At 31.1% G+C, this 115,343-nt stretch carries 102 protein-coding genes, 4 tRNA genes, 6 rRNA genes and 2 riboswitches (2 of these 114 cut by a window edge); of the genes, 85 read left to right on the plus strand and 27 right to left on the minus strand.

Features of this window, described 5'->3' with window-relative positions; translation table 11 throughout:
- The 3 genes from FNZ64_RS05770 to FNZ64_RS05780 form a co-directional block, all read left to right on the plus strand.
- On the plus strand, positions 1-636 hold the 3' portion of the coding sequence (locus FNZ64_RS05770; protein WP_142413908.1) for a helix-turn-helix transcriptional regulator. It extends 327 nt beyond the left edge of the window; the window shows 636 of its 963 coding nt (coding positions 328-963); its start codon lies off the left edge, out of view; it ends in the stop codon at positions 634-636.
- A gap of 688 nt (positions 637-1,324) precedes the next feature.
- Positions 1,325-3,136: a DUF4091 domain-containing protein gene (locus FNZ64_RS05775; RefSeq protein ID WP_142413909.1), complete on the plus strand. Its 1,812-nt coding sequence runs from the start codon at positions 1,325-1,327 to the stop codon at positions 3,134-3,136.
- A gap of 31 nt (positions 3,137-3,167) precedes the next feature.
- Complete coding sequence (locus FNZ64_RS05780; RefSeq protein WP_142413910.1) at positions 3,168-4,319, plus strand: ABC transporter ATP-binding protein; 1,152 nt, start codon at positions 3,168-3,170, stop codon at positions 4,317-4,319.
- A 114-nt stretch (positions 4,320-4,433) separates the two neighbouring features.
- On the opposite strand, the gene FNZ64_RS05785 is transcribed toward FNZ64_RS05780, so the two are convergent.
- Positions 4,434-5,786 (minus strand): MFS transporter, encoded by a 1,353-nt coding sequence (locus tag FNZ64_RS05785; protein ID WP_142413911.1) that lies wholly within the window; start codon positions 5,784-5,786, stop codon positions 4,434-4,436.
- 683 nt (positions 5,787-6,469) lie between these two features.
- On the opposite strand from FNZ64_RS05785, the gene FNZ64_RS05790 reads away from it, so the two are divergent.
- The 4 genes from FNZ64_RS05790 (at position 6,470) to FNZ64_RS05805 (ending at position 10,408) form a co-directional block, all read left to right on the plus strand.
- Positions 6,470-8,365 (plus strand): endonuclease MutS2, encoded by a 1,896-nt coding sequence (locus FNZ64_RS05790; protein WP_142413912.1) that lies wholly within the window; start codon positions 6,470-6,472, stop codon positions 8,363-8,365.
- 490 nt (positions 8,366-8,855) lie between these two features.
- Positions 8,856-9,257 carry a GNAT family N-acetyltransferase gene (locus FNZ64_RS05795; RefSeq protein ID WP_185903692.1) on the plus strand — a complete coding sequence of 134 codons (402 nt, stop codon included), beginning with the start codon at positions 8,856-8,858 and terminating at the stop codon, positions 9,255-9,257.
- A gap of 87 nt (positions 9,258-9,344) precedes the next feature.
- Complete coding sequence (locus tag FNZ64_RS05800) at positions 9,345-9,674, plus strand: hypothetical protein (protein ID WP_142413914.1); 330 nt, start codon at positions 9,345-9,347, stop codon at positions 9,672-9,674.
- Positions 9,675-9,943: 269 nt separating this feature from the next.
- On the plus strand, positions 9,944-10,408 hold the full coding sequence (locus tag FNZ64_RS05805; protein ID WP_142413915.1) for a VOC family protein: 465 nt from the start codon (positions 9,944-9,946) through the stop codon (positions 10,406-10,408).
- A 157-nt stretch (positions 10,409-10,565) separates the two neighbouring features.
- Here the strand turns inward: FNZ64_RS05805 and FNZ64_RS05810 are convergent, their stop codons facing one another.
- Both FNZ64_RS05810 and FNZ64_RS05815 read right to left on the minus strand, forming a co-directional pair.
- Entirely contained in the window at positions 10,566-11,015 is a 450-nt protein-coding gene (locus tag FNZ64_RS05810; RefSeq protein WP_142413916.1) for a GyrI-like domain-containing protein, read from the minus strand.
- Positions 11,016-11,088: 73 nt separating this feature from the next.
- Positions 11,089-12,060: a helix-turn-helix transcriptional regulator gene (locus FNZ64_RS05815; protein ID WP_142413917.1), complete on the minus strand. Its 972-nt coding sequence runs from the start codon at positions 12,058-12,060 to the stop codon at positions 11,089-11,091.
- Between the two features lie 267 nt (positions 12,061-12,327).
- On the opposite strand from FNZ64_RS05815, the gene FNZ64_RS05820 reads away from it, so the two are divergent.
- The 8 genes from FNZ64_RS05820 (at position 12,328) to FNZ64_RS05860 (ending at position 20,791) form a co-directional block, all read left to right on the plus strand.
- On the plus strand, positions 12,328-13,176 hold the full coding sequence (locus FNZ64_RS05820; RefSeq protein WP_243129221.1) for an AraC family transcriptional regulator: 849 nt from the start codon (positions 12,328-12,330) through the stop codon (positions 13,174-13,176).
- A gap of 46 nt (positions 13,177-13,222) precedes the next feature.
- Positions 13,223-13,981: a class I SAM-dependent methyltransferase gene (locus FNZ64_RS05825; RefSeq protein ID WP_142413919.1), complete on the plus strand. Its 759-nt coding sequence runs from the start codon at positions 13,223-13,225 to the stop codon at positions 13,979-13,981.
- Positions 13,982-14,062: 81 nt separating this feature from the next.
- The gene (locus FNZ64_RS05830; RefSeq protein ID WP_142413920.1) at positions 14,063-14,587 is read left to right on the plus strand and encodes a GNAT family N-acetyltransferase; all 525 of its coding nucleotides are present in this window, start codon (positions 14,063-14,065) and stop codon (positions 14,585-14,587) included.
- A 184-nt stretch (positions 14,588-14,771) separates the two neighbouring features.
- Positions 14,772-15,239, plus strand: a complete 468-nt coding sequence (locus tag FNZ64_RS05835; RefSeq protein ID WP_142413921.1) for a pyridoxamine 5'-phosphate oxidase family protein — start codon at positions 14,772-14,774, stop codon at positions 15,237-15,239.
- Between the two features lie 132 nt (positions 15,240-15,371).
- Entirely contained in the window at positions 15,372-15,761 is a 390-nt protein-coding gene (locus tag FNZ64_RS05840) for a hypothetical protein (RefSeq protein WP_243129209.1), read from the plus strand.
- 619 nt (positions 15,762-16,380) lie between these two features.
- Positions 16,381-16,821, plus strand: coding sequence for a MarR family winged helix-turn-helix transcriptional regulator (locus FNZ64_RS05850; protein ID WP_142413923.1), 441 nt, complete (start codon positions 16,381-16,383; stop codon positions 16,819-16,821).
- Between the two features lie 27 nt (positions 16,822-16,848).
- Positions 16,849-18,594 (plus strand): ABC transporter ATP-binding protein, encoded by a 1,746-nt coding sequence (locus tag FNZ64_RS05855; RefSeq protein ID WP_142413924.1) that lies wholly within the window; start codon positions 16,849-16,851, stop codon positions 18,592-18,594.
- Entirely contained in the window at positions 18,572-20,791 is a 2,220-nt protein-coding gene (locus tag FNZ64_RS05860) for an ABC transporter ATP-binding protein (RefSeq protein WP_142413925.1), read from the plus strand. The genes FNZ64_RS05855 and FNZ64_RS05860 overlap by 23 nt, the downstream gene beginning before the upstream one ends.
- 96 nt (positions 20,792-20,887) lie before the next feature.
- Here the strand turns inward: FNZ64_RS05860 and FNZ64_RS05865 are convergent, their stop codons facing one another.
- Complete coding sequence (locus tag FNZ64_RS05865) at positions 20,888-21,526, minus strand: Type 1 glutamine amidotransferase-like domain-containing protein (protein WP_142413926.1); 639 nt, start codon at positions 21,524-21,526, stop codon at positions 20,888-20,890.
- Positions 21,527-21,783: 257 nt separating this feature from the next.
- On the opposite strand from FNZ64_RS05865, the gene FNZ64_RS05870 reads away from it, so the two are divergent.
- Positions 21,784-23,553, plus strand: a complete 1,770-nt coding sequence (locus tag FNZ64_RS05870) for a M3 family oligoendopeptidase (RefSeq protein WP_142413927.1) — start codon at positions 21,784-21,786, stop codon at positions 23,551-23,553.
- A gap of 138 nt (positions 23,554-23,691) precedes the next feature.
- Here the strand turns inward: FNZ64_RS05870 and FNZ64_RS05875 are convergent, their stop codons facing one another.
- Complete coding sequence (locus tag FNZ64_RS05875; protein WP_142413928.1) at positions 23,692-24,888, minus strand: phospholipase C; 1,197 nt, start codon at positions 24,886-24,888, stop codon at positions 23,692-23,694.
- Between the two features lie 428 nt (positions 24,889-25,316).
- Between FNZ64_RS05875 and FNZ64_RS05880 the strand changes: the two genes are divergently transcribed.
- From FNZ64_RS05880 to FNZ64_RS05890, 3 genes are all read left to right on the plus strand, one after another.
- The gene (locus FNZ64_RS05880) at positions 25,317-25,982 is read left to right on the plus strand and encodes a hypothetical protein (protein ID WP_142413929.1); all 666 of its coding nucleotides are present in this window, start codon (positions 25,317-25,319) and stop codon (positions 25,980-25,982) included.
- A complete protein-coding gene (locus FNZ64_RS05885; RefSeq protein ID WP_142413930.1) occupies positions 25,982-26,428 on the plus strand; it encodes a DUF2871 domain-containing protein in 447 nt (148 codons plus the stop codon). Before FNZ64_RS05880 ends, FNZ64_RS05885 begins: the two co-directional genes overlap by 1 nt.
- A 245-nt stretch (positions 26,429-26,673) precedes the next feature.
- On the plus strand, positions 26,674-27,096 hold the full coding sequence (locus FNZ64_RS05890; RefSeq protein ID WP_142413931.1) for a MarR family winged helix-turn-helix transcriptional regulator: 423 nt from the start codon (positions 26,674-26,676) through the stop codon (positions 27,094-27,096).
- Between the two features lie 153 nt (positions 27,097-27,249).
- Here the strand turns inward: FNZ64_RS05890 and FNZ64_RS05895 are convergent, their stop codons facing one another.
- Positions 27,250-27,879, minus strand: coding sequence for an ECF transporter S component (locus FNZ64_RS05895; RefSeq protein WP_142413932.1), 630 nt, complete (start codon positions 27,877-27,879; stop codon positions 27,250-27,252).
- Between the two features lie 454 nt (positions 27,880-28,333).
- On the opposite strand from FNZ64_RS05895, the gene FNZ64_RS05900 reads away from it, so the two are divergent.
- Entirely contained in the window at positions 28,334-30,028 is a 1,695-nt protein-coding gene (locus FNZ64_RS05900; RefSeq protein ID WP_142413933.1) for an ATP-binding protein, read from the plus strand.
- A gap of 249 nt (positions 30,029-30,277) precedes the next feature.
- On the opposite strand, the gene FNZ64_RS05905 is transcribed toward FNZ64_RS05900, so the two are convergent.
- The 3 genes from FNZ64_RS05905 to FNZ64_RS05915 form a co-directional block, all read right to left on the minus strand.
- Complete coding sequence (locus FNZ64_RS05905) at positions 30,278-31,075, minus strand: MetQ/NlpA family ABC transporter substrate-binding protein (protein ID WP_142413934.1); 798 nt, start codon at positions 31,073-31,075, stop codon at positions 30,278-30,280.
- A gap of 90 nt (positions 31,076-31,165) precedes the next feature.
- A complete protein-coding gene (locus FNZ64_RS05910) occupies positions 31,166-31,810 on the minus strand; it encodes a methionine ABC transporter permease (protein WP_142413935.1) in 645 nt (214 codons plus the stop codon).
- Positions 31,811-32,770 (minus strand): methionine ABC transporter ATP-binding protein, encoded by a 960-nt coding sequence (locus FNZ64_RS05915; RefSeq protein WP_142413936.1) that lies wholly within the window; start codon positions 32,768-32,770, stop codon positions 31,811-31,813.
- A 67-nt stretch (positions 32,771-32,837) separates the two neighbouring features.
- A riboswitch (SAM riboswitch) is annotated at positions 32,838-32,948 on the minus strand.
- A gap of 72 nt (positions 32,949-33,020) precedes the next feature.
- A riboswitch (SAM riboswitch) is annotated at positions 33,021-33,132 on the minus strand.
- A gap of 214 nt (positions 33,133-33,346) precedes the next feature.
- Between FNZ64_RS05915 and FNZ64_RS05920 the strand changes: the two genes are divergently transcribed.
- From FNZ64_RS05920 to FNZ64_RS05975, 11 genes are all read left to right on the plus strand, one after another.
- A complete protein-coding gene (locus FNZ64_RS05920; protein WP_142413937.1) occupies positions 33,347-33,982 on the plus strand; it encodes a hypothetical protein in 636 nt (211 codons plus the stop codon).
- Between the two features lie 211 nt (positions 33,983-34,193).
- The gene (locus FNZ64_RS05925) at positions 34,194-35,258 is read left to right on the plus strand and encodes a hypothetical protein (protein WP_185903693.1); all 1,065 of its coding nucleotides are present in this window, start codon (positions 34,194-34,196) and stop codon (positions 35,256-35,258) included.
- A 645-nt stretch (positions 35,259-35,903) separates the two neighbouring features.
- A complete protein-coding gene (gene trpE, locus FNZ64_RS05935; protein WP_207705513.1) occupies positions 35,904-37,457 on the plus strand; it encodes an anthranilate synthase component I in 1,554 nt (517 codons plus the stop codon).
- The gene (locus FNZ64_RS05940; RefSeq protein ID WP_142413939.1) at positions 37,458-38,024 is read left to right on the plus strand and encodes an anthranilate synthase component II; all 567 of its coding nucleotides are present in this window, start codon (positions 37,458-37,460) and stop codon (positions 38,022-38,024) included.
- Complete coding sequence (trpD, locus tag FNZ64_RS05945) at positions 38,025-39,053, plus strand: anthranilate phosphoribosyltransferase (RefSeq protein WP_142413940.1); 1,029 nt, start codon at positions 38,025-38,027, stop codon at positions 39,051-39,053.
- Positions 39,054-39,246: 193 nt separating this feature from the next.
- Positions 39,247-40,206: an indole-3-glycerol phosphate synthase TrpC gene (gene trpC, locus FNZ64_RS05950; RefSeq protein ID WP_142413941.1), complete on the plus strand. Its 960-nt coding sequence runs from the start codon at positions 39,247-39,249 to the stop codon at positions 40,204-40,206.
- Positions 40,207-40,243: 37 nt separating this feature from the next.
- Positions 40,244-40,861, plus strand: coding sequence for a phosphoribosylanthranilate isomerase (locus tag FNZ64_RS05955; protein WP_142413942.1), 618 nt, complete (start codon positions 40,244-40,246; stop codon positions 40,859-40,861).
- Positions 40,851-42,017, plus strand: coding sequence for a tryptophan synthase subunit beta (trpB, locus tag FNZ64_RS05960; RefSeq protein WP_142413943.1), 1,167 nt, complete (start codon positions 40,851-40,853; stop codon positions 42,015-42,017). Before FNZ64_RS05955 ends, trpB begins: the two co-directional genes overlap by 11 nt.
- Before the next feature lie 134 nt (positions 42,018-42,151).
- Complete coding sequence (trpA, locus tag FNZ64_RS05965; protein ID WP_243129210.1) at positions 42,152-42,976, plus strand: tryptophan synthase subunit alpha; 825 nt, start codon at positions 42,152-42,154, stop codon at positions 42,974-42,976.
- A 218-nt stretch (positions 42,977-43,194) separates the two neighbouring features.
- Positions 43,195-43,707 (plus strand): NAD(P)-binding protein, encoded by a 513-nt coding sequence (locus FNZ64_RS05970; RefSeq protein ID WP_185903694.1) that lies wholly within the window; start codon positions 43,195-43,197, stop codon positions 43,705-43,707.
- Positions 43,708-43,938: 231 nt separating this feature from the next.
- Positions 43,939-44,880: a magnesium transporter CorA family protein gene (locus FNZ64_RS05975; protein WP_142413946.1), complete on the plus strand. Its 942-nt coding sequence runs from the start codon at positions 43,939-43,941 to the stop codon at positions 44,878-44,880.
- 285 nt (positions 44,881-45,165) lie between these two features.
- On the opposite strand, the gene FNZ64_RS05980 is transcribed toward FNZ64_RS05975, so the two are convergent.
- On the minus strand, positions 45,166-46,233 hold the full coding sequence (locus FNZ64_RS05980; RefSeq protein ID WP_142413947.1) for an HD-GYP domain-containing protein: 1,068 nt from the start codon (positions 46,231-46,233) through the stop codon (positions 45,166-45,168).
- A gap of 645 nt (positions 46,234-46,878) precedes the next feature.
- Here FNZ64_RS05980 and FNZ64_RS14635 point away from each other — a divergent pair.
- From FNZ64_RS14635 to FNZ64_RS06020, 9 genes are all read left to right on the plus strand, one after another.
- Positions 46,879-47,037, plus strand: a complete 159-nt coding sequence (locus FNZ64_RS14635; RefSeq protein ID WP_185903695.1) for a hypothetical protein — start codon at positions 46,879-46,881, stop codon at positions 47,035-47,037.
- A gap of 33 nt (positions 47,038-47,070) precedes the next feature.
- Positions 47,071-48,585: ribosomal RNA gene (locus tag FNZ64_RS05985) — 16S ribosomal RNA — on the plus strand.
- Positions 48,586-48,827: 242 nt separating this feature from the next.
- Positions 48,828-51,734 (plus strand): 23S ribosomal RNA (locus tag FNZ64_RS05990).
- Between the two features lie 40 nt (positions 51,735-51,774).
- A 5S ribosomal RNA gene (rrf, locus tag FNZ64_RS05995) occupies positions 51,775-51,891 on the plus strand.
- Together the 16S, 23S and 5S rRNA genes with 1 tRNA gene alongside form the textbook arrangement of a ribosomal RNA operon.
- Positions 51,892-51,896: 5 nt before the next feature.
- Positions 51,897-51,972: transfer RNA gene (locus FNZ64_RS06000), tRNA-Lys, on the plus strand.
- A gap of 128 nt (positions 51,973-52,100) precedes the next feature.
- On the plus strand, positions 52,101-52,469 hold the full coding sequence (locus FNZ64_RS06005) for a GntR family transcriptional regulator (RefSeq protein WP_207705517.1): 369 nt from the start codon (positions 52,101-52,103) through the stop codon (positions 52,467-52,469).
- Between the two features lie 12 nt (positions 52,470-52,481).
- Positions 52,482-53,183 carry an ABC transporter ATP-binding protein gene (locus FNZ64_RS06010; protein WP_142413949.1) on the plus strand — a complete coding sequence of 234 codons (702 nt, stop codon included), beginning with the start codon at positions 52,482-52,484 and terminating at the stop codon, positions 53,181-53,183.
- A gap of 28 nt (positions 53,184-53,211) precedes the next feature.
- A complete protein-coding gene (locus FNZ64_RS06015) occupies positions 53,212-53,412 on the plus strand; it encodes a hypothetical protein (protein WP_142413950.1) in 201 nt (66 codons plus the stop codon).
- Positions 53,413-53,414: 2 nt separating this feature from the next.
- Positions 53,415-54,182, plus strand: coding sequence for a hypothetical protein (locus FNZ64_RS06020; RefSeq protein ID WP_142413951.1), 768 nt, complete (start codon positions 53,415-53,417; stop codon positions 54,180-54,182).
- Positions 54,183-54,330: 148 nt separating this feature from the next.
- On the opposite strand, the gene FNZ64_RS06025 is transcribed toward FNZ64_RS06020, so the two are convergent.
- Entirely contained in the window at positions 54,331-55,068 is a 738-nt protein-coding gene (locus FNZ64_RS06025) for an NAD-dependent protein deacylase (protein ID WP_142413952.1), read from the minus strand.
- A 622-nt stretch (positions 55,069-55,690) separates the two neighbouring features.
- Here FNZ64_RS06025 and FNZ64_RS06030 point away from each other — a divergent pair.
- The 6 genes from FNZ64_RS06030 to FNZ64_RS06055 all read left to right on the plus strand — a co-directional run bounded on the left by FNZ64_RS06030 (position 55,691) and on the right by FNZ64_RS06055 (position 60,793).
- Positions 55,691-57,205: ribosomal RNA gene (locus tag FNZ64_RS06030) — 16S ribosomal RNA — on the plus strand.
- Positions 57,206-57,447: 242 nt separating this feature from the next.
- A 23S ribosomal RNA gene (locus FNZ64_RS06035) occupies positions 57,448-60,354 on the plus strand.
- 80 nt (positions 60,355-60,434) lie between these two features.
- Positions 60,435-60,551 (plus strand): 5S ribosomal RNA (gene rrf, locus FNZ64_RS06040).
- A gap of 7 nt (positions 60,552-60,558) precedes the next feature.
- Positions 60,559-60,633, plus strand: a tRNA-Asn gene (locus tag FNZ64_RS06045).
- A 4-nt stretch (positions 60,634-60,637) separates the two neighbouring features.
- Positions 60,638-60,713, plus strand: a tRNA-Phe gene (locus FNZ64_RS06050).
- A gap of 5 nt (positions 60,714-60,718) precedes the next feature.
- Positions 60,719-60,793: transfer RNA gene (locus FNZ64_RS06055), tRNA-Cys, on the plus strand.
- Between the two features lie 179 nt (positions 60,794-60,972).
- On the opposite strand, the gene FNZ64_RS06060 is transcribed toward FNZ64_RS06055, so the two are convergent.
- On the minus strand, positions 60,973-61,899 hold the full coding sequence (locus tag FNZ64_RS06060) for a S66 peptidase family protein (protein ID WP_142413953.1): 927 nt from the start codon (positions 61,897-61,899) through the stop codon (positions 60,973-60,975).
- 375 nt (positions 61,900-62,274) lie between these two features.
- Here FNZ64_RS06060 and FNZ64_RS06065 point away from each other — a divergent pair, with 375 nt between their 5' ends.
- Positions 62,275-62,763, plus strand: a complete 489-nt coding sequence (locus tag FNZ64_RS06065) for a hypothetical protein (protein WP_142413954.1) — start codon at positions 62,275-62,277, stop codon at positions 62,761-62,763.
- 83 nt (positions 62,764-62,846) lie between these two features.
- Here the strand turns inward: FNZ64_RS06065 and FNZ64_RS06070 are convergent, their stop codons facing one another.
- A complete protein-coding gene (locus FNZ64_RS06070) occupies positions 62,847-64,001 on the minus strand; it encodes a zinc-binding metallopeptidase family protein (RefSeq protein WP_142413955.1) in 1,155 nt (384 codons plus the stop codon).
- 267 nt (positions 64,002-64,268) lie between these two features.
- On the opposite strand from FNZ64_RS06070, the gene FNZ64_RS06075 reads away from it, so the two are divergent.
- The 10 genes from FNZ64_RS06075 to FNZ64_RS06120 all read left to right on the plus strand — a co-directional run bounded on the left by FNZ64_RS06075 (position 64,269) and on the right by FNZ64_RS06120 (position 71,277).
- Positions 64,269-64,481 carry a sigma factor G inhibitor Gin gene (locus FNZ64_RS06075; protein WP_142413956.1) on the plus strand — a complete coding sequence of 71 codons (213 nt, stop codon included), beginning with the start codon at positions 64,269-64,271 and terminating at the stop codon, positions 64,479-64,481.
- Positions 64,460-65,896 carry an aminotransferase class I/II-fold pyridoxal phosphate-dependent enzyme gene (locus tag FNZ64_RS06080; protein ID WP_142413957.1) on the plus strand — a complete coding sequence of 479 codons (1,437 nt, stop codon included), beginning with the start codon at positions 64,460-64,462 and terminating at the stop codon, positions 65,894-65,896. The genes FNZ64_RS06075 and FNZ64_RS06080 overlap by 22 nt, the downstream gene beginning before the upstream one ends.
- Before the next feature lie 257 nt (positions 65,897-66,153).
- Positions 66,154-66,789 carry a dTMP kinase gene (gene tmk, locus FNZ64_RS06085; RefSeq protein ID WP_142413958.1) on the plus strand — a complete coding sequence of 212 codons (636 nt, stop codon included), beginning with the start codon at positions 66,154-66,156 and terminating at the stop codon, positions 66,787-66,789.
- A gap of 104 nt (positions 66,790-66,893) precedes the next feature.
- Positions 66,894-67,223: a cyclic-di-AMP receptor gene (locus tag FNZ64_RS06090; protein WP_142413959.1), complete on the plus strand. Its 330-nt coding sequence runs from the start codon at positions 66,894-66,896 to the stop codon at positions 67,221-67,223.
- A gap of 16 nt (positions 67,224-67,239) precedes the next feature.
- The gene (locus FNZ64_RS06095) at positions 67,240-67,569 is read left to right on the plus strand and encodes a cyclic-di-AMP receptor (protein ID WP_142413960.1); all 330 of its coding nucleotides are present in this window, start codon (positions 67,240-67,242) and stop codon (positions 67,567-67,569) included.
- A 97-nt stretch (positions 67,570-67,666) separates the two neighbouring features.
- On the plus strand, positions 67,667-68,614 hold the full coding sequence (locus tag FNZ64_RS06100) for a DNA polymerase III subunit delta' (protein ID WP_142413961.1): 948 nt from the start codon (positions 67,667-67,669) through the stop codon (positions 68,612-68,614).
- Position 68,615: 1 nt separating this feature from the next.
- Positions 68,616-69,560, plus strand: a complete 945-nt coding sequence (locus tag FNZ64_RS06105) for a PSP1 domain-containing protein (protein WP_142413962.1) — start codon at positions 68,616-68,618, stop codon at positions 69,558-69,560.
- 11 nt (positions 69,561-69,571) lie between these two features.
- Positions 69,572-69,784 carry a heavy-metal-associated domain-containing protein gene (locus FNZ64_RS06110; protein ID WP_142413963.1) on the plus strand — a complete coding sequence of 71 codons (213 nt, stop codon included), beginning with the start codon at positions 69,572-69,574 and terminating at the stop codon, positions 69,782-69,784.
- 152 nt (positions 69,785-69,936) lie between these two features.
- Complete coding sequence (locus tag FNZ64_RS06115) at positions 69,937-70,188, plus strand: YkuS family protein (protein ID WP_142413964.1); 252 nt, start codon at positions 69,937-69,939, stop codon at positions 70,186-70,188.
- A 267-nt stretch (positions 70,189-70,455) separates the two neighbouring features.
- Positions 70,456-71,277 carry a LysM peptidoglycan-binding domain-containing protein gene (locus FNZ64_RS06120; protein ID WP_142413965.1) on the plus strand — a complete coding sequence of 274 codons (822 nt, stop codon included), beginning with the start codon at positions 70,456-70,458 and terminating at the stop codon, positions 71,275-71,277.
- 258 nt (positions 71,278-71,535) lie between these two features.
- Here the strand turns inward: FNZ64_RS06120 and FNZ64_RS06125 are convergent, their stop codons facing one another.
- From FNZ64_RS06125 to FNZ64_RS06145, 5 genes are all read right to left on the minus strand, one after another.
- On the minus strand, positions 71,536-71,799 hold the full coding sequence (locus FNZ64_RS06125) for a cysteine-rich small domain-containing protein (RefSeq protein ID WP_142413966.1): 264 nt from the start codon (positions 71,797-71,799) through the stop codon (positions 71,536-71,538).
- A gap of 39 nt (positions 71,800-71,838) precedes the next feature.
- Positions 71,839-73,824 (minus strand): fructose-1,6-bisphosphatase, encoded by a 1,986-nt coding sequence (locus FNZ64_RS06130; RefSeq protein WP_142413967.1) that lies wholly within the window; start codon positions 73,822-73,824, stop codon positions 71,839-71,841.
- A gap of 863 nt (positions 73,825-74,687) precedes the next feature.
- The gene (locus FNZ64_RS06135) at positions 74,688-76,097 is read right to left on the minus strand and encodes a nucleoside recognition domain-containing protein (RefSeq protein ID WP_142413968.1); all 1,410 of its coding nucleotides are present in this window, start codon (positions 76,095-76,097) and stop codon (positions 74,688-74,690) included.
- A 108-nt stretch (positions 76,098-76,205) separates the two neighbouring features.
- Positions 76,206-76,967: a FeoB small GTPase domain-containing protein gene (locus tag FNZ64_RS06140; RefSeq protein WP_142413969.1), complete on the minus strand. Its 762-nt coding sequence runs from the start codon at positions 76,965-76,967 to the stop codon at positions 76,206-76,208.
- Positions 76,958-77,200, minus strand: a complete 243-nt coding sequence (locus FNZ64_RS06145; protein ID WP_142413970.1) for a FeoA family protein — start codon at positions 77,198-77,200, stop codon at positions 76,958-76,960. The genes FNZ64_RS06140 and FNZ64_RS06145 overlap by 10 nt, the downstream gene beginning before the upstream one ends.
- Before the next feature lie 295 nt (positions 77,201-77,495).
- Here FNZ64_RS06145 and FNZ64_RS06150 point away from each other — a divergent pair, with 295 nt between their 5' ends.
- From FNZ64_RS06150 to FNZ64_RS06185, 8 genes are all read left to right on the plus strand, one after another.
- Positions 77,496-77,903, plus strand: coding sequence for a hypothetical protein (locus tag FNZ64_RS06150; RefSeq protein ID WP_142413971.1), 408 nt, complete (start codon positions 77,496-77,498; stop codon positions 77,901-77,903).
- 438 nt (positions 77,904-78,341) lie between these two features.
- Positions 78,342-78,947: a TetR/AcrR family transcriptional regulator gene (locus tag FNZ64_RS06155; protein ID WP_142414132.1), complete on the plus strand. Its 606-nt coding sequence runs from the start codon at positions 78,342-78,344 to the stop codon at positions 78,945-78,947.
- 18 nt (positions 78,948-78,965) lie between these two features.
- Complete coding sequence (locus tag FNZ64_RS06160; protein ID WP_142413972.1) at positions 78,966-81,059, plus strand: efflux RND transporter permease subunit; 2,094 nt, start codon at positions 78,966-78,968, stop codon at positions 81,057-81,059.
- Between the two features lie 23 nt (positions 81,060-81,082).
- A complete protein-coding gene (locus FNZ64_RS06165; RefSeq protein ID WP_142413973.1) occupies positions 81,083-83,194 on the plus strand; it encodes a hypothetical protein in 2,112 nt (703 codons plus the stop codon).
- Between the two features lie 317 nt (positions 83,195-83,511).
- Entirely contained in the window at positions 83,512-84,252 is a 741-nt protein-coding gene (locus FNZ64_RS06170; protein WP_142413974.1) for a tRNA1(Val) (adenine(37)-N6)-methyltransferase, read from the plus strand.
- A gap of 77 nt (positions 84,253-84,329) precedes the next feature.
- Entirely contained in the window at positions 84,330-85,178 is an 849-nt protein-coding gene (gene rsmI / locus FNZ64_RS06175) for a 16S rRNA (cytidine(1402)-2'-O)-methyltransferase (protein ID WP_185903696.1), read from the plus strand.
- A gap of 269 nt (positions 85,179-85,447) precedes the next feature.
- Positions 85,448-86,836 (plus strand): C40 family peptidase, encoded by a 1,389-nt coding sequence (locus tag FNZ64_RS06180; protein WP_207705514.1) that lies wholly within the window; start codon positions 85,448-85,450, stop codon positions 86,834-86,836.
- Positions 86,837-87,015: 179 nt separating this feature from the next.
- Positions 87,016-88,197 carry a C40 family peptidase gene (locus FNZ64_RS06185; protein WP_142413975.1) on the plus strand — a complete coding sequence of 394 codons (1,182 nt, stop codon included), beginning with the start codon at positions 87,016-87,018 and terminating at the stop codon, positions 88,195-88,197.
- A 79-nt stretch (positions 88,198-88,276) separates the two neighbouring features.
- Here the strand turns inward: FNZ64_RS06185 and FNZ64_RS06190 are convergent, their stop codons facing one another.
- The gene (locus tag FNZ64_RS06190) at positions 88,277-88,522 is read right to left on the minus strand and encodes an AbrB/MazE/SpoVT family DNA-binding domain-containing protein (protein WP_142413976.1); all 246 of its coding nucleotides are present in this window, start codon (positions 88,520-88,522) and stop codon (positions 88,277-88,279) included.
- Between the two features lie 775 nt (positions 88,523-89,297).
- Here FNZ64_RS06190 and fsa point away from each other — a divergent pair.
- From fsa to FNZ64_RS06220, 6 genes are all read left to right on the plus strand, one after another.
- The gene (fsa, locus tag FNZ64_RS06195; RefSeq protein ID WP_142413977.1) at positions 89,298-89,942 is read left to right on the plus strand and encodes a fructose-6-phosphate aldolase; all 645 of its coding nucleotides are present in this window, start codon (positions 89,298-89,300) and stop codon (positions 89,940-89,942) included.
- Between the two features lie 1,061 nt (positions 89,943-91,003).
- Entirely contained in the window at positions 91,004-91,549 is a 546-nt protein-coding gene (locus FNZ64_RS06200) for a DUF1836 domain-containing protein (protein WP_142414135.1), read from the plus strand.
- Positions 91,550-91,641: 92 nt separating this feature from the next.
- Positions 91,642-91,797, plus strand: coding sequence for a YvrJ family protein (locus FNZ64_RS06205; protein ID WP_142413978.1), 156 nt, complete (start codon positions 91,642-91,644; stop codon positions 91,795-91,797).
- A gap of 410 nt (positions 91,798-92,207) precedes the next feature.
- Positions 92,208-93,152 (plus strand): carbamate kinase, encoded by a 945-nt coding sequence (gene arcC, locus FNZ64_RS06210; protein ID WP_142413979.1) that lies wholly within the window; start codon positions 92,208-92,210, stop codon positions 93,150-93,152.
- 23 nt (positions 93,153-93,175) lie between these two features.
- A complete protein-coding gene (arcA, locus tag FNZ64_RS06215) occupies positions 93,176-94,384 on the plus strand; it encodes an arginine deiminase (RefSeq protein WP_142413980.1) in 1,209 nt (402 codons plus the stop codon).
- A 226-nt stretch (positions 94,385-94,610) separates the two neighbouring features.
- Positions 94,611-95,609 (plus strand): ornithine carbamoyltransferase, encoded by a 999-nt coding sequence (locus tag FNZ64_RS06220; RefSeq protein WP_142413981.1) that lies wholly within the window; start codon positions 94,611-94,613, stop codon positions 95,607-95,609.
- A gap of 303 nt (positions 95,610-95,912) precedes the next feature.
- Here FNZ64_RS06220 and FNZ64_RS06225 read toward each other — a convergent pair whose 3' ends face one another.
- From FNZ64_RS06225 to FNZ64_RS06240, 4 genes are all read right to left on the minus strand, one after another.
- The gene (locus FNZ64_RS06225) at positions 95,913-97,115 is read right to left on the minus strand and encodes a cation:proton antiporter (RefSeq protein ID WP_142413982.1); all 1,203 of its coding nucleotides are present in this window, start codon (positions 97,113-97,115) and stop codon (positions 95,913-95,915) included.
- A gap of 55 nt (positions 97,116-97,170) precedes the next feature.
- A complete protein-coding gene (locus FNZ64_RS06230; protein WP_142413983.1) occupies positions 97,171-97,512 on the minus strand; it encodes a P-II family nitrogen regulator in 342 nt (113 codons plus the stop codon).
- Between the two features lie 15 nt (positions 97,513-97,527).
- Positions 97,528-97,986 (minus strand): hypothetical protein, encoded by a 459-nt coding sequence (locus tag FNZ64_RS06235; protein WP_142413984.1) that lies wholly within the window; start codon positions 97,984-97,986, stop codon positions 97,528-97,530.
- A 184-nt stretch (positions 97,987-98,170) separates the two neighbouring features.
- Positions 98,171-99,271 carry a M24 family metallopeptidase gene (locus FNZ64_RS06240; RefSeq protein WP_142413985.1) on the minus strand — a complete coding sequence of 367 codons (1,101 nt, stop codon included), beginning with the start codon at positions 99,269-99,271 and terminating at the stop codon, positions 98,171-98,173.
- Between the two features lie 379 nt (positions 99,272-99,650).
- On the opposite strand from FNZ64_RS06240, the gene FNZ64_RS06245 reads away from it, so the two are divergent.
- From FNZ64_RS06245 to nadE, 9 genes are all read left to right on the plus strand, one after another.
- Positions 99,651-100,247, plus strand: coding sequence for a hypothetical protein (locus FNZ64_RS06245; protein WP_142413986.1), 597 nt, complete (start codon positions 99,651-99,653; stop codon positions 100,245-100,247).
- A gap of 167 nt (positions 100,248-100,414) precedes the next feature.
- The gene (locus FNZ64_RS06250) at positions 100,415-100,639 is read left to right on the plus strand and encodes a DUF1659 domain-containing protein (RefSeq protein ID WP_142413987.1); all 225 of its coding nucleotides are present in this window, start codon (positions 100,415-100,417) and stop codon (positions 100,637-100,639) included.
- Between the two features lie 99 nt (positions 100,640-100,738).
- Positions 100,739-100,957, plus strand: coding sequence for a DUF2922 domain-containing protein (locus tag FNZ64_RS06255; RefSeq protein ID WP_142413988.1), 219 nt, complete (start codon positions 100,739-100,741; stop codon positions 100,955-100,957).
- 555 nt (positions 100,958-101,512) lie between these two features.
- The gene (locus tag FNZ64_RS06260; RefSeq protein ID WP_142413989.1) at positions 101,513-102,817 is read left to right on the plus strand and encodes an ABC transporter substrate-binding protein; all 1,305 of its coding nucleotides are present in this window, start codon (positions 101,513-101,515) and stop codon (positions 102,815-102,817) included.
- Positions 102,818-103,172: 355 nt separating this feature from the next.
- Positions 103,173-104,051 carry a carbohydrate ABC transporter permease gene (locus tag FNZ64_RS06265; protein WP_142413990.1) on the plus strand — a complete coding sequence of 293 codons (879 nt, stop codon included), beginning with the start codon at positions 103,173-103,175 and terminating at the stop codon, positions 104,049-104,051.
- A gap of 226 nt (positions 104,052-104,277) precedes the next feature.
- Positions 104,278-105,027 carry a carbohydrate ABC transporter permease gene (locus FNZ64_RS06270; RefSeq protein WP_243129211.1) on the plus strand — a complete coding sequence of 250 codons (750 nt, stop codon included), beginning with the start codon at positions 104,278-104,280 and terminating at the stop codon, positions 105,025-105,027.
- Between the two features lie 45 nt (positions 105,028-105,072).
- On the plus strand, positions 105,073-106,230 hold the full coding sequence (locus FNZ64_RS06275; RefSeq protein ID WP_142413992.1) for a GNAT family N-acetyltransferase: 1,158 nt from the start codon (positions 105,073-105,075) through the stop codon (positions 106,228-106,230).
- Positions 106,231-106,387: 157 nt separating this feature from the next.
- Entirely contained in the window at positions 106,388-106,960 is a 573-nt protein-coding gene (locus FNZ64_RS06280; protein WP_142413993.1) for a putative ABC transporter permease, read from the plus strand.
- 110 nt (positions 106,961-107,070) lie between these two features.
- Entirely contained in the window at positions 107,071-107,961 is an 891-nt protein-coding gene (gene nadE / locus FNZ64_RS06285) for an NAD(+) synthase (RefSeq protein ID WP_142413994.1), read from the plus strand.
- Between the two features lie 213 nt (positions 107,962-108,174).
- Here the strand turns inward: nadE and FNZ64_RS06290 are convergent, their stop codons facing one another.
- Together FNZ64_RS06290 and ispF are read right to left on the minus strand one after the other, a co-directional pair.
- On the minus strand, positions 108,175-109,134 hold the full coding sequence (locus tag FNZ64_RS06290; RefSeq protein ID WP_142413995.1) for a hypothetical protein: 960 nt from the start codon (positions 109,132-109,134) through the stop codon (positions 108,175-108,177).
- Between the two features lie 351 nt (positions 109,135-109,485).
- Entirely contained in the window at positions 109,486-109,953 is a 468-nt protein-coding gene (gene ispF, locus FNZ64_RS06295) for a 2-C-methyl-D-erythritol 2,4-cyclodiphosphate synthase (RefSeq protein ID WP_142413996.1), read from the minus strand.
- A 210-nt stretch (positions 109,954-110,163) separates the two neighbouring features.
- Here ispF and FNZ64_RS06300 point away from each other — a divergent pair, with 210 nt between their 5' ends.
- The 5 genes from FNZ64_RS06300 to FNZ64_RS06320 are packed head-to-tail and all read left to right on the plus strand — an operon-like array spanning position 110,164 to position 114,023.
- Positions 110,164-110,532: a GntR family transcriptional regulator gene (locus FNZ64_RS06300; RefSeq protein WP_142413997.1), complete on the plus strand. Its 369-nt coding sequence runs from the start codon at positions 110,164-110,166 to the stop codon at positions 110,530-110,532.
- A gap of 20 nt (positions 110,533-110,552) precedes the next feature.
- The gene (locus FNZ64_RS06305) at positions 110,553-111,434 is read left to right on the plus strand and encodes an ABC transporter ATP-binding protein (protein ID WP_142413998.1); all 882 of its coding nucleotides are present in this window, start codon (positions 110,553-110,555) and stop codon (positions 111,432-111,434) included.
- On the plus strand, positions 111,424-112,083 hold the full coding sequence (locus FNZ64_RS06310) for an ABC-2 transporter permease (RefSeq protein ID WP_185903697.1): 660 nt from the start codon (positions 111,424-111,426) through the stop codon (positions 112,081-112,083). Before FNZ64_RS06305 ends, FNZ64_RS06310 begins: the two co-directional genes overlap by 11 nt.
- Positions 112,084-112,122: 39 nt before the next feature.
- On the plus strand, positions 112,123-112,848 hold the full coding sequence (locus tag FNZ64_RS06315; RefSeq protein ID WP_142414000.1) for an ABC transporter ATP-binding protein: 726 nt from the start codon (positions 112,123-112,125) through the stop codon (positions 112,846-112,848).
- Positions 112,845-114,023 carry an ABC transporter permease gene (locus FNZ64_RS06320; protein ID WP_185903707.1) on the plus strand — a complete coding sequence of 393 codons (1,179 nt, stop codon included), beginning with the start codon at positions 112,845-112,847 and terminating at the stop codon, positions 114,021-114,023. Before FNZ64_RS06315 ends, FNZ64_RS06320 begins: the two co-directional genes overlap by 4 nt.
- A gap of 152 nt (positions 114,024-114,175) precedes the next feature.
- Here the strand turns inward: FNZ64_RS06320 and FNZ64_RS14640 are convergent, their stop codons facing one another.
- On the minus strand, positions 114,176-114,352 hold the full coding sequence (locus FNZ64_RS14640; RefSeq protein WP_185903698.1) for a hypothetical protein: 177 nt from the start codon (positions 114,350-114,352) through the stop codon (positions 114,176-114,178).
- Positions 114,353-114,901: 549 nt separating this feature from the next.
- Positions 114,902-115,343 carry the 3' portion of an anti-sigma-I factor RsgI family protein gene (locus FNZ64_RS06325; protein WP_185903699.1) on the minus strand. 128 nt of this gene lie beyond the right edge of the window, so 442 of the gene's 570 nt are visible here — the last part of the coding sequence; the start codon falls outside the window, past its right edge; it ends in the stop codon at positions 114,902-114,904.

The following is a 115,343-nucleotide window of genomic DNA, read 5'->3' on the forward strand; positions in this document are numbered from 1 at the left end:
CTAAATAAAAACTCTAATATGAGTAACAATATGAATTATTACATAAAAGAATATAAGTCCTCCGCAGAAAATACAGAACAAGCAATAGCATTAAAAATTCATGAGGCCGTTATAAAAAAACGGAAAATCAAAATTCAATATTTTTCCTTAAACTTTGGTATGGTAGAAGAAGTTGTGGCTCCCTATGCTTTATTTAATTATAAATCTTCTATTTATTTTGCAGGGCTTTGCAATGAAAGTGAAGAGATAGAGTATTTTAAACTTACTAGAATTAAAGGAGATATTGAACTTCTTCATGAAGAGTATGAAATACCAAAAGATTTTTCTTTACCTAAATATCTACATGATAATATAGACATCTTCAATGATAAAGAAGTCAATATTAAATTAAAGGTATTTAAACCAACATCTTATATAATTAATGAAAAGATTTGGTCAGAGAATCAAAGAATTACATGGAATGAGGATGAGAGTATAACTTTTGAAGCTTCAATTAAAGGATATGAAGAACTTAAAGCTTGGATACTCTCTATGGGAACTAGTGTTGAGGTGTTAGAACCATCAGAATTAAAAGAAGATATTATGATGGAAATTAATAGGATGAGAGAAATTTATAAAAAACCTCTAGATGATTAATAAATAAGATTACAATACTACAAGCGATTAATAAAGATTATTATAATAATAGCATAAATAAAAAATAAAGATTTTTATACAAATATAAATAATTAATGAAATTTATTATAAAAATAAAAAAATAACATAAAAACTATTTAAATTTTTCTAAAATAGGTTATAATATAATAGCAGGTATGATTAAGCCTTTTAACCTTTACCTGTTAATCTAATTTAATATCAAGTCGTTACCCTATATTTAGCTGTCTTCTTACCCTGGAAGGCAGCATTTTTTTATTTGCGGATATTTCCATAAACAACATATACGAATTTTAAATAGAAACATAGTTACCTATTTAATATATCTATTAGACATAAGATTTTGTAATTTATAAAATAAAGTTATGACTAAATAACGTAATACTGACACTTTTTCAAGGTGATAGTAAAGATTGTTAAGTTTTTGAATAATAAATTCTGAATATATAAAAGTTTAATTCTTCTATAACCTTTGTTAGTACAGAAGATACCTTCTAAGGCATGATAAAGAATTTATTATCTCAATTATTCTATAACACCTATTAGTATAGAAGCTGAAATAGCATTAAAAGAAGGTATGTTGGTAACATTACTCTATAACCCGTGTTAGTATAGAAGTGTAGTTTTTAATCATATAAAGGGGATTCGCATTTAAGGAGGACTTAAGATTATGAACTTTAATAGTATAGATGAAATAAAATTTGGTGTAGTGGATTCTACATTTAAACATATAAAATACGGAAAGGTTCCATATGAAGTTTGGGATAAAAAATCCATAAATTTAACCGTGGCAAAGGGTGAGAAGTTTGCTTTTCAAATATTAATTAGTAGTATGAGAGAGCTTTTCTGTTCCTTAGATAATAATCTTAATATGAGCTGGAAGGGTATAAATCAATATAGAGTTAGGCTTGAAATGAGCATAGCAGGAGAGAATACAGCACAAGAGAGTATAGGAGATACCTTTAAGGATTTAATAGATAATTTTAATATGGCTTTTTTAGGCTATGTAAAAGATGATACTGGAGCTTTAACTAGTGATCCTATTTTAACAGAACCAGGGGTTTTAGTTGAAGCGGGGGTTCCTCAAGCTATATGGGTAGAAGGGGTGATTCCTTACGATTTTAAAGGAGATATGGTAAACTTAGAAGTTCATATTTTTACTGGAGAAGCTTATGAAGATGAAATTAAGGTTCATACTATAAAAGTGCCTATAAAAGTAGTTAATTTTAATTTGCCTTCCTTAAAAGAGTCACAGTTTTTTTTAGATTTATGGCAACACCCAAGCAACTGGGCTAGAACATATAAGGTTCCATTATGGTCAGAGGACCATTTTGTGATTATAGAAAATATGATAAAAGAACTAGCTACCATTGGGGAAAAGGTAATTAGTTGTATAGTTTCAGATTTTCCTTGGGCAGGACAAACTTGTTATGAGTACCCTAAAAATGCTTCTAATTTATATGAATATAATATGGTTAAGGTATTTAAAGATAGCCAGGGAAATATAAAGTGTGATTTTTCACATTTAGATAGATACATAGAAATATGCATGAAACATGGCATAAATAAAGAACTTGATTTTTTTGGACTTCTAGGAAATTGGGAAGGAAGAAGCTTTGGAAATCCTATGCTAGAGGATGGATATAGAGAGCCTATTAGAATTTTTTATAGGGATGAAGAGAGCAGAAGTTTAAAATTTATAAAGACAAAGAAAGACTTTAAGACTTATTTAAATCTTTTATTTACTCATATGGTTGAAAAAGGATGGTGGGACAAGGTAAGAATTATTACAGATGAACCTAATAATCCTGAAGTAGTTTCAGAATGTGAAGACTTTATAAATGAGGCTATAAAAGGGCATGAGGTCTTATATAAAAGTGCTTGTCATGATAAAGAATTTGTAAATAAGTTTAGAGGAAAATTAAAGGATATGTCTTTAAATCTAAAGTTGACTGTTGAAAGTTTTTCAGATTTACAGGAAACTAAGGAGATTATAAATAGCAAAGATGGAACTTTAACCTGGTTTGTATGTTGCGTACCTGAAAGACCTAATAATTTTATATCCTCACCCTTAATAGAAAGCAGAATAATTCCATGGCTTACTTATTATTTTAATTTAGATGGATTTTTAAGATGGGACTATGCAATATGGCCTGAAGATCCTTGGAATGAGCCAAGTTATAAATATCCAAGATGGAAGGCAGGAGATATGTTCTTTGTTTATCCTGGTGCTAATTTAAAGCCTGTTCGTTCAATGAGATGGGAAAATATGAGGTTTGGTATACAGGACTTTGAAATATTTAGACATTTAGAAAATAAGGGGTATAATAAAAAGGAGTTAGTAGAAAAATATCTAATTAATTTACTAGGTAAAAAAGAGGAAATGGAGATTTCCTATGATGCCCCTGTAAAAATGAATTATAGTTTTAACTATGAAGATTATATGAAAGTAAGGGAAGGTTTACTGGAAAAACTAATATAATATCTTCATATAGAATCGGAGGATTTTAAATATGGCAGGTTTAAAATTAATAAACATAAGCAAAGAATATGATAATGGCTTTAAGGCTGTAGATAATTTTAATATAGAAATAGAAGATAAGGAGTTTATAGTCCTAGTAGGACCTTCAGGGTGTGGAAAATCCACTACTTTAAGAATGATAGCAGGGCTTGAAGATATATCTTCTGGAGAATTATATATAGGTGATAAGCTTGTAAATCATGTAGAGCCTAAGGATAGAGATATAGCAATGGTGTTTCAAAATTATGCCCTATATCCTCATATGACTGTCTTTGAAAACATGGCATTTGGACTTAAATTAAAGAAAAAAGATAATGCATATATAAAAGAAAAAGTTGAGGAAACAGCTAAAATACTAGGAATTGAAGAATTATTAAAGAGAAAGCCAAAGGAATTATCAGGAGGACAAAGACAGAGAGTGGCCTTAGGAAGAGCCATGGTTAGAGAACCTAAGGTGTTTTTAATGGATGAACCTCTATCAAACTTAGATGCAAAACTTAGAGTTCAAATGAGAACGGAATTAAGCAAACTTCATCAAAAACTTAAAACTACATTTATATATGTAACCCATGATCAAACAGAAGCCATGACCATGGGATCAAGAATAGTAGTTATGGAAGAAGGAAAAATTCAACAAATTGCAGATTCAGAAACCATATATAATAAACCTGCAAATAAATTTGTGGCTTCCTTTATTGGATCCCCTCAAATGAACTTCTTAAAAGTAAATATAATAGAAGAAGAGCTTAAAGCATCTAAAGAAGGTAATCCTTCAAAAGAAGAAAAAACAAAAGTATTTGCAGAATTTAATTCCTTTAAAATAGAGATAAATGAGGAAAACTCAAAAGTGTTAAAAGAAAAGTCCTATATAGGCAAAGAAATGATTTTAGGCATAAGACCAGAAGATCTTTATCTATGTGACTCTAATAATTTAAACACAGAAGATGCCTTAGAAGCTACAGTAGAAGTTAAGGAAATGCTAGGCTTTGAAGCTTACTTATACTTAAACTTATTTGGAGAAAGCATAGTAGCTAGAGTATCTCCAGAGGTTAAATCTAAGCCTAATGATAAGGTAAAACTAGGACTTAACAAGGAAAAGATTCATTTATTTGATACGGAAACAGAGGAGAGAATAAGTAGATAACCTTAGTAAGAATATATAGAAAAACTCCTATGATGGATACAAGGGTAAAAATCATAGGAGTTTTTTGAGTTTAGTATACTTTATTTTTTTGTTTATATTAAAAGAAGGTGTTAATTAAGCTTCAACATTTGATTCTTTATTAGCTTCATTTTCATCACTGTTTTCAAAGGATCTATTGTATTTGTCAGTGAATACAAAAAGTATGATTAAAGATGCTATAACATACATTACGGAAGTAATATAGTAAGCATAGCTATATCCACCGTCTAATTTAAATAAGAATGACTTACCAAATATTCCTGCAACTATGGAGCATAATCCAGTAGTTATAAATATCATGGAGTTATAGGCTGGTCTATAATCCTTTTCTACAAATTCCATTGGCAAGGAGTTACTTACAGGCCAAGCTGCATTCATAAATCCAGATCTTAAGAAGAATGAAACTGTAACTACAGGAGTCATTAAAGGTCCAAAAGCTTTACCATTACAGATAAATAACATAAATGGAACAGAAGCTAGGGATAAGTAACCTAAAGCTTTAACTTGTCCAAATTTTTTAACAAGCCAAGGTGAGAACATTATAAATATAACTATAGCCGCATATTGTAATGTGGATATTGTTGAAACTGTAGATCTGTTTATGCCTAGTTTTCCTAAGAAGATAGAAATATAAGGCATAATTAAGGAAGAACCTAATCTTATAAATATTATATATACAAGGAATAAAATAACATATTTATTAGAGAAAACTTTCATATCAAACTTCTTCTTACTCTTAGTGTTATCCTTTTCTACAGTTCTATAATCTGAAGGAGTCTCCTTTATAAAGAATACAGGTAAAAAAGCAAGAACACCTAATGCAATACACATAAATAACAGATCTTTATGTGCTAATAAGTATGCAGATTTTTGAAGTGAACTTAATGCGTCCACATTTTCAGTAAGCTTTTTAGCAGCGCTGAAGGTTTCACCTATTCTATTTGAAAATCTCCAAACTATAACATCTCCACCTAGCTTTGTGGTTACAACCATTCCAAGTACATTTAGATATAAAGCTCTTGAAAAGAATTTTTGCCTATTCTCTCCAGTGGTGTAAGAGGTTAAATATGGTGATAAAATAGCTTCAAATAAAGAAATAGCAAGTAAAACCCCTAAAATAGCAAAAGTAACTAAAGTCTCATTATTAGACACAGTTGTTAGAAAAAATGACAGAATTGTGGCTATAGCTGAAAAGGATATAAGAACTTTATAACCTAGCTTAGGAATTAATAAAATAATAATGGCAGCAATAAAAGTACTCGCTCCTAAGTATAATGAAAATCCCGCAGCTACAGAAGCCGAAATCTCTTGAGCATAAGTAGCCATAGCATCATAAGCTATACCACTAATTGCACCAGAGAAAAAGAACGTGACAATGAATAACCAACTATTTTTCTTGTACCTTTCTAGAGTTGCCTCATTTGACATAGAATCACCCCATATTAATATTTGAATATTCAGTAAATATTCCCCTAAACCTCACATTATAATTTAAAAAATATAAAAATTATACCAATAAATAAATATAAGGGTAATATATACTAATATTATTATAATTATATATTAATTTTATTTTATGTTCAAACAAAAAATACTAAAAAATACATTATATTTAATATAATGACTAAAGTATATGAATATAAAAATGAAACGTATGAAAATGCAACATATAAAAATATGTGTGTAGGGCTAATGCTATATTTTAAGTAAAATAAATATTGTATAATTAAAATATGTAGATTAAGATATTATAAAATCTTAGTCTTATAATATCATTGACAATTACAGTAAGTTTAATATATAGTATAGGTGATAGATTTCAAGAAAAGTGAGGTATTTTTGTGAGTGTTTAGTATCTAAAATAGTTAATTTAATATTAATTCCAAAATATAGGGGGTATATACCTTTTATTTGTTGTGGAATTAATTCGTACTATTAAAGATACAAGTCCACGAATTTACTTTAAAGAGGTAATATATTTACCTTTCTTAGTTGTTGAATTTTAAGCTGTGGAAGTATCCATGGCTTTTTTTGTTATACAAAAATAGAAATCTATCAGGATTTCGTTGACTTGTAATGTAATTAAAATAAGGTAAGGGAGTATAATTAATATGAACAAAACAACATTAGAAAAATTACATTACTATGAGCTAAAAGAAATAATAAAAGCATATTGCATTAGCGGATTAGGAAAAATGTTAATTGATAAATTAGAACCAAGTAGCAATATGAAAGTTGTAAATCAAAGATTAAATGAAACATCAGAAGGAAGAGCATTAATAGATGCCTCTTATAATATTCCTCTAAAAGGTATTTTTAATATTTTACCGCTTATTGATAAGGTTGAAAAAGGAGCATTTTTAGAAGCTGAGGATTTAACTATGATATCAAATTTTTTAAGAGGATGCAGAAAGGTTAAATCATTTATAAAGGATAAAGAGGGATATGCCCCTATATTAAGTGCTTATGGTGAAAATATTTCTGATTTAAGCTACATTGAGGATGAAATAAACATTTCAATTAGAGGAAGTATGATAGATTCCAATGCTACGAAAGAACTGAAAAAAATAAGAAGGCATATTGATATATGTGAAAGTAAGATAAAAGAAAAACTAGATAGATTCCTTAAAAATCATGAAAATAAAGAATATATTCAAGAATTTTTTATTAGCCAGCGCAATGGAAAATACACCATTCCTATTAAGGCAGCATATAAAAATAGAGTTAAAGGCACCATTGTTGAAACTTCTTTAAAAGGAACCACTGTCTTTATAGAACCAAATGTTATTTCTAAATATACAAGTGAATTAAGCATACTAAAAGTAGAAGAAAGTATTGAAGAGTATAAAATATTAGGCATTTTAACTAATATGATTTCAGAAAGAATATTAGATATAAAGATGAATATTGATGTTATATCTGAATATGATATGATTTTGGCAAAAGCTAAATATAGCAAAGAAATAGATGGAATTAAACCTAAAGTAAATGACTATGGATATATTAAAGTAATTAAAGGCAAATATCCTTTAATTAAGAATAGTGTACCCTTAGATTTTGAAATTGGTGAAAGTTATAGAGGGCTAATAATAACAGGACCAAATGCAGGAGGGAAAACAGTAGTATTAAAGACAATTGGTTTATTAACATTGGCAACACAATCTGGATTTCACATTGGAGCTGCAGATGGAACGGAGATTTCAATATTTAATAATATATTTGTTGATATAGGTGATAATCAAAGTGTTGAAAATGCTTTAAGTACATTTTCATCACATATAAAAAATCTAGCTGAAATAATAAGAAAAAGTACAAAATCAACACTATTATTGTTTGATGAAATTGGTAGTGGGACAGAACCAAATGAAGGATCGGCTTTAGCTATTGCCATACTAGAGGAATTATATCATAAAGGGTGTATAACCGTAGCAACTACACACTATGGAGAAATAAAGAACTTTTCACAAGAACACCCCCATTTTGAAAGTGCAGCCATGGAATTTGAAAAGGAAACTCTTGAACCATTATATAGACTTAGTATAGGAAAAGTGGGACATAGCAATGCACTATATATTTCAAAAAAGATGGGACTAAGTGATTCAATTATTAGTAAAGCAAAAAAATATATAGATACTAAAAACTATAATTATAATTTAATAACAGATAGCAAGATTACTAAAAATAAGCAAGTGCAAGTAACAGAAAATTTATATGAGTATTCTGTGGGAGATAAAGTTATTCTTTTAGAAAATAATGATTCAGCCATTGTATATAAGGAAAGAGATAGATTAAATAATGTAACAATACTATATAACAATGAATTTATAGAAGTTAATTATAAGAGAATTAAACTAGCTTTAAAGGCAAGTGAACTTTATCCAGCTGGCTATGATTTAACTCAATTATTTGTAAGTTATAAAGAAAGAAAATTGGAAAGAGATATTGAAAGAGGATCTAAAAAAGCGCTAAAAAAATTAAGAAAAGAGAGTTCAAGATCACCTAAATAATAGTTTGTACAAATAATAAATAAAGAGAATCCTACGATGATGTGGATTCTCTTTATTTTTAAGTTTTTAGCATAGAGTACAGTTAACTAAGAAAATCCAATTGACTTAAAAATTGATAGAGGATAATAAGTTAAATATGATATAATTATATAAATATTACAAATATATAGAAAAGTTTAATTAGGTTTTCTTTCTTATGAGCTAGAGAATATAGTAGCAAAGAAACTTTACGCATTTTTTGCTTTTGGGGAAACTTATGCACTTAATGCAAGGTTAAATAAAAAAGTGTGGATTTGAATTTTCTCAAATATCTGAAAGTGCAACATTAACATATATGGGGTTCATAAAGGCACGATTAGAAGGACATAGATAATACTTCATATTTTTCTTACATTGTGATATATGAGGGGAGAAACAATTTATTAAATAGAAATTTAGCATGGTGCCTTAATTTCTATTTGTTTATGTTTGAAAAAGGAGGAGAGGTATAGTGGAAAACAAAATTGTTTATAGTTCGGAAGAAGATACTGAATTTATTCATTCGAGACTACGTGAATACAACAGAAAATACATGAGTGACTTTGATGATTATAATTTTCATATTGAAAAAGACGGTAAAATAATTGCAGGAATTGTTGCTGCTAGTACTTTTGATACATTAGAGGTGGAATTCCTTTTTGTAGATGAAAACCATCGTGGAAAAAACCTTGGGACTGAACTGCTGAAACATGCTGAAAACACTGCAAAAATGCACGGATTAAAAAGAATCCTGTTAAATACATATAGTTTTCAGGCTCCTAAATTTTATAAAAAACATGGTTATTCTGAACTTTTTAAAATTGATCCTTGCTTTGGGGAATTCAGTCAGTCATATTTCATTAAAAACTTGTAAACCAATTGATATTATGAGCATCATCAAATTTCAAAAGGTAGAAGTGATATATAAACAAGTAAATAGGAATTTGTAGGAGGAATTGATATGGACAAATTTCAAATCGGACTTCTAACAATTAGTTTAGCGACCTTATTAATTTTTATTATTTATACACTAGTAAATGAAGAGAAGTCATCTAAGTGGTTTAAGTGGTACAACCAAATGGATAGTGAAGAACAGAAAAAATATAATCCTATAATTGCTGTCCATAAATTGAAAAGAGTACTTTTTTTAATAGTATTGGTTGGAGTTTCTGGATTTTTTATATCATTCTATATTTCCTCAATTTCTATAGTTACATTTGCTTTAATTTTTATCATACTCCTTGTTTCTATACGATATTTGGGATCAAGAGGGTGTAAGATTAAGAAGTGAATTAGATAGGGGAATCTATATATAAAATACTACCTGGGGTTATGGAAAATACATTTTTGTAAGGTTATTATTATACGGTATATTGTGGGAATATTAAGAATTGGAAATGGTTGGGGGAATTTTAGGATAAAAAAATATCTAAAACAGATTTAAAATGTTTTATGGGCTTTATAATACTATGTAGGTAGCTAGTGGTAATTTCTTTAGCAAGCTAAATAGTGATTTAGATCACTGATTATTTATATAACAGGAAAAAAAGGGGGAAAAACATGAAATACGTTTGTACATTGATTGCAGTTAAAGATATTGAGAAATCAAAAAAATTCTATTATGACATATTAGGGCAAGAAGTCATTATGGACTTAGGTGCCAATGTGACATTAACAGGTGGATTTGCTTTGCAAACTTCAGATAGTTGGGAAAATTTTATACACAAAAGCCATGAGGAAATAGCTTATGGTAACAACGATGCAGAGCTGTATTTTGAAGAAGACGACATGGATAGCTTTGTACAAAAGTTAGGAAAGTTTGACATTAAATATGTTCATCCATTAAAGAAACATTCTTGGGGGCAACGTGTTGTGCGATTCTATGATTTAGATAAGCATATTATAGAGGTTGGAGAAAATATAGCTGTTGTTGCAAAACGATTTATTGATAACGGAATGACAGTAGAACAAACTGCTATTCGAATGGACGTTCCAATAGAATATATCAAATCCTTATTAAAGTAAGAAGTCCTTATTCTTTAGGGGAAATTCTTATCCAGATATGTAGCCGCTCTTTTCTCTCATTTTGAAGAAAAGCAGAGAGTCCAAATCTTCGATTTGGTAGGAATTGCTTTCACAGAGTGCGATGGGAGTATTAGAGCGGATAAGCATATCTAAGTTATTATTTAATTGGAATATATATGTCAAATTCTCCATTGCTCATGAATCTATCATCGTATAATTCTAGTTGAGGTCTATAATCTACTTCATGTCCTGAGGCTGGAAGCCAATTTGCAAATATATTGTTGTAAAAATCACATAAATCTTTTAAATCACCTTGATAGGTGTACACAAGATACTTACCACCTGGAACATTTTTAGTTATCATATCTTCTGGTACATCCTTAAAACTATCTACTTCTGCACAAGCAGTATAGTGAAATCTATCTTCTGAATCTGGTGCATCATCACATATGCCATAGCAAAACATAGATTTACTTTTTTGATTTATATCTTTGTAACGTTGGTTAAATACGTGCCAAAGATTTGTGATTTCTCCCTTTTTGTTATTCCCAAAGTAAGTTAGGCCTACAGCTTTGAAGCCTTCAATAGTTAATATTTTTCCTTCCATAATTATTATCTCCCTTCAACTGTTTTGTATATTAATTATATCAAGCAATCCTTGACAACATTATGTCAGGAATTTAATTAACATTATATAAAGTTGAAATTTTATTGATTTTTTGTAGTATAAACTCTCTAAGTTGTAAGGGCTCTAAAACCTCTATTCTGTCACTAAGAGGGAAAATTACATTGCAGGCAGTTTCAAAACTTATCATATCTATATCATAAATCCAGTAATTTTCTGCTTTCATAGAAGAATGTATGTAGAAACCATCAAGAAGTTTTTTCTTTTCTTCATAGAATTTAATTTTTACAATATAAGTATTATGTTCTATTTTAAATGAGGACTGTGCAGCAAATTGTTGTTTGCTTTTTTCCCAAAAATCTTCTAAAGAAAAATTCTGAGGCATATTAAAACTTTCATTTAGCACTTCAATAGTTTCAATTCTACTACATTTAAAAACTCTAATTTCATTTTTTAGTTCACAAAAACCTACCACATACCACTGAGAATTTTTTACTACTACCCCATAAGGTCTTATAATTCTTTCTGATATTTCTGCATCATATTTTTTATAGTGCATTTTTATCTTTTGCAAGTTTAGTACTGATTTTTTTATTATATCTATGTATTTATTATGAGTCTTTTTGCCCCACCAAGGTTCTGAATCAATAAAAAATCTTTCTTTAGCTTTAATAATTTCTTCTTTATGTTCCTTTGAAAGACTATTTTCAAGCTTAATAACAGCATTTTGTAGTTGCTTTGATGTTTCTGTATTTTTTTCTGGTTTAATACCCATACTTGAGAGTAAAAGATTAACAACATCTCCACGCTCTAAAATATTTGAATTGATTTTATAATTCTCCATAAAAGAGTATCCCCCATTGGGACCTGAAATTGACATAATAGGAATACCAGCTTCACATAATATATCAATATCTCTGTATATAGTTCTTTCAGAGGTTTCAAGTATCTTAGCTAAATTTCCTGCTTTCATTGTTCCTCTTGAATCTATTAACATAATAATTCCTAAGAGTCTGTGAAGTCTCATAAGGCGTACACTCCTATTCTTATTTTTTAAAGGTTAAAAATAGTATATATGAAAATATGATTTTATTAAAGACTTGGCATTGGATATTTTACATATAACTATTTTATATCTGAATTTTTGTGTTTTGACAATATAGGAAAAGAATCACTACCATTTCTATGATAATATATATTTAACCTGCGGGAAGAGATTAATCTTAGGGAGGGGGTAGGGACTATAGATTATATAAATTTAATACAAAATACTATAGATTATATAGATGAAAATATTACTAAAAAGATTACTGTTAAGGAACTTGCTGATATTTCAGGATTTTCAACTTATCATTATTATAGGATATTTCATAGCTTTGTTGGTATGCCTGTTATGGAATATGTAACTAGAAGAAAACTTCAATATAGTATTTTTCATTTAAGCAATGGAGAAAAAGTGCTGGATATAGCTTTAGAATATGGTTTTGAAACGCACTCGGGGTTTACAAAAGCTTTTAAAAAGTATTTTGGCTATTCACCTAACTATTATAGGATACATGCACCAGAGGGGTTTCCACAGAGGATAAATTTAGTAAATTTAAAACAGAATAGGGTTGGAGGTATTGTAATGGAACCTAAAATAATTAATAAAGATGCCTTTAAGATAGTTGGTTATAAGTTTGATACTACATTAAGGGGCAATGCTCATTCTAGAGATATCCCTGCCTTTTGGGATGAATGTGATACTGAAGGAAAAGAAGCGAAACTATATGCAACTCAAAAGCCACCTAAGCATGGAGAATATGGAATCTGTATTAATACAAATATTGAAACAGATGAATTTTCTTATGTATTAGGTGTAGAGGTAGATAATTTTCATAATGCGCTGGAAGAAATGTACAAGCTAGAAGTACCAGCGGCAAATTATGCAGTTTTCACAACTCCAGAAGTATATGATGAAGATTTTGTTAGTAGTATAAAAGGTACTTGGAAATATATTTTGGAAGAGTGGTTTCCTAATTCAGGATATGAAATTGATGGAAGCAAACTGGATTTTGAATTATATGATGAGCATTGCCATCCTTGGGAATATGAAAAACTAAGCATGAATATTTATATACCAATAATTAAGAAAGAAAAATAGCAGATTATCAGAGGGTTATAGGATAAATCAAGAAAGGGGATAAAAGATGTTGAGTTATTATGGTAGGTTGTCTTCAGAAGTATATGATATGGATAAGCCTATAGGGCATTCTTTTGGAGATGTAGAATTTTATATGAGTAGATTAGAATCTTGTGGAGGACGTATTCTTGAGCCTGCAACAGGAACTGGACGCATATTAATTCCTCTTTTAGAAAAGGGGTTAAATGTTGATGGATTCGATGTTTCGAAAGATATGTTAAATATATGCGAGAATAATTGTAAAACAAGAGGTTTAAATCCTAAGCTTTTTGAGGCAAAGATGGAGTCTTTTTCACAAGACACCACATATGATGCCATTATAGTACCAACGGGAACCTTCCTTTTGCTCCATAAGAGGGAAGATTCCATAAAAGCATTACAAAATTTTTATAAGAATTTATCTAATGGTGGTAGATTAATTCTTGATATATTTTTGCAAACTGATATTTCAATAGGTACAGTTTCCACAAGAACCTTTGAATATTCTAATGGAGATATAATTACATTAGAAAATAAAGTTGTAGAAGTTGACTATATAAATCAGTATACTATTTCCCACCATAGATATGAAAAGTGGCGCCAAGGGGTACTTCTTCAAACTGAAATGGAGTGTTTCCCATTAAGGTGGTATGGGGTAGAAGAATTTAAATTAATACTTGAAAGCATAGGCTTTAAGAATATTGTGATTTCTTCAGGGTATAAATTTGGGGAATATCCATCAAATTCTGAGGAGGTAATTACCTTTGAAGCTGTGGCTATTAAGTAAATACTAATTGAACCACACTTAGAGTCTGCAAGTGAAGAACATTATTGTTTAAACAGAGAGAAAATAATTGAGGTGTTTATTTTGAACTATAGATTACTTAAAAAGTCAGAACTTAAATTATTAGATGAAATTGATAGAAGAGAAATAGTAGATGAAGTTTATTATTTTAAAGATAATAAACTTGAGATAGTGAATGAGTTTTATAATATTGAAGGCTGGAATTTAAAAGACTTAAATGACTATATTAATAGATTAAAAGATATACATGATAGAAATGGAACTATATATGGTGCATTTTGTGATAATAAGATAATAGGTTTAGCAGCCTTGGAAAGTAAGTTTATAGGAGAAAATAATGATCAACTTAAACTTGATATGCTGTATATAAGCCATAACTATCGTAAAAAAGGTGTAGGCAAAAAATTAATCAATTTACTTTCTGAAAGAGCAAAGGAACTGGGAGCCAAAAGTTTATATATCTCTGCTACACCATTTAAAAATACAGTGGATTTTTATTTTGTTATGGGTGCAAGATTAACAAAGAAAATAAATAAAGATTTATATGAATTAGAACCTTATGATATACACATGGAATTAGAATTATGATGTCATATGTATTAAATAGAAAATGAAGTACCTTATATAGAAATGGATTTTAAGATATTAAGAGAGAAGTTCTAAGGAGCATGAGAATTATTTAACATGCTTTTAGTACTATTTATGGAATATTACTCTATAACATCCTATATCTTATGGGGAAATATATTTAATTATAACATTAGGGGGACTTATGTTTAAAGAATTAAGAAATTCAAAAAGACAATTACAAGATCATGATTTAGAAAGAATACTAAATGAGGGTGAATATGGAGTTTTAGCTACCATAGGAGAAAATCAATACCCATATTCTACACCTCTAAGCTATGTGTATATAAATAATTCTCTATATTTTCATGGTGCTTCAGAGGGGCATAAACTTAAGAATATTAAATTAAATGAAAAAGTTTCTTTTTCTGTAGTGCAAGGAACAGAGATATTACAAGAGAGGTTTACTACAAAGTATGAAAGTGTAATTATATTTGGAAAGGCGTCAACTGTAGTAGATGAAGAAGAAAAAAGAACCGCTCTTATGGCATTTATAGATAAATATTCTCCTGATTTTAAAAAAGAAGGAGTAGAATATATAAATAGAGCAGCTTCAAAGACTAATATTGTAAAAATAACTATTGATCATGCAACAGCTAAAGGAAATCGATAATGGTGAGAAATCTGTTAAGTAAATATGGAAGAGAGATAATTTGTCGTATTTTATATTAAAATTTATCCATTAAAATAGTCCCACCCTCCTTTCGAATGAATATCATAATACTGAAAGGAGCTGATTTTTAAAATGGAATTAGAAAGAAAACATCATTGCGAGGATATGCATTCAATGAACTCAATGAACTCAATGCATGAAAAATGTAAGAGGAATATGCACTATCACGCTGTTTTTACAATGAAAGATGGAAGAAAATTTGATGGGATTATTTTAAAGGTAGAAAATGACTATGTTTATGCACTTATGGGTGAAGAGGTAATGGAGCACGAAGATAAGAGTAATCAAGATGGATATGATAAATGTAATGAATACCGACAATTTAATCAGTTTGGTGGAGGAAGAAGGTTTAGACGTTTTGTACCTAGAAGATTTCCAATTGGTTCTTTAATTGCATTATCCCTACTATCTTATCCACCATATCCTTACTACTATCCATATTATTATCCTTACATCTGGTAGATTAGTAGAAGGATATGTGTATCCTTCCTAGATTATTAGTTGGGAATACTTAGTTAATAAACAAAGTTTTGGTTTTACAGGGTTTTTTACTCAAACTAAAGCTTATTAACGACTTCTAAGGAGTTTTACCCCTTAGAAGTCGTTATCCTTTAAGGGAAATCCCTATCTTAAACTCTCTCTTTGAGATTCAATGTCTTAAGGGGGGAGTATTTTATTATGTGAAATTCCATGATTTATTCTAATTAATGAAGCATTGAATTCTACTCAAAATACTTATTTTTAATTATATTAGGAAGAGTTTAATTTTAGATAAGAATAAATTTACTGTTTTAACAGGACAGAACATGGGTAAAATTACATATTGACAAGTAGATTAATAGTGATAAAATATATTTCATACACGAAATATCCATTAACGAAATATATGTGCGTGAAATATTTTTCTAGGTATATATGAATTAAGTAGAAATTATTATTCAGGTGAATAGATGCTCTTTTTACTGCTTTGAAGAAAAGCAGAGAATCAAAATCTTCAATTTGGTAGGAATTGCTTTCATAGAGTGCGAGAGGAGTATTAGAGAACTTAGTTATCGAATAAAGAAGAGAGGGGAGATAAATAGTGGAATCTAGCAGTACAGGGGCTGAAGTAGCAAGGTTATTTTTTGAAGTAAGTAAAAATTTAAAGCAGTGTGCACATAAGAGTTTTGAGGATGTTGGTATAACTATTCCACAAAGCATGGTTATTAGAACATTAATTAATTTTGGAGAAATGAAAATTACCGAGTTAAGCAGTAAGGTTAATTTATCCAATAGCACAGTTTCTGCCATAGTTGATAGGCTAGAAAAACAGGGATTGGTTATGAGAAGAAGAAGTGAAGAGGATAGGAGAATTGTTTTTGTAAATGTAACTGCAAAGGTTGAGGAACTTTATAAAGGAATTCACAGAGAAATAGGAGAAAATTTTGAGGAATTACTTAGTGCAGGAACTACGGAGGATATGGAAAAAATAATTGAAGGTTTAAATACCTTAAAAAGAGTTTTAGATGATAAAAGTGAATAAGTAAAAGATAAAAGAGAGGGAGTTTTTATGCTAAAACTATATAGATTTTTAAAACCATATACAGTTATGGTCATAGGCGTAGTATTTTTTGTAGCATTGCAAACCTTAGGAGACCTTTATTTGCCAACTTTAATGTCGGATATAATTAACAATGGAGTTATGCAAGGTGATACAAATAAAATACTTCACATTGGTGGATTAATGCTTTTAGTTGCTGGTGCTGGGGCTCTTTGTTCCATTATTGCTAGTTTTATGTCAGCAAAGTCAGCCATAGGTTTAGGAACTATTCTAAGAAGTAAGGTTTTTAGAAGGGTTGAGAGTTATTCATTAAATGAGTTTAATAAAATAGGTACTGCAACTCTTATTACAAGAACTACAAATGATATTAACCAAATTCAAATGGTTACAGTTTTGATAATGCGTATGATGATTAGTGCTCCAATTATGGCTGTTGGCGGTATTTTCATGGCTCTTAAGAAGGATAAACCTCTTACTCTAGTATTGGCAGTTGCAATACCTGTGCTTGCTGCTGTGGTTGCATTTATTGCATCTAAAATGATACCTCTTTTTAAATTGGTACAGGTAAAGATTGATAAGATTAATCTTGTCCTACGTGAAAAGCTTATTGGTATAAGGGTAATCCGTGCTTTTAATACAGTGGAACGTGAAAAGAAGCGTTTTGATGAGGCTAATGTTGATCTTACAAATAACTACATTAAGGTAAATAGAATTATGGCTTTTATGATGCCTTCTATTATGCTGATTATGAATTTTACTTCCCTAGCAGTTCTTTGGTTTGGTAGCATACGTATAAGTGAATCTAGTATGGATTTAGGTGCCCTTGCTGCGTTTACTCAATATGCTATGCAAATAATGATGTCCATGTTAATGCTTTCTATGATGTTTATTATGGTTCCGCGTGCTCAAGCAGCTGCAGTAAGAATTAATGAGGTTTTAGATACTGTACCTGAAATAACTGATGCAGAGGAGACAAAGGATTCCTTTACTGGTAAGGGATATATAGAGTTTGAAAATGTAACATTTGGTTACCAAGAGGCAGAAGAACCAGCTCTTAAAAATATAAGTTTTTCAGCAAAACCTGGTGAAGTAACTGCTATTATAGGAAGTACGGGTTCTGGTAAGTCTACCTTAGTAAACTTAATTCCAAGATTTTATGATATAGATAGTGGAAGTATTCTTGTAGATGGGGTAGATGTTAGAGAGATATCACAGGAAGACCTTCACAGCAAAATTGGGCTTGTACCACAAAAGGCTATTTTATTCTCAGGAACCATAGCTGATAATATTAAATTTGGTAATAAGAGTGCAACTGAAGAGGAAATAAAGCATGCTGCTGAAATTGCACAGGCAACAGAGTTTATATCCAATATGGAGGGAGGCTTTGACTACCAAATTGCTCAAGGAGGTACCAATGTTTCCGGTGGGCAAAAACAGCGTCTTTCTATAGCTCGTGCCATAGTTAGAAAGCCTGAGATATATATTTTTGATGATAGTTTTTCAGCCCTTGACTTTAAAACTGATGCAAAATTAAGAGCTGAATTGAAAAAGGAAACTAAAGAATCTACTGTAATTATTGTTGCTCAAAGAGTAGGAACTGTTATAGATGCTGATAGAATTATAGTTCTAAATGAAGGACGTATGGTTGGAATGGGAACTCATAAGGAATTATTAGATACCTGTGATGTATACCGTGAAATTGTGTCTTCACAGCTTTCAGAGGAGGAATACCATGAGTCAAGAGAGAGTAAATAGAAATAATAGAGCAACGGGCAACGGAAAAGGTGGTCATATGGGAGGCATGGGGGGACCTGTAGAAAAAGCAAAGGACTTTAAAGGTACATTAAAAAGACTGATTGCTTATTTAAAACCTCATAGAATTAATTTAATTATTGTATTGATATTTGCTATTGCAAGTACTTCCTTTACCATAGCTGCACCTAAAATATCTAGTAAAGCCATGAATAAATTGCAGGATACTTATATGACTCGTAAAATGATTTCACAATTATCAAAGGGGCAAAATGAAGCAGTAGATAAAATAAAGAAAAGCATGGCAGATATGAATAATATAAATAAGGCTAATATAAATAAGCCTAATACTCCTAAAGGTTCACAAACACAAATGGACCCTGAAAGTATGAAGGCAGTTCAGAATTTTTTAGCGCTTCCTAAGTTAGATTCATTAAAGAATCCAGAGGAGAAGGCTGATGTATGTAAAAAGATTTTAGATTACAGTAAAAAGATGCAAAACACCCCGGGAGAGGGAACAAAAAATCCAAAGGACAATGTAAAGTTAACTGATGAACAGATAAATTCAGTTATTAAAGCCATAAGAGAAACCAATGGAGAATATGATTTCCACTACATTGGAGTAATTGTTTTGATACTAATGGGCATGTATGTAATAAGTTCAATTTTTAGCTTAATTATGGGCCTTGTAATGTCTGGAGTTTCTCAAAAAACCGTAAGAGATTTAAGAAGAGAAGTAGATGATAAACTTTCTAGACTTCCACTAAAGTATTTTGATCTACATCCTCATGGAGATATATTAAGTCGTGTTACTAATGACGTGGATACTATATCAACCACATTGCAACAAAGTTTAACACAGGTACTTACAGCTATTATCACTATTATTGGTTATATCATTATGATGCTTACAATAAGCCCTGTACTTACACTAATTGTAATAGCAACACTACCATTATATGTTGCAACTACTGCAACTATTGCAAAAAAATCTCAAAAACACTTTATAGCTCAACAAAAGGAGCTAGGTGCTTTAAGTGGACATGTAGAAGAAATGTATACAGGACATAAAGTAGTTAAAGTCTTTGGTCATGAGAAGGATTCAATAGAGGAATTTGAAGCTATAAATAAAAGACTTCAAAACGCAGGTTGGAGAGCCCAATTTGTATCTGGTATCATGTTCCCAATGATGAACTTTATAAGCAATATAGGATATGTAGGTATCAGCATAGTTGGTGGCATTTGGATTACAAAGAGCTTATTAGGACTAGGAGATATACTAGCATTTATCCAATATTCAAGATCCTTTACTATGCCAATTGTTCAAACTGCCAACATAGCAAATGTTATTCAATCAACAGTTGCCTGTGCTGAACGTGTATTTGAAATAATCGATGAAGAGGAAGAGATTGCTGATATCAGTGATGCAATAGTACTAGAAAACCCAAGAGGAGAAGTTAAATTTGAACATGTAAATTTCCAGTACAAAGAAGATGTACCTCTTATTAAGGATATGAATTTAGAAGTAAATAAGGGAGATACCATTGCTATTGTTGGGCCAACAGGGGCAGGTAAAACAACCTTAGTTAACCTATTAATGCGTTTTTATGAGATAAATTCAGGTAAAATAAGCATAGATGATGTTGATATTAGAGACATTAAGCGTAGTGAATTGCGCAAAATCTTTGGTATGGTGCTTCAAGATACATGGCTTTATAATGGAACCATTAAAGATAACATAGCCTATGGAAAAGAAACAGCAACCTTTGAAGAAATAGTAAGTGCAGCAAAAGCAGCTCATGCAGATCACTTTATAAGGACATTACCTGAAGGCTATGATACAGTTCTTAACGAAGAAGGAACCAATATATCACAAGGACAAAAACAACTTCTAACCATTGCACGTGCCATACTTGCAGACCCAAGAATTTTAATTCTTGACGAAGCTACAAGTAGTGTTGACACAAGAACAGAAGTATTAATTCAAAAAGCAATGGCTAACCTTGCGAAAGGTAGAACAAGTTTTGTCATAGCTCACAGACTTTCTACCATACGTGATGCAAAACTTATTTTAGTTATGAACAACGGAAGCATAATAGAAACAGGAAATCATAAAGAATTAATCAAAAAAGGTGGTTTCTACGCAGACCTTTACAACAGCCAATTTTCAGGGGGAAGCATAGAAGGAGAGGCTATTTAAAAAAAATAAAGCATATTTTTAGCTGTAGGAAAGTAGTTTTTCCTACAGCTTTTATAAAGATTTTATAGTAAAATTGTATATAAATTTTATTATTGTTTATTCAATTTTAACTACGTTGCCTATTAATCTCACATTATCATTATCAACAACTATTCCATCACCATCTTTGCAAACATAAACTACTGTGTTATTAAGTCTTGCATAACTCCTAACTGAATTTAACGATTCTTCTGTTCCATCCCAGTGAGGCATAAACTCAAAATCAACAAGATTTAAAGCGCTATTATTTTGTATTCCTATAATATTTTCATCACCATCTTTACCATGGCCTGCTATTTCAATTGTTTTTGTCATAAGGATACTTCCTGCACTGACACCTATGAGAACTCCACCCTTACTCACATAAGATTGTAAATTTTCTATAAGACCTCTTTTCCTTAACAGATGAAGAAAGTAAAAGGTATTACCACCAGAAAGATGTATAGCATCAAATTTAAAAATATCAAAAATCTTTAATTCATCATATTCTAAATCCAAATCAAAATATTGTATATTTTCAATTCCTAATGATTTATAATATTCTACTTTGGGATTAAAATACTTTCTTGATAAATCTGAGCAGGATGGTATATATGCAATTGAAGGGTTTTTCTTATTAAATAAATTCAAAAGTTCATTATCAACTTTCCTATTTTCTTCTATCAATTGGTCACTATATAATATTAATTTTGCCATTGTTATATCCCCCATTTATCCATGTTACTAGATTTGTATAAAATTACAATATGTTAATTTTATTATACACTATATAATTTCAGAACTACAGATATTTTACATAGTTTAAATATGATATAATAAAAATAAGAAATGTAGAAAATAAATCCATTAATCATGTTTAAAATAATATTATTAGGAGTGGTCAAAATATGTAATTAAGAATTAAATAAGGATTTAAAATTTTTTAATGGTGTTATATAAGGAGATGTTGATTAATGGATTTAAAGTGGAATTTAGATAATATTTATACTTCTTTTGAGTCTGAAAATTTTAAAAATGATATGAATAAACTTAAAAAATATATAGATGCTATAAATGAATTTGACGTTGCTAATTGGGAAAAAGATGAAAATTATTTTTCTAAAATTGAAGAGTTTTTAGAACTTAATAACGAATACAAAAAAATATATTCAAAGGTATCTTCATATGCATATTTAATTATGAGTGTTGATTCACAGAATGTACAAGCGATTAATATTTTAGATGATATTGAAGATAGAGATTCAGAACTTACGGAAGTTTTCGTAAGATTTAGCAGATGGCTTGGGGAACTTAAAGATTTAGATAAAATAATAGGGGGTTCTACATACCTTTCACAGCACCAATTTTATCTTAAAGATCTTTTGTTAAAGTCAGAATATTTGTTAAGTGAAAAAGAAGAATTAATTATTTCTAAAATGCAAAGTACAGGGGCAAGGTCATGGGAGAGACTTTACATGGAATTAATATCTACAACTACAGAGGATATTAATGTTAATGGTATAGTTGAAAGTTTAACGCTTTCAGAACTTAGAAATATGGCATATTTAGAAGACGGGTCTTTAAGAAAAACAGCTTATTATAAAGAAGCTGTTTTATGTAAAGGTATATCGCAAGTTTGTGCTAAGTGTATAAATGGAATTAACAAGGAAGCACTTGCTATTTATCAAATGAGAGGATATAAATCACCCTTAGAGAAAGTTCTTATTAATTCAAGAATGGATTTTAAAACTTTGAATGCTATGATGTCAGCTATAGAAGAAAGTTTACCAATATTTCGTAAATATTACTTAAAAAAAGCCGAGATATTAGGATATAAGTCTAAGCTTCCTTTTTATGATATTTACGCACCTGTTGGGCATAGTAACATGAAAATATCTTATAAAGATGCTAAGAATTTAATAGTATCCAGTTTTAAAACTTTTAGTGAAAAACTTGCTTGTTTTTCAAAAATGGCTTTTGAGGATAAGTGGATTGATGCAGAACCTAGAAAAGGTAAAGGTAATTTCGGGTTGTCAGTAGATATTTTCCCACTAAAAGAAAGTAGGATAATTACTAACTTTGGTGGAAACTATATTGATATAAGTATATTAGCCCATGAGATTGGCCATGCATATCATAGTTCTAATCTTTTTAATGAAACAATGTTAAATACAGAATACCCAACACCAATTGCAGAAACAGCTTCAATTTTTTGTGAAACCATAGTAAACAATGAACTTCTAAAGACACTATCAAATAATGAGGCTTTGTTAATTTTAGAGAGAAGTATTTCTGATGCTGCATATTATATAGTGGATTTTTATGGAAGATATTTATTTGAAAATGAATTATTTAAAAGAATGGAATTCGGTTCATTGTCTATTGAAGAATTAAATGAATTAATGGTTCAATGCATGAGAAAGTCTTATGGGGATAGCGTTGAAATTGAAACTATCCACCCTTATATGTGGATGAACAAGGTAGGGTATTTTATGACTGGTAATGAGTTTCTAAACTTTCCATATTCATTTGGAGTATTATTCTCAAAAGGATTGTATGCAGAATATATAAAAAAGGGAGAAACTTTTGCAAAGCAGTATGATAAGTTTTTAAGTGAGACAAGCAGAAATAATATTGTGGATGTTGCAAAAATACTAGATATAGATGTTCAATCAATAGATTTTTGGAGAAATTCATTAAAGCTTATTGAAAAAGATATTGAAAAATTTATTGATATAGTCTAAAATCCATGGACAATTTAGAAAAAGAAATGTTTGTTTTGAGTTGTAAAGAATAAGTGCATTACTTGTTCTACTGTATTAATCAATTTAAGGGAAACCAATATAGAGGTTTCCCTTAAAAATTTTATAGTATAAGAATGTTTATTGAACATTAATTTCATATGTTTTGTTACCACTTAACCAAGTATTTATAGAAGCCTTTATAGCCCTTTGACCTTTAATATATACTTCTACATCTTTAACTTTCCAATCATCACCTACATACTTTTTCTTACGGATCCAAACCTTTGAAACATCTTCCCATTTAAAATCTTTGTCTTTTATTTCAAATTCATATGCAGTTTTATAATTTCTAACAAAATCATTTCCAGGTAAGTCACATAAGAACTCAACTTCTTTACCATTTTTAAGCTTCATTCCAAAGTATACATAATCATCTGTTCCTGCATTTTTTTCATCTGCAGTACTTATAAATACATGAAATTTTCCTATTGGAGCTTCTTTATATGATTCATCTATATTATCAACTTCTTCTAAAAATCTATATAAAATAGTTGCAACTGACCTTTGTGAGTTTTCAAGACTTTCCTTAGCAGCAGTATTCCATTCATCCCAAGTATTAGACAAGTTGGTTTTCTTAGATAAAGCATAAGCCTTTTTAGCATATTTAACTGATTGATTTGTTAAAAATTCGTCTAAAGATTTATCTTTTAAAGCATCACATTCTTCTTTAACTACACCTTGGCCTAAAGTTTCTAGCTTATGTTGAACCTTTATTTTTTCTGCAAACTCTTCAAATTTGGTATGAGCAGTTCCAGCACCACCAGTTAGATTGCTAGCGTGGTGGGGTTCGCTTAAGTCGGCAAAATAATGGGTAGCTTTTCCTAAAAGAAAAGTTGCTTCACTATAATTACCATCTCTCCATTTTCCTACTGCTTGGCTAACATAATTACGTGTTTGAGATTCTGCTGTTTCACGAATTTGATAAAATGGGTAAGGAGAATTGGCAGTAAAATTATTGCTAGTATAAGGATTAAAAAAGTGGTCTTGATATAGAGAATAATCTCTATCACTGCCCAAGTCACCAAAGTCTGGGGCAACAGCACCTTTTCTAAATTCTCTTAAATTTTCTTCTAAGATTTTAATATTATGTTGAATGTTATGCAAGTCCTTATTATCATTTTTTACTATTTTTAAGGCTTGTACAGATATTGTTTTATGTGTATCCATAACATCTGGTGATTTTTTACTATCCCAGGCATAGACCTCTGGATTCCCACATAAAGTAATGCTTCCTAATAGTATTGCAAATATTGTTAGCTTTAGTTTCTTATTCATATGTAAACCTCCTGAGTTAGAACGATAATCATATATTTACAATGATTTCTTCATTTAGTATATGTTTATTATAACACAAATTCTAAAAATTCTAAATATTTTTTTAATAGAATTTTTAATTTATTTAACTATCACATAATATTTGATTTTAATACTATAAATTTTCTGTATAAGTTTGTTGACAAAGATATTTTTTTAGAATAAAATAGTTTGCATAGAAACAAAAAAGTGTGCATGCAAACTGTTTATATAAAGTCCTTTAAAGTTGAAACCTTAAATATAAAACTAGGTGAATACATATATTATGGTAGGTATTTTTAAAAATCAAACTGAACCATGTTCACTTATCTCCATCTAAAACTTTAAATGCCTGGCATACGTAGAAATCAAACTGGTGGATCTTTACTAAATATTTAGGAGGCTTAATTATGCGAGCAATTATGGAAACCCTATTTGATGCTGTATATTTAACCACAGTAGTTACTCTTGGAATTATTATGATAAAAAATTCTAAAGGTAATCGAGAATATACATTGTTTGGTATAATGGCGGTTATACTTGGTGCAGGTGATTCCTTTCATCTTGTTCCTCGTGCAATTGCATTATGCACAACAGGACTTGAAAATTATACTGTTCCACTGGGAATAGGTAAATTTATCACATCTATTACCATGACAGTTTTTTATATCTTGCTTTACTACGTCTGGAGGAAACGTTATAACATTAGTGGAAAACAAGGTGTTACCATAACTGTCTATCTACTTTCTGCTATGCGAATTATTTTGTGTTTATTTCCGCAGAATGCTTGGACAAGTACTAATCCACCTTTGTCATGGGGAATTTATAGAAACATTCCCTTTGCTCTTATGGGACTGATTATTATTGTTCTGTTTTATAAAAATGCAAAAGAACACAGGGACAAGTCTTTCTCTTTTATGTGGTTGACCATTGTATTAAGCTTTGCTTTTTACATTCCTGTAGTGTTGTGGGCAGATGTAAACCTGCTTATCGGTATGCTTATGATTCCAAAAACTTGTGCATATGTCTGGACTGTGTGGATTGGATATAGTGATATGAAAAGGAGTATTGAATAATGAAAAAGTATATAGATATATCATTTATTTACGCAATTGCCGCTCTTTGTAGTGGAGTGTTTTATCGTGAATTCACAAAAATTCTTGGATTTACAGGAAAAACTACATTGGCATTAACTCATCTTCATTTATTTGTTTTAGGCACTATAATGTTTTTGATAATTACAATTCTTAGTTGTATAACCGATTTATCACAGCAAAAACAATTTAGCCGTTTTATGCTATTTTACAATATAGGCTTACCTTTTATGGTGATAATGTTTTATATAAGAGGTATAACTCAAGTGCTTGGCACAGAACTTTCAAAAGGTGCTTCCGCAGCAATTTCAGGTGTTTCAGGTATTTCACATATTATCATGACAGTTGCTATTGTTATGCTGTTCTTAGCGCTTAAAAAGAGTAAAGTTGTAGTTAATAATGAAATTAATCATAATCTACCTAAATAGCTTTTTTATAATAAATATTTTACATTGAAACAAAATAGTATGCACGCAAAGTATTTATATAGAAATTAGGAAATAATATTATGAATATCAAAGAAAATAAGAGATAAAAGTTAGGAAAAGCACACTATTATTAATAGAGGGATCACTTTGGAGTTTTGTAGGTTTTATGTATTTACTTTTTAATAAAGTCCTTTAAAGTTGAAACCTTAAAGATAAAATATAGAAAATAGCTTGGAGGACAATTAATGAAACATGATTCTTTTGAAATAGCAATGTTAATAAAAGAGATATATTCAAGCACCATGAATATAGTTAGTGATAGCCTAAAAGGTAGTGGACTTACACATCAACAAATTATGGTAATTAAATTAATTGCTCATAATGGGAAGGTTAATATATCTCAATTATGCAGTGAAATGTCCTTAAGTAAGGGAACAGTATCGGGAATAATTTCAAGACTAGAAGAAGCTGGATATGTAATAAAGATAAAAAATGAAGAAGATAAAAGAAATACTTATGTTGCATTTTCAGATAAGGGGAAAGAATTCGCAAACTCCTTCAGAAGTAAAATAAATGAAAGTTTTGATAAGATATTTGAAAACTTTACAGAGGAAGAAGTAATAGAATTAAAAAATAACCTCCTTAAACTAAGGAAGAAAATAAAATAAACTGAGCCATGGTTGGAATGCCTTAGAATTAATTTGGATATTAGTATTATAATAAAGCAGCAGAAACTATAATAAGTTTCTGCTGCTTTAAATCAATATATCTATTTAAGGCTCAAATTAAGGTTCAAATTAAAATTAGAAAATAAAATAACCTTAAGATTTGCTACTCTCTAGCCTCTCTTTATTCACTTCTCCCACTGGTAGTAAAAGATTTGATTTCTTCAAAATTGGTAATATAGCATTATAAATAAAAGCTACTAATATTACAGATACAACTGCATTAACAAAGGTAGTAACTGCACTTAATTTTGCTAAGATTGATGCAGCTTTTTGAGGTTGTCCTAAAATGTATTGTTTATAAAAGTATCCTACAACAGGGTCAAAAACAACATTAAAAGCAAGCCCACAGATTGAAGCTATAAGGCTCCAGTTAAATATATATTTCTTGTCATTACTTTCATTTATTTTAGCATAATTATGAGCAACTAATCCTGTTATTAAACCAATACATAACTTTAATACAAAGGTTTTTGGTGCTACTAAAATATACACAGGATCTAGTAAATCTGCAATTGTCATTCCTATAGCCCCAGCTAAACCACCATACCATCCCCCTAGAAGTAAGGCAGCTAATACACAAAAGGCATTGCCCACATGTAATGAAGTTGCACCGCCACCTGGTACTGGAATTTTAATTTGAAGAAATGTAAAAGATACAAAACATAGGGCTGCAAACAAGGCAGTCTGAGATAATTTTAAAAGTTTTAAATTTTTATTTTTCATATGATATCCCCCAGTGTAATTAATATTTTTACAATAAAACACTAAAACTATTATATTGGTAAAATGGAAATTTTGCAATTGTATGGGTACACTTATGCATGGTCATAACTATAAGATGGAAGTTTAAGATATAATGAAGTCTACCTATTTAGGTATGCTCTATACAGTAAGTTTATAAAGTCATTGGTATAATTATAGATATACAATTACAAGTGTAGGATGGCAACTTCATATATATGTGGCAAGGAAACAACCCTTGATTGTCTGGGTGGAGGAATTGCCACTTGGCTTTGGCCAAGTGGATTTTATGCTAATAGGTTTAAATACTAAAAACTAAGTCAATGATATTAAAAAAGTGTCATTTGCTTGTGTTATAATTATATTAAATAGTTGTATAGTAGAAAACCTAATGAGTTGTTTAAAATAGATAAAATCAAATTAGGAGTGAGAATAGATGAAGAGAATACCCTATGGAATTTCTAATTTCCAAGTTTTAAGGGAAAAGAATTACCTTTATGTAGATAAAACTTCCTATATAGAATTATTGGATAGGTATGCACCTTATAATTTTTTTATAAGACCTAGAAGATTTGGGAAGAGTCTTTTTATATCTATGCTTGAAAATTATTATGATATAAATAAAAAAGACAAGTTTGAAGAATTATTTGGGGATTTATATATAGGTAAAAATCCTACAGGAGAGAGAAATAGTTTTCTTGTTTGGAAAATAAGTTTTGCAGGAGTAGATGCAGGACATGGAGAGGAAGAGCTAAGAAATAGTTTTAACTCAAAAGTTCTTTTATCTGCTATAAAATTTGTAAATCAATACTCAAATTTATTTGGGGAGAGCACTATTCCAAAGGAAATAAACAGTGCTGAAATGATAGTTCAATATATATCCCTTTTAGCTAGTAAGATAAATAAACCTGTTTTTATTCTAATAGATGAATATGATAATTTTGCTAATGAGTTAATTACAGGTGGAAAACAAAGTACGTATAGTGGCATACTTCATGGAGAAGGCTTTGTTAAGGTATTTTATAAGGCTATAAAAGATGCCACCATGGACAACTTTAATAGGATATTTATGACAGGGGTAAGTCCTATAATGTTAGATGATTTAACAAGTGGATTCAATATAACAAGAAACTATACTCTAGATAGAAATCTTAATGCTATGATGGGATTTACAAGAAGTGAACTTTCATGGATTATGGATCAGGTTAATATAGTAGATACAGAACTTAGAACTAAGATATGCACTGATATGACTAAATATTATAATGGATATAAATTTAATGAAGAGAGTAAAACAGTTTTTAATCCCGATATGTCCATGTATTTTTTAGATAATTATTTAGCGTATAATGAATACCCTAAAGAAATGATAGATAATAATGTAAAAACTGATTATGGAAAAGTTAATCAATTAGCCTATAACTTTAATAATAGGGAAGCCCTAGAGGAAATAATGACCACAGGAGAAACTTCTACCATGCTGGTGGATAGATTCAATATCCATACCATGTATAGTGTAAAAGAGAACTTTAAATCCTTATTATTTTACCTTGGAATGCTTACTATAAAAGAGCAAGGACCACTTGGGACAGTGCTTAAAGTGCCTAACTATGTTATAAAAACTATTTATTGGGAGCAACATTTCCAAAGGTTAAATCAGGAATATAATATTCAACTACAGAACATAAGAATAGCTATTAATGAAATGAGATTATATGGGAATATACAACCCTTAATAGAACTTTTAGGCAGTATATTAGAGGATTTATCTAATAGAGATTTAATAAAAATGGATGAAAAAAACATAAAAATGATGCTTCTTACCCTTTTAGGTGTTGACAGCACTTATTTTATCCAAAGTGAAGCTGAAAACAGCAGTGGTTATGTAGATATAATGTTAAAAAGAAAAATTCAATTTAAGGACATAACTAAATTCCAGTGGATTATAGAACTAAAATATATAAAGGAAAGTGAAAGAGATACCTTAGAAAAAGTAAAAGAAGAAGGATTAAAACAGCTTAAATCATATGCTGAAAGTAAAATGGCTGAAGAAGAACTTGGCACAGAGGATTTAAAGAAAGCATTAATTATTGTGGTAGGTAAGAAAGATATTTATACTGAAAATCTATAAAAAATTTTCCATAATGAAAGAAATACCTTATTTGATTCCCTAATAAAAAATCTAGATAACAATAATGAATTTAAAGATTTTATTGAGAAAATATATGTAAAAGATAAAGAAACTTTCATTGTGTATGTGTAATAGCTAAATAAGGCTGTGTTAGAAAAGGTATCTAACACAGCCTAAAATATAAATATTAATTTTTTAAAGGTTTATATTATTTTAGTTTTAATATCTTGTCATTTCTATTTGTTAATCCTAAAAAGCAGGCACAATGCTTCCTTTATATTTTTCTTCTATAAACTTTTTAACTTCTGGTGAAGTTAAAGCTTTTGAAAGTGCTTTAATTTTAGGGCTTTCTTTATCCTCTTTTCTAACTGCTAGAATGTTTGCAAAAGGTGAATCACTTCCTTCTATGAAAAGTGAATCCTTAGTAGGGTTTAGCTGTGCTTCTAGGGCGTAGTTTGTGTTTATAACGGAAATATCTACTTCATCTAAAGTACGTGGAAGTTGTGGTGCTTCTAGTTCTTCTATTAAATAGTTATTTTTATTTTCTACTATATCCTTAACTGTAGGATTTTCTAAATCTTTTAGCTTTATAAGTCCTGCTTTTTCTATTAGTTTTAAGCTTCTTCCTCCGTTGGTTGGATCGTTTGGTATGGTGATTTTTGCACCAGATTTTAGTTCTTTTAAATCTTTTATTTTTTTAGAGTAAATTCCTAAAGGCTCTAGATGAACTTTTACAGTATAATCTAAATCATACCCTTTTTCTTTAACTGTGTTATTTAAATAAGGAATATGTTGGAAAAAGTTTGCATCTATGCTTTTATCATTTAAAGAGTTATTAGGTATTACATAGTCTGTGAATTCTATGATTTCAAGCTTGTATCCTTCCTTTTCTAATAGAGGTTTTGCTGCTTCTAAAATTTCCTTGTGTGGCACAGGGCTTGCACCAACTTTTATTGTTTTATCATCTCCACCTTTTTCGGAACTACTACAGGATACAAAGGTAAATACTAAGATTACTGATATTATTAATGTAATTATTTTTTTCATTTGTTTTCTCTCCTCGTATAATAAATTTATAGCAGTTAATTAGCTGCCTATAGGCTTTTTTATTTAAAATTTAAAATAAAAGTTCAGTATTTAATTTTTACATTGAACCTTCTTTGCTAATAGATCGCCTAAAAGCTGAATAGCTTGTACTAAAATTATAAGTATGATTACTGTAATTATCATTACATCTACTTTAAATCTATGATATCCATATCTTATGGCAAGGTCTCCAAGTCCTTTGGCTCCAATAGCACCAGCCATGGCAGAATAACCTATTAGGTTTATAATGGTTAAGGTTATCCCTCTTATTATGGAAGGTAATGCTTCTTTAAAAAGCACCTTAAAAACTATTTGACTTGTGTTGCATCCAAAGGCTTCAGCAGTTTCTATAAGTCCTTTAGGAACTTCCTTTATAGAAGAGTGAATTACTCTTGTTGCAAAGGGGAAGGCTCCTATGGTTAAAGGGATAATTGCAGCTGTAGTTCCTGTGCTTTTTCCAACTATAAACTTAGTTAAAGGAATAATTGTAATCATAAGTATTATAAATGGAAAAGAACGCATTATATTTACTATAAAATCAAGGCCATTATAGATATACCTATTTTCTTTAAGACCATTTTTTTCTGTTAGAAATAGAACTATAGCTATTATGGAACCTAGTATTATTGAAAATAAACTAGATAGGGATACCATATATAGAGTTTCGCCTAAAGCTGTTATATAGTCATTTATCATTTATATCACCTCGTATAAAATGGATTTTGAGTCTAAATAATTAATAATTTTTTCTTCATCTTCTTTTTTTATGTTAATAACAAGGTTCCCTAAGACCTTATGTCTAAACTGTTCTAGCTTTCCAAAGGCAATTGAAAAATCTAAGTCCAATTCTCTTGCCATGCTAGTTATTATGTGATCTTTATTTGCTCCTTCTCCGAAGTAGATCTTTATATTTACTCCGCAATCTGGGAGCATATCTAAGTCTTCATTTAAAAAGCTTGTAATATATTCATTAGGATGTAAAAATAACTTGTCTACGTCACCATAAGACACAATTTTTCCTTTATCTATTAAGGCAACTTTTGTACAAAGCTCTTTTACAACTTCCATTTCATGGGTGACTAGTACAATTGTTATATTTAGTTTTTCATTTATTTCTTTTAAAAGTTTTAAAATTGATTTTGTGGTTTTAGGATCTAAGGCTGAAGTTGCTTCATCACAAAGTAGAATTTTAGGATCCATGCTTAAGGCTCTTGCGATGGCAACTCTTTGCTTTTCACCACCACTTAGGGAACTTACTGGGCTATATAACTTGTGTTCTAGGTGAACAATACTAATTAATTTCTTAACTTTTTCATCTATAAGATTTTTTTCGCATTTCCAAACTTCCATAGGAAAAGCTATATTATCATATACATTTCTAGAGTTTAAAAGGTTAAAACCTTGAAATATCATGCCCATGTTTTTTCTAAGGTTTCTAAGATCCACACTAGAGAGGGACTTTACCTCATCTCCCATAACCTTAAGAGTTCCACTTTCATAAGTCTCAAGACCATTTAGGCATCTTAGTAATGTGGATTTTCCAGCTCCACTATGTCCTACGATTCCTAGAATATCTCCCTCTTTAATTTCTAGACATATATCTTTAAGAACAGTTTTATCTTCAAAGCTCTTAGATAAATTTTTAATCTCAATCATTTTCCTTCCTCCTCAAATAAAAAAAGTCTGAGAGAACAATCCCAGACTTTAAAATAAACTGAAGTTGTTCTCATCTTTCAGCAATAATGCTGTTGGAATTAGCACCTGGTATAACAAATGAAGTTATACTGGTTGCCGGGCTTCATAGGGCCAGTCCCTCCGCCTCTCTTGATAAGAATATAAAAACAATATTTAATTATAAAAATAAAAATAGCCCAAGGATTTCCTTAGGCTAGAATAAGCTTTAAAATCCTCATCTGTCAGCAATAATGCTGCTGGAATTAGCACCTCTGTATAACACATAAAGTTATACTGGTTGCTGGGTTTCATAGGGCCAGTCCCTCCGCCTCTCTTGATAAGTGAGTTATTAAGTTATTTGTTGTTAGAATTATATTATAGGAAATTTACTTTGTCAAGAAAAAAATTCTTTAAGTTATGTGATATTAAACTTTTAACCATATTATTGAAACTAAACATAAATAATGATAATATAAAACAAATTTTAATTATATAGAATTTATGCCATATAATATTCTTTTTAGATGATTTTTAAGAAGATTATAAAAGGAGGGGGTTATGATCAAATTAAATAAAAAATACAAAATAATTATAAGCATTCTTCTATTAATAATTATCTTTTTTATAATTAATACATGTTTACTTTATAGGTATAAAAAATATATTAATCAACAATTAAATTACTTTTTAATTTCAAGTGCATTAAATATGGGTACTGTAGAAAAAGAATTGCAAAATGTGCTGTCTAATAAAAAAATAAATGAAAGCCAATATCATTCTATATATCACTCATACGAAACATTTTATGAAAATCTTAAAAAAGTAGAAAGTCTTATGTCTCAATGCATACCAAAAATATATTACAATAGTGTATATTTATCAGAAGCAACTATTACAAAACTGGATATAGAGGCTTATTTATATAGACTAAAATTTAAATTAAATTTTTCAAGTTATGGTATAAGCCCAACAACCTCTGACCCTAAAGAAACAAAATTAAATAAGGAAGATTTAGATAAGCTATCCATTGTGTATAAAACAACACAATCATTTAAAAAAATAATTTTAGAAAGTTATGATGATTCTAATATGGATAACATAAATAATATAAATAATAATAATTGGATATCTGTTGTTGAAAAAATATATAAATATTGTTTAGAAATGGATATAATTTTTTTAATCAATAACTAAAACAAGTGCCTGGCTAGGCACTTGTTTTAGTTAAACTTCTTTATAAAATAAAAATAACTACCCATTTCTATGTAACTTAAGTTTATAGACATATCAGTAACTATAAATTTTTATAAGTTTAATCATATAAATTTTCTATAGGGTAATCATAATAAAGCACCAGTTACGAAATGAAAGGAGTAACAAAATAAGTTCTATTAACCTGTCAATAGTGAATTTAACAGTAATATTTTCTTGTGATACACTTTATATAAGGTTGGCTACTGCTTGTCACAACTTAGGAAGAACTTATATAAATGCATGGTGGGGTGATTATATGTTTAAGGAATTGAACAAGAAAATTATGGGGCTTAAGAAAAGCATAAGGCAAAGGGATAAGTTAAATAAAAGAGTTGAAAAAATTAATATTGAGATAGAAAAGGAAAAACAAAGATTTTATATGTTAGAAGAGCTATTAGATGAAGAAAAATATGATGTGGATAAATTAGAAGAACTAAGTGTTTCAAATTTGATTTTATCTATAATGGGGTCTAAAAAGAGCAGAATGGCAAAGGAAAAAAATGATTATCTAGTAGCTAGGTTAAAATATGATGAATGTAAACTTATAATTCATAGTCTAATGGAACAAAAAAGTCAGTTTGAAGAGAAACTTAAGGAGTATTCTGATGTTGATAAATCTTATAGAGAATTGTTAGATAAAAAGGAACAGCTTATAAAAGAAAATTCAGGAGTAGATAGAGATATACAAGAGGAAAATTTAAGATTAATAGAGCTTAGCGAGGTTATTGCTGATAGGGAAGATGAGATTGAAGATTTTGAAGAGGCTATAGAGGCCGGAAATGAAGTTCTACAATATGTAGAAAAACTTATGAATATATTAAATAATTCAAATAACATAGGTTTTTTTAGTAATATTATAAAAAGTGGAGAGTTAAAAGAGAAGGATATAGAGAAGGTTAAAGCTCTTGCTTATCACACTAGGGAACATATGAGTAAGTTTAAAAGAAGAATATTAGATATAAATGAACTTAGAGGTTTTAAAAATGACCCAATAAATATAGGTTCTCTATCTAAAATGGAGGATTTATTTTTAGAAGACTTTTTCATTAAATCCTATTTAAATAAGGATGTGGATAGACCTATGTTTAATGGAAGAAATCTATCAACTAATATTCAAACATATGTAAGTAGAATGTTACAAGAAGAAAATAATGTAAGAGAAGAATTAAAGTTACTAAATGATACTTATTTTAAGATAGTAGAAAATGCAAAATAAATAAAGACACAGTAAAAATTTATGTGAATAAAATATATTAAAAGCTTAAGTGAAGAAGAAAGTAAAAATAAAATGTAAATAAAAAAACAGGTAAAATTTATTCAAAATGTATTTACAAAGTAAAGAGTTTAAATTATAATAAAATTCATAAGATTAAATTAAATATCTTGAGATTAAAATCTAAGAGCAGAAGGAGTAGCCTTGGAAGTTTAGTTCCAGCGAGCTTGGGGTAGTGTGAGCCGAGTACTGTAGTCTATGGTGAATGGGTCTGTGAGATGGAGTGCGAACCTTTATGTAGTAGCATATCACGGGGGTCTACCGTTAAAATGACAGGGTATCGAGCAAGAAAATTAATCCTTTATAGTTAGGATTTCTGTAATTGAGCAAGATAATTAATGCTTTACAATTAAGCTCCGTACCTGTATAAGAGAAATTATGTTTAGGTGGCATAGCGAATATATGACATTTCGTCCTAAGGGGTGAGATGTCTTTTATTTTTTGCAAAATTTGAATGTGCAAAGCTTATATATTGGCTATAAACCTAATTACAGTTTAAACATGGGTGGCACCACGAGTCACTTCGTCCCATAAGAGAGGATGAAGTGGCTCTTTTTGTTTTAGCCAATATATAGTGGAGGGGATTATATGGAGAATATTACAAATATAACTGAAGAGCAAATTAATTCTTTAAAAAATAAGGGATATAGTTTTCCTATAAGTATGAAATTTAGGGGGGAAGATTTGGAGCCTATAAATCTTTTTAATAGCTTAAAAGGAAAATATAAGTTTATTTTGGAGAGTAGAGGATTTGGAGGAAAGAAAACTAGATATTCTTATATGGGTGTCAATCCTTATAGGGCTTTAATTTTAAGAGAACACAGGGTTAGAGTTGTAGAGGATTTAAGTGAAGAACCTAAAGAAGAACAGTATAAGGGAAATATATTTGAGGCTCTAAAGGAGTATATAGGGATTCCCTATAGGGACTTAAATTTTAGTATTCCTTTTACCGGTCACAACATAGGGAAACATAGCTTTACTCCTTATAGTGATTTAAATTGCAGTATTCCTTTTACAGGTGGGGCTGTAGGGTATATGGCGTATGACTTTATAGAAAAAATTGAGAATATAAAAAACAAAAATCCTAAGGAAATAGATATTCCTGAAAGTTTTCTAATGTTTTATAAGGTTATTTTGGTATATGACCATAGGGAAAAATCTTTAAGCTTAATTTACAATGTGAATCCAGATGAGAAAAAGGAGCTTAGAGATATAGAGATTTATCTTAATGAGCTATATGAAAATTTAACTAGGAATTATAAAGAAGAAGCTAAAAATAATTATGCTATGGATGTATCAATTTGTAATGCACAACCTATAAGTTCAATAGCTAATTTTAAAAGTAATTATGATAAGGAGGAATACTACAATTTAGTTGAAAAAGCAAAGGAATATGTAAAAGCGGGTGATGTATTTCAAGTAGTTTTATCTCAAAGGTTCTCTACTGAAACAAAGTCAAAGCCTTTTGAAATTTACAGAAGACTTAGGATTAAAAATCCTTCTCCTTATATGTTTTATATAGATTTTAATGATTTTAAGTTAATTGGTGCTTCTCCTGAAAGTCTTGTAAGCACTTTAAAAGATAAGATAATTACTAATCCTATAGCTGGAACTAGAAAAAGGGGAAAGGATGAAATAGAAGACAAAGCTCTTGAAGAATCCTTATTAAAAGATCCAAAGGAAAAGTCAGAACATGTGATGTTAGTGGATCTCGGTAGAAATGACGTGGGTAAAATTAGTGAGTTTGGCTCTGTTAAAATAGATAGGTTTATGGAAGTGGAGAGATATTCTCATGTTATGCATATGGTCTCTGAAGTTTCAGGAAAGCTTAAGGAGGGGGTTAATTTTATAGATGCTCTAAAGGCTTGTTTTCCAGCAGGAACGGTTTCAGGAGCACCAAAGGTTAGGGCCATGGAGATTATAGCAGAGCTTGAAAATGTAAAAAGAGAATTTTATGCAGGGTCTGTAGGCTATATTGGATTCAATGGAAATATGGACATGGCAATTGCAATTAGAACTATGCTCTACAAGGAAGGTAAGGTTTATATACAAGCTGGTGGGGGAATAGTAAAGGATTCAAATCCAGAACTTGAATATATGGAAACTTTAAATAAAGCTAAAGCTGTTATGGAGGTGATTTAAGTGATTTTAATTATAGATAATTATGATTCTTTTACCTACAATATATACCAATATTTAGGAGAACTATATACCAATATAAAAGTTATTAGAAATGATGAACTTAGTTTAGAAGAAATAAGAAATTTAAATCCTTCTGCCATAGTGTTTTCACCAGGACCAGGGACCCCTAGTGATACAGGAATATGCAGAGAGGTTTTAGATAAATTTAAAGGTGTAGTGCCAATTTTGGGTATATGTATTGGACATCAATTAATAGGAGAATATTTTGGGGGACAAGTTATAAGAGCGGATAAAATATACCATGGTGAAACTTGTACAATAAAGCATAGTTCAAAGGATTTATTTAAAAACTTGGAAGATAATATTGAAGTGATGAGATATCATTCTTTAATTTTAAAAAGGGATAGCATACCTAAAAGTTTAGAAATTACAGCAGAAACCTTGGATGGAGTTGTAATGGGTTTAAAACACAAGGATTATAAAATATATGGAGTTCAGTTTCATCCAGAATCTATATTAACTTCTAGTGGAAAAGCTATACTAAAAAACTTTATAGAGGTGATTTAAATGTTTAAAAATATACTTGAGGGAGTTTTAAATAGAGAAAATTTAAGTACGGCAGGGGCAAGGGGGATTATGCAGGAGATTATGGCAGGTGAACTCTCGCCACCTCAAATAAGTTCCTTTTTAACTTCTCTTAGAATGAAGGGGGAGACCATAGAAGAGATAACAGGATTTACAGAAGCTATAAAGAGTTTTGCAAAAGAGTTTCCAATAGATAATAAATACACCATAGATACCTGTGGCACGGGAGGTGATGGGGGAAAAACCTTTAATATTTCAACAGCTGTTGCAATTATAGTTTCAGCCTCAGGAGCCATGGTGGTGAAGCACGGTAATAGAGCGGTTTCTAGCAAAAGTGGTAGTGCTGATGTATTGAAATCCCTAGGTTTTAATATAGAAATGGAAGAAGAGAGGTCAAAAGAATGTCTATACAAAAATGGGATGACTTTTCTCTTTGCACCTAAATACCATAGTGCCATGAAAAATGTAGCGCCTATTAGACAGGAATTAGGAGTTAGAACTGTATTTAATCTTTTAGGTCCACTTATAAATCCAGCCAATATAAAAGGACAAGTTCTTGGAGTTTATGATGGTAAGCTAACAGATACTCTAGGAGAAGTGCTTTTAAAATTAAATCGTGAAAGGGCTCTAGTGGTCCACGGGGAAGATGGTCTAGATGAAATTACAATTACTACAACTACTAAGGTTACAGAGGTTAAGGATGGAACTTTGAGAACTTATCTTATTAAGCCAGAGGATTATGGAATAAAAAGGGCTCCTATAGAAGAGGTAGCAGGGGGGGATTCAGAGGAAAATAGCAAAATTATCTTGGACATTTTAAAAGGGGAAAAAGGGGCAAAACGGGATATAGTCCTTTTAAATACAGGTGCAGCTCTATATGTTGGTAAGATTACAGAAAGCATTGAAGAGGGCATAAAATATGCAGAAGAACTTATTGATTCGGGAAAAGCCTATAAAAAATTGCAAGATTTAATCTCTTATCATAGAGAGACAATAATAATGAACTTCTAGGACTTGTTCATAGGTGATTACGTAACCATTATATCAATGAAATTGCTAACAGAGCTAAATTTATAGATGAATATAGGATAAGAAGTTTAGAAGTAAATTAAAACTTATGCTATGTTAGGGCAAGTGTTCATATGAGAGTCACTGCATCACTGATAGGATGTGAGGAGAAATCTTAAGAGTAGGGGGTATGTATATGATTTTGGACAAAATAGTAGAGAGTAAAAAAAGAGAAGTTCAGGAGAAGAAACTTATATTAAGTGAAAAAGAAATAAGAACTTTAATAGAAAAAGAAGATGATAAATTTAAATTTCATAAGGAATTATCTTATAAAGAACATTCTCCACAGGTTTTACACAAAGAGGAGCTTCACATACAAAGGAATTGTGGACAACTATTAGATAAAAAGAATTCACATTATGAAAGAAGAATTGAAAAAAGTTTTGCAGGTTGTGGAGAAGTATTAGGTAAAAAGAATTTATCCATAGAGAGAAATTTTAAAAAATCTTTAAAGGAGAGGGAGTTTAGTATCATTGCAGAAATTAAAAAAGCATCCCCTTCTAAGGGCATAATAGCAGAGGATTTTAATCCGGTAGAAATTGCAAAACTTTATGAAACTCTTCCCATAGCTGCTATTTCTGTTCTAACTGAGAAAAAATTCTTTATGGGGCATGAGGACTATATAAATAAGGTTAAAGAAGTTACCACTAAGCCTATATTAAGGAAGGATTTTATAGTAGATACCTATGAACTTTATGAAAGTAAATATATAGGGGCTAATGCGGTGTTGTTAATTTGTGCAGTTTTAGGAAAGGAACTTCCGAAATTTTATAACCTTGCTAAAACCTTAGGACTAGATACTCTAGTTGAGGTTCACAATGAAGAAGAATTAAATATTGCACAGGAATGTGGTGCAGAGATTATAGGCATTAATAATAGAAATTTAAAGGATTTCACTGTGGATTTAGGAACTACAGAAAGGCTAATGAAGGCTATGGAGAAGGGCAAAATTGTAATATCTGAAAGTGGTATTAAAACTAAGGAGCATATAAAATATTTAAAATCTTTAGGGGTTAAGGGAGCTTTAATTGGGGAAAGTTTTATGAGGGAAATTGGTCATAAGGAAAAAATAATGGATATGTTTAGAGAGATTTAGGTCTTTAATTTAAAGAAATTTAAAAGGGTGAATCATATTGAGTAAAGTTAAGTTTTGCGGCATTAAAAGAATAGAAGATATAGAGTATGTAAATATTTTAAAGCCTGATTATGTGGGATTTGTTTTTGCAGAAGGTAAGAGAGAAATAAGTCTAAACAAGGGAAGGGAACTTATAAAGTCTCTAAATAAGGATATTAAAAAAGTTGGTGTTTTTGTGGATGAATCCCCCTTAAGGGTTATGGAGATTGCAAATAAATTAGAACTTCATGTACTTCAATTTCATGGCATGGAGGACCTAAATTATTTAAAAGAATTCCATGATTTTGAGATCTGGAAGGGCATTAGGGTAAAAGGAGGGCAGGATTTTAAACTTATAGATATGTATAAAAATTATGGGGTTTTATTAGATGCCTTTGTAGAAGGAGAGAGTGGGGGAACAGGAAAAAGATTTTCTTGGGAGACTTCTAAAATCCTACCTTCTGATATTAAGCTTATTTTAGCTGGAGGATTAAACAGTGAAAATGTATTAGAGGGAATAGAGAAGTTTAAACCATATGTTGTAGATGTATCTAGTTCTATAGAAACTAATGGATTTAAGGATTTTAATAAGATGAAAAAATTTATAGAAAGAGTGAGGGAGAATAATGAAAAGTAGATTTGGCAAATTTGGTGGTCAATATGTAGGAGAAACTTTAATGAATGCCTTATTGGAATTAGAAGAGGAATTTTATAAGGCAATGGAAGAGGAGGAATTTTTAAAAGAATATAACTATTATTTAAAAGAATATGTAGGCCGTGAAAATCCTCTATATTATGCTAAGAATTTAACTGAGAGCTTAGGAGGAGCTAAGATATATCTAAAAAGAGAGGATTTAAATCATACAGGGGCACACAAAATAAACAATGCTATAGGACAAGTTCTCTTAGCTAAGAAAATGGGAAAAAACAAAATAGTTGCAGAAACTGGTGCAGGGCAACATGGGGTTGCAACAGCCACTGTAGCTGCAATGTTTGGTATGGAATGTGAAGTCTTTATGGGAGAAGAAGATATTAAAAGGCAAAGCTTAAATGTATTTAAAATGGAGCTTTTAGGAGCTAAGGTTCATAGTGTAAGATCTGGTTCTAAAACTTTAAAAGATGCTGTAAACGAGGCCCTAAGATATTGGGTATCAAATGTTAAAGATACTTTTTATGTTATAGGTTCAGTGGTTGGACCACATCCATATCCAACTATGGTTCGTGATTTTCAAAAGGTTATTGGGGAAGAAGTTAAGAAGCAAATTAGAGAAAAAGAGGGGAGATTACCTGACTACATAGTAGCCTGTGTAGGTGGGGGAAGTAATGCCATGGGAATTTTCTATCCTTTTATAGAAGATGAGGAGGTTAATTTAATAGGAGTAGAAGCAGGGGGCATGGGTATAGAAACAGGAAAACATGCAGCTAGTATAAAGGGAGGAACTCTAGGAGTACTTCATGGGATGATGACTTATGTGCTGCAAAACGAGGAAGGGCAAATACAGGAGGCTTATTCCATATCAGCAGGTTTAGACTATCCTGGTATAGGACCTGAACATTCTTATTTAAATGATATAAAAAGAGCAAAGTATGAAGTCATAAATGATGATGAAGCCATGGAAGCCTTAAAGCTTTTAAGTAAACTTGAAGGAATAATACCAGCCATTGAAAGTGCACATGCAGTAGCTTATGTAACTAAATTAGCACCAAAACTAGATAATGAAAAAAATATAGTGGTTAATTTATCAGGTAGAGGGGACAAGGATATGTTAACTATTAATGATTATTTTAAATAAAATCTAAGATAAAACCAAGAACCAGAAATTAAAAACCATAAATAAAATCTAAATCAAAACCAAGAACCAAGAACCAAAAACCAAAAACCAAAAACCAAATAAAATTTTTATAAACAATAAAAGCGAGGATGATTATGAAAATAAGCAATAAATTAGCTAACAAAATAGATTTTAAATTTCAAGAGTTAGAAAAAAGAGGAGAGAAAGCCTTAGTCACTTTTATAACTGCAGGAGATCCAGATTTAGAAACAAGCTTTGAAATTATACTTTCCATGGAGAGGGCAGGAGTAGACATTGTAGAAATAGGTATTCCTTATTCAGATCCCTTAGCAGATGGAGAAGTAATTCAAGCAGCATCTGAAAGGGCATTAAAATCAGGTACTAATATACCTAAAGTGATGAACATGGTAAAGAGATTAAGAAAAGAAAGTAATATACCTATAGTATTTTTAATGTATTACAATTGTCTCTTTAAATATGGTATGAGAAAGTTTTTTATAGAGTGCAAGAAAGTAGGGGTAGACGGTATTGTAATTCCTGATATTCCAATAGAAGAGAGAGAAGAGGTTATAAGAGAAGCTATAAATGAAGGAGTGTACTTAATCCCCCTAGTGGCACCAACCTCAAAGGAAAGAATTAAGACTATAACTAAAAATGGAAATGGCTTTGTATACTGTGTTTCTGTAAATGGGGTTACAGGTGTTCGAGAAGATATAAACACAGATATAGAAAGCTATATGAACCTTGTGAAATCCTATACAGAGGTTCCAGCTCTTTTAGGATTCGGCATTTCAAATGTTGATATGGTAAGAAAAATAAAGCCTTATTGTGATGGGGTAATAATAGGAAGTGCCATAGTAAAAAAGCTTGCATTAATAGAGGGGAATAAAAATAGAAAGGAAACCATAATAGAAGAAATAGTTAAATTTATAAAAGAGATAAAGGAAGAACTTATGTAATACTTGCAATATAAGAGCAAATGTACTTTTACCTCTGTAATATTTGCAATATTTTAAGTTATAAGAGTAACACAAGATCTCATATATCATTGTAAAGAGTAATAGAGAAGTTGAAATAAAACTAGAGTGCAGGTATTAGTTGCCAAGATAATTAAAATAATATTTAATGCAGTGCCTATATATAATATAGTATTAGCAATTTTATAGGGGGACAAAATTTGTATTTTGACTATGTTATTATAGGGGCTGACCTGTATGGGCTTACCCTTGCAGAGAGAATAACTACAGAAACAGATAATTCAGTATTAATCTTAGAGGAATCTAACACTATAGGGGGAGACATAAAAGATTATGGTAACCTAGGTTTAAATAATATAAATAAGGAAATAATAAAAGAAAATCGAATATTTTTAACCAACGAAGAACATGTATGGAGATATCTTGGGAACTTTACAAAGTGGAGAAACCTAACCATATGTAATAATATTTTTAAATATGTAGGGGTTCCTTCCCTAGGTTATACACATATGTTTAAAAACATGTTAGGAACTAAGAGTAAATTCATATTAAATGTGGATAACTTTAAGTTTTTAGATCATATTAAATACAAAGAATTAATATTCTGTGATGAACCAGAGCATTATTCATATTATAAATTCGGGAAAGTATACTATAGTCTTGATAAGTCTGTGGATAACGCTTTGAAGTATTTTTATAGAAATATAATATAGTGATATCAATGGGTAAAAGTATTGCTTTTAGAAATCAATATATAAACAAAAACCATGAATCATTTATATGAGCAAGGAAGAGATTATATAATCAAGGAAACAATAAGGGTTATATAAATTTTAAAATATTAAATATATAAGGGAGGAATCTGTTGAAAACTTATATATAGCAAAATGAAATATGCTAAAAAGAGAAATAAATTTATAAGTTTTTGGCAACTTGAGATACATATGATAAAAATATATAAGAACACAGAAACTGAAAATAAGGTAGTAGAAATAGAAGACTTAGAACAAGGAGCTTGGGTAAATATAGTATCACCAACAGCTGAAGAGCTTTCCTTAGTTTCTAATAAAGCTAATATTCCAATGGATATGTTGAAAGCAGCCTTAGATGAAGAAGAAACATCTAGGATTGAATCAGAGGATGGAAACATGCTTGTTATATTAGATATGCCTTTTGAAAGCACAGAAGAGGGTGACATATTATATGAAACATACCCCGTTGGAATTATAAACAATGGGAATATTATAGTAACCGTATGTTTAAAAGAAAGTAGGATATTAGAAGATTTCATTAAGGGAAGAGTAAAGTCCTTTTATACCTTTAAGCGTTCAAGATTTATATTGCAAATATTGTATAGAATTGCAACCTATTATTTAATTTATTTAAGACAAATAGATAAGAAAAGTGTGGTTATAGAGAATAGACTGCATAAATCTATGAAAAACAGAGAGCTTATACAATTACTCTATTTAGAAAAATCTCTAGTGTACTTTTCTACCTCCTTAAGATCTAATGAAATTACCCTAGAAAAGATGCTTAAGGTGGACGCTTTTGTTAAATATGAAGCAGATGAGGATATTCTAGAAGATGTAATTATTGAGAACAAACAAGCAATAGAGATGGCAAACATATATAGCAACATACTAAGTGGAACTATGGATGCTTTTGCATCTATTATTTCCAATAATTTAAACATAGTGATGAAGTTCTTAGCTTCAATTACCATAGTAATGGCCATACCTAATATTTTTTCAGGTTTTTTTGGCATGAATTTAAATGGAATACCACTTTCTAATAGTCCCTATGGCTTTATTGTAATACTGTGCTTAGTTCTATCAGCTTGTGGAGTAGTCACATTTATATTAAGTAAAAAAGATATGTTTTAATATATTAAAAAGAGGTTATTTTAAGGGATATGTGGTTCTTTCCATACTTTGTTGAAATTATATATTGTAGAATATATTTTGATGCAATCTATCTACTTTTTAGTAAGTATAAAATTGAACGTTTCAACTAACATGGGAAAGAGCCAGATAAGTTTACTATTTTATTATAAATAGAGTTTTGGATTTTACCAGAAGTGTACCACTGACTAGCACCAAGGAATTCCATCATATTAAGGGCTGTCAATCCAACCCTTAATATGATGATAGTAAAGAAGCTGCAAACCCTCAGTCATCAAAGACTTGTACTACAGTAAGAGTAGTTTCTTTTAATAGATCCATGTCAAAAGGATTAGACTGAACAGTGGAATCAGGACTTATTATCCTTACTATAGGTCTATCTGGGAAGAATTTATTTTGTTCAATTACAATTCCTTCCAATCCATTAGATAATTTTAACCTGCAACCAAGAGGATATACAAAAAAAGTTTTTCTAAAATGCTCTACTAAGGTTGGATCAAAGGCTGTTCCAGAACAAGACAAAATAAGTTCATAAGCATCTGTAGGACTGAATCTTTCTCTATAAGATCTATTAGCACTTACAGCAGTAAAGACATCACAGATGCTAATTATACGTGCAAATTTACATATATTATATCCCTTAATTCCAAAAGGATATCCTTTACCATCAAATCTTTCATGATGTTCTGCTACACCACTTATAATATCAGGGTGTATTTTTTTCATGCTCTGTAATATCTGTTTTCCATACATAGGATGTTTTTTAATAATTTCAAATTCATTATTACTAAGCTTACTCTTTTTATTAATTATAGAAGTTGGAATTTTAGTTTTTCCTATATCATGTAAGAGAGCTGCAACTGCTAAGTTTCTTAGATTAGCTTTATTAATATTCATACTGTAGCCTAAAAAAGTAGCCATTATGCAAGTATCAACACAATGGACATAGGTATATTCGTCATAAGATTTAATTTGAAAAAGGTTGGTGGTTATGGAACCTTGATGGATTATATGGTCAACTATAGAATATACATCTTCAATATACTTATAAGAATTGTCATAATCACCATCTACTAAGTTATCAAAAAGTATAGGCATATTCTTAATAACAGAAGTTTTTAAGGTGTTCATATATTCATCTTTAAATTTCCATTTCAAATTAAATTCATAATCATCCTCTACTTTAATAGCATAAATACCGTTATTTTTTAATTTTTCTATATGAGCCTTGTTTAAAACAGTCCCAGCACTTAGTAAAACCTTGCCTTCATAATCTAATATATCTTTCCATAGCACCTCAGTACCATTTAAATCATTAACTGAAACTAGTTTCATAGCGCACCCCAGCCCTAATTTAATATCATTTTTAAGTCGTATAGTTATATTATAAGTTATAAAAGGATTTTTATATTATATTAAGCTATAAAAATATTTCCTTGTACTGTATTGTTTAAGCAAATAATACTAATTTATTTTTAGTTTTCATATAAATATAATATTTTATGGTATTATTATACCAAAATAATACCTAATAGTAAAAGTTAAAAGTTAAAATAAAAGTAATTTAAAGATAATAGAGGATATATGGACGAGAATGCTTATGAACATAAAACTTTAAAATAGATGATATAGTAGATATAAGTAGATGGTGAGTAGGTACAGAAGAAATAAACATATCCAAGTGTATCTATATGTGAAAAACTTAATAAATTTGAAAAAAGTAAAGCAATAAAGGTATAATTAAGAATAAGGGCATATTTAAGCGAAAAACCATGTAATTTACTATGATATTATTTTTCATGTCGCTAAGACACAAAACATTATCAACATGACGATTTGAGATTTTAAAAAATCTTAAAAACCTTTAAAAAAATCTTGACAAATATTCAAGAATTTGATAAAGTAATAAATGTCGTTATGAGGCGACAAAAAATGAACTTTGAAAATTAAACAGAGTAAGATAAAAGAACTCGCATTCTTTTGAGAAAAAGAAAAGAAATAAAGAAACAAGTTCAAGTCAGTAAAATGCTTGAGCAAGTGGATAAACTTAAATTAAGAAAACTTAATTGTATAGCTAAAACCTTTATAGTTTATGTAAATAAGCTAAGAGGAAACTCCTCAGCTAGTGCTGATGAGTAAGATGCTACACGAAACAAGTTTCTAGTATCATCTTAAATTGAGAGTTTGATCCTGGCTCAGGACGAACGCTGGCGGCGTGCTTAACACATGCAAGTCGAGCGATGAAGTTCCCTTCGGGGAACGGATTAGCGGCGGACGGGTGAGTAACACGTGGGTAACCTGCCTCAAAGAGGGGGATAGCCTTCCGAAAGGAAGATTAATACCGCATAATATCTTTTTATTGCATGATAGAAAGATTAAAGGAGCAATCCGCTTTGAGATGGACCCGCGGCGCATTAGCTAGTTGGTGAGGTAACGGCTCACCAAGGCGACGATGCGTAGCCGACCTGAGAGGGTGATCGGCCACATTGGGACTGAGACACGGCCCAGACTCCTACGGGAGGCAGCAGTGGGGAATATTGCGCAATGGAGGAAACTCTGACGCAGCAACGCCGCGTGAGTGATGAAGGTCTTCGGATTGTAAAGCTCTGTCTTTAGGGACGATAATGACGGTACCTAAGGAGGAAGCCACGGCTAACTACGTGCCAGCAGCCGCGGTAATACGTAGGTGGCAAGCGTTGTCCGGATTTACTGGGCGTAAAGCATGCGTAGGCGGATACTTAAGTGGGATGTGAAATCCCGGGGCTTAACCCCGGTGCTGCATTCCAAACTGGGTATCTAGAGTGCAGGAGAGGAAAGCGGAATTCCTAGTGTAGCGGTGAAATGCGTAGAGATTAGGAAGAACACCAGTGGCGAAGGCGGCTTTCTGGACTGTAACTGACGCTGAGGCATGAAAGCGTGGGTAGCAAACAGGATTAGATACCCTGGTAGTCCACGCCGTAAACGATGGGTACTAGGTGTCGGGGTTTCGTTACCTCGGTGCCGCAGTTAACACATTAAGTACCCCGCCTGGGGAGTACGATCGCAAGATTAAAACTCAAAGGAATTGACGGGGGCCCGCACAAGTAGCGGAGCATGTGGTTTAATTCGAAGCAACGCGAAGAACCTTACCTGGGCTTGACATCCCAAGAATCCCGTGGAAACATGGGAGTGCCCTTCGGGGAACTTGGAGACAGGTGGTGCATGGTTGTCGTCAGCTCGTGTCGTGAGATGTTGGGTTAAGTCCCGCAACGAGCGCAACCCTTATTGTTAGTTGCTACCATTAAGTTGAGCACTCTAGCAAGACTGCCTGGGTAACCAGGAGGAAGGTGGGGATGACGTCAAATCATCATGCCCCTTATGTCCAGGGCTACACACGTGCTACAATGGTCGGTACAGAGAGATGCAAGATCGTGAGGTGGAGCAAATCTCACAAAGCCGATCTCAGTTCGGATTGTAGGCTGCAACTCGCCTACATGAAGCTGGAGTTACTAGTAATCGCGAATCAGAATGTCGCGGTGAATGCGTTCCCGGGCCTTGTACACACCGCCCGTCACACCATGAGAGTTGGTAACACCCGAAGTCCGTGAGGTAACCTTTTGGAGCCAGCGGCCGAAGGTGGGATCGATGATTGGGGTGAAGTCGTAACAAGGTAGCCGTAGGAGAACCTGCGGCTGGATCACCTCCTTTCTAAGGAGAATTCGAAAAGATTACGATCTTTTCGTAGCGAGCACTTACTCTGTTTAATTTTGAAGGACCAAAATTCCTTCAAATAAGTAGAATCTCCAAAGGGAGAAAAGACTAACGTCTAAAAGATTAAAATAATCTAAGGATGTTAAGTTAACTACTTTGTTCTTTGAAAATTGCACAATGAATAATAATTATAATAACTATATTTTACTGAAAAATGTAAACTTTAGTTACTCATGATAGGTCAAGTTAGAAAGGGCGCATGGCGAATGCCTTGGCACCAGGAGCCGATGAAGGACGTGATAAGCTGCGATAAGCTGTGGGTAGCCGCACATAGGCTGTGATCCACAGATTTCCGAATGAGGAAACTCATACACTAAACAGTGTATATTCTGAACTGAATACATAGGTTCAGAAAGGTAAACCCGGGGAACTGAAACATCTAAGTACCCGGAGGAAGAGAAAGAAAAATCGATTTCCTAAGTAGCGGCGAGCGAACGGGAAAGAGCCCAAACCAGAAACTTGTTTCTGGGGTTGCGGACAGATCATAACGTGGAGGCTATTGTAGTCAAAGTAAGCTGGAAAGCTTCACCGCAGAAGGTAATAGTCCTGTAGACAAAACAAGAAGACCACAGATCTGATCCAGAGTACCACGAGACACGTGAAACCTTGTGGGAAGCAGGGAGGACCACCTCCCAAGGCTAAATACTACCTGGTGACCGATAGTGAAGAAGTACCGTGAGGGAAAGGTGAAAAGAACCCCGGGAGGGGAGTGAAATAGAACCTGAAACCGTGTGCCTACAATCGGTCGGAGCACTTTATATGTGTGACGGCGTACTTTTTGTAGAACGGGCCAACGAGTTACGATATGTAGCAAGGTTAAGCACTTAAGGTGTGGAGCCGAAGGGAAACCAAGTCTGAATAGGGCGCTTTAGTTGCATGTCGTAGACCCGAAACCGGGTGACCTATCCATGGCCAGGATGAAGCGGAAGTAAAATTCCGTGGAGGTCCGAACCACGTTGGTGTTGAAAAACCATGGGATGAGCTGTGGATAGCGGAGAAATTCCAATCGAACTCGGAGATAGCTGGTTCTCCTCGAAATAGCTTTAGGGCTAGCGTCAGGTAATTGAGTAATGGAGGTAGAGCACTGAATGAGCTAGGGGGCTTCACCGCTTACCGAACTCTATCAAACTCCGAATGCCATATACTTTTATCCTGGCAGTCAGACTGCGAATGATAAGATCCGTAGTCAAAAGGGAAAGAGCCCAGACCATCAGCTAAGGTCCCAAAGTGTAAGTTAAGTGGTAAAGGATGTGGGATTTCTAAGACAACTAGGATGTTGGCTTAGAAGCAGCCACTCATTTAAAGAGTGCGTAATAGCTCACTAGTCAAGAGATCCCGCGCCGAAAATGTTCGGGGCTAAAACTTACCACCGAAGCTATGGATGTACGTAGTACATGGTAGAGGAGCTTTCTGCACAGGTTGAAGCTGTACCGTAAGGAGCGGTGGACAGTGCAGAAGTGAGAATGTTGGCATGAGTAGCGAGAAATAGGTGAGAATCCTATTGGCCGAATACCTAAGGTTTCCTGAGGAAGGCTCGTCCTCTCAGGGTTAGTCGGGACCTAAGCCCAGGCTGAAGAGCGTAGGCGATGGACAATCGGTTGATATTCCGATACCGCCAAACTTCGTTTGACAAATGGGGTGACGCAGAAGGATAAGATGTGCATACTATTGGATTGTATGTCTAAGCATTTAGGCAGACTAGATAGGCAAATCCGTCTAGTTAATGCTGAGGTGTGATGGGGAGCGAATTTATTCGCGAAGTATCTGATTCCACGCTGCCAAGAAAAGCCTCTATGGAGAAGTTTGGTGCCCGTACCGCAAACCGACACAGGTAGGTGAGGAGAGAATCCTAAGGCCGACGGAAGAATTGTTGTTAAGGAACTCGGCAAATTGACCCCGTAACTTCGGGAGAAGGGGTGCCTAGCGAAAGCTAGGCCGCAGTGAATAGGCCCAGGCAACTGTTTAACAAAAACACAGGTCTCTGCTAAAGCGTAAGCTGATGTATAGGGGCTGACGCCTGCCCGGTGCTGGAAGGTTAAGGGGATCTGTTAGCGCAAGCGAAGCAGTGAACTTAAGCCCCAGTAAACGGCGGCCGTAACTATAACGGTCCTAAGGTAGCGAAATTCCTTGTCGGGTAAGTTCCGACCCGCACGAATGGCGTAATGATCTGGGCACTGTCTCAACAACAAATCCGGTGAAATTGTAGTGCAAGTGAAGATGCTTGCTACCCGCAGTTGGACGGAAAGACCCCGTAGAGCTTTACTGCAACTTAACATTGAACTTCGGTATTGTCTGTACAGGATAGGTGGGAGACTTGGAGATACCCTCGTCAGGGGGTAAGGAGTCGTCCTTGGGATACCACCCTGACAGTACTGGAGTTCTAACGAAGGGCCATGAAACTGGTCGTCGGACATTGTTAGGTGGGCAGTTTGACTGGGGCGGTCGCCTCCGAAAGTGTAACGGAGGCGCCCAAAGGTTCCCTCAGCGCGGTCGGAAATCGCGCGAAGAGTGCAAAGGCAGAAGGGAGCCTGACTGCAACACATACAGGTGGAGCAGGGACGAAAGTCGGGCTTAGTGATCCGGTGGTACCTCGTGGGAGGGCCATCGCTTAACGGATAAAAGCTACCTCGGGGATAACAGGCTGATCTCCCCCAAGAGTCCACATCGACGGGGAGGTTTGGCACCTCGATGTCGGCTCGTCGCATCCTGGAGCTGAAGTCGGTTCCAAGGGTTGGGCTGTTCGCCCATTAAAGCGGCACGCGAGCTGGGTTCAGAACGTCGTGAGACAGTTCGGTCCCTATCCGCTGCGGGCGCAGGAAATTTGAGAGGAGCTGTCCTTAGTACGAGAGGACCGGGATGGACTGACCTCTGGTGCACCAGTTGTCACGCCAGTGGCACAGCTGGGTAGCTATGTCGGGACAGGATAAACACTGAAAGCATCTAAGTGTGAAGCCTACCTCAAGATAAGATTTCCCATGACTTTAAGTCAGTAAGACTCCTTGAAGAACACAAGGTTGATAGGTGAGAGGTGGAAGCATGGTAACATGTGTAGCTGACTCATACTAATAAGTCGAGGACTTGACCAAATAATATTCATTGTGCAATTTTGAGAGAACATCTCAATAATCTGGTGGCAATGGCGTAAAGGTAACACTCCTTCCCATACCGAACAGGCAAGTTAAGCTTTATAGCGCTGATGGTACTGCAGGGGAAGCCCTGTGGGAGAGTAAGACGTCGCCAGGTAATATGATCTACTAGCTCAGTCGGTAGAGCACATGACTTTTAATCATGGTGTCCGGGGTTCGATTCCCCGGTAGATCACCAAAAAGCATCTTATATAGGTAAGGTGCTTTTTATTTTTTTGTTATTTAATTATAAAAAGAATGTTGACAATTATATACTACCAGTGTACTATATAAATATAACACTAATATAATAAGAAATAGGTGGTGATTAAAATGAAGTTTAATGATAATTTGCCTATTTATATTCAAATAATGAACTATCTAAAGTCTAAGATTGTTACAGGTGAATTAAAGCCCAATGATAAATTACCTTCAGTTAGAGAATTATCATCTACTATAAAAGTTAATCCTAATACTATTCAAAGAACTTATAGTGAACTTGAGAGAGAAGGAGTTACCTATACCCAGAGAGGAATGGGAACCTTTGTAACAGAAGATAAAGACTTGATATACAACCTTAAGAAGAATATGGCAGAGGAAATAGTTAATGACTTTATTAAAAACATGAAGAATTTAGGTTTTTCAATGGAAGAGGTTACAAGAATAATATCAGAAAGTACAAAGAATTTAAGCTAAGGGGGAGTAATTGTGAGCAATATTTTAGATGCTACAAATCTAAATAAGACTTATGGGAAAAAACAAGCTTTAAAGGATTTTAATCTAATTTTACCGCAGGGGAGAGTTTTAGGATTATTAGGACCTAATGGAAGTGGTAAGACTACTTTTATAAAAATCTTAACAGGAATATTAGCACCTTCAAAAGGTAGCATACTAATAGATGGACATAATCCAGGTGTACACACTAAAGCTTTAGTGTCTTATTTGCCAGATAAAGATTATTTATATAAATGGATGAAAATAAAAGATGCAATAAATTTATTTGATGACTTTTATGAAGATTTTGATAAGGTAAAAGCCAATGAATTGTTAGAGTTTATGAAGTTAGAAAAAGATATGAGTGTTAAAGGCTTATCTAAGGGTATGAAGGAAAAACTTAACCTTGCCTTGGTCTTATCTAGAAAATCAAAAATTTATGTCTTAGATGAACCTATAGCAGGAGTAGACCCAGTAACTAGGGAAAAAATTCTGGATGCTATTATAAACAATTATTCAGAAGACAGCTCAATGATAATTACAACTCATTTAGTTAGAGACATAGAAAGAGTTTTCGATCATGTTGCTTTTATATCTGAAGGAAAGATAATTTTAGAAGGAAATGCTGAGGAATTAAGAGAGAAAAATTCAAAGTCTATAGATGAGATTTATAGAGATATTTTCAATGAAGATTAAGGGATGATGATTTATGGGGATTCTTTATATGATAGAAATGTTTTTTAGAAAATACTTAATTACTCCTATACAAAAATTTATTTTTAAAAATATAATAGGTTTTAATGTAGTTTATATAATTACAGAAATTGTGTTAGTTGCATTTTGCATATTTTTACTTTTCTTTTTTATAGGAGGAAGAAACGTTTTTATAGATAGAATAAAGTTAAAATATAGGGAGGATAAATAAATATGTTTAAAATATTAAAATATAATTTAAAAGAGAGTTTGAAATATATGACAATGATATTATCAGTAGCTATAATATTATTTGCGCTAGTCTTCTTTCTACTCGTGTCTAATAAAATATTAGAAGAAACTTCCATGGGATTTTATGCATTGATTACTTTTGGTGTTTTTCTTACAACTTTTATATACGTAATAAATGCATATAAAAATGAGTTATATGAGGAGAGGGCTTATCTAACCTTTACACTTCCATTAAAGGGGTGGGAAGTGTTAGGAGCTAAAACAATTTTAAGTATTATCCTATTTTTTATATCTGGTTTAGTATGTCTTATAGCTTTATTAGTTATTATAAGCAATCTAGGAAATGTAGAAATATCGAAATTACTTAGTATAGGTATTAAAGATATTACTCTAGGTGAAAAGCGCAGTGTAATATTTGGAATAGTTTTAGCATTAATACAGTGGTTACAGTTTATATTAACTATTTTCTTTAGTATAACTTTAAGTAAAGTAGCTATTAAAAATAAGCAAGTAGGGTTTATATCTTTTGTCATTTTTATGGTAGCAAATTTTTTAATAGGCTTTATAGGAAACAAAGTTATAGAACTAGTTCCATATAATTTAGATTTTAATAATCTTGCTATTGTAAAAAATCAATCAAATTTTCAATGGTATTTTGGAAATATAGGATTTTTCATATATAGCATAATAGTTATAATATTAATTTTTGCTTTTACATCTTATTTCTTAGAAAAAAAAGTGGACTTATAGCAATAAAAGATTATTAAGAAAGCAGCGTTATACAGGGGATTCTTAGTTATGCAATTAAGAATTATTTATCTTATGACTATCTGTTCTAATACTTCCACCTTCTTCAAGGCAGGAGTATTAGAGCAGCTATGTCCATGGATAATAATTTCTATATATTTTCTATCACTTCTTTAAAAACTTTATTAATATCATCTTTTATAATTATATCAGCCTTACTATCGGCAGAGGTTGTAGATTTATTTATAAGGATTAAGGTTTTTCCTCTAAAGAAATCAATAAGACCTGTAGCTGGGTAAACAACAAGGGAAGTTCCTCCAATTATCAAGGTATCTGCTTCTGAAATAGCTTTAATAGACCCTCTAATAATAGAGTCATCTAAGCCTTCTTCATAAAGTACTACATCTGGTTTAACTATGCCGCCACAATCTATGCAAGTTGGAATGGTTTTGCTTTTCAAGACAAAGTTAACATCATAAAACTTACCACATTCCTCACAGTAGTTTCTTAATACTGATCCATGAAGCTCAAAAACATTTTTACTTCCAGCCTTTTGATGTAATCCATCAATATTTTGAGTTACAATAGCTTTTAACTTTCCCATTTCTTCAAGTTTAGCCAAAGCTATATGAGTATTGTTTGGTTTAGCATTAGGATATATAAGTTTTGATTTATAAAAATTAAAAAATTCTTTTGGATATTTTATATAAAAACTATGAGAAACTAATTCCTCAGGAGTGAAAGTTATATTAAGTTTTTCATTAAATAATCCATTAGAACTTCTGAAATCTGGTATTCCAGAAGAGGTGCTTACGCCGGCCCCACCAAAGAAGACTATATTGTTACTGTTTTTAATTATTTCTAATAAGCTTTCAATTTTATTATTCATAAAAACCTCTCCTAAATATATTTTATAGTTATATTATGCACAATTTATAGTATAAATAAAATAGATAAAATTTAAATACATGGATAATGTTAATAAAATGTTATAATGACTGTGAGGATCAATTCAGCGTTTGGTATATTAGGGGGAGATGAGATGAATATTGAAATAGTGAAAGCTAAGGAAGAGCAAAGATAAATATTAGCACGTCTAATAGAGGTATATATTGCATATACTAAACCTGGTGTATCAATAATAATAATATAGAGAAAAAACCTATATTTAAAAGAAAAGCAAAGATATTTCCACCATATGAGATATAAAGTAGTTTTAGTGTAGAGGAATTATGATATCATATATTTCGTACTTTGGTTTGCGTAAAAGCAACCAAAATCAAAATGATTTCAACAGATTTAAAAAAATAAAAAAAACTGTTGACAAGATGAAATCACTTTGATAAAATTATTATTGTCGCTGAAACATAGTGACAAAATAAAAACAAATTGGTCTTTGAAAATTAAACAGAGTAAGATAAAAGAACTCGCATTCTTTTGAGAAAAAGAAAAGAAATAAAGAAACAAGTTCAAGTCAGTAAAATGCTTGAGCATGTGGATAAACTCGATTTTAAATTGAGAGTTTGATCCTGGCTCAGGACGAACGCTGGCGGCGTGCTTAACACATGCAAGTCGAGCGATGAAGTTCCCTTCGGGGAACGGATTAGCGGCGGACGGGGGAGTAACACGTGGGTAACCTGCCTCAAAGTGGGGGATAGCCTTCCGAAAGGAAGATTAATACCGCATAATATCTTTTTATTGCATGATAAAAAGATTAAAGGAGCAATCCGCTTTGAGATGGACCCGCGGCGCATTAGCTAGTTGGTGAGGTAACGGCTCACCAAGGCGACGATGCGTAGCCGACCTGAGAGGGTGATCGGCCACATTGGGACTGAGACACGGCCCAGACTCCTACGGGAGGCAGCAGTGGGGAATATTGCGCAATGGAGGAAACTCTGACGCAGCAACGCCGCGTGAGTGATGAAGGTCTTCGGATTGTAAAGCTCTGTCTTTAGGGACGATAATGACGGTACCTAAGGAGGAAGCCACGGCTAACTACGTGCCAGCAGCCGCGGTAATACGTAGGTGGCAAGCGTTGTCCGGATTTACTGGGCGTAAAGCATGCGTAGGCGGATACTTAAGTGGGATGTGAAATCCCGGGGCTTAACCCCGGTGCTGCATTCCAAACTGGGTATCTAGAGTGCAGGAGAGGAAAGCGGAATTCCTAGTGTAGCGGTGAAATGCGTAGAGATTAGGAAGAACACCAGTGGCGAAGGCGGCTTTCTGGACTGTAACTGACGCTGAGGCATGAAAGCGTGGGTAGCAAACAGGATTAGATACCCTGGTAGTCCACGCCGTAAACGATGGGTACTAGGTGTCGGGGTTTCGTTACCTCGGTGCCGCAGTTAACACATTAAGTACCCCGCCTGGGGAGTACGATCGCAAGATTAAAACTCAAAGGAATTGACGGGGGCCCGCACAAGTAGCGGAGCATGTGGTTTAATTCGAAGCAACGCGAAGAACCTTACCTGGGCTTGACATCCCAAGAATCCCGTGGAAACATGGGAGTGCCCTTCGGGGAACTTGGAGACAGGTGGTGCATGGTTGTCGTCAGCTCGTGTCGTGAGATGTTGGGTTAAGTCCCGCAACGAGCGCAACCCTTATTGTTAGTTGCTACCATTAAGTTGAGCACTCTAGCAAGACTGCCTGGGTAACCAGGAGGAAGGTGGGGATGACGTCAAATCATCATGCCCCTTATGTCCAGGGCTACACACGTGCTACAATGGTCGGTACAGAGAGATGCAAGATCGTGAGGTGGAGCAAATCTCACAAAGCCGATCTCAGTTCGGATTGTAGGCTGCAACTCGCCTACATGAAGCTGGAGTTACTAGTAATCGCGAATCAGAATGTCGCGGTGAATGCGTTCCCGGGCCTTGTACACACCGCCCGTCACACCATGAGAGTTGGTAACACCCGAAGTCCGTGAGGTAACCTTTTGGAGCCAGCGGCCGAAGGTGGGATCGATGATTGGGGTGAAGTCGTAACAAGGTAGCCGTAGGAGAACCTGCGGCTGGATCACCTCCTTTCTAAGGAGAATTCGAAAAGATTACGATCTTTTCGTAGCGAGCACTTACTCTGTTTAATTTTGAAGGACCAAAATTCCTTCAAATAAGTAGAATCTCCAAAGGGAGAAAAGACTAACGTCTAAAAGATTAAAATAATCTAAGGATGTTAAGTTAACTACTTTGTTCTTTGAAAATTGCACAATGAATAATAATTATAATAACTATATTTTACTGAAAAATGTAAACTTTAGTTACTCATGATAGGTCAAGTTAGAAAGGGCGCATGGCGAATGCCTTGGCACCAGGAGCCGATGAAGGACGTGATAAGCTGCGATAAGCTGTGGGTAGCCGCACATAGGCTGTGATCCACAGATTTCCGAATGAGGAAACTCATACACTAAACAGTGTATATTCTGAACTGAATACATAGGTTCAGAAGGGTAAACCCGGGGAACTGAAACATCTAAGTACCCGGAGGAAGAGAAAGAAAAATCGATTTCCTAAGTAGCGGCGAGCGAACGGGAAAGAGTCCAAACCAGAAACTTGTTTCCGGGGTTGCGGACAGATCATAACGTGGAGGCTATTGTAGTCAAAGTAAGCTGGAAAGCTTCACCGCAGAAGGTAATAGTCCTGTAGACAAAACAAGAAGACCACAGATCTGATCCAGAGTACCACGAGACACGTGAAACCTTGTGGGAAGCAGGGAGGACCACCTCCCAAGGCTAAATACTACCTGGTGACCGATAGTGAAGAAGTACCGTGAGGGAAAGGTGAAAAGAACCCCGGGAGGGGAGTGAAATAGAACCTGAAACCGTGTGCCTACAATCGGTCGGAGCACTTTATATGTGTGACGGCGTACTTTTTGTAGAACGGGCCAACGAGTTACGATATGTAGCAAGGTTAAGCACTTAAGGTGTGGAGCCGAAGGGAAACCAAGTCTGAATAGGGCGCTTTAGTTGCATGTCGTAGACCCGAAACCGGGTGACCTATCCATGGCCAGGATGAAGCGGAAGTAAAATTCCGTGGAGGTCCGAACCACGTTGGTGTTGAAAAACCATGGGATGAGCTGTGGATAGCGGAGAAATTCCAATCGAACTCGGAGATAGCTGGTTCTCCTCGAAATAGCTTTAGGGCTAGCGTCAGGTAATTGAGTAATGGAGGTAGAGCACTGAATGAGCTAGGGGGCTTCACCGCTTACCGAACTCTATCAAACTCCGAATGCCATATACTTTTATCCTGGCAGTCAGACTGCGAATGATAAGATCCGTAGTCAAAAGGGAAAGAGCCCAGACCATCAGCTAAGGTCCCAAAGTGTAAGTTAAGTGGTAAAGGATGTGGGATTTCTAAGACAACTAGGATGTTGGCTTAGAAGCAGCCACTCATTTAAAGAGTGCGTAATAGCTCACTAGTCAAGAGATCCCGCGCCGAAAATGTTCGGGGCTAAAACTTACCACCGAAGCTATGGATGTACGTAGTACATGGTAGAGGAGCTTTCTGCACAGGTTGAAGCTGTACCGTAAGGAGCGGTGGACAGTGCAGAAGTGAGAATGTTGGCATGAGTAGCGAGAAATAGGTGAGAATCCTATTGGCCGAATACCTAAGGTTTCCTGAGGAAGGCTCGTCCTCTCAGGGTTAGTCGGGACCTAAGCCCAGGCTGAAGAGCGTAGGCGATGGACAATCGGTTGATATTCCGATACCGCCAAACTTCGTTTGACAAATGGGGTGACGCAGAAGGATAAGATGTGCATACTATTGGATTGTATGTCTAAGCATTTAGGCAGACTAGATAGGCAAATCCGTCTAGTTAATGCTGAGGTGTGATGGGGAGCGAATTTATTCGCGAAGTATCTGATTCCACGCTGCCAAGAAAAGCCTCTATGGAGAAGTTTGGTGCCCGTACCGCAAACCGACACAGGTAGGTGAGGAGAGAATCCTAAGGCCGACGGAAGAATTGTTGTTAAGGAACTCGGCAAATTGACCCCGTAACTTCGGGAGAAGGGGTGCCTAGCGAAAGCTAGGCCGCAGTGAATAGGCCCAGGCAACTGTTTAACAAAAACACAGGTCTCTGCTAAAGCGTAAGCTGATGTATAGGGGCTGACGCCTGCCCGGTGCTGGAAGGTTAAGGGGATCTGTTAGCGCAAGCGAAGCAGTGAACTTAAGCCCCAGTAAACGGCGGCCGTAACTATAACGGTCCTAAGGTAGCGAAATTCCTTGTCGGGTAAGTTCCGACCCGCACGAATGGCGTAATGATCTGGGCACTGTCTCAACAACAAATCCGGTGAAATTGTAGTGCAAGTGAAGATGCTTGCTACCCGCAGTTGGACGGAAAGACCCCGTAGAGCTTTACTGCAACTTAACATTGAACTTCGGTATTGTCTGTACAGGATAGGTGGGAGACTTGGAGATACCCTCGTCAGGGGGTAAGGAGTCGTCCTTGGGATACCACCCTGACAGTACTGGAGTTCTAACGAAGGGCCATGAAACTGGTCGTCGGACATTGTTAGGTGGGCAGTTTGACTGGGGCGGTCGCCTCCGAAAGTGTAACGGAGGCGCCCAAAGGTTCCCTCAGCGCGGTCGGAAATCGCGCGAAGAGTGCAAAGGCAGAAGGGAGCCTGACTGCAACACATACAGGTGGAGCAGGGACGAAAGTCGGGCTTAGTGATCCGGTGGTACCTCGTGGGAGGGCCATCGCTTAACGGATAAAAGCTACCTCGGGGATAACAGGCTGATCTCCCCCAAGAGTCCACATCGACGGGGAGGTTTGGCACCTCGATGTCGGCTCGTCGCATCCTGGAGCTGAAGTCGGTTCCAAGGGTTGGGCTGTTCGCCCATTAAAGCGGCACGCGAGCTGGGTTCAGAACGTCGTGAGACAGTTCGGTCCCTATCCGCTGCGGGCGCAGGAAATTTGAGAGGAGCTGTCCTTAGTACGAGAGGACCGGGATGGACTGACCTCTGGTGCACCAGTTGTCACGCCAGTGGCACAGCTGGGTAGCTATGTCGGGACAGGATAAACACTGAAAGCATCTAAGTGTGAAGCCTACCTCAAGATAAGATTTCCCATGACTTTAAGTCAGTAAGACTCCTTGAAGAACACAAGGTTGATAGGTGAGAGGTGGAAGCATGGTAACATGTGTAGCTGACTCATACTAATAAGTCGAGGACTTGACCAAATAATATTCATTGTGCAATTTTGAGAGAACATTCTCTCAATGTATACCGTCTAACAACAAATAAATATCAACAAAATGTATCTGGTGACAATGGCGTAAAGGAAACACTCCTTCCCATACCGAACAGGCAAGTTAAGCTTTACAGCGCTGATGGTACTGCAGGGGAAGCCCTGTGGGAGAGTAAGACGTCGCCGGGTAAAATATTCCGCAGTAGCTCAATGGTGGAGCACTCGGCTGTTAACCGATAGGTTGGAGGTTCGAATCCTCTCTGCGGAGCCAATGTGGCTGGATAGCTCAGTCGGTAGAGCAGAGGACTGAAAATCCTCGTGTCCCTGGTTCGATTCCTGGTCTAGCCACCAAATATGGCGCCATAGCCAAGTGGTAAGGCAGAGGTCTGCAAAACCTTTATCCCCCAGTTCAAATCTGGGTGGCGCCTCCAATAAAAAACATCTCATAATTTTATGAGATGTTTTTTTTTATTTATCTATTTAATCTTATTATTGTGAAGTTTTGAGAGAACACTCTCTCAATGTATACCGTCTAACAACAAATAAATATCAACAAAATGTATCTGGTGACAATGGCGTATTAGTACTATTTACTATTCGTGGGTATTTTTTAGCCTACTAATATATTTTCTAATACTTCTATTTCGCCTTTTTCACTATCTAAAGATATTTTTGTACCTATAGGAATAGTTAACTTAGGATAACAATGTCCAGAAGAGAAATTACTTAAAATAGGTATATTTAAATTTAGTAATCTATCAGTGAAGACTTCATCTAAAGTAAGACTATTAGTATGATTTTTTAATTCACAGTCAGTAAATCCACCTAATATAACTCCACTACACTTTTGTATTTTACCACTTAATAATAATTGAGTAAGCATTCTATCTATTTTATATGGTGACTCACCTATATCCTCTATAAACAATATGTTATTCTCAAAGTCTATTTCATATGGTGTGCCAAGGGTACTACAAATCAGACATAGGTTCCCTCCTACTAGGTTTCCAATGGCTTTTCCCTTTATTAATGGAAAACTTTTAATATCAACTGGATTTTTAATTATATGCTTTTCCTCTTTTATGCACTTTATACTGTCCATGAAACTTCTAAAGGTATGTTCATCTTTTAAATTAGAAGTTCCCATAGGACCGTGAAAGGTTGGGAAATTACACTGTTTATAAATATTATTTAAAAGTACGGTTACATCACTAAAACCCATAAATATTTTTGGATTATCTGCTATAACACTAAAATCTAAATAAGGTAGAATTCTCATGGCACCATATCCACCTCTGATACATAAGACCATATCTACTTCAGGATCTTTAAACATATTCATTAAATCCTCGGCTCTATGCCTATCTTCTCCAGCTAAGTATCCCTTTCTATCATAAATATGATTTCCCTCTTTTATATTAAAGCCAAAGGATTTTATAAGTTCTATACCATATTTTATTTTTTCAGGATCTTCTGCACTAGAAGGACAAATAAGTCCTATGGTATCACCAGTTTTTAAAACCTTTAATTTTTTCATTTTATCACTCCATTTAAATTCGTTTAATATTTAGTTAGAACAATATATTTAACTAAAGTTGAAATATATTTAGTAACTATATTATATAGTAAATATTTGATTTAATAGCTATTTCATTAGTTAGAATCCTCATAATATTATTATATATAGTTTATATATTTTTTTGATTATAAAAATATATATCATAGCATAACCTACTAAAAATGAGCAATTGGCATATTTGAGCATATAAATTATTTCTATTAGGAGTCATGAGGATTAATCGATTAAGATAAGGTCATACAGCCCATAACCCTAGTGGATAAAAGGTAGAAACCCTAGTATAATCTGTATATGTGTCTTGGGGAGAAAAATTTAGTTTTGGAGGGTTAATTTATGGCTTTGTATAAAGAGGTAGTTGAAAGAAGAACTAACTCTATTATTTTGAGTTCTTTATGTACATTATTGTTCTTTATAGTAATTTTTGATTTTTTTGAAGCAGTTTCTCATAGGATTGCATTCTACAGTATTCTTAGGTATTTATTGTATATAACTATGGGTATATTATTTGTACTACAGAGAAGAAGGATTAAAACAAAGTTTAAGTATACAATTATACAGGATGAACTTATGATACATAAGATAATTGGAAGCGATGAAAGTTTAGTAGAGAGTATAAATTTAAATGATATAGAATACATTGGTAAATGTAGATGTCTAAAGGAGTTTTTTGGTTTTTATAAGGAAAGAAAATACGATTTTTGTTTATGTAGCAATAATAATTATATATGTGTTTATAAAGTAGGAAATAAGGTTAAGAAGTTTTATTTTAAGCCTAGTGAGAGATTTATAAAAACTGTAAGAAGATCTATTGTATGTAGATAGCTTATCTTAAAGTCTTAAGAGCCTATATAAAAATCCATGCAAAGATGGGAAATAAAATCCCCTTTATGCATGGATTTTTTAATTTAACTTTTAGAATTATTATGAAGTTCTACTGTAATTTCTCTTAATAAGTCTTCTCTTTCTATTATATCAATTGATGTTAGACATAAAGCTTCTATAGCTTTAAAGCATTGTTCTTTGGCAAAAGAGTTTAAGGTAAGTGCTTCAAAGCTTTTAGAAGGAAATTTTATTTTTTCATTTTCACAAATAGATACTGAAGGATATATACAAGGTGTTGTATGACTTATAGAACCGATACTTAAACCATAAGGAATATCTCTACAACACTCTACATCTATAATGCCACATTCTTTTAAATTGTTAGTAAAAAGCCTTGATAGAGATTTATTTGTTAGTAACTCCTCACAAGGAGTATCAAATAGACCTATTTTATATTCAACCTTTAAAGTAGTACATATGCTATCCAATACTTTTCTTAAATCACGCTCTAATTTCTCACAATGGCATAAGTTGCTACTCCTTATATAAAACCTACTGTATGCTTTTGAATGTATCCCATAAGGTCTATCTGAGCTTTTAATCTGTATGCCATCTATGGAGTATAAGTCTTTGTTATTTTTAATTAGTGAATTTAAAATATTAAATACAGAAAGACAAGCATCTAAAGGCGAAGAGTTCGCATCTCCCTCTTCTAAATCTTCCATTGATGTAAAGCTTATTTCAATAGGAATAAGACCTGCAGAAGTACCGCTTTCTAAAGTATCATTATAAACATGTGGACACATAATTATATCCATATCCTTAAAAGCACCTTGCTTTGTTAATATTAATTCTCCACCATTAAAAAGGTTACCTGGACAACCAATAATAACTACACTTCCTCCGATTTTAGGAATTGCCTGACATAAGGCTAGAGCAGCACCTACAGTTATTCCAGCGTTTAAATGATTACCATATATGTGGCCTTCATTTGAAGCGGAATACTTGCATATATAACATATCTTAGGGTGACCTTCTCCGAACTGAGCAAAAAAGCTAGTATCCATGTCTAAAAAGTTTTCTTTTACATTAAAATTGAACTTTTTAAGAAGGGATACTATGTAGTTATAAGCTTTTTCCTCTTTAAAAGGAAGCTCAGGATTATTATATATAAACTGTGATAGAGAAAGTATTTCCTCTTCTATAGTTGAGATATAGCTAATAGTTTTTTGTTTCATATTCCAACCACTCCAAATTTTTTTAAATTTATTAATCACAATTAGATAAATGCATAATTTTTTTAAATTTATTAACCAAATTTAGATAAACACATATAATAATATAGTACTAGTATTGTACCCAAAAATTATTTTTATATTAAAACAGGCAAAACAATATTTTTTACTAGAGAAAAAAATAGTATTACTTACAAACTTAGATGAATAAAATATATTATATGAGGCAACAATTCAGATAATATAAGCGCTCTTTTAAGGAGGACATTTATGGAAAAAAAGAGTTGTATAATATGCAGAAAGCCTCTAAATGATGGTATAATGATAAAGGGAAGAAGAATTTGTTACGAATGTGAGAAGCGACTTGTTAAAGAAGATGTTAATACAGATTTTTATGAATACTTTAAAGATAGAATAAAGAGAAGCATTACACGTTATACGATAAAAGGAGAGGAAAAAAGGTGTGGAGATTACCACTTATAGAGGGTATTAAAGAGTACACTAAGGAAGACAATATCCCATTCACCATGCCAGGGCATAAGGGTGGTAGAGGGTTTCTTCAAAGTGAAGAGGGAAAGAATTTTTGTGAAATTTTATTAAATGGAGATATAACCGAAGTTGATGGTGTCGATAATCTTCACAATGCGGAAGGTATAATAAAGGATTCTCAACAGATGTTGAGTGAGTATTATGGAAGTTATAAATCTTACTACTTAGTAAATGGAAGTACAAGTGGAAATTTGGCTATGATATATTCTACCTTTAATAAAGGGGATAAAATAATATTGGAGAGAAATTGTCACAGGTCCATTTTTAATGGAGTTATAATGAGAGAGTTAAAACCTGTGTATTTAAAGAATAAATTAGATGAGGAATTCAATGCTCCATTCTCTCTATATAGGGAGCATTTTTTAGAAATTATAAAAGAGAATAAAGATGCAAAGGGAATAGTTATAACATATCCCAACTATTATGGGATTTGCATAGACCTTAATGAGATTATAAAGGAAGCTAAAAGATATAATATGAAGGTTTTAGTAGATTGTGCTCATGGGTCGCATTTTGGAGTTATAAATGAGATCCCAGAAAATCCTATAAAATTAGGTGCTGATATGGTTGTTATGAGTTCGCATAAGACCTTGCCAAGTCTTACTCAAACAGCCTATTTACATATTAGAAATTCCGTAGATGTAGACAAGGTAGATTTTTATGTAAGCGCCTTTATGACAACGAGCCCTTCATATCTTCTAATGATGTCTATGGAGTTCGGGAGGTTTTATTTAGAAAAGTATGGTGAAATGGGGTATAAAAATCTTTTAAATACTATATTAGAGTACAGAGAAAAAATAAATAGTATAGAAGGTTTTTTAACCCTTGGGAAAGAGCATATGTATTATAACAGGAAAGATGCCCTAGATACAAGTTTGGATTTAACTAGGTTAGTTATAAAAGTGGATAAGGGGTTAAACTCACATAAGCTTTTAGATTATCTTAGAAAAAATAAAATTCAAGGTGAAATGAGCGATGGAAGGAATGTAATTCTAATTCCAAACGCTTTTAATTTAAGAGAAGACTTTGAATTTCTTTTTAATGTACTTAAGCAATGTGATTTAAAAGATTTAAAAGGAGAAGAGGAGTTAAGTTATTTAGAATATAACATCCCAAGAAGTGTTCTTCAGCCCTTTGAGGTAATGGAAAGAGATAAAACTTTAGTTAGCTTAAAGGAGTCCGTAGGGAAGGTTTGTTCAAAAGCAATAGTTCCATACCCTCCAGGAGTGCCTTTAGTTATGCCTGGAGAAATTATAACAGAAGAAGCAGTAGGAATTATTAATTCATATGTAGATAATAGTAGAACTGTAATGGGTGTATACAATAATGAAGTGTTTATTGTAAAATAGAAAGCTATATTATAATATATAAAGATATAAATATTTAAAAGTATAAATATAAAAGTATAAATATAAAAAAATAAATATAAAATGAAGTGCTTATTATAAAATAAAAAATATTTATAATGAGATACTTATTGTAAAATATAAGATATGTATAAGGAGGTTAAGTGTTCACTATAAAATACACATATAACTTAAACAGTAAAGTACATGAAACATAAGTTGAAGAATAAATATACTATGATGTTAGGAAGGGATTTACCATGGGAAGTAGAGGAATTTTTATAACTTTAGAGGGTGGAGAAGGTGCAGGAAAGACAACACAAATTAAAAGGATAGAGGAATACTTAAATAAAAGTAATATTTCCTACATATCTACTAGGGAACCCGGTGGAATAAATATATCAGAAAAGATTAGAGAACTTATATTAAATAAAGAGAACATCAATATGGATGAAAGAACGGAAGCTTTGCTTTATGCTGCATCTAGAAGACAACACTTAGTTGAGAAGATAATACCTGCTTTAAATGAAGGAAAGGTTGTAATATGTGATAGGTTTATAGATTCTTCCTTAGCCTATCAAGGCTTTGCAAGGGGAATAGGCATAGAAGAGGTTCTTTTAATAAATAATTTTGCTATAGATAGGTATATGCCAGATTTAACTATATATCTAGATATTGAACCTAAGGAAGGGTTAAAAAGAGTTAAAAATAGAAATGAAGAGTTAAATAGATTAGATCTTGAGAGTTTAGAGTTTCATAATAAAGTTAGAGAAGGATATTTAAAATTATTAAAACTTTATCCAAATAGAATAAGAAGAGTTTCAGCAAACACTTGTGAAGATGAAGTTTTTAGTAGTATAAAAGAATTGATAGAAAATTCAATAAAAACAATGTAAATCATAAATAACCACCGTATTTTAAACTTACTAAATTTACAATAATATGATAAAATAGAATATACAATAAACTAAGGGCTTATTAATATAGGGAGGTTGATTTTATGAAATTAGTAATATCTATAGTTCAAGATCAAGATGCCAATGATTTAATCGATGTTTTAACAGATAACGGATACAGAGTTACAAAACTAGCAACAACAGGAGGGTTCTTAAAGGCAGGAAATACTACTTTAATGATAGGTGTAGAAGATGAGAAAGTAGATAACCTAATGGGAGTTATAGAAGAAGTTTGCAAAACAAGAAAACAAATGGTTACATCACCAGCACCAACAGCAGGATCAACAGGGGTTTACATGCCATATCCTGTAGAAGTGAGAATAGGTGGAGCTACTATATTTGTTGTAGATGTTGATAAATTTGCTAAGATCTAATAGAGAGGTTGATTATATGAAATTAGTACTTGCTATTGTACAGGATCAAGAGGCAAATGACTTAATGAGTGCCTTAACAGAAAAGAAATTTAGAGTTACAAAGCTTGCAAGCACAGGTGGATTTCTAAAATCAGGAAATACTACTCTAATGATAGGTTCTGAAAAAGAAAAGGTAGATGAGGTCTTAGACACTATTAAAGCTATTTGCAAGACAAGAGAGCAAACAATAATAGAAGCTCAGTCAATACCGGACATAACAGGTTTCTACCCACAAGAAACAGTAAGCTTAACCTTAGGAGGGGCTACAGTATTTATATTAAATGTGGATAAATTTATGAAGTGTTAAAAGCTATATATTTGATAAATTTATTAAGAATTAAAAATTAGAAAATACAATGTTAAATAAAAAATATGATATTTAATCTAAAGGAGAATTTATATAGATGAGCTTTGGGAATATTATAATAGGACATAAGCCCATGTTAGAAGGGTTAGAAAAATCTATTTATAATAATAAATTTACCCATGCTCATCTTTTTGTGGGAGAAGATGGCATAGGTAAAAGTTTAATTTCAAATAGATTAGGAAGGATTATCTTAGGTTGTGAAGAAAATTCAGAACATGTAGATTTAATACATTGGAAGATAGGTAAAAATAAAAAAAGTCTTGGTGTAGATGATATTAGAACCTTAAATGAAGAGATCAATAAAAAGCCTTATGAGGGAAATAACAAGGTTGTAATAATTTATAATTCCGATAAAATGACAACACAAGCACAAAATGCTTTTTTAAAGACTATAGAAGAACCACCTGCTGGTGTATACATTTTTTTATTATGTGAAAACCTACAATTAATATTAGAAACCATAAAATCAAGGTGTCAAATACATAAATTAAACCCATTAAGCCCTATTGAAATGGAAGAGTTCGTAAGAGGTAAGTATAGTGATTTAAGTGAAGAAAAGATTAAAATTTTAATAGCTTTTAGTGATGGAATTCCAGGAAAAGCAGAAACCTTAGTTTTTGATGAATATTTTAAAAATATGAGAAACACAGTTATAGACTTTTTAACAAAAATTAAGGAATTAGATAAAATTGAAATCTTAGCATATGAAGAAAAATTTATTAAATTTAAAGAGCGGGAAGAGGATTTTTTTCAGTGTTTTATAACCTTTTTAAGAGATGCCATTTTATATAAAGAAGTTGGTAACAAAGAGATTTTAATCAATATGGATAAAATTAACGAGTTAGAGAAGCTATGTAGTATGTTTTCATTTTCCCAATTAAATGATATTATTAAAGTAGTTAGAGAAAGTAGAGATAATCTATATAAAAACCTCAATGCTACATTAGTTTTTAGCACAATGTTACTTAAGATACAGGAGGTATAAGATGGTAAAAGTAATAGGAATAAGATTTAAGAAAGCAGGGAAGATATACTATTTCAACCCTAGTGATATAGATATTAAGCAGGGAGAATTTGCCATAGTAGAAACTGCAAGAGGAATAGAGTTTGGTGAATGTGTAGTGGGGTTAAAAGAAATAAGTGAAAAGGATCTTATTTCACCCTTAAAAGATGTAATTAGAAAAGCTACAGAGGAAGATATAGAAAAACATAAACTAAACAAATCAAGAGAAGAAGAAGCTTTAAAAATATGTACAGAAAAGGTAATAAAACATGAGCTTGATATGAAGCTTATTGATGTAGAATATACCTTTGATAATAATAAAATAATTTTTTACTTTACTGCTGAAGGTAGGGTGGATTTTAGAGAACTTGTAAAAGATCTTGCAAGTATATTTAAAACAAGAATTGAATTAAGACAAATAGGTGTAAGGGACGAAGCTAAAATGATAGGTGGACTTGGCCCATGCGGAAGACCTCTTTGTTGTTCAACTTTTCTTGGAGAATTTGCACCAGTTTCAATAAAGATGGCAAAAGATCAAAGCTTATCTTTAAATCCTTCTAAAATATCAGGTATATGTGGAAGATTAATGTGTTGTCTTACTTATGAAGATGAGGCATACGTTAAAATAAGAGAAAAAATGCCTAATGTGGGTTCTATTGTTAAAACTGTTTTTGGAGAATGTGAAGTAGTAGGCAATAATATTATAAAAGAATCTGTTAAAGTAAAGGTTAAAATAGATGATGAAGATACTATAAAAGAAATAAAAATAAATGAAGTAGAATTGGTATCTGGTAAGTATATGTCCGAAGATAATTATGATGTTATAAAGCTTGAAATAGAGAGTGAAGACGATAGTAGAATACTAGGAGATATATTAGAAGAAGAAAAATCTAAGGTAAAGGTAAAAGAGGTATTTAAGGAGAATTAGGGGGAAAATTCATGAAGGCCTTAATCAAAGTACACGGAATAAACACAGCAAAGGATATAAATAATATAAAAATAGCTATAACTAGTAACGAAGGAATAATAGCATGCCAAATATCTAGGAAAAAAGGTGAAGTTGAAGTAATCTATGATAATTACTTTTTAAATAAAGATAAGATAATAGAATCTATAGAAGATATAGGCTATACTGTTTTATTGTGTAGTTAAGATTGATATCTTTCCTCCTATAGTAAATATTTTAAATTCCTCATTTTTCTTTTCGATGTACAAGTTTTCATTAGAGGATAAAACAATAGAGAATATACATTAACAAAAATGTAGATAATATTAATGAAAACACATTGAAAGGGGAAATAAAAATGAAGAGAATAGCAGTAGAAAAAGGCTTATCTACGGTTACAAATTATCTTCAAAGTGAAGGATACAATGTAAGGGAATTTGACGACAGGCAAAAAACAGCTAAAAACTTTTTAAATAAATTCGAAGCTGTAATAGTTAAAGGTGAGACTAATAATGCAATGGGCATACAAGATACTATAACAAAATCTAGTATTATAAATGCGCATGGTTTAACACCAGAAGAAATAAAAGATAGAATAGAAATGAAATAAAAATAAAAGTAAACTAGGTAAAATTAAAATATAAATAAACCAAAAGTAAAATTGTTTTAACATATAGGTCTCTTTAAGTAGATTATTAAAAATCAACTTAGAGAGGCTTTTTATTTTTTATCGTAAGAAAAAGTTGCTACAGAAATTAGGTATTTAAATAATAATTATAAAAATTTATGAAAATAAGGTATAAATATAGGTAATATGGCAAAAATTTAATATGAAGGTAATAAAATTATAATCGGTTTTGAGAGGAGAGATTTTAAAGTGAAAAGAAATAAAGGTATAGTATTAGTAAGTACTATAGTAGTTGTGTTACTTGGACTTTTTTTAGGTTTAAAGTTTATAAATAAGCCTGAAAATAAAGCAGAAGGAAATGCTAAGAATATGAAGGTAGCTGGAGAGAATAAGAAAAAAGAAGAAGAAAAGGATAATTTCTTATCTCAAAGCTTAAGAGAAGAAAAGGGAAGAAAACAGAAAGAAGAGGATGAAGATCGTCTTAAAGAACGAGAAGAAGATACATTAAAGGAAGAAAAAAGTTTAAAAGAAGATAAAAAAGATGAAGAAGATTCAAAGACTACTAATGCAAGAGGAATAGAAGTTTACGATGATAAATATGTAGTTAAAAAAGGAGATACTTTATTTAGTATAGCTAAACAGTATTTTGATAACGATAACCTAAATAAAGCTGTAGTGTTAATAAAAGAAATAAACAATATGGATAATATGGCTATAATAAAAGATGGCGATAAGCTTTTAATTCCGACGGAAAAGAACTTAAAAGAAGAAAAGAAACAAAATAAAGAAAACATAAAAGAAGAAAAAGATACTAGAGATACTCATAAAGAAAATAAAGAAGATACAGAAGATAAGGATAAGAAAAGAGATTCAAAAGATGAGAAAGAAACTTCTTCTAAAGGAAAAGCTTATATAATTAAAAAAGGAGATACTTTAACAGCAATTGCTAATGAAAAAATGGATTGGTGTAAGAGTAACGAAGCTATTAAACTTTTAATAGAAAACAATGATTTAAAAGATGCTAATGATATAAAAGAAAATCAAAAAATTTATATACCTTTACAAAAATAAATAAAGTTTTTGAAATTTCTATAAAGGCTCTTTAAATTTTTAATCTAAAGAGCCTTTATAATTTTAAACTATAGGCATAAATATATAAATATAAATACATAAACATAAACGTAAATATAAATATAAATATATAAACATATAAATGCAAATATAAATACAAATATAAATACAAATATAAATACAAATAATATAAAAAAATGCTGACATTAAGTCAGCAAGTAAAATTATTGGGTGTTTTGGGTAATCTCTTATTTTTAATTATTTATTTTTATTTGCTATTTCAGCAATTTCATTCCATTTTGACATGATATATTCATATCCTTTTTTAGAGTGAGGAATTAAACAATTTGTACAATTTTTAATTCCATTTTCAGTGAATGTGAAGTTTCCTCCACATTTAGAACCTAAGGTATAAAGTGGACAATAACAAAACAAGCAATTAAAATCTTTATCATCTTTTACCTTATGACAAGGAAAGTATTCACAATCTTTATGTTGAAAAAACTTATAATTTTCACTCATAATTAAAAGCCTCCTTTTATGGTATACCTACAGTATAGTTTAATCAGTTTCTTTAATCAATCCCTTCCTATAGGCACAAAGAAGCATCATAAGATCAGTGATTTGTTGCTGAATGTCTTTTCCTTTGTCTGTGTCTTCTACCCTTTTTCTCTCTAAGTTAGCTTCTAATACAATGGTAGAAGATAAAATATCTTTTTCTTCTTCTATAGCTTTTTGTATGGATTCAAAGGGCTCATGTGAAACTAATATTAGTCCATAAGAGTTATATATCAGTGTATAACCAGCTATACCGGTTTCAGGTTGATATGCCTTTGAGAATCCACCATCAATAACTAATAGTTTACCATTAGCTTTAATTGGACTTTCACCTTTTTTAGTTTTAACAGGTACATGTCCATTTATAATATGAGAATCTTTTGGGTCTAAGCCAAATTCTATTAGAATGTTATTACATAAATCTTCATTATCTCTTAACAAGAAATAAGGATTTTTCTTTTCTTTATGAGTTTCTTTTTCTTTAACAAAATATCTTTCAAAGGTTGTCATCTTATCCTTGCCAAATAAAGGAGAATTTTCTCCACACCATAGATACCACATTGTATCTAATCCATAGAGATTCTTAATTGGATCTTTCTTGTTAAAGTAAGCTTCTCTAGCCAGTCTGTCACATCTATTAAGAAGAGCCTTGCTTTTATAAACTTTTCCATTGACTTTTACCTCTTTAAAAGATCCATCCTCGTTTAAAGGAATACAACTATGGAATAGTAGGTTAGAGTTAGTTTTTAAGTAAAGAGCTCCTTTTGCATATAAAAAACTTATGTGCTTTTGAAGCTTTTCACTGTTACTAAAGTAAAACTTAAACTTCTCCACAATTTCTTTTTCTTCCTCTGTAAGTTTATAAGGGTCCTTTGGATCAATGGTAGGAAAGTTAGTGTCTAATAATTCATAAGTCTTTCCATATAACTTTATAGTACCTTTTTCATAGTCTATATTGTTTAAGCAAAGTCTATGATGCATATCATAGTGAGGCCTTCTTTTAATTATTTCACCTTCAAGTTTAAATTGAATAATACTGATAGCCTTGTGCATTTGTGATATTAGCTTAAGATCTTTTTCCCTATAAACTTCTTCATCCCCACAGATCTTTGGCATAAATGCAACACAAGGGTCGTTTTCATAGACATCCATTGCAAAAGTTGCAAGGGGTAATAGATTTATACCATATCCTTCTTCTAAGGTTTTAAGGTTGGCATATCTTGCAGCTATCCTTATAACATTTGCAATACAAGCTTCCGAACCAGCAGCAGCCCCCATCCATAAAATATCGTGATTTCCCCATTGTATATCTACGGAATGATGCTTCATTAGAGCATCCATAATAATATGAGGTCCTGGACCTCTATCGTATATATCACCTAAAATGTGAAGACTATCAACAACCAACCTTTGGATTAATTTGCATATTGCAATTATAAACTCATCCGCTCTATCGATATAGATAATTGTTTTTATGATTTGGCTGTAATACTCTTGCTTATTTTTAACAGTTTCATGCTCATGTAAAAGTTCTTCAATAATATAAGAAAAGTCCTGTGGTAGAGCTTTTCGTACCTTCGATCTAGTATATTTTGAAGATACATTACGGCATATTTCAATTAGTTGATATAAAGTTACTTTGTAAAAATCCTCCATTTCAACTTCTGAATTCTTTATTATCTGAAGCTTTTGTTCTGGATAATATATCAAAGTTGCAAGAGTCTTTTTTTCACTTTCTCTAAGTGAATTTCCGAAGATATCATTAATCTTTCTTTTAATAACTCCTGAAGCATTTCTAAGTACATGTGTAAATGCCTCGTGTTCCCCATGAATATCTGTTAAAAAGTGCTCAGTACCTTTTGGAAGATTTAATATAGCCTGTAAGTTTATTATTTCCGTACATGCAGAAGCTATATTAGGATACTGGCCTGATAATAACTTTAGATATTTTAAATTTTTCTCCAAGGTACATAGGCTAATTTCTTCCATTGCAAAACTCTCCTCTTATATTGATAAGTGATGACAAAAATATAATAACATATATGATATACTATATCAATAAAAATTTAAAAATAGTCTAACATATAAAATTATATATTGTATTTATAATATATCAATATGACGAAGGTAGGGGTAATGTACTACTTTTTATAAAGAATATTTAAATATTCTTTGAATTTGTTTGTGCTTAATTATATAAGTTTTCATTATAAAGATAGGGCATACCTAAAGATTTAACCTTTAAATTAAATATTATTAGTTCACTAAAGATTAGTTTTCAGCTTAAACTAAGGGTATTATAGAAAAATTATAATTTTTTTAAGAAAATTTTTATAAAGTGAATATATTTTTATATAGTGGTTATAATTACTAATGTAAGAGATGCATTATATATATTATATAAAGCCCTTATAATCCCTCAATCCCCTTATAAATTTAATATAACTTAGAAAATCCCCCTAAATTTTTTTAAGTTATATGTATCCCCCATAACTAAATATTTTAAACTCCCCAAGGTATCTCAAAGTATGAACTTTGAGATACCTTATGCTTTTATTTAAGGCTGTGTTAGATATTTTCATCTAACACAGCCTTATGTTAATCATTATTTTTTTATTAAAAGCTTTGTTAGACAATTTTGTTGATATGATGGTTACGTAATCACCTATGAACAAGTTTTTAGAATTTTATTATTTTTATAGTAAATATTACGTTAAAAAGCTTTTAATGTTTGAGTATAGCGAGTTTTAAAACTTTAGTAATATTTACGGAAGAAATAATAGAAATTCTTAAGGTAGTGAATTAGTGATGAAGTGACTTTCATATCAACATTGTATCTAACAGAAACTTGTTTAAAAAATAATATTTACAAGATTATATATTCCAGTAGTTATAAAACAAACTATCATAGCTATAGCTGTAGGCATTAAAACAGAAAATAAAGTCCATTTTCTGCTTCCTGTTTCTTTTTTTATGGTTAACACTGTAGTGGCACAAGGAAAATGAAGTAGTGCAAATATCATGGTATTTAATGCTGTAAGGTAAGTCCAACCATTTTGAGTTAGTATATTTTTAAGTTCACCTAGGCTTTCAAAGTCTACCATGGTGCCTTTTGACATATAGCACATTATTAATATAGGAAGAACGATTTCATTAGCAGGAAATCCAAGTATGAATGCCATTAATATAAATCCATCTAGTCCCATAGCTTTAGCTAGGGGGTCTAAAAAGCTAGATACATGTCCAACTATACTTAAATCTCCAATATATACATTGCTTAAAATATATGTTATAACTCCAGCTGGTGCAGCAACCATTATAGCTCTTCCTAAAACAAAAATAGTTCTATCTATTATAGAGGTATATATTACTCGTCCTATTTGTGGTTTTCTGTAAGGTGGTAATTCTAAAGTAAAGGTTGAAGGAACTCCTTTTAATAAGGTCTTAGATAATATATAAGATACTAGTAGTGTTATTACTATGCCAAGTATTATTAAGCCAGTTATAATTAAAGCGGATACAAAGGAATTTGAACCTCCTGCGACTTTCGAACCAAAAAAAATAGATGAAATAGCAATTAAAATAGGAAACCTTCCATTACAAGGCACAAAATTATTTGTAAGTATAGCAATTAATCTCTCTCTAGGGGAATCAATTATTCTTGCAGAAATAACTCCAGCTGCATTGCAACCAAATCCCATACACATGGTTAAACATTGTTTTCCATGGGCACAAGCTTTTTTAAATGCATGATCTAAGTTAAAGCATATCCTAGGCAAATATCCTAAATCCTCAAGTAGAGTAAATATTGGAAAGAATATTGCCATAGGGGGTAACATTACAGATATTACCCAAGCTAAAGTCCTATAAAGGCCTAAAACTAAGACTCCATGTAAAGCTGGAGGGGCATTTAGTTTTTGAAATAGTATAGTAAGCTTATCTTCTAACTTAAATAAAAAGGTAGCTAAAAGTTCAGAAGGATAATTAGCACCTTCTATAGTGATCCATAGTACACCAGCCAATAATAATAGCATTAGTGGTATTCCCCACCTTTTAGAGGTTACTATATCATCAATTTTTTTCTGAGAGTGAAGCTTTGATTCTTTAGTTTCTATGCAATCAGGTAAAATTTCCTCAACATTTGAGTAGATGTCTTTAACTATATCTTCTCTAAATCCATCTTCTTTATTTTCTCTAAGCTGTTTTACTTTTTCTAAGGTTAGCTTTAGTTTCAAATTTTTTTCCTCATTTAAGGTAGCCATTAGAAACCTCCTTTTAAATTTCTCTAGTCATATTAAAGAATATTATTTAATTTCAGCTGGGTATAGTAAAAAATGTTACTTAATTTCAGCTAGGTATATTAAAAAATATTAGCTAATATCAATATTTTGATTAAGGTATTTAGAAATAGATTCTAATATAGATTTATCACCATCTAATAGTCTTAAGGCGAGCCAGTCAGTGTTAATGCTGTTTTCAAATACTTCTGATAAGTCTTTTGAAATTTCCTGAACTTTCTCTTCTGTTTCACTTCTATATTTAATTTTTCTTGGTTTAGGTATATTCTCACCTAAGGCAACATCGTATATGTTCTTTTTTAGCTCATTCATACCTTTATTACTTCTAGCTATGGTTGGAACAACGGGAATCCTAAGTTTATTCTGCAGAGTTTCTACATGGATTTTAATATTCTTCTTTTTAGCTTCATCCATTAGGTTAAGGCATGCAACAACTCTAGGGGTTATTTCTGTAATTTGAAGTAATAAATTAAGGTTTCGTTCAATACAAGTGGCATCTAGTACAACAACTGTAACATCAGGCCTACCAAAGCAAATAAAATCTCTAGCTACAATTTCTTCTACAGAACTTGCAAGAAGTGAGTAAGTTCCAGGTAAGTCTACTACTATAAAATTTTTATCATTAAAGGAGTATTTCCCTTGAGTATTTGTGACAGTCTTACCAGGCCAATTTCCAGTATGCTGACGTAAACCTGTAAGAGAATTAAAAACTGTACTTTTTCCAGTGTTAGGATTTCCAGCTAAGGCAATCACTAAATCATCCTCATTATCTTTTTCTACATTGAATAAATCCTTTAAAGCTTCTTTAGATGTAGATGAATAAGTTAATCCCATAAAATCACCTCAATATTATTTGATTCTTCACATCTTAAGGCTATACAACTACCCCTTATTAAAAATGCAGTGGGATCCCCAAAAGCACTTCTTCTTAGAACTTCTACAATAGTGCCTTCCACTAAGCCTAGATCTAAGAGTCTTTGTTTTGAAAAACCTTCAGAATGAACTTTAACTAATTTAGCTCTTTTTCCTACCTCAATTTCACTAAGTTTTACAATGTTTTCTTTCATTTTCAACCTCCTTTATATTTTTTATAACTTTCTTTAGTTTTTTTATTATATATAGATTTCTATTAATTAAGAGTTTTTTATTATAGGTTACTTTAGCTTTTTTTGAGCTCATAAGCGGACTAAAAGCAAAGTATACTTCATACTATGGAATGTGATATATAAACGTTACAGTTTACTAAAAAATCTTTTAGTAATAATTTTATTAGGAAAATATTTTAGAGATGAAATAATCACAGATTAAAATAAAAATTCATAATATAGGTATGGAAAGAACTTAAACGTAAGGAGATTTAGAATGGATTTTTATAATGATAACTACTTTGATGAATTTTTTGAAACAATGGAGGGCTATATGGATGAAGGAGATGGCAGAGGGTTCGATGATAATGTAGGATATAGACAAATGCCAATGCCACCAAGTCCACCTATGCAACCACAAGGAGGATCGTATCCACCAGCAGCACCACCAAAGAATGCACCACTAAAAGCTGAATCACAAAAATCTTTATCAAATCAACCTGGTGGAAGAAATATATGCAATTGTTTCAATAGATACACATATGTTTGGCTTAGAGATGGAGGGGCATTCTGGATATGGCTTGTAGCTGTTTATGATACCTATATAATTTGTTATAGATGGAATGGTTCTAGATGGGTATCTGCTCAAATAGCAAAAAGAAGAATAGATTTCTTTATATGCTAAACTTGTAATATAAATAAGACCATGTATAAACGAGAATTTAATTTTCGATTTATACATGGTTTTTTATTTATAAAGACTATTAATTAGGTTTTTGATTACAAATCTTCTTATTGGCAATATTCTTAGATGGGAACTTGTTGAAATACATAGGTTTACAATACTTTTAACATAAATTTAAAATTTATTTAACATAAAAAAGAAATTTAAAGCAACAGTGAGTTAGTTTAAGATAACGGGAAATAATGATGACTAATGGTCAGTAATATAATATTGACTATTAGTCATTAAATTGTATAATAATAATTGTTCTAAAAAAAGTGACTGTTAGTCAATACCCAGGACATGGAATATAAAGAGGGTTTATCATGGATTGGGGTTCTTATAAAAGTTTATATTTATATACGTAGTTTTGGTAAAAGTAAATTGAAAGGTGATTATATGGATATGACTACTAAAAAAACAGTGTCACAAAATAAAAAAAGAAAGGAAACTGATCTTTTTCAGGCGGCATATGAGCTTTTTTCAACTAAAGGGTTTAATGATACCTCTATAGATGACATAGTAAAAAAAGCTGGTGTTGCAAAGGGAACTTTTTATCTTTATTTTAAAGATAAATTTGATATTATAAATAAAATTATTTTAAAAAAGAGTTCTTCACTTATTAAAGAAGCTTTAGAAAAGACAGAGGAACAAGGTATAGAGTCCTTTGTTGAAAAGATAATATACTTCACAGATTATATAATTGAATACTTTAAAGAAAATAAAATAATTTTAAAAATTATAAATAAAAACTTCTCTTGGGGTATTTATAGAAGAGCCTTAGCAGATTCTAAGCAAAATGAAGAAATGTTTAAAATTGTAAGTACTTTTATGGAGAATGTAGAAGAAGCAGGTTTAGACCCAGCAGATGCTGAAAAGACTTTATTTATAGTAATAGAATTAATTGGAGCAGTTTGTTATTCTTCTATTATTTTAGGAGAGCCTGACAGCATTGATAATATGAAACCAATTTTATTTAATGCTATAAGAAAAATATTAAATTAATAAAGGAGTGAAATGTGTATGAGGAAATTTGGAGAATTAATAGTAAAACATAGAGTTTTAGTAATAATTATCTCAGTACTACTTTTAATACCTTCATTTTTAGGATTTGTAGGAACAAGGGTAAACTATGACATTTTAAGTTATCTTCCAGAAGAACTAGAAACCATGAGGGGACAAAAAATAATGGAAGAGGAGTTTTCAACAGCGGGTACAGGAATGCTTATGGTAAAGAATATGCCCTCTAAAGATGTAGTTAAATTAAAAGAAGAAATCGATAAGGTTAAGGGTGTAAATAAGACTATATGGGTAAGTGACGTAATGGATACAAGTATTCCAAAGGAAATGATACCTGAAAAGTTTAAAAGTATGCTTTATTCAAAAGATACTACACTTATTCTTATAAAATTTGATGAAAACTCTGCATCAGGTGAAACTTTCGATGCAATTAATGATATAAAGAAAATTACAGGGAAAAAGGCTTTTCTAGCAGGTATGTCATCTATAATTCACGATACTAGAGAGCTTTCAGAAAAAGAAACGGCATTTTATGTATTTATAGCAGTTGTATTTGCAATAATAGTTTTAACACTTTCGATGGAATCAACCATAGTACCATTTATATTTTTATTAGGAATAGGATTCCCAATAGCATATAACTTCGGAACAAATTATTTCCTAGGTGAGGTTTCATATATAACTAAGGCCTTAGCAGCTGTACTGCAATTAGGGGTAACCATGGACTATTCAATATTCTTACTTCATAGATATGAGGAAGAAAAATCAAAAAATAGTAATAGGGAAGAGGCTATGTCAGAAGCTATTGCAAGTACATTTGTATCAATTGCAGGAAGTTCACTTACAACTGTAGCAGGTTTCTTAGCACTATGTACTATGCAACTTGGACTTGGAAAAGATATAGGACTAGTTATGGCAAAGGGTGTTGTGCTTGGAGTATTATCCACAGTAACTACATTACCAGCTTTACTTATGTTCTTTGATAAGCCTATACACAAATTTACACATAGGACAATGTTACCAGAGTTTAATAAGGTTTCAAACTTTGTAGTAAAACATCATAATATTTTAGCTATAGTGTTTGCATTATTATTTGTACCATTTATATATGCACAAAGTAACACAGATGTATATTACAATCTAGATGAGACACTGCCAAAGGATTTAGATTCTATAGTAGCAACAAATAAACTAAAAGAAGATTATAATATGACTTCAACCAACTTTATTATAATTGATAAAAAAGTACCATCATATAAAGTTAAAGAAATGATTGGAAAGATAGAAAAGGTAGACGGAATAGAAAAAGTTTTAGGATATGACGACTTAATTGGAGCTGCTGTTCCAGAAGAGTTTATACCAAAAGATATTAAAGAGATATTTAAAAAAGGAAATCATAGTTTAATTATTGCAAACTCAAAGTATAAGGCAGCAAGGGACGAGACTAATGCACAGATTGAAGAAGTAAATAAAATTATTAAATCTTACGATAAAAATGGAATCATAGCAGGAGAAGGACCTCTTACAAAGGACTTAATTGAAATAGCAGACAAAGATTTTAAGAGCGTTAATATTTCTTCAACCATAGCTATATTTGCCATAATATTAGTTGTATTTTCATCTTTAACAATACCAATAATTTTAGTACTAGCTATAGAACTTGCAATTTTCATTAACTTAGGAATACCATACTTCACAGGTACAGAGTTACCATTCATTGCAAGTATAGTAATTGGAACTATTCAATTGGGTGCAACTGTTGACTATGCAATATTAATGACAAGTAGATTTAAAGAAGAGTTAGAAAATGGATTTGATAAATTTGAGGCCATGAGAATATCCATAAAAGAAAGTTCAAAATCAATAATTACAAGTGCACTTACATTCTTTGGTGCAACCATAGGTGTATATGCAGTGTCAAAAATGGAACTTATAAAAAGCTTATGTTTTTTAATGGCTAGGGGAGCTATTATAAGTATGTTCTCAATAATAGTTATGTTACCTCCTTTACTAATAATATTTGAAAAGGTAATATCAAAAACTACAAGAAATTGGAATAAATCATCTAAGAAAAATAGTAAAGAGCAATTAGCATAGAAATTTGAGGAGAGGTGTTTAATATGGATAAGATGTCAAAGAAAGTAGTTAGTTTAGTAGTATTAGGAACAATGCTTGGAGGACAAGTTGTTTATGCAACCTCTAACACACAAGAGGGGAATTTACATGATAAAATAAAAAAAGATGAATCTGTATACGTAACTTTAACAGAAAAAGGTGAAGTTAAAGAAAAAATAGTTAGTGATTGGATTCATTCAGATAAAGCTAATATTGAAATTAAAGATAAATCAGAATTAAAAGATATTGAAAATGTTAAAGGTGATGAAAAGCCTGAGACTAATGGTGAGAGCCTAGTTTGGAAAACAGATAAAAACGATATATATTATAGAGGAAAAACAGATAAAGAATTACCACTTGATGTTAAGCTTACTTATGAGTTAGATGGAAAAGAAGTTAGCCCTAAAGATATAGTGGGAAAATCAGGTAAGCTTAAAATAACCTTAAAAGTTATAAACAAGGATGCTCATAAAGTTACGGTAAAGGGAAAAGAAAAGACAATATATACTCCATTTTCATCAGTTTCTGTAATAAACTTACCTCTTGATAACTTTACAAATGTAAAGGTAAATACAGGAGAAGTTATATCAGACGGTAATAATCAAGTAGTTACTTTTATATCTTTACCAGGAATGAAAGAAAGTCTTGACTTAGATGAGAATACTTTAGATGTAGAACTAAAAGATACCTTAGAACTTACTTGTGATACAAAAGACTTCCAAATGGGACCTATTATGGTTACTGCAACTGCAAAGTTACCAGAGGAATTAAAAGAAGTTAAAGAAGCTAAAAATATAGACGAATTAACAGATGGATTAAATAAAATGAAAGATGCTGGAGATAAACTTGTTGATGGAACATCAAAATTATCTGAAGGTGCAAAATTAATGTCAGATAAAATTGCACTACTTAACTCAGCATATTCAGGATTAGATGCAGGAATATCTACAGTAAATTCAGGATCAAGGAAATTATACGAAGGTGCAAATAAATTATCAACTGGAACTTCAATGTTATCAAAAGAAGTTAACAACATAGAAATTCCAGATATGAATGGAATGAAAAACCAAGTTAACACACTAGGAGAAGGAATATCTCAAGTAGATGCTGGGGCAAATCAACTTGCAAGCAAGTTACCAGAAATGCAACAAGGTACAGGCAAATTATTAAATGGTGCAAAACAAGTTAATGGTGGATTAGATGGTGTTAACAAAGGATTAAATGACTTATATCAAGGACAATTAAAACAAGAAGAGGCTATAAAACAGTTAGTTCAAGGTATTACTCAAATGGAAGGACTTATAGCTTCTATGCCAGAAGGGCAACAAAAGGAAATACTAAAAGGTGGACTTGCAAAGCAAAAAGCTGCATTACAACAAATTCAAACTGAAGCAGTAGGTGGAACAAAACAAGGTATTCAAAAGTTACAAGGTGGAGTATCACAAATTAAAAAAGGCATGGATAATGCAGATCCTAATAATCCTGGATTAGTACAAGGATTAAGTGTTATGAACACAAAGATTCCAGAAGCTGTTGAAGGAAGCAAGAAATTAGCTCAAGGTACAACTCAGTTAAAACAAGGATTTGCCAAGGGAATGGCAGCTATAGATGAAAAATTAAAAGCTGTTGATCCAAGCAAAATAGTAATGTTAAAAGAAGCAACTAAACAGTTAGATGCTGGAGCAAATGAACTTAAAAATGGATTAGGACAATTATCATCAGGTTCAGATAAATTAAAAGATGGTTCAAGCAAAATGACTACAGGAATTTCAGCTTTAAAAGATGGAAGTAGTACTTTAGCAGAAAAATCAGGAGAACTTAAAGATGGAATGGCTAAGTTTGATGAAGAAGGAATAAAAGAAATGGATAATAAACTTGGCTCTAAGGTAAGAGATGCAGAAGATATATTAGCTACAAAAGATGAAGTAGTAAAACTTGGTGAGAACTATAAGACCTTTGCAGGTGCTGGAGAAGAGATGGAAGGATCAGTTAAGTTCATAATGAAAACTGATGAAATAGAAAAGAAAAAAGAAGAGAAGAAAGAAGAAGTTAAAAAAGAAGAAAAAGGATTCTTCCAAAAAATAGCTGATTTCTTTAAAGGAAAAGAAGAAAAATAATTAAGCTTATATCTATACACAAGATATAGAATATATATATATTAATATATTAAGTATTTTAATATATTAAGGCACCCTTCATATTTGGATTTCAATCTTTAGAGATTGGGATCCATTTTTTTTCATACCCTTTGTGAACCTTATTAATAGAGATTGTCACACCTGTTGATTTAGCAACTTCATTATATTTATAGTGTAATATGGTAGTGTAGAGTAAAGGAATTTTTAAAACTGTATTTTGATTTTGTGCACTTTTATAACCCTTAATATGATAAAATAGTAATTTGTAAGATATTATATTTTGGAGAGGATTTAATATGGGATTTTTAAGAGAAGATGAAACCTTAGAGGATTTACAATTAAATGGATTAAAACTTATACAAAAAAAAGATGGCTTTAGGTTTGGCGTAGATGCTGTACTTCTAGCTAATTTTGCAAAGGTTAAAAAAAATGGAACAGTAATAGATTTATGTTCAGGCACTGGCATAATACCTTTTATTTTAGCAGGAAAAACAGAGGCTAAGAAAATAACAGGAATAGAAATACAAGAAGATATGGTGGAGATGGCTAAGCGTTCAGTAGAATTTAATAATTTAAATGAAAGAGTACAATTTATTAATAAGGATCTTAAAGATAATAAAGGGATGAAATCTTTAGATAAAGTAGATGTAGTTACGGTAAATCCGCCTTATAAACTTGCAAATTCAGGCATATTGAATCCAAAGGATAAGATGGCAATTGCAAGACATGAAGTCTGCTGTACCCTTGAAGATGTAATAAAAACTTCAAGAACTTTACTTAAGGATAATGGAAGATTATTTATGGTACATAGACCAGAAAGACTTGTGGATATATTAAGTCTTATGAGAGAATACAAAATAGAACCAAAGAGAATTAGAATGGTTCATCCTAATGTTAAAAAAGCACCTAATATAGTTTTAATAGAAGGGCAGAGGGATGGAGGCAAGTTCTTTAAATGGGAAGATCCATTATATGTTCATAATGAAGATGGAAGCTATACAAAAGAAATAAATGATATTTACAATTCAATCTCGTAATAAGACTTGATTTTGCATGGAATACTTAAATTAATTAATTTATATAGATCACTAAAAAGATTTTAATAAAAGAAGGGATGATTTTAGTGGGAAAACTTTATTTAGTTCCAACTCCAATTGGAAATTTAAAGGATATAACTTTAAGGGCCTTAGAGGTATTAAAAGAGGCAGATTTTATTGCTAGTGAAGATACTAGAGTTAGTTTAAAACTATTAAATCATTTTAACATAAAGAAAACCTTAATAAGTTATCATAAACACAATGAACAGGGAAAAAGTGAAGATATAATTTCATTATTAAAAGATGGAAAAAATATTGCCATAATAACCGATGCAGGTACACCAGGCATATCAGACCCAGGAAGTGTTATAGTGTCTAAATGTATAGAAGAGGGTATCCCTTTTGAAGTATTGCCAGGAGCTACAGCCATAACCACAGCCTTAGTATATTCAGGGTTAGATACCACTTCGTTTTTATTTAAAGGGTTTTTACCTAGAGAAAATAAGGATAGAAAACCTATTTTAGAAGAACTTGAACCTAGAAAAGAAACCTTAATATTTTATGAAGCTCCTCATAGACTTAGAAATACCTTAGAGGCTATATATGAAGTTCTAGGAAATAGAAATATAGCTTTGTGTAGGGAACTTACTAAGTTACATGAAGAAATTTTAAGATATACTCTAGAAGAAGCCATAGAATATTATAAGGAAAATGACCCTAGGGGAGAATATGTTTTAGTACTAAGTGGAAAAAGTCAAGAGGAAATTAAAAAAGAAAAAATGTCAGCATGGGAAGACTTAACTATAGAAGAACATATTAAAATGTACATAGAACAGGGCTTAAACAAAAAAGATGCAATAAAAAAAGTAGCAAAAGACAGAGAAATGCCTAAAGGGGAAGTATATAAATATTCTATTGATCTATAGATAGGATAATAAGTTCTAAGTTTAAGAGGGATAAAAGTCTTTTCTAAAGCTTAGAATTTTTTTTATTCTTATATAAACAAGTTTTTTTTCTAATAAGGTGCTATAATAGGAATATATAATTAAACAATGAAATTTATGATATATAAATAGATAGAATTAATTATCTATCAAATGTTAGAGTTCATTATGTATAAACAGAGTTCTTGGGTTCAGAGGGAGTATTAGAACTGATACCCATAGTATAAAACAATAAGTTGGGAGGAATTGGAATGAACAAGAAAATTTTGTCCATAGTGGTTGTTGCAACAATAATAAGCACATTAAGTACCCCAGTGTTTGCAAACCCTGCACAAAATTCATCAAACAATGGAACACAAAAAATAAGTAAAATTAACATAGAAAATAATAAAGCAGAATATGAAAAAGCTATAAAAGAAGTTCAATCCTTAGAAACAGAGATTGAGAAATTTGATAGTAAAATTCAAGATATGATTATTAAAATAGATCAAGCAAACAACAGCATAGAGCTTACAAATGAAAAAATGGCTAAGTCGAGAAGCCAAATAGAAAAGGCAAAAGCTGAAATTTCAGCAGAACAAGAGGTATTCCAAAAAAGAGCTAAGAGCTTATATATGAATGGAACAGATAACTATATAGAGATTATATTAGAATCAAAAGGGGTTCATGACTTTATAGCTAGAATAGAAAATGTAAGATCCATTGTAAAATTAGATAGAGAAGTAATGGGAAAATTAAGAGAAAAACAAGAAATAATAGAGCTAAATCAAAAGAAATTAGAAGAAGATAAAAATAATTTAATAATCCTAAAATCTACTATAGAAAAAGACTTAACTGAAGTTAAAAGATCAAAAGCTCTTCAAGAACCCCTAATTAAGGAAGCAAATAAGAAGAAAGATATGTATGGAGATATAATTTCTCAATATCAAGCTCAGTTAGCAGAAAATCAAAGAAAAATTGAGGAAGAAAATAAAAGGCTTAAAGAAGTTGCAAAAAATCAAAATGCAAGTAATACGAGTACAAGTTCAAACAATAGAGAAGACTCATCTTCACGCTCAAATGCTGTAAAAGATAATGTAGGAAAATCAACATCTAACAATAATCAAAACTCAAGTAATACTAAAGGATCAAGTAGTAATCAAAATTCAAATAATAACTCAAGTTCAGATGGTACAAGCTTGAATAATAATGGAAGCTCCAATAATAGTAAACCAAAACCTAAACCACAAGTTGAAAAAGAAAAACCATCAAGAGGTGATGGAAAGGTACCATCATCAGGAGGTTTAGGACAAAGCGCAGTAAGGGAAGCACTAAAATATCAAGGGATTCCATATCTTTGGGGAGGAACAACACCTTCGGGTTTCGATTGTTCTGGATTAATGCAGTACGTATATAGAAGCTTGGGAGTTGACATTGGTAGAAGTACCTATGATCAAATTTATAGTGGATATTCTGTATCAAAATCAGACTTGCAGCCAGGAGATTTAGTGTTTTTCGGAAGTGCTTCAGCACCACACCATGTTGGAATGTATATAGGTGGAGGACAATATGTGCATGCTCCAAGAACTGGTGATGTAGTTAAAATATCTAGCTTAGGATATAGGGGAGATTATTGCGGTGCAAGAAGAATTGGTAATTAAAAAATAGGCTAAATAATGTATTTAACAAAAAGTTCAAAACTTCTTTAATACCTATAATATCAACAATAGAAAAGCTTTAAAGTTGTTCTATTATAGTAAAATTAAGCATAAAGCTATATTTTTTGTACAAAAAGTGTTATAATGAAAAAAGATTTATTTTATTTTTAGGAGGGATTAGGGTGCATAAGAAAATTACGTCACTTATAGTTGCAGTGACAATAGTAGGGACTTTGACTGTACCAGTATTTGCAACTCCAGCAGGGGAACAGGACAATATAATTAAAAGTCAAAAAGAACAAATAAATAAGAACAAATCAGAAATGGATAAAAATAAACCTGAATATGAAAAAGCCTTAAAAGAAGTACAGGCTATAGAAAGTGAAATAGAGAAGCTTGATAATAAGATTGAATCAATGATGATGAAAATTGATGACACAAATAAAAAAATAAATTCTACAAACGAAAAAATCAATTTATCTCAAATGGAACTTGATAAGTCTTTAGCCGATATGAAGGAAGAACAAGAAGTATTCCAAAAAAGAGCAAAGAACTTATATATGAGTGGAACTGATAGTTACTTAGAAGTTATACTTGATTCAAAGGGGTTACATGATTTTATATCTAGAATAGAAAATTTAAGAGCCATTGCAGAGCTTGATAAAAAGATAATGGGTGAATTAAAAGATAAGCAAGCAAAAATAGAAAAAAGAAAGCAAGAGTTGGAAACAGAAAAACAAAACCTGTTTAGTTTAAGATCTGGAATCGAAAAAGATTTAAACAGTGTTAAAGAAGATAAAAAGAAACAAGAGCCATTAATAAAACAGGCTAATGAAAAGAAACAAAAGTATGAAAGTATAATAAGTACATATGAAGCTAGAATAAAAGAAAGCCAAGATAAGATAAAAGAAGCAGAAAGAAGAAAAAATGAAATATTAAATCCAGTTGTTCAAAGACCTTCAAGAGGTGGGGACTATTCAAATGTAGAAGTTCCAAATGCAGGACCAGTAGCTCAACGTGCTGTACAACTTGCATTACAATATCAAGGAGTTCCATATGTTTGGGGTGGAACAACTCCAGGAGGATTTGATTGTTCTGGTTTAGTGCAATATGTATATGGAAGATTAGGGGTTGGAATAAGTAGGGTAACTACAAGTCAAATAAACGAAGGTGTTCCAGTATCCAAGTCACAATTACAACCAGGGGATTTAGTGTTCTTTGGTAGTGCTTCGGCTCCACACCATGTTGGAATGTATATAGGTGGAGGACAATATGTGCATGCTCCGAGAACTGGAGATGTAGTTAAGGTAGCTAACTTAGGATATAGAGGAGATTATTGTGGTGCTAGAAGAGTAGCATATTAGAATTTTTAAATCTAAAAAATCAAGAGAATGTATATAAAATTAAAAGAGCACTAAACTACAGTGCTCTTTTAATTTGCTACTATTTTTCAGTTTTTAGTTCTCCTAAGCAGTTTGTACATATGTTCTTACCTTTATAGTTTAATACGTCCCTTGCATCTCCACAGAATATACAAGCTGGCTCATATTTCTTTAAAATTATTTGGTCACCATCTACATAAATTTCAAGGGCATCCTTTTCAGCTATATCCAATGTTCTTCTTAATTCTATTGGAATAACTATTCTCCCTAATTCGTCTACTCTTCTTACTACACCTGTTGATTTCATATAAAACTCCTCCTTTATTCTTATATAACAATATTCGACTTTAATTTAAGAAATAACTATAAATATGACACATAAGGTCAAAAAAGCTATTTTAAATATGTTTTATTAAGTGACAAAATACACTTAAAATTCCATCTATAGTTAATATACTACCAAATAATGCAAATGTCAATAACTAATTATAAAAGTTACAAAACTTTATCATTAAAGTAAAACTGTGATAAATCAAGCTGTTAATAGAGTTTTAATAAAGTATTAAAAGAATTTTAAATAGAATTACCATAAATAAGTACATAAAAGTATTATGATATATATTGTCGAAAAGTTTGTACACATATATTCATATATTTACATATAAAATAATTGGTTGAAATTATAACTATAAATTATTAAGTTTTAATTAAGAATTACAAATAAGCATATGACATTAGCTTTAATGGAATTATTTTAAATTATTGCCTTATTTATAAATATTATTCTTCTATATAAGTTATACTTAATTAATGTAAGTTTTTATAAATTATCTAGGAAAACAATAGAATAGCTTAGAAAACCTTATTTAAGTAAGTGGAGGACCTTTCTTATTATTTTAAAAAAGTAAATAAAGAAGGTAGGAAAATATAGAGTAGTAGGCAAAATATCTTTGTCGTTACTTTTAGCAAAGCAAATAAAATTTTAAATATAGAACTGTATTAAATAAAAATATACAATGGTATTAAATAAAAATACATGGTATAGTATCTTTGTAAATAAAATAAATAGGAGGTTTCTTATTATGAAAATTTTTATTGATACTGCAAACGTAGAAGAAATAAAAAAAGCAGCAGCTTTTGGTATATTAGATGGAGTAACAACTAATCCATCTTTAATAGCAAAAGAGGGAAGAGATCTAAAGGAAGTTATAGAAGAAATCTGTTCCATAGTAGATGGTCCAATAAGCGCTGAGGTAATTAGCTTAGAAGCAGAAAAAATGGTTTCAGAAGGTAGAGAACTTGCTAAGCTACATAAAAATATAGTAATTAAAATACCAATGTGTGAAGAAGGATTAAAAGCAGTTAGTGTACTTTCAAAAGAAGGAATAAAAACTAATGTAACTTTAATATTCTCAGCACAACAAGCTTTACTTGCAGCTAAAGCAGGAGCTACATTTGTAAGTCCTTTTGTAGGAAGATTAGATGACATTGGAAATGGTGGAATGCAAATTATCAGTGATATAGCAGATATATTTGATATGTACGGAATAGAAACAGAAATCATATCAGCAAGTATAAGAACTCCAATGCATGTTTTAGAGGCTGCAAAGGTTGGATCTCATATTTCTACAATACCATATAAGGTAATAATGCAAATGATAAAACATCCATTAACTGATATTGGTATAGAAAAGTTTTTAGCAGATTATGAAAAATCAATGAAATAAAGAGAGTTCTTATTTTTAGAGGAGATATGTGCTCATCTAAAAATAAGAAATGCTTATCTATATATCTAGCGACCATATACTTTTACTTTGAGGAACATGGTAGTCTTAGAGTGGGTAGCTAGGTGTTAAGCATAGTTTTTGCTTTAGAGGGAGTTCTTACTCCCCCTAAGGCTTAGAAAGCCTTATCTATACCTTATACTCTTCTTAGTATTACTTAAAAAAGAAAGAATGGTCTAAAGAACTAGGGGCTTATAACTTCTTATCCAGAGATATAGCTACTCTTTTCTCCCACCTTAAAAAAGCAGAGAGTCCAAATCTTCGATTCGGTAGGAATTAATTTCACAGAGGGCGATGGGAGTATTAGAGGGATAGTCATGGCACAAACCTATTTTACAAAAAAATGATTTATTTTATACAAATACTTTCATTGATATTACATTAAATGACATTTAATTCAACATGTTATCCACAAGCAAATTGTGGACAATGTGTATAAGTATACATATAAAGATTAATCATATGGAGGAAATCCTTAATATTAAAATAATATAGAAGTTGTCCACATAATATATAAAGTTATCCACATAATTGTGAATAACTTTATTGTTTATAGGATAAATAAATAATAGTTGCAAATTTGAAAGTTATGTATTCAAAAAATATCATTTGTCAAAAAAAGAAAAGGCTTGTAGACCTATAGGGAAAGTTATATTAAGTCGACTTTTATAATTGTAAGGGTATAAGATAGTTTAATTTAATGTAAATTTTATATTTGTTAACTTGTAATAAGGTTATATATACCCTATAATTAAAATATACAATATGTTTTATGAAAGCAAGAAACAAATCTTACAGTATATATTAAATTTCTTTTCAAATAATATGTATTATTAAAATATATGTACATTTTAATATATGTGCATTTTAATAAATTTATATTTAAAAATATAAATTTAATATTTTAAGTTCTTGCTTCAGTTAAATTTAAATAAATTAGGAAGGTGAAGGGTGTGGAGAAAGTAGAATTTTCAATAGATAAAATAAATATTTTAGCTAAGGAAATGTCTGAGAGTAGCATAATTGCTTATGAAGATCTTCCACAGTACGATTTATTTTTATCACAGGTTATTGATTTTTTAAATGATCATTTTAAAAAAGAAAAGTATACTAATAATATTGTACAGAACTACATTAAAAGTGAGGTTATATCTAAACCAGAAGATGGTAAGAAAAGGGGATATACAAAGTTACATTTAGCTCAATTAGCTCTACTTAGTTATATGAGACCTGTACTTACAACTGAAGAAATAAAAAAGGTTTTTAGATTAGCTTTTAATGAGATCAATGATAGAACTGATGATATAATAAGTTGGGAAAGTGCGTATAAGAGCTTTTCTGGAATACAAAAGGAATGTTTTAATTATTTTCTTTCTACGGATTATTTTGATGAAGAAAAAATTAACGATATAATTAAAGAGTTTAATTTAGAATCCAAGGATGAAGAAAGAATAAAGGTATTTCTAGTAGTTATGACACTAATAGCGCAATCTAGTGTTATTAAAAAATTAGCGCAAAAAATAATAGATGACTATGAAGAGAACTTTTAAACGAAGATAAATAATTTCCTCCTGTCTATATTTTTTAGAATTAGCATATATAAAGTTATGTGATTTTAAAAGTATAGATAGGAGGATTTTTTATGGATAAAATATTTGATTTAGTAGGCAATTTAGGATTCCCTATAGCAGTTTCTATTTATTTATTAACTAGAATAGAAGGGAAATTAGAGAGCCTAACTAAAAGTATAAATAACCTTTCTAACTCCATAGTTACTATTATCGAAAAGACAAAATAGAGTTAATTAATATTACTCTAGAACTTATTTATTAGTTATAGAGGTTATGGCGTTAAGGGAGTTACATACAATATAATCTTTTAAAAGTTTAGAGCTAACACAGTATATTGTGGTATTTATTCTTAGTGCCATAGCACCTTAATGGTATTTAAGACGAATAATACAGAATATTTAAAAAAGAATAAAAAAATTTTTTTGTTTATAAATATGCATTAATATTATTCAAATAAATATACTATCTATAGAATTTATATGATTTAAAAATTACACTTTATAAAGTTACAAATATTTATCCGAGTATAGGGGAATAATATGCAAAGACCTACTTTGTAGTACCGTTGACAATAATTGTTTTAAGAGTTACTATGAAGTCAGAAAATAGTAATCAGTGATTTTAAGGAGGAAATAGGATGAAAATAGTTCTAGCTTTAGGTGGAAATGCCCTTCAAGCAGATCCTAAGGACAAAAGTGCAAATGCTCAATTAAAGACATGTAAAGAAACAGCTAAATCTATAGTTGATCTTATAGAAGAAGGACACACAGTTTCAATAGTGCATGGAAATGGACCACAAGTTGGTCAAATAGTTGCATCAATTGAAGCAGGGCACAAACAAAATGAATCAAATGTATTATTTCCATTTGATGTATGTGGATCCTTTTCTCAAGGCTATATAGGATATCATCTTCAAAATGCTATATCAGCAGAGCTTCAAAAGAGAAATATGAATAAAAATGTAGGAACTGTTGTAACTCAAGTATTAGTAGATAAAAATGATCAAGGATTCCAAAATCCAACAAAGCCAATAGGATCCTTCTTCACAGAGGAAGAGGCTAAAAAGCTAGAATCAGAGCAAGGTTATGTAATGAAAGAAGATGCTGGTAGAGGCTATAGAAGAGTAGTTGCATCACCAAAGCCAATTGATGTTATTGAAAAGAACTTAATAAAAAGCTTAGTAGATGATGGAGCTGTAGTAATTTCTTGTGGTGGTGGTGGAATACCAGTTATAAAAGAAAATGATGAAGTTAAGGGTGTAGCTGCAGTTATAGATAAGGATTTTGCTGCAGAAAAACTTGCAGAAATTTTAGATGCAGATGCTTTAATTATATTAACAGCTGTAGATAGAGTTTGTGTTAACTTCAATAAGCCAGACCAAAAGGCATTAGAACAAATGACTTTAGCAGATGTGGATAAATATATTGCAGAGGGCCAATTTGCACCAGGAAGTATGCTGCCAAAGGTAGAAGCTTGTAAGAAATTTATTCAATATGATAATAGCAAGGTTGCTATTATAGCTTCTTTAGAAAAGGCAAAGGATGCTATAAAAGGGCAATCAGGAACAAAAATTGTTGGATAATAATGGAGAAAGGGGCATTGGTAATGAGTAAAAAAGGTATTCATGTTTATTCAGAAATAGGTAAGTTAAAGACCGTAATGCTACACAGACCTGGGGAAGAAATTGAGAATTTAATACCTGAGTATTTAGAGAGGTTATTATTCGATGATATTCCTTATTTAAAGGTTGCAAGAGAAGAACATGATTCTTTTGCAAAAATTTTGCAAAACAATGGGGTTGAAGTACTATATCTTGAAAAATTAGTAGGGGAAGCTTTAAGAGAAGAGGCAATAAGAGATCAATTTGTTAATGAAGTTATATCAGAATGTAAGATTTCAGATAAAGATATTCAATCAGAAATTAAAAAGTTTTTATTATCTATGCCAGAAAAGGCTATGGTCGATAAGGTTATGGCTGGAATTAGAAAAAAAGAAATTGGTATTAAGGAATCATATGAAGATTATCCATTTATAATGGATCCAATGCCAAACCTGTATTTTACTAGAGACCCATTTGCATGTATGGGTAGTGGAGTTTCTTTAAACACTATGAGAACTGAAACAAGAAATAGAGAGACCATTTTCGGTAAATATATCTTTAAATATCATCCAGACTACAGGGATTCTGCAGTTAAGTTATGGTATGATAGAGGCGCTAAATATGCAATCGAAGGTGGAGACGAATTAGTATTAAGCAAGGATATATTAGCAATCGGTGCAAGTCAAAGAACTGATGCTGAAGCAGTTAAAGTACTAGCTAAGAACATATTTGAAGCAGGAGAAAGTTTCAAGACTGTTCTAATATTCCACATACCTGCAGTAAGAGCATTTATGCACCTTGATACAGTATTTACTATGATAGACTACGATAAGTTTACTATGCATCCAGGAATAGAAGGTTCATTAAAAGTTACAGCATTAACTTATGATGCAGCTAAAAAAGAAGTTATTGCTAAAGAAGAAGAGGGCACTATAGAGAAAATATTATCAAAATATTTAAATAAAGATATTACTGTAATTAGATGTGGCGGAGGAGATAAGATTATAGCTGAAAGAGAGCAATGGAACGATGGTTCTAACACTCTAGCTATAGCACCGGGTAAGGTTGTAACTTACGAGAGAAACTATGTAACTAATGAGTTATTAGATAAATACAATGTAACTGTTCTTCCTATGGTTTCAGCAGAACTTTCTAGAGGAAGAGGAGGCCCAAGATGTATGTCAATGCCATTTGTTAGAGAGGATATTGAATAATATATTAGGTCTTGAAATAACATAATTTAAACAATATATTAGTATCTTTTAGTAATATATTAGTATGTTTCAGTAATATATGAATAACTTTTATAAAAATCTGTTGATAATATACAAATAGTATATTATTATCAATATGTGATAGTACTTACTATGGGGGAATATTATTCCTCCCATAGTTTTATAATGGTATAAAATATAACAAGAAAACGAAAGGGGTAATCAAATGTTTAACTTAAGAAACAGACACTTCTTAACTTTAATGGACTTTACACCAAAGGAAATAAATTATTTCTTGGATTTAGCTAGAGATCTTAAAAGAGCTAAATATGCAGGAACTGAACAACAAAGATTAAAAGGAAAAAATATAGCTTTAATCTTTGAAAAAACTTCAACAAGAACAAGATGTGCTTTTGAAGTTGCAGCATATGACCAAGGAGCTCATGTTACATACCTAGGACCTTCAGGCTCTCAAATTGGTAAAAAAGAATCAATGGCTGATACAGCTAGAGTTTTAGGACGAATGTTTGATGGTATTGAGTATAGAGGATTTGCTCAAGAAACAGTAGAAGAATTAGCTAAATATGCTGGAGTACCAGTATGGAATGGATTAACAGATGCTGATCACCCAACTCAAATTTTAGCTGACTTCTTAACAATAAGAGAACATTTTGACAAACCATTAAATCAAATAAAATTTGTTTATGCTGGTGATGGAAGAAACAACATGGCTAATGCTTTAATGATAGGTGCAGCTAAAATGGGAATGGACTTTAGAATAGTAGCTCCAAAAGAATTATTCCCAGAAGAAGAATTAGTAGCTCAATGTAATGAAGTTGCTAAATCAACAGGTGCAACAATCACTATTACTGATGATGTTAAAGCTGGAGTTAAAGATGTTGACGTTATATACACAGACGTTTGGGTATCTATGGGTGAACCAGACGAAGTATGGGCTGAAAGAATTAAACTTTTAAAACCATACCAAGTTAACAAAGAAATGATGGAAGCTACAGGAAATCCAAAAACTAAATTCATGCACTGTTTACCAGCATACCATGACTTAAAAACTGCAGTAGGAAGAGACATTAACGAAAAATTCGGCTTAAATGGTATGGAAGTTACTGATGATGTATTTGAAAGTGAAGCTTCAATAGCATTTGATGAAGCAGAAAACAGAATGCATACAATTAAAGCTGTTATGGTTGCTACATTAGGAGACTAATTTAAAGCTTAAAAAAGAGCCTATCGTAAAGATAAGGCTCTTTTAATTTTAAGAATTTGTTAGAGAAAATGTTGATATGACAATAACTTCATCACTGATTCACTGCCTTAAGAATTTCTATTATTTCTTCCGTAAATATTCCTAAAGTTTTAAAACTCGCTATGCTCAAACATTAAAACTTTTTAACGGAATATTTACTACAGAAATAATGAAATTCTAAAAACTTGTTCATAGGTGATTACGTAACCGTCATATCAACAAAGTTGTCTAACAAAGCCTTAATTTATCATTAAACATTGTAAGTTAATTAACATTAACCTGTTCTTTAACAGAACTAATTTGAGCTTCTCCTGCTTTAAATAAAGCAATTTTAGTAAGTAGTGGTCCTATTAATTCATAAACCACAGTAGCTGCAAGAATTATTGTTCTAATTTCTGTGCCTAGGGGAGAAGGTAATATTTTTTCTCCTATAAGGGCAAGTCCAATAGCTACTCCAGCTTGTGGTATTAAAGTTATGCCTAAATATTTCTGAACAGTACTAGGTGCATTTGATAACCTAGCACCTATGCCAGCACCAACCATTTTTCCTATAGCTCTTATAACAATATATGCTATACCCAAAACTCCGACTTTTTCTAGAATAGATATGTTTAGTTCAACTCCTGCAATAGTAAAAAAGGCTATAAACATAGGGGGTGTGAACCTATCTACTACGGAAAAAATCCTAGTTGTATTTGGAGCGATATTTATAATAGTAGCTCCTATACTCATACAGCATAAAAGAGGAGATAAGTTAAATTTAGTACATATACCTATGGCAAGAAAGATAAATCCTACTGTTAGGCTCAATAGCTTTTCCTCACTTCTAAGTTCTTTAGAGATAAAAGAAAATGCAACACCAAGTATAAGTCCTATACCAAGGGCTAGTACTATTTCGATTATTGGTTTTACAAAAGCCATAATTATAGATGTATTTGAGTTACTTAATAAAGTTGTTGCAATAGTAGATGATATACCAAATATCATAATACAAACAGCATCATCCATAGCAACCACAGGTAGTAGAGTATCCACAAGAGGACCTTTTGCTTTATACTGTCTTACTACCATTAAAGTAGCAGCAGGAGCAGTGGCAGCAGCTATAGCACCAAGAACAATGCTAAAAGGAACTGTTTGCTTAAATATAAATATCATGGCTAAATCTACAAAGAGAGTTGCAAAGGACGCTTCTAATAAAGTAATTAATAATACACCTTTACCTATTTTCTTTATATGATTAATATCAAATTGACTTCCAATGGTATAAGCAATAAAGCCAAGAGCAGCTTCTGAAATTATATCTAAATTAGAAGCTACGTTCTGAGGAACAATACCTAAAATACTAGGACCTATAATTACTCCTCCAATTAAGTATCCTGTAACTTCTGGCAATTTAATATATGATACAAGTCTTCCCATTAAAATTCCACAAAGTAAAATAACACTAACATAAAATAAAGTATTCACTTTATTACCTCTTTCTATTTAAGTTTTTTAATAGTTCTTTAGTAAAACTTGAAGCTTATTTTAATATTCCTTCTGTAAAACTTACTGGAACGGCAAAAATTACTCCAATATTAGGCTTAGATAAATCTCCAACCACCTTTTTTATTGCATCCACTGCAACAGGTAAATCCTCATCTTTAAGTACAGTAAAAATGGTTTTATTAAAGGGACGATTTTCATTTAAAATCATTTTTAAAGAACCAAAAATAGGAATATCCCCATGATCAGATTCAGATAGCATTTTTGCCATACCAGTGCTATCTATTACAGTAGCACCTTTAATACCTGCATTATTTAATTCTGAAAGTACATCTTCTAATAGATCTACTTTGTTTAATACAAATGTTAGCATTTGCATTAGAAATACACCTCCTTAGTTTATGTCTAGTTTAACTTTATATTTAGAAGTTAATTTTTTTAACTCCTTTTCAAACTTTTTATGTTCTTTTAAAGCTTCTTTAAAAAGACTTTGGTTTTCCTTAAGCCTTTTAAAATTTTTTTCTTCTAGAGACTTTTTAAAGCCATTAAGAGAATTAAATTGTTTAGTACAAGAATCTAAATATATATTATGAAGGTTTTTTACCTCTTCAGTAGTAGGATTAATAGCTTTTAAGTTATTTAGAAAATTAGAGTATTTAGGAATTATAAGCTTTTTAAATACGACTAAAGATACATCATCACTTTTATAATTATCTCCTACAATACTGTTATAATCATTTAAAGCATCATCCCTTTCAGGGTTTATAGCATTTAGATTATTTATATAGATTTGAAGATCCTCTCTTATGTCCTTATTACCGTAATAATAACAACCAGTTAATAAAAAACTCATAAAAAATATAATAATTATAACATAGATAAATTTTTTCATTTTACAATCCTTATAGATTAATCCTATATTATTATAGTATCATATATGACTTATAATAACTATAAATGGCTTTAAATTTAAAAAAAACACGAAAAAAATCTCCCCATATAAGGTATAGAGAGATTTTTTAAACTAAACTTTAAATTTAAACTATAACAATATCCCTTGTGAATTTATTAAGGATTTCAGGCTTACCGTCTTTTCCTATAACAACGATGTCTTCTATTCTCATACCAAACTTTCCAGGTATATATATGCCTGGTTCTATACTAAATGCCATACCAGGTTCTAAAACTAGAGGATTATTTTCTTTTATATATGGTGCTTCGTGCACGCTATAACCTATACCGTGTCCAGTTCTATTTAAGAAGTGCTCACCATGTCCAGCTTCTTTTATAACGTCTCTAGCTTTTTTATCAACTTCTCCACAAGTTACGCCTTGTTTTGCAAAAGTTTCAGCATCCCAATGAGCTTTTTTAACTATTTCATATACTTCTCTTTGCTCATCAGTAATTCCACCTATAAAGAAAGTTCTAGATGTGTCAGAACAATATCCTTTATACTTACATCCAAGGTCTAGAATTACAAGATCTTGTTCTTCAATAACTCTAGAGTCTCCATTATAATGAGGCATTGAACTATTTGGACCAGAAGATATAATAGGTTCAAAAGAAACACCCTCAGCTCCTAATTTATCAAAAGTTTCATAAACTTTTTCTTTAATATCTCTTTCAGTAAGACCTGGCTTTATAAATTTAGCTAGTTCTTCCATAACCTTATCTGCCATTTGAGCAGCAATTCTCATTTTTTCTATGTCTTCTTCGCTTTTTACTATTCTAAACTCTTCTAAAAGATTGTGAGCATTAAAGAATTTTCCATCAAACTTTTCAGCTACATCAAGCATGTTTATAGCCCTTATAGCACAGTTTACCCCTATGTTTTTGCCCATTAAACCATAATCCTTAAGTCCTTCAATTACGCTATCTACAAAGCCATTTCCATCGCTCCAAACGTAGTATTTAGCATCAGAACCAAGCTTGTGAAGGATTTCTTCATAGTTTAGTTCTGGAGTAACGTAAAAATAGTCTCCATTAGATAATAAGAAAAGAGCTTGGAATCTCTCATCTGGAGCAGGAGAAAAATCAAGAAGATATTCAAGATCGCTTGAAGGTCCTATAATTATAGCATCTAGGTTATTTTTCTTCATTAATCCGTAAAGATTTTCAATGTATGGTGCTTGAAACATATTATCCACCCCTATAATAAAATTTAAATTAGACTTGATTATAGAAATCAATTTCTATAAATCTAATTCATTTAATTACCTAAATTCTATTTTAGTATATTTAAGTATAAAAATCCATATGTAGTTTAAGTGAATAAACATGGTAATGATTATGTAGGAACTTAGAGGAGGACTTTACTTAATAATTTGAAAAAATAGAATTTCAAGAGAAAATAGAAGCTATAAAATAACAGCAGGTTTTACTTATGGTTTAAAAAAATAGAAGTATTAGGTGGCTAGTTATGGGAAAAATATATAGTGGGTATATAAATATAAGGAAATTTTAGCTTAAATTTATGGTAATATAGTAAGTATAAAGTTTAAATAGGAAGGTGAACTTATGGAAAATATAAATAAGTTAATATCCTTAGGATATGAAAAATTAATAGGTCAAAGTACTGTAGAGGCCTGTGATCATTGGTTAGAAGCTTTTGAACTAATAAAAGAAGTAGCTAGAGAAAAGTCTTATAAGAATATAAAACAAATAGAGGAAGAATTTAAGTTTATAGAACATCTTACAAATTGGGTTCAAGATATAGAGATGGAGCTTGAGAATGCAGGTATCGAAGAAAAGGAATACTTTAAAAAGAGAATAACATATACAACGGAGTTTTGTGATATTTTCACAGAAACAGATGAGTTTATCATAATGAGTATGAAACTTGCAAAGGCAGAGTCTTATTTTGAACTTGAGGAAGTTACAAAGAGTGAGGAACTATTTAAACAGTATGCAGAAGAGTATAAGGATTCTGTTTGGCCCTTTGTTAAATGGGGTGATGTATACTGGCTTTCAAATATATTAAATGAAAGAAGAGAACTTTTAAATGTAGATAAAGCCATGGAAATATACAAAAGTGGCTTGGGAAGAGATGCTCATGAAGACTATATATTAGAAGATAGGATTGGCGACTTACAAGAGATTATAGATAGACAGTAAGAGGATATAAATACAGGGTAATATGTAGTAAGAAAAAATAAGATATAGTAAGTGTAATAAAAAAGAAGCTATGGCAAACTGCTGTAGCTTTTTAATTTTATTATATTTAATTTTATGTCCCAAAGTTTTTATAAGTACATATATATTCTTTGAAAGGGGTTGATAATATGGCAATAACAGCTGAAAAGATTGAAAGAGGGTTTATCCTTCAATACGCAGATGGAAAAAATGCCAAAGGAGAAGAGGTAATAAAAAATCAAAAGATAGGAGAGCTTAAACTATCAGCTACTGAGGATAACATTCATGAAGTAGGGGAAGCCATAAAGAAGATTATGGGAACTACTGTAATGAAATTAATCGTAAAAGAAGATCTTCAGTTGATTTCAAAATAGTTTAGTTTAAGCAAAGGAAGTTTAAATTAAGTAAATAGACCTTAATTTAAACAATGATAGTTCAATTTAAGCAAAGATATTTCATAAGGAGGGGCTATAATGGCAAAAGAATTAGTTATGAATTTTTTAAATGAAGCTGGAACTAAAACTGCTTTAAGGGTAAAAAATGTTAAAGAAAATCTTACAGAGGATGACATAGGAATAGTAATGGATACTATAGTTTCAAAGGATGTTTTTAAATCTAAAAATGGAGCACTTAAAGCTAAGCATTCTGCAAACATAGTTGATAGACAAGTTGAAAAATATGAGTTTAAGTAGAAAATCGAAGATCTTTAAGTAGGGTATAGTAGACTTAATAGATAAGCTTTTAATAATAAAAACTATTAGTAACTCTAGTTCTTCAAAATAAAAAGTCAAAATGGCAATACTTCTAAAAAATAAACATTGCCTAACTAAGGTTAGTAACCGTGCATAAAGGGGAGGAGATACTCTTTATGCACGGTTTTATTTATATTAAATTAATAAGCATTTTTTACACATACTATTATTATACCAAGTAAATACTATTATTTAGTTAAAGCTTATTTTAATATATGTGGCCACTATTCCATGGCTAAAGTCACTAAGTCAAAGGGGTCTTTTCAAATTTTTTATAGGAGAAGATTTTAAAATTCAATACATATTGAAAAAACAAATAGAAATAATAACTCCTATTTATTTTTTCGATTAGACAATGAATACAAATTAAATAATAATAATAGTGAAATATGTTGTTAAGTTATGTTTTATTTTGTTAAAATATAGCTAGGCTAAATAAAAAATCTTTAGTTAAATAAAAAAATTAACTATAAAAATATACAAAGGAGAAGTAATATGAAAAAGATTACAAAACTTGTATCAGCATTTCTTTTAGCTATAATGTGTACTATTTCTTTATCAGCTTGTGGTACAGCTAATAAAGAAGGGGCTAATAAGGAAAATAAAAATCAAGCTTCAGGAAAAAAAGAAACTATAAAGTTATGGTTACCTCCAATTGGTGAAAATGATAAGCCAGTTTGGGAACCAATATTAAAAGAGTTTGAAGACAAAAACAATTGTAAAGTAGAACTTGAAATAATACCTTGGGAGAACTACCCAGAAAAGTACGCTACAGCTATAGCAGCAGGTGAAGGTCCTGATGTTGGATATATGTATGCTGAAATGTTCCCTCAATTTATAGAAATGAAGGCAGTAGAAGATTTAACATCATATTTAAAGAAGGAAGATTATGAAAAGTATACTTATATAGAAGATGGAAAAATGATGGGTGGACTTTATGGTTTAGCCATAGAAGCAGCAAACCCAGCTGTATTATATTACAATAAGGATATTTTAGATAAGTTAGGTGAAAAACCACCAGTAACTTGGGAAGACTTTAGAAGAATATCTAAAAAAGCAACTAAAGATACTAATGGTGACGGAAAAATAGACCAATGGGGCTTTGCTCAAGGTTGGGGACAAAAATTCTTTGGTGATTTAAACTGGAACTGGTATGGTTTCTTATGGCAAGCAGGTGGAGAACTTTATAATAAGGATTTAAAAACTGTAAGATTTAATGATGCAGCAGGACAAAAAACTGCTCAATTCTTATATGACTTAAAGTTTAAAGACAAGGTTCTTCCAGATGATCATATGGGAAAAACAAATAAAGAAATGTTACAATCACACTTTGGAAATGGTAATGCTGCATTCTGTATTTACTTATCATCAGCAGCAGGAGAAGTTTTAGATAAGTCCTTCCCAAAATTAAACTATGGATTTATAACTTCATTAAAAAATGAAACTAAGGGTACCTTTGCTTCAGTTGACCAATTAGTACTTATGTCAGCTGCTAAAAACAAAGATCTTTCTTTTAAATTAATGCAACATATGTTAAGTGCAGAATCTATGACAAAATTCCATAAATATCATCCAAGAGCTCCTATTACAAAGGATGAACCATATCAAGGAGATCCAAGATTAAAAGAAATGGTGGAAAAAGAAAAGGGAGTATATAGACCTCTTGTAGTTGCACCACACGGTGTTGAAGTTTACGACTACTTATGGAAAGAGTTACAAAAAATGATGACAAATCAAACTACTCCTAAAAAAGCTTTAGACGATGCAGCTAAATATGCAGATGATTTATTAGCAAAATAATAGGATTAAAGAGGTAGTCATTGAATAAATGAATTTTGAAAATAGAGGAAACAGCTATATGGCTTGTTTCCTTTATTATTAAGTATTAAGATTTGTTAGAGAAAAACCACTTACTTTCCTACATGGTGATACTGAAATTTGTATTAAGTATCAGACTTTGTTAGGGAAAAACTATTATATGTAAGTCACTTCATTATGAGTTCGCTACCCTAAGAATTAAAGCTAAGTATTAAAATATAAATAGCATATAGACTTGAAAGATTTATTTTTACAACGTATATTAGAATTATAAAGTACTAGATAGAAATATGAATAATAATGCTTAAATTATAAAACACTTAGAAAGGAAAATTAAATGGAGAAGAAGCATAGATTTAAAAGCTTAGGAGCCTATGGATATATATTACCTCTTGCTATTATATTAGTAAGTTTTTACGTGATTCCAATTATAATGTCTTTATTTTTTAGTTTTACAAAATATAATATTATGGCGCCTGCAGAGTTTTCAGGATTATCAAATTATAAGGCCTTATTTAAAAACAAGATGTTTTTAGATTCTCTTAAGAATACAGCTATATATACCTTTGGAGTAGTTCCAGTACAAACTATACTCTCTATGCTTATGGCTGTTTGGTTAACTAGGAGAGGGGGAAAATTAGCCAACATTATAAGAGGACTTATGTTTATTCCTGTTATATCTTCCATGGTGTTAATTAGTATAATTTGGAGGCTACTGCTTACAGGGGGATCTCCTATAGCTAGTTTATTTAATCTTTTTAATTTAACTATGCCTGACTTTTTAGGAAATCCTAAGTTTGCATTGCCTACTTTAATGGTTATAGCAGTCTGGAAGAATGTTGGATATTTTATGGTTATATACATTGCAGCTATTATGGATATACCTAAAAGTTATTATGAAGCTGCTAGAGTTGATGGGGCTAGCAAGTGGAGAGAGTTCTGGGATATTACTGTCCCTATGTTAAGACCTAATACTATTATGGTGGTATTTTTAGGGTTTATTTGGTCATTTCAAAGTTTTGACATAGTATACACTTTAACTGGGGGAGGACCAGGAACGGCTACTATGACTCTAGTACTTCACATATACAATTTAGCTTTTAAGCAATTTAATGCTGGGGAGGCTATGGCTGTTGCCAATGTATTATTTTTTATAATTGCAATTGCTTCCATAGCGCAAAAGAAATTTTTAAGAAAAGACCAGTCTATTTATTAGTTTTAAATTAAATTTTGGCGATTATAAAATCACAATTTAGAAGTAAGAAGTAAGAATAAAACTCCTTTGGGGGTTTTGGATAAAATATAAGGTCACGAAATTTGCATAAGAAAGGAGTAGCTACTAAAAAACTTAAAAACAATATAAGCAAATTTAGTAGCAGTAAAAGATGAAAAGTGGAAAAAGAATAATTGGAGATATTATACTCCTTATAATCGGGGGTATAATGATAGTTCCTTTTTTATATATGATAATTACTTCTCTTAAAGTTACATATACTTATGACTTTAATTTTTCTCTTACAAATCTAACTTTAAAAAACTATATGACTATATTTAAAGACACTAATTTCTTTAATTACTTTATAAATAGTTTTATTATCGCAGTAGCAGGTGTTATTTTAACTGTAACCTTTAGTAGTCTTGCAGGGTTTGCCTTTGCTAAAAAGAAGTTTGCAGGTAATGATAAGATTTTCTTTTTCATGATTGCAACCTTAATTATACCATCACAAGTAACTATGATCCCTCTTTATATTATAATGAGAAATTTAGGGTGGATAAATACTTACTATGCACTAATACTACCAATACCAACAGCTTTTGGAGTATTTTTAATGAGACAAGCGATTTTAAATATACCTAATGATTTATTAGAATCAGCTAGGATAGATGGTTACACAGACCTTCAAATTTTTATACACATAGTACTTCCTTTGATTAAACCAGCTATTATAACTCTTTCTATATTTACATTTATAGGTGCTTGGAATGAATTCTTATGGCCACTTATAATTACAACAAAGGACTCCATGAGAACCCTTACAGTAGGAATGGCAACACTTCAAGCTCAATATATTGTAAACTATGGATTAGTTATGGCAGGGGCTACCTTAACATTTTTACCTTCATTTATATTTTATTTAATACTTCAGAGCAAGTTTGTAGAGGGAGTCACCCTATCAGGAATTAAAGGGTAAATTATCCTTTAGAGAAACTCATTATCATATTATAGGAGGGTTATCATGGAAATGCCTAGAAGTGCTAAAAAGGAAGAATTTAATCAAGTTATAGAGCTTATAAATCAGGTTTTTAGATTAAGTAATGGTCATAAACCTACCATGCAAGATGAGTTTCCCTTATTACTTAGGGAAAGTAATGTGGAAAATATGATTATTATAAGTAATGGTGAAAAACCTGTTTCCACAGTAAATTATATGCATGAAGATATTCTTATCCAAGGGGTAAAGGTAAAGGCGGCTTCTATTGGGGCTGTATGTACCTATGAGGATTATAGAAAAAAAGCATATTCATCAAAAATTTTAGATAGAGTAGAAGAAAAAATGTTTAAAGAAAACATAGATTTTGCCCTAGTATCAGGCGAGAGAAGTCTTTATACTAGAAGAGGGTTTATGCAGGTTAAAAATTTTTATAAATATATATTTAAACCTAAAAAGACGGAGATGGATTTTAATTTATCAGAATACGAAGAGAGTTATTTTCCTCATATGGTAGATATGTATAATAGTAAGGCTACAAGATATTATAGAACCTTAGAAGAATTTAATACTTTATTGAATTCAGCCACTATTCCTTGGGGGAACTTTACTTATAAAAAATATGCTTTATTAGGTAAAGAGGGGAGTTTTCATTGGGAAGAAGGCATTAAGGTTTTAGGATATGTTATAGTTAGGGTAATTACAGAAAAAGAAAAGAAGTATGGAGAGATCGTAGAAGCAGCTGGAACCAGTGAAGTTTTAAGTGAGGCTTTTAAAAATATAGCCTATGATTTAAACTTAAATGAAATAACATATAATGTTCATTTAAGAGATAGGGAATCCTATATAGATGGGTATAGCAAAGTAGAGTTTGGAAATATGGGAGGAACCGTAAAAATTATAAATTTTAAAAGCTTTATGGATAATTTAAAGCCTTTATTTTATCAATATACAGATAGGGAAATAGTAGACAATATGGAGTTCTATGAGGACCAAGAATATTGTGTGTTTAAATATAAGGATGAAATTATAAAGATTAAGGGAAAAGATGCCACAACTAATTTAGTTTTTGCAGGGCCTATGGAAGAAAAGATAGATTTTAGTGGAGCACCTAATATAGAAAAGTTAATTAGATATAACTTCCCTATAGTTTTTCCTTGGCCATATAATTTAAATTATCAGTAGACTAAGTTAAGAAGAAAATTCTGTTTATAAGCTGCTCTAAGTGTTTAGATAATCTAAATCATGAGTAGCTTAATTTAAATTATGAGTAAACCGTATAAAATCTTAAGTTTTTCCCAATACTATTTATGAATTATATTCATAAAGGTAGGGATTTTTCATGAAAATTTCAGATTTTATAAATTCTACGTACATAACACTTAAAAATAGTTTTTCATTAAATGAGTTATTTTTTTACTTTATGTTTTATTCCCTTTCAGGTTGGGGTGTAGAAAACTTATACAGTTTATTTACAAAGGGCAAATTTAAAGAAGAAGGATTTTTAGTAGGTCCTTTTAAACCTATGTACGGTTTTGCCCCTGTAATATTACTAATCCTTTTAAATGGAAGGAGCAATAAATTTTTAGTTCTTGCACTATGTTTTATTGTACCATCAGTAGTGGAATATATAAGTGGAGCTATGCTGCAAAAGTTATTCCATAAACAGTGGTGGGACTATTCTGCTCTTTCCATGCAATTAAATAGTCATGTGTGTTTAAAATTTTCAATTTATTGGATTTTCTTAGCGTTAGCTACTATATATTTATTACATCCTATGGTGGCAAAACTTTATACAAAAGTAGAACATATTTGGATTTACCTAAGTCCTATAATAATGTTGATTTTTTTAGTTGATGTTGCCTTTACGACTTTTCAGTGGAGGGGAAAAGGGGAACTTTACAATCATAGTTAGAATAAGTGTAAAAATTACCAGGTTCCAAAGGAAAGTTATAAACTTTTATGTCCCATGTAAGCCTTAAAGCATATAATATAAGGATTATCACTTAGAGTTAAGGAGATTACATGGAAGTTAAAATAGAAATTGAGAATTTCATAAAGGACATGATTAAAAGATATAGATACAAGGGGGCTATAGTTGGTATAAGTGGGGGACTTGATTCTGCTGTAGTAGCAGCTTTATGCGTACAGGCATTAGGCAAAGAAAATGTACATGGTATATTGCTTCCAGAAAGGGATTCTTCTAGAGAAACCATAAAGGACTCTATTTTAGTTTGTGATTCACTAGGAATCTCCTATAAAAAAATCCCAATAAGTAAAAGCCTAAAAGCCATGGGAGTATATTCTATGGAGCCCTCCTTATTTATAATGCCAAATTTCATGAAGAAAAGGTATGTTATGAGGAAATGGAGAAGTTTGCCTAAGAAGGATCCTTTCTTAGAGGATTTAAGCGGAACGGGAAATAAGGAATTTTTAAAAAATATAGCTTATTACAGGGCAAAACATAGAATTAGAATGTGTTATTTATATTTAGAAGCTGAAAAGAAAAACTATGCAGTAGTAGGTACTACCAATAAAACAGAATACTTAACAGGATTTTATGTAAAGTGGGGGGATGATGCTGTAGATATTGAGCCTATACTTCACCTTTATAAAAGTCAGGTATATGATTTAGCAAGAGAATTAAAAGTTCCTGAGAAAATTATTGAAAAGGCACCCTCCCCAGACCTTATACCAGGAATTACAGATGAGTATGCCCTTGGCATGAGTTATAAAACCTTAGATAGAATTTTAATAAAGATGGAAAATAGGAGTTCTATTTCAGAAGAAGACAAGCTAAAAGTAGAAAGAGTAAAAAAGATAGTAGAAAGTGCAAAGAAACGTGAACTAAAAATGTACGGCTTAGAAGAGTATAAAACTGATAAATTAAAAAGAAAAGTTATAGGTATAGGATAAGCAATTATTACAAATAAATATTATTACAAGGTATAGTAGGGTAGATAAAATAATTTATAATGTGAGTATAGGATAAGTAATATTATTATAAATAAAACCATGAGTAAAGTGGGAGTTTAAAGTGTCCCCTTTGTAAAGGACATTTTAGTTAGTCCACATTTACACATGGTTTTGTTATTAGTCTGTGTTATATAAAAAATATAATATAAATGATTATTGCAATATATTTCGTGTAACTGTTAGTATATGGTCTTCTACTTTATTACTTAAGGCATAATTACTATCGGATAGGATATCCATTAAGTCTCTTATTGTATAGTATAGATTTGTACCTTTTTTATCTTTTAGAACAGAATCATAACTATCCCTTACATCCTTTAATAATATGTTTGTTTTATCAAAGGTAGGAAACTTAGTGCTTCCAAGGGTATACAATCTTATATAGTCAGAATAAAGTTCTTTTATTTGCTTTTCTTTTGTACAATTTGGGTTTTTATGAAGATAATTTTCCATCTCCAGTATAATGTCTCTTATACTATCCCAGCTTATCTTATTAGATACCTCTAAATCATTATTTAGGTTTTGTTCCTTATTCATAAGGAGAAAATAATCCTTTGAATCTGTATTTATATTGTTTACATAAGAACTATAAAAGTCATAATTAATTTTGCATATGTATTTAGAATTACTGTAGAGTATTTTATATCCACTGTCATAAAGATTTTTGATGTACTCCTTTAGGTTAGAATTGCTAAGATTTTTAATGGATTTTGAAGATACATCATCACCAATTTCTGATGAGAGTAATTTTAAATTATTTTCAGAGGAAATATATTGATTTATTGAGTTTAATTTTGATTTCTGATATTCTTCATAGGAGTTTAAGAGGTTACCAGCATTATATTTAGAAAAATCACCAATATTTTTATCAATAAATAAAATAATTTCCCTAGAATCTTTATTTTCTTTTATCATGTAATTAAATTGACCTAGAATGTCCTTTTCCTTTTTACTTATGAAGGTATCATTATCTTGATTAAATAGCTTAAGATTTTTAAAGGCAGAATACATCAGTTTACTCATAGCCCAGAAAAAAATTGATAGAATAGATATAGAAAAGACTAGGAAAATGAAAGTTCTTTTTTTTCTTAGCTTCTTTTTTGAATTTTTCATAGTATACCTCCAATAGTTTTTAAAATAAAAAAAATAATAAAACATAATCTTGTAGGGACACAAATGGATTATGCTTTATTATAATATAAAAATTAGTAGGGATAGGGTTTAATATTCTATATCTATAGATAAATTATACAACATCCGTCCGCAAAATTAGTTACAACGAAATTACAATTATTAAATTATTTATTATAAAATCATATTTTTTCTTTAAAATATTAAAATGTCTAAGGTTAACAAACAATACTTAAAGATTAAAAATTAAACAGTGTAAAAATCTTCATTAAAAAATCTTACTATAATAAATAGGATTTAATCAAGGGGATAATGTTAGAAGATTAAATTTAACTATAGTAAAAGGCAAATACATTGAGAAGATATGCCTTCCCCAATTCCAGTAAAACCTAAACCTTCCTCTGTGGTTGCCTTTACATTTATTGCATCTATAGAAATATTTAAAGCCTTAGATATATTATTTTTCATATCTACAATATAAGGTAACATTTTAGGTTTTTGAGCTATGATTGTAGCATCTATATTTCCTATTTTATAACCCTTTGAATTAAGGAGCTCTCCTACTTTTTCAAGAAGAATAATACTAGATATTCCTTTATATTTTGGATCAGTATCTGGGAAATGGGTACCTATATCTCCTAGACCAGCTGCACCTAATAGGGAATCAGAAATTGCATGTAAAAGTACATCGGCATCTGAATGACCTAAAAGCCCTTTTTCATAAGGAATGGTAACTCCACCTATGATGAGATCTCTATTTGGCACTAATTTATGCACATCGTATCCTAAACCAACTCTCATAAAACAAGCCCTCCAATATATAATTAAGAGTTTTTACTTAAAGTATACCATAAATTATAAGGTGTTGTTAAATTATTTACAAGAAAGTATTTATTAAGATATTAGATTATTTATGTGAAAAAGTATTGACTAATGGTGTTAATAAAGTATATACTGTATATATGCTATATGAACACTTTAAAAATAAGATTTAGTAAGAGGAGAAGGTACATGAATATAATAATTTCAAATTCCTCTGATAGTCCAATTTATGAACAAATTTTAGAGCAAATTAAAAGGCAGATAATTCAAGGGACTTTAAAAGAGGGAGAAATGCTTCCTTCTATTAGAAATCTTGCTAAGGAACTTAACATAAGTGTTATTACCACAAAGAGGGCTTATGAGGAGTTGGAAAAGGCAGGATTTATAGAATCTGTGCAAGGAAAGGGAAGCTATGTAGCTCCGCAAAATAGAGAGCTTATAAAAGAACAAAAGATAAAGCACATAGAAAATATGCTATCAGAAGTGATTAAAGAAAGTAAGTTAATTGGTTTTGAGCTTGAAGAGTTATATGAGATTTTGAAATTTTTATACGAATAAATATTTTAGGCGGGATTAATATGGAAAATAACTACATTCTAAAAGTGAAAGATTTATGTAAAACCTATAAGGATTTCTCCTTAGATAACATAAGCTTTTCCCTAGAAAAAGGATATGTAATGGGATTTATAGGTACAAACGGAGCAGGGAAAAGTAGTACCATAAAACTTATTATGAACATGATAAAGAGGGATAATGGAATTATTGAAGTTTTCGGAAAGGATAACTTAGAGCATGAAGTAGAAATAAAAGATAGAGTTGGCTTTGTCTACGATGAAAACATTTACTTTGAGGATTTTACCATAGAAGCTATGAAAAACTTAATATGTCCTTTTTATTCAAAATGGGATGATAAGCAGTTTTACAAATATATTAAAGAATTTGATTTAGATCCTAAAAAGAAAATAAAAAAATTATCTAAGGGTATGAAAACAAAGTTTTCTTTAGCAACAGCATTATCTCATAATGCTGAATTAATAATTATGGATGAACCTACAGCAGGATTAGATCCGGTATTTAGAAGGGAGCTATTAGAAATTCTTCATTATATTATGGAAGATGAAAATAAGGGTGTATTTTTTTCAACTCATATAACTGGGGATCTAGATAAGATTGCAGATTATATAACCTTTATTAATAATGGTAAAATAGTATTCTCAGAGTCAAAAGAAAAGATAGATGAGACTTATTTTATTGTAAGAGGCCCTAGAGAATGTGCTGATGAATATATAAAAAATCTTTTAATTGGGTACAAGGAAAATTCTTTTGGATTTGAGGGTTTAACCACTAGTCCTAAAGCTATAAGAGAAATTTTAGGAGAGAATATAATTTTAGAAAAGGCTTCCTTAGAGGATATAATGATAGGACATAAAAATGTGGGGAGGGAAATTTGTGCTTTTTAAACTATTAATTAGTGGTCTTAAAATAACGAAGAAACATTTTTTGGTAATAATGGGGACAAGTCTATTTATTACATTAATAAACTTTATCCATCTTAATGAAAAATTTATACTTATATTTTTTTCTATTTATGCACTTTTAATAGGTATACAAAATGCGTATATGCTTACTCAGAAATATAAGGGGTATATTTTATACAAGGTACTTCCCATAGCTGACAATAAAGTTGTATTATCAAAGTATATATTAGGAATCTTGGATTTACTAATTGCTTATATTTTGGCTTTATTTTTCTTTTTTATAAATTCAATATTTACTAAAAAGGAAATTATAGTAGATTACAAATCTTCTTTAATGTTTGCAATACTTATTAGCTTAATTTTAGCTTCTATAATAATACCTATAAATCTTTATGGAAAAAATGTTGCTTTAATTTCTTCAGGATATGGATTAATAGGTGGTATTATAGGGTTACTAAGCGGTGGAATGAAAATTACTTCTAAGATATCAAGTTTATACATAAATTTTATAAGTAAATTTAATATAGGTATAAATATGGGTTGTATGATTAGTATTTTATTAGTGCTTATATTATATTTTTTATCCTATCTAATAGGTTTAAAGGTATACAAAAGAAAATATATAAATTAAAATTAAATTATAATAAGTATATATAGGGGAGTGAAAAAAGTGATAGAAGTTAAAGAGTTAAAAAAGAGCTTCAAAAATGTAGATGCAGTAAAAGGAATAAGTTTTGAAGTTAAAAAAGGAGAGATTGTAGGGCTTTTGGGGGAAAATGGAGCAGGTAAAACTACTACTTTAAGAATGCTTGCTACTATGCTTAAGCCTACAGGGGGAGATGCCCTAATTAATAATCACAGTGTTATAAAAGAGCCATCAAAGGTTAGAGGAGAAATAGGAATTTTATTTGGTGGAGAAATAGGACTTTATGACAGATTAACTGCAAAAGAAAATATAGCGTATTTTGGTGAATTAAATGGTATGAATAAAGCTGAAATAGATAAAAGCATATCAGAACTAAGTGAATTATTAGGTATGGAAGAATTTATAGACAGAAGGGTTGGCAAATTTTCAAGAGGTATGAAACAAAAGGTTGCCATAGCTCGTTCCATAGTTCATAGACCATCCGTTATGCTATTTGATGAACCTACTACAGGACTAGATGTTACAGCAGCAAAGATAGTCCAAGACTTTATATTAAAGTGTAAAAAAGATGATAAAGCAATAATATTTTCTAGTCATAGTATGCAAGAGGTTGAAAAGCTATGTGATAGAGTTGTTATAATTCATAAAGGAGCTATAGTTGAGGAAGGAACTTTGGAAGAGTTAAAAGAAAAATATAACAATAATGATATGGAAGAAATATTTATGAATTTAGTAGGTGGTGATAAATAATGAGTATTACAAGTATAGTTTTTAAAAAGGAATTAAAGGATATATTTAGAGATAAAAAGACTCTTATAGTTGGAATTTTATTACCTCTTTTAATTTACCCTGTTTTATTTGGTGTAATGGGAAAAGGAATAAAGGGACAAGTAGATGAGGTTGAAAAAAATATGAAAGTATCCATAGTAGATAAGGGAAATAGTAATTTAGGAAAGTTTATAAAATCACAAAAAAATATAGAAGTAATTACAGATGATAAAGCTGAAGAGAAAGTAAAAGATGGAAAACTATTATTAGCTATTGAAATTCCAGAAGATGTAGATAAGAAAATAGCAGAAGAAAAACAAGCAGATGTTAAAATAACCTATGATAATTCAAGTACTAAATCTAATACAGCTATAGGGATTATAAATAATTATATTGAACAGTATTCTAAGACAATAGTTGCCTCTAGATTAGATCAAAGAAAAATAGATGCAAAGATTTTAACGCCTATAAATTTAGTTAAAAAGACCACAGAAAAAGAAAGTGAAGGTATGGGTAAATTTATACTTTCAATAATGTTACCTATGATGCTTATAATGTTTGCAGCAACTGGACCTATAACAGCAGCAACAGACTTAGGTGCAGGAGAAAAAGAAAGAGGAACTTTAGAACCATTATTAACAACTCAAGCAAGCAGAATGTCCCTTCTATGGGGTAAATTCTTAGCAATTACCTTTATGGGTATAATTACAAGTTTTGCATTTATGGGGGGGATATTAATCTCTATGAAAACTTCCCCAGAGATGTTTGGTGGACAAGGTGGAGTAAGTATATCAATAGGATCTTTAATAATAATGGTTATTTTAACTATAGCTTTAACCATGGTTTTTGCTGCATTAGCCCTAGCTATAAGTATTTATGCAAGATCCTTTAAGGAAGCTCAAACTTACTTAACACCATTAACTTTCCTTGGAATGTTTGGGTTTGCAACTTATGCTATAGATGCTAAGAATGTATCTATGTTGTTTTTAAATATACCTATTTTAAACATAACAGCTATATTAAAAGAGTTAACTCTAGGAGTATATAACTTTACTCATATAGGTATAGTATCAGCATGGACTATAGTTTATATAGTAGCATCAATTTTATTTGCAAGATATATGTTCAGCAGAGAATCAGTTATATTTAGAACTTAATAATTCTTATAAAATCACAATTAAGAGTTAAGAAATAAGGTATAAGTTAAAAAACACCTTCATGGGAAATAGTAAATTGTTACTAATTTCTAGAAGGTGTTTTTATTGGATGACTCTCTTTATTAAAATGCTTTACTTAAGAATATCTTTGATTAGATACTCTTCTTTTTAGATTTCCTTTGATTAACCCCATTTTTGTATTTTTTAGTCCCGTTTTTCAAAGGATAAACTAATTTAGTTATTAACCCTGTAAATTTAGAAAAAGCATTTTTTACCCTTTTCTTTTGTTGTTCTCTTTTGAAATTCACATAGATAACTTTGCGCTCCATAAGAGGGCCCCCTTTTATAAGATATAAAAACGTAATCATTAAAATCCTATGAAAGCCTTTTCACAAATGTTAATAACAAACCAAAAACTAAAAATATTTTTTCATACTGCAAGTAAAAACCTTGTTATAAATATTAATAATAAAATTTTTTATATCCTAAATAGATTACTTTTTATTGTTGAAACTTTATATAAATCGTAATAACAAACCCCTAATATAATTATATCATAGAATTGTACTGAATAAAGTACGGGAGGAATAATAATTTTAAATAGATTACTATGTAATAATTTATATATGGTATAGCATATAATATATGTTGTCCACAAGTTATAAACAGTTCTGTGGATAATGTTAATAACTATATAAAGTATATGGAAAAACATAGTAAAACCTAGAAAATAAAAGTAATTAAATGGTAAATGGCTTTATGGTATTACATATAAAGGGAAAAAAATAAAAGGGACATAAGAAACCCTGTGTATAACTAGCAGTTATCCACAGGATTATTAGATAAATAACAGTTTAATAACAATAGTTGTGGATATATTATTCAATGATTCCATTGCCATCATTATTTATGGTTACTTTTATATCCTTATTTTTAGCAGCGTTCTTAAAACTCTCGTATGTAGGATTGAACTTCTTAGGACCCTCTACTACAAAAATAGTTATTTGAGATGTAGGGGACTTAGGTGTTCCAATAAGATCCTTACTTATACTTTTAGTTAATAGTTCTGTTAAGCCTTCATCAAGGCTTTTATACTTTATCTTGGTACTTTTAAGTATCTCTCGCCCTTTTGAGTTATTTCCTTCAATTTTTATTATAATTCCTAAGTTATTTACGCTTATTTTAAAAGAAGAATTCATATCTACAATAAGATTAGACTTAGGTCTGAAGTATAAAAAACCTTCAACTAAAAATGCAATAAATACAAATGAAAAAAATATTATAGCTAGCTTCTTAAATGGAGATGACTTTTTATAAACT

The sequence above is a fragment of the Hathewaya massiliensis genome, from assembly GCF_902143515.1.
Taxonomy (GTDB): domain Bacteria; phylum Bacillota; class Clostridia; order Clostridiales; family Clostridiaceae; genus Hathewaya; species Hathewaya massiliensis.

Coding starts and splice junctions, on each gene's coding strand:
- FNZ64_RS05775 (WP_142413909.1), top strand. CDS start 1,325: ATGAACTTTAATAGTATAGATGAAATAAAATTTGGTGTAGTGGATTCT.
- FNZ64_RS05780 (WP_142413910.1), top strand. CDS start 3,168: ATGGCAGGTTTAAAATTAATAAACATAAGCAAAGAATATGATAATGGC.
- FNZ64_RS05785 (WP_142413911.1), bottom strand. CDS start 5,786: ATGTCAAATGAGGCAACTCTAGAAAGGTACAAGAAAAATAGTTGGTTA.
- FNZ64_RS05790 (WP_142413912.1), top strand. CDS start 6,470: ATGAACAAAACAACATTAGAAAAATTACATTACTATGAGCTAAAAGAA.
- FNZ64_RS05800 (WP_142413914.1), top strand. CDS start 9,345: ATGGACAAATTTCAAATCGGACTTCTAACAATTAGTTTAGCGACCTTA.
- FNZ64_RS05805 (WP_142413915.1), top strand. CDS start 9,944: ATGAAATACGTTTGTACATTGATTGCAGTTAAAGATATTGAGAAATCA.
- FNZ64_RS05810 (WP_142413916.1), bottom strand. CDS start 11,015: ATGGAAGGAAAAATATTAACTATTGAAGGCTTCAAAGCTGTAGGCCTA.
- FNZ64_RS05815 (WP_142413917.1), bottom strand. CDS start 12,060: ATGAGACTTCACAGACTCTTAGGAATTATTATGTTAATAGATTCAAGA.
- FNZ64_RS05825 (WP_142413919.1), top strand. CDS start 13,223: ATGTTGAGTTATTATGGTAGGTTGTCTTCAGAAGTATATGATATGGAT.
- FNZ64_RS05835 (WP_142413921.1), top strand. CDS start 14,772: ATGTTTAAAGAATTAAGAAATTCAAAAAGACAATTACAAGATCATGAT.
- FNZ64_RS05840 (WP_243129209.1), top strand. CDS start 15,372: ATGGAATTAGAAAGAAAACATCATTGCGAGGATATGCATTCAATGAAC.
- FNZ64_RS05855 (WP_142413924.1), top strand. CDS start 16,849: ATGCTAAAACTATATAGATTTTTAAAACCATATACAGTTATGGTCATA.
- FNZ64_RS05860 (WP_142413925.1), top strand. CDS start 18,572: ATGAGTCAAGAGAGAGTAAATAGAAATAATAGAGCAACGGGCAACGGA.
- FNZ64_RS05865 (WP_142413926.1), bottom strand. CDS start 21,526: ATGGCAAAATTAATATTATATAGTGACCAATTGATAGAAGAAAATAGG.
- FNZ64_RS05870 (WP_142413927.1), top strand. CDS start 21,784: ATGGATTTAAAGTGGAATTTAGATAATATTTATACTTCTTTTGAGTCT.
- FNZ64_RS05875 (WP_142413928.1), bottom strand. CDS start 24,888: ATGAATAAGAAACTAAAGCTAACAATATTTGCAATACTATTAGGAAGC.
- FNZ64_RS05880 (WP_142413929.1), top strand. CDS start 25,317: ATGCGAGCAATTATGGAAACCCTATTTGATGCTGTATATTTAACCACA.
- FNZ64_RS05885 (WP_142413930.1), top strand. CDS start 25,982: ATGAAAAAGTATATAGATATATCATTTATTTACGCAATTGCCGCTCTT.
- FNZ64_RS05890 (WP_142413931.1), top strand. CDS start 26,674: ATGAAACATGATTCTTTTGAAATAGCAATGTTAATAAAAGAGATATAT.
- FNZ64_RS05895 (WP_142413932.1), bottom strand. CDS start 27,879: ATGAAAAATAAAAATTTAAAACTTTTAAAATTATCTCAGACTGCCTTG.
- FNZ64_RS05900 (WP_142413933.1), top strand. CDS start 28,334: ATGAAGAGAATACCCTATGGAATTTCTAATTTCCAAGTTTTAAGGGAA.
- FNZ64_RS05905 (WP_142413934.1), bottom strand. CDS start 31,075: ATGAAAAAAATAATTACATTAATAATATCAGTAATCTTAGTATTTACC.
- FNZ64_RS05910 (WP_142413935.1), bottom strand. CDS start 31,810: ATGATAAATGACTATATAACAGCTTTAGGCGAAACTCTATATATGGTA.
- FNZ64_RS05915 (WP_142413936.1), bottom strand. CDS start 32,770: ATGATTGAGATTAAAAATTTATCTAAGAGCTTTGAAGATAAAACTGTT.
- FNZ64_RS05920 (WP_142413937.1), top strand. CDS start 33,347: ATGATCAAATTAAATAAAAAATACAAAATAATTATAAGCATTCTTCTA.
- trpE (WP_207705513.1), top strand. CDS start 35,904: ATGGAGAATATTACAAATATAACTGAAGAGCAAATTAATTCTTTAAAA.
- trpD (WP_142413940.1), top strand. CDS start 38,025: ATGTTTAAAAATATACTTGAGGGAGTTTTAAATAGAGAAAATTTAAGT.
- trpC (WP_142413941.1), top strand. CDS start 39,247: ATGATTTTGGACAAAATAGTAGAGAGTAAAAAAAGAGAAGTTCAGGAG.
- trpB (WP_142413943.1), top strand. CDS start 40,851: ATGAAAAGTAGATTTGGCAAATTTGGTGGTCAATATGTAGGAGAAACT.
- trpA (WP_243129210.1), top strand. CDS start 42,152: ATGAAAATAAGCAATAAATTAGCTAACAAAATAGATTTTAAATTTCAA.
- FNZ64_RS05975 (WP_142413946.1), top strand. CDS start 43,939: ATGATAAAAATATATAAGAACACAGAAACTGAAAATAAGGTAGTAGAA.
- FNZ64_RS05980 (WP_142413947.1), bottom strand. CDS start 46,233: ATGAAACTAGTTTCAGTTAATGATTTAAATGGTACTGAGGTGCTATGG.
- FNZ64_RS06015 (WP_142413950.1), top strand. CDS start 53,212: ATGATAGAAATGTTTTTTAGAAAATACTTAATTACTCCTATACAAAAA.
- FNZ64_RS06020 (WP_142413951.1), top strand. CDS start 53,415: ATGTTTAAAATATTAAAATATAATTTAAAAGAGAGTTTGAAATATATG.
- FNZ64_RS06025 (WP_142413952.1), bottom strand. CDS start 55,068: ATGAATAATAAAATTGAAAGCTTATTAGAAATAATTAAAAACAGTAAC.
- FNZ64_RS06060 (WP_142413953.1), bottom strand. CDS start 61,899: ATGAAAAAATTAAAGGTTTTAAAAACTGGTGATACCATAGGACTTATT.
- FNZ64_RS06065 (WP_142413954.1), top strand. CDS start 62,275: ATGGCTTTGTATAAAGAGGTAGTTGAAAGAAGAACTAACTCTATTATT.
- FNZ64_RS06070 (WP_142413955.1), bottom strand. CDS start 64,001: ATGAAACAAAAAACTATTAGCTATATCTCAACTATAGAAGAGGAAATA.
- FNZ64_RS06075 (WP_142413956.1), top strand. CDS start 64,269: ATGGAAAAAAAGAGTTGTATAATATGCAGAAAGCCTCTAAATGATGGT.
- tmk (WP_142413958.1), top strand. CDS start 66,154: ATGGGAAGTAGAGGAATTTTTATAACTTTAGAGGGTGGAGAAGGTGCA.
- FNZ64_RS06090 (WP_142413959.1), top strand. CDS start 66,894: ATGAAATTAGTAATATCTATAGTTCAAGATCAAGATGCCAATGATTTA.
- FNZ64_RS06095 (WP_142413960.1), top strand. CDS start 67,240: ATGAAATTAGTACTTGCTATTGTACAGGATCAAGAGGCAAATGACTTA.
- FNZ64_RS06100 (WP_142413961.1), top strand. CDS start 67,667: ATGAGCTTTGGGAATATTATAATAGGACATAAGCCCATGTTAGAAGGG.
- FNZ64_RS06105 (WP_142413962.1), top strand. CDS start 68,616: ATGGTAAAAGTAATAGGAATAAGATTTAAGAAAGCAGGGAAGATATAC.
- FNZ64_RS06110 (WP_142413963.1), top strand. CDS start 69,572: ATGAAGGCCTTAATCAAAGTACACGGAATAAACACAGCAAAGGATATA.
- FNZ64_RS06115 (WP_142413964.1), top strand. CDS start 69,937: ATGAAGAGAATAGCAGTAGAAAAAGGCTTATCTACGGTTACAAATTAT.
- FNZ64_RS06125 (WP_142413966.1), bottom strand. CDS start 71,799: ATGAGTGAAAATTATAAGTTTTTTCAACATAAAGATTGTGAATACTTT.
- FNZ64_RS06130 (WP_142413967.1), bottom strand. CDS start 73,824: ATGGAAGAAATTAGCCTATGTACCTTGGAGAAAAATTTAAAATATCTA.
- FNZ64_RS06135 (WP_142413968.1), bottom strand. CDS start 76,097: ATGGCTACCTTAAATGAGGAAAAAAATTTGAAACTAAAGCTAACCTTA.
- FNZ64_RS06140 (WP_142413969.1), bottom strand. CDS start 76,967: ATGGGATTAACTTATTCATCTACATCTAAAGAAGCTTTAAAGGATTTA.
- FNZ64_RS06145 (WP_142413970.1), bottom strand. CDS start 77,200: ATGAAAGAAAACATTGTAAAACTTAGTGAAATTGAGGTAGGAAAAAGA.
- FNZ64_RS06150 (WP_142413971.1), top strand. CDS start 77,496: ATGGATTTTTATAATGATAACTACTTTGATGAATTTTTTGAAACAATG.
- FNZ64_RS06155 (WP_142414132.1), top strand. CDS start 78,342: ATGGATATGACTACTAAAAAAACAGTGTCACAAAATAAAAAAAGAAAG.
- FNZ64_RS06160 (WP_142413972.1), top strand. CDS start 78,966: ATGAGGAAATTTGGAGAATTAATAGTAAAACATAGAGTTTTAGTAATA.
- FNZ64_RS06165 (WP_142413973.1), top strand. CDS start 81,083: ATGGATAAGATGTCAAAGAAAGTAGTTAGTTTAGTAGTATTAGGAACA.
- FNZ64_RS06170 (WP_142413974.1), top strand. CDS start 83,512: ATGGGATTTTTAAGAGAAGATGAAACCTTAGAGGATTTACAATTAAAT.
- rsmI (WP_185903696.1), top strand. CDS start 84,330: ATGATTTTAGTGGGAAAACTTTATTTAGTTCCAACTCCAATTGGAAAT.
- FNZ64_RS06180 (WP_207705514.1), top strand. CDS start 85,448: ATGAACAAGAAAATTTTGTCCATAGTGGTTGTTGCAACAATAATAAGC.
- FNZ64_RS06190 (WP_142413976.1), bottom strand. CDS start 88,522: ATGAAATCAACAGGTGTAGTAAGAAGAGTAGACGAATTAGGGAGAATA.
- fsa (WP_142413977.1), top strand. CDS start 89,298: ATGAAAATTTTTATTGATACTGCAAACGTAGAAGAAATAAAAAAAGCA.
- FNZ64_RS06200 (WP_142414135.1), top strand. CDS start 91,004: ATGTCTGAGAGTAGCATAATTGCTTATGAAGATCTTCCACAGTACGAT.
- FNZ64_RS06205 (WP_142413978.1), top strand. CDS start 91,642: ATGGATAAAATATTTGATTTAGTAGGCAATTTAGGATTCCCTATAGCA.
- arcC (WP_142413979.1), top strand. CDS start 92,208: ATGAAAATAGTTCTAGCTTTAGGTGGAAATGCCCTTCAAGCAGATCCT.
- arcA (WP_142413980.1), top strand. CDS start 93,176: ATGAGTAAAAAAGGTATTCATGTTTATTCAGAAATAGGTAAGTTAAAG.
- FNZ64_RS06220 (WP_142413981.1), top strand. CDS start 94,611: ATGTTTAACTTAAGAAACAGACACTTCTTAACTTTAATGGACTTTACA.
- FNZ64_RS06230 (WP_142413983.1), bottom strand. CDS start 97,512: ATGCAAATGCTAACATTTGTATTAAACAAAGTAGATCTATTAGAAGAT.
- FNZ64_RS06235 (WP_142413984.1), bottom strand. CDS start 97,986: ATGAGTTTTTTATTAACTGGTTGTTATTATTACGGTAATAAGGACATA.
- FNZ64_RS06240 (WP_142413985.1), bottom strand. CDS start 99,271: ATGTTTCAAGCACCATACATTGAAAATCTTTACGGATTAATGAAGAAA.
- FNZ64_RS06245 (WP_142413986.1), top strand. CDS start 99,651: ATGGAAAATATAAATAAGTTAATATCCTTAGGATATGAAAAATTAATA.
- FNZ64_RS06250 (WP_142413987.1), top strand. CDS start 100,415: ATGGCAATAACAGCTGAAAAGATTGAAAGAGGGTTTATCCTTCAATAC.
- FNZ64_RS06255 (WP_142413988.1), top strand. CDS start 100,739: ATGGCAAAAGAATTAGTTATGAATTTTTTAAATGAAGCTGGAACTAAA.
- FNZ64_RS06260 (WP_142413989.1), top strand. CDS start 101,513: ATGAAAAAGATTACAAAACTTGTATCAGCATTTCTTTTAGCTATAATG.
- FNZ64_RS06265 (WP_142413990.1), top strand. CDS start 103,173: ATGGAGAAGAAGCATAGATTTAAAAGCTTAGGAGCCTATGGATATATA.
- FNZ64_RS06270 (WP_243129211.1), top strand. CDS start 104,278: ATGATAGTTCCTTTTTTATATATGATAATTACTTCTCTTAAAGTTACA.
- FNZ64_RS06275 (WP_142413992.1), top strand. CDS start 105,073: ATGGAAATGCCTAGAAGTGCTAAAAAGGAAGAATTTAATCAAGTTATA.
- FNZ64_RS06280 (WP_142413993.1), top strand. CDS start 106,388: ATGAAAATTTCAGATTTTATAAATTCTACGTACATAACACTTAAAAAT.
- nadE (WP_142413994.1), top strand. CDS start 107,071: ATGGAAGTTAAAATAGAAATTGAGAATTTCATAAAGGACATGATTAAA.
- FNZ64_RS06290 (WP_142413995.1), bottom strand. CDS start 109,134: ATGAAAAATTCAAAAAAGAAGCTAAGAAAAAAAAGAACTTTCATTTTC.
- ispF (WP_142413996.1), bottom strand. CDS start 109,953: ATGAGAGTTGGTTTAGGATACGATGTGCATAAATTAGTGCCAAATAGA.
- FNZ64_RS06300 (WP_142413997.1), top strand. CDS start 110,164: ATGAATATAATAATTTCAAATTCCTCTGATAGTCCAATTTATGAACAA.
- FNZ64_RS06305 (WP_142413998.1), top strand. CDS start 110,553: ATGGAAAATAACTACATTCTAAAAGTGAAAGATTTATGTAAAACCTAT.
- FNZ64_RS14640 (WP_185903698.1), bottom strand. CDS start 114,352: ATGGAGCGCAAAGTTATCTATGTGAATTTCAAAAGAGAACAACAAAAG.